This is a genomic window from Lysobacter cavernae, from assembly GCF_042648505.1.
GTDB classification, from domain to species: Bacteria; Pseudomonadota; Gammaproteobacteria; order Xanthomonadales; family Xanthomonadaceae; genus Lysobacter_L; species Lysobacter_L cavernae.
Window position 1 is genome coordinate 57,672 of the sequence record NZ_JBHRXK010000002.1, and the last position, 112,415, is coordinate 170,086.

Consider the following 112,415-nt stretch of genomic DNA (forward strand, 5'->3'; position numbering starts at 1 on the left):
GTCGCAGGCCGCCCTTGGCGCGGCGGTCGGCGTGCAGCGCAGCGCGGTCGGCCACTGGGAGGCCACCCAGGGCAAGCACCCGAGCGCCGCCCACCTGCGCGAAGTCGCGCTGGTCACCGGGGTGCAGTTCGAGTGGCTGGCCACCGGCCGCGGCAAGATGAGCCTGTCGTCGGACACGGCGCTGGATTCGGTCGCCGCGGCCGACGCGACCCTGGTCGACGACCCGCTGGAGCTGCGCCTGCTGGCCGCGTTCCGCGAGGCACCGACGCGGGCCAAGGCACCGCTGGTCGAGGTCGTCGAGCAGCTCGCCGAGCTGCGCACTGGCCGCACTCGTCCCCGTGTCGGCGCCGGCGGCAACGCCCACGGCGAGCGTTAGCCCCGACGCAGCCGCTTGCTGCTATCGCCGGCCGTATTCGGACGCGCATCACATAGCCACCGCGCCGCGTCCCGGACCGCCCGAACTGTCATCGGCCGCGCCGTATAGTCGGCACTGGATCGCAAGGAGCATGTCCGTGTCTCATCACTCGTCTGCCGTGGCAAGGGCGCTGGGTTGCGCCTGTCTGTTCGTGGGTGGCGTCGTCCACGCCGAAGTCTTCATCAACGAGCTGCATTACGACGACGCCACCGCCAGCGGCGACGTCGGCGAGCGCATCGAGGTGGTCGCCACCGCCGGCGAGTCCCTCAGCGGTTACCGCCTCTACCTGTACAACGGCGCCACGCCGTCGGCGGCCACCACCTACGACAACGACCCGCTGCCGGCCGGCAGCGCGGTCAGTTGCGGCGGCAGCGTGCGCATCGCCACGGTCAGCTACCCCAGCAACGGCCTGCAGAACGGCGCCAACGACGCGCTCGCCCTGGTCGATGCCAGTGGTGCGGTGGTGCAGTTCCTCAGTTATGAGGGCACGGTCACGGCGTCCAACGGCCCGGCCGCGGGGCGCAGCAGCGTCAACCTGCCGGTCAGCGAATCGGCATCGACCGCCGCCGGCACCTCGCTGCAGTTGGGCGGCAACGGCGGCCGCTACAGCGACTTCAGCTGGCGCGCCTCGGCCACGCAGACCTTTGGCGCCTGCAACCACGGCCAGAGCTTCGCCACGGCCAATCCGGCGCCGACGGTCACCGCCACCACGCCGGTCGACGGCGCCAGCGACTTCCCGGCCGCGGGCGAGCTGTCGGTCAGCTTCAGCGAAGCGGTGACGCTCACCGCCGGCGCCTTTGCGCTGCAGTGCACGCAGTCCGGCACGGTCGCGCTGAGCCATCCGGGCAGCGGCAGCAGCTTCATCATCTCGACCGGCACCGCGCTGCACGCCGGCGAAAGCTGCAGCCTGACCATCAGTGCCGCGCAGATCAGCGACAGCGGCGGCGCGCACCCGGCACAGGACCGTGTGATCGACTTCAACGTCGCCACGGGCGGTGGTGGCGGCGGCGATTACTACGCCCGCGTCAACACCGGCAGTGGCGCCAGCCAGCTGCGCTGCTCGCTGCACGCGACCATCCAGGGCCACACGGTCTACCCGTACAGCGGCGGCACCAGCAACACCTGGAGCATCCTGGAGATCGCCGACGAGGACCCTAACAACGCCGGCCGCGTCCTCGACGCCTACCGCAACCGCAGCTACCTCAAGGTCACCGAGCGCGCCGGCAGTGGCAGCGGGCTCAGATACAACCGCGAGCACACCTGGCCCAACTCGCTCGGCTTCGGCAGCACCACCGGTGACAAGGGCCTGCCGTACGCGCCCTACACCGACACCCACATGCTGTACCTGACCGACGCCACCTGGAATTCCGATCGCGGCAACAAGCCCTACGCCGATTGCACCGTGGCAGGCGGCTGCGGCGAGCGCATCACCGAAGCCAACGCCGGCCACGGCGGCGGCAGCGGTGTCTACCCGGGCAACTCCAACTGGGTGAAGGGTCCGGACGGCAACGGCGGCTCGTTCCAGGTCTGGGGCCACCGCCGCGGCGACATGGCACGCGCCGTGCTCTACATGGCGATCCGTTACGAGGGCGGCACGCACCCGGGCACCGGCCAGGGCGAGCCCGACCTGGAGCTCACCGACGACCGCAGCAAGATCGTCATCACGTCCGCGTCGCCGGCCTACATGGGCCTGCTGTCGACGCTGCTGGCCTGGCACCAGGCCGACCCGCCGGACGCGGCCGAGCGCGAACGCAACGAGGTGATCTACAGCTTCCAGGGCAACCGCAACCCGTTCATCGACCACCCGGAATGGGCGAGCGCGGTGTTGTTCACCTCGAGCCAGCCGGCGAGTTGCCAGCTGGCGAACTGAGGGCTTCGGCCGGGGCTCGGCCCGTGCCGCAAGCACGGGTCGACCTTGACGGGCAGCGGCTTTCACCAGCCCCTGCGGCCGATGGCCCCAAGGCGGTGCGGTTACCCGCTCAGCGGTTCAACAGCCGCTTCACCGCCGCGGGCGGCAGCGCCGCGCAACCGGGCGTGGGTTCGAATGCCGCGGCGACCGGCTCGCCGTCGTGCACCAGTTGCAATCGCCGCGGCGTGTGGCCCGCTTCCAGGACCAGGCTCCAGACCGCACGGATCGTGCCCTGCATCGGCGGCTCGTCGAGCACCTGGCCGGCGTCGTCGACGAAGACCGGACCGTTGACCGCCCACACCGTATCGACCGCCGGGTCGGCGTCGCGCGCCGTCATCGCCCCGGGGTCGGCCACGCAGTCCAGCGCCTGCTCGCAGGCGGTCTCGACCAGGACCAGCCGCGTCGTGCCGGCGACTTCGTAGCAGGCGCCGCGCACGCCCTGGGCGGCGGCCGGCAGGGTGGCGGCCACGCTCAGGAACAGGGCCAAGGGCAGGTTGCGGATCATGGTCGTCCCCCAGGAAGGTCGTCGGCGCCGGCAGACTACGCCATCGACGCCGGCCGCGGCGAGCCGGGCCATTCGCCCGCGCCGGGGGCGGAGGCTACACTGGCGCCCCTCATGCCCACGCCTCCCGCCTCGCCCGTACGGCTGGTTCTCAGCAGTTGCCCGGACCCGCAAACCGCCGCCACGATCGCCTCGGCGCTGGTCGAGGAGCGCCTGGCCGCCTGCGTGAGCACACTGCCCGGGATGCAGTCGACTTACCGCTGGCAGGGCACGCTCGAGCGCAGCGACGAGGTGCTGCTGTTGATCAAGACCACCGCGCAGCGCCAGGACGCGCTGATCGCACGGCTGCAGGCCCTGCACCCGTATGAACTGCCGGAGGCGATCGCGGTCGAAGCCCTCGGCGGCCTCGCCCCGTACCTGCATTGGGTGGCCGAACAGACCCGTGACGATGACTGAAGAAAACCTGCCTTTCCGCGGCCGCCGCCTGCGCGCCGGCCTGCTCCGCCTCGGCCTGGCCGGCCTCGCCGCCCTGTTCGGTCTCACCGGCCCCGCCGCGGCCGCGATCGACGAAGACGACCTGCTGCCGGTCGACCAGGCCTTCGTGCTCAGCGCCCAGGCCACGGCCGCCGATCGCATCGCGATCCACTGGCAGGTCGCCGACGGCTATTACCTTTATAAGCACCGGATCTCGGTGCAGGCCGATGCCGGCTTCGCCGCGCAGCCGCTGCAGCTGCCCAAGGGCAAGGCCTACGAGGACGAGTTCTTCGGCAAGGTCGAGACCTACCGCCAGGCCGTCACCGCGACCCTGCCGGGCCAGGCCCGCGCCGAGCACGTCACCCTGAAGATCAAGTACCAGGGCTGCGCCGACGCCGGGGTCTGCTACCCGCCGCAGACGCGCAATGTCAGCGTGGCCTTGCCGGTCGCCGCATCCGCTGCCCCGGCCGGGCCGGTGGTCGCCTTCGGCGCCCAGCGCGGCGGCAATGCGCCCTTGACCGGCGGCCTGCTCGGTGGCGCCGCCGGCAGCGAGGCGCTGCCGCTGCCGCCGGAACAGGCATTCGGCTTCGAAGCCATCGCCGGCGACGGCAACACGCTGCTGCTGCGCTTCACTCCGGCGCGCGGCTATTACCTGTACCGCGACAAGACCTCGCTGAAGCTGGATGCGGCCGCGGCGAAGGCGGGCATCGCGCTGGGCCCGCCGCGCTGGCCGAAGGGCGTCGCCCACCGCGACGAACATTTCGGCGATGTCGTCGTCTACTTCGACCAGATCGACGTGCCGGTGGTGCTGACACGCAGCCGCGCCGAGGCTGCGGACCTGCGACTGACCGCGGGCTTCCAGGGCTGCCAGACCGACGGCATCTGCTACCCGCCAATGACGCGCACGCTGACGCTGGCGCTGCCGGCGGGAGTGGTTTCATCGCCCACGGCTGTCGCCCCCAAAGGGAACCTCCTTCGCGGCGCAGGAGCGGCTTCAGCCGCGTCCGGCGAAGCCAGCGCAGCAAGCAGTGCGGATACCGGGGGCGCGGCCCGTGCGGCCACCGGTCTTCCGGACGGAGGCGCCACGACCGAAGCGGTGCCTGCACGCGCGACGGAAAGATCAGGGCAGGAGCTCGCGGCTGAAGCCGCTCCTGCGCCGCGAAGAAACTCCCCTTGGGGGGCCGCGGACAATGACGCGGGCCTCGCCGAGGACAGCCGCCTAGCCAAGGCCCTGTCCGGGCCGAACCGCTGGTGGGCGCTGGCGAGCTTCTTCGGCTTCGGCCTGCTGCTGTCGTTCACGCCGTGCGTGTTGCCGATGATCCCGATCCTCTCGGGCCTGATCGCCGGCCACGGCCCCGGCCTGGGCGCGCGCCGCGCGTTCGCGCTGTCGTTCGTCTACGTGCTGGCCAACGCGCTGGTGTTCACCGCTGCCGGCGTGGTCGCCGGCCTGGTCGGCGCCAACCTGCAGATCGCGTTCCAGAACCCGTGGGTGATTGCCGCCTTCGCCGCGCTGTTCCTTGCCCTGGCCCTGTCCAGCTTCGGCCTCTACGAGCTGCAACTGCCGGCGGCGCTGCGCAACAAGCTGGGCTCGATGAGCGACCGCCAGCGCGGCGGCTCCTGGCTCGGCGTGGCGGTGATGGGCGCGCTGTCGGCGCTGATCGTCGGCCCCTGCGTGGCGCCGCCGCTGGCAGCCGGGGTGCTCTACATCGGCCAGACCCAGGACCCGGTGTTCGGCGGCGCGGCGCTGTTCCTGCTGGCGATGGGCATGGGCGTGCCGCTGCTCGCGTTCGGCGTCGCCGCCGGCCGCGGCCTGCCGACCAGCGGGCCGTGGATGGTCGCGGTGCAGCGCGCGTTCGGCTTCGTCTTCCTCGGCTTGGCGGTATGGATGCTGTCGCGGGTGCTACCGGGACCGGCCGCGCTGGCGCTGTGGGGCGTGCTGCTGCTGGCCGCCGCCGCCGCAGTGGCGCTGGCGCTCAAGCCGCTGCGGCGCGACGGCGCGCGCGTGCTCGGCTGGACCGCGGCCTTGCTGCTGGGCCTGCTCGGCACCGCGCAGCTGGTCGGTGCCATGGCCGGCAGCCGCGACCCGCTGCAGCCACTCGCCGGCCTGCGCAGCGCCGGCACGCAGACCCGCGAGCTGCCGTTCCGCAAGATCAAATCGCTGGCCGACCTCGACCGCGAGGTCGCCGCCGCCCGGACTGCCGGCAAGCCGCTGCTGCTCGACTTCTATGCCGACTGGTGCGTGGCCTGCAAGGAGATGGAGAAGTACACCTTCCCCGAAGCTTCCGTGCAGCGGGCGCTGACCGGCTTCGTTCTGCTCAAGGCCGACGTCACCGCCAACGACGACACCGACCAGGCCCTGATGCAGCGCCTGGGCATCATCGGCCCACCGGCGACGCTTTATTACATCGACGGCAGTGAGCGCCGCGAATTGCGCCTGTTTGGCTTCGAGGCCGCGGACAAGTTCGTCGAACGCGGGCAGCGGGCGACCCGCTGATGGCGCTGGGCCCGACCACCAAGGTGCTGCTGGTCGCGGCCGCGGCCGCCGTGCTCGGCGCCGTCGCCGGCCTCTGGCTCAACGGCCCCGGCCCGCTGCTGCGCAGCGAGATCGGCCAGCGCGCGCTGCAGAGCGTGGTCAATGCCGGTGCGCCGCCGGCGCCGGCCGGCCTGGCCATCGCCGGTCGCGGCGAAGCCATGCCGCCGCTGTCCCTGCCGACCCTCGATGGCGCGACGGTGGCGTTGCCGGCGGCCTACGCCGGCCGGCCGCTGCTGATCAACTTCTGGGCCAGCTGGTGCGGGCCGTGCATCGAGGAAATGCCGGAACTCGACCGCTTTGCGGCCGCCCAGGCCGGCAACGGCACGCAAGTGGTCGGCATCGCGCTGGACGACGCCGACGCCGTGCGCGCCTTCCTGCAGCGCATCCCGGTGCGCTATCCGGTGCTGCTCGACCAGGCCGGCCCGCGCGACAGCAGCGTGCAGCTGGGCAATCCGAAAGGGGTTTTGCCCTACACCGTGTTGATTTCGGCCGACGGCCGCCTGCTCCGGCAGAAGATCGGCCCGTTCCAGGCCGGGGAAATCGACGGCTGGGCGCAGAATTAGAGCGGCCACTCAAACAACTGCTTAAATCGCGACAAGTTCGGCGATATGGCGTCGAACTTCTAGACACCCTGCCGGCCTTCGCGCACACTGCCGGCCTTTCGCCCGTTCCCGAGGGCGAACGCACGGTCCCGCGATGGCGAAGCTGCTGGTACTGCACGGCCCCAACCTCAACCTGCTCGGCACCCGCGAGCCGGAGGTCTACGGCCGCGCCACGCTCGCCGACATCGACGCCGACCTGCGCGCCCGCACCCTCGCCGCCGGCCACGACTTCGACAGCGTGCAGACCAATGCCGAGCATGTGCTGGTCGACCGCATCCAGGCCGCGCGCGGCGACGGCACGGCGCTCATCCTGATCAACCCGGCGGCCTTCACCCACACCAGCGTGGCGATCCGCGACGCCCTCGCGGCGGTCGCCATCCCGTTCATCGAAGTCCACCTGTCCAACCCGCACCGCCGCGAACCGTTCCGCCACACCAGCTACTTCAGCGACCTGGCCGTGGGCGTGATCTGCGGCTTCGGTGCCGACAGCTACCGCTACGCGCTCGACGCCGCCCTGGCGCGGCTGGCCGACGCCCCCTGAACCCCATCACGACCCCGCCCTCGGTTCGAGGGCACTGACCAGAGGCCCGCTTCATGGACCTGCGCAAAATCAAGAAACTCATCGACCTGCTCGAGGAATCCAACCTCGCCGAGATCGAGATCAAGGAGGGCGAAGAGTCGGTGCGCCTGGCACGCACGCCCAAGGGCATCGCCGTCGCCGCGCCGGTGCTGCACGCCGCGCCGGTCGCCGCCCCGGTGATGCCGATGCAGGGCCCGACCGAGGCCGCCACCGGCGGTCACGCCAAGCCGCAGGCCGACCTGCCCGAAGGCCACGTCGTGCGCGCACCGATGGTCGGCACCTTCTACGCCTCGCCGGCACCGGACAAGCCGGCCTTCGTCAGCATCGGCCAGACGGTCAAGGCCGGCGAGACGCTGGGGATTATCGAGGCGATGAAGATGTTCAACCCGATCGAGGCCGACGTCGCCGGCACCGTGCTCAAGATGATGGTCGAGAGCGGCCAGCCGATCGAGTTCGACCAGCCGCTGTTTGTGATTGGCTGAGAAGCCGGGATTCGTGATTCGTGATGGGTGATTCGGACAAGCGACCGCACCAGCGCCTGGATGTATGGCATGACGCCATGGACTTGGTCGCTGCGGTCTATGCGTATTCGGCGCAGTTTCCAGCGGACGAACGCTTCGGCCTCACCTCCCAGGTGAGACGCGCCGCGATCAGTGTGCCGTCCAACATCGCTGAAGGGGCAGCGCGCAAGTCCCGCAACGAGCTACATCGCTTCCTCTCGATCGCCCGCGGATCACTCTCGGAACTCGATACACAGCTTCTGATCGCCGCTCGCTTGGAATTCGGCACTACGCCAATCGAACTGGACCAGATATTGGACCGCACATTCGCCAGGCTGAATGCGCCGATGACGAGCATCGCCGCACGCATGGACGAATCACCCATCACCAATCACGAATCACGGCCCTCCCATGCTCGATAAAGTCGTAATCGCCAACCGCGGTGAAATCGCGCTGCGCATCCTGCGCGCGTGCCACGCGTTGGGCATCCGCACGGTCGCGGTGCACTCCACCGTCGACCGCAACCTCAAGCACGTCGCCATGGCCGACGAGTCGGTCTGCATCGGCCCGGCGCCGTCGACCGACAGCTACCTCAACATGGCGCAGATCATTGCCGCCGCGGAGGTCACCGACGCCCAGGCGATCCACCCGGGCTACGGTTTCCTCAGCGAGAACGCCGACTTCGCCGAGCGCGTGGAGCAGTCCGGCTTCATCTTCATCGGCCCCAAGGCCGACACCATCCGCCTGATGGGCGACAAGGTCGAGGCGATCCGCGCGATGAAGGCCGCCGGCGTGCCGTGCGTGCCCGGCAGCGGCGGCCCGCTCGGCGACGACGCGGTGACCAACACCAAGATCGCACGCGAGATCGGCTACCCGGTGATCGTCAAGGCTGCCGGCGGCGGCGGCGGTCGCGGCATGCGCGTGGTCCACACCGAGGCCGCGCTGGTCAACGCCATCGCCACGACCAAGGCCGAGGCCAAGGCCGCGTTCGGCAACGACATGGTCTACATGGAGAAGTTCCTGGAGAACCCGCGCCACGTGGAGATCCAGGTGCTGGCCGACGGCCAGGGCCACGCCATCCACCTGGGCGAGCGCGACTGCTCGATGCAGCGCCGCCACCAGAAAGTCGTCGAGGAAGCACCGGCGCCGGGCATCACGCCCGAGCAGCGCGCGCAGATCGGCAAGGTCTGCGTCGAGGCCTGCCTGCGCATCGGCTACCGCGGCGCCGGCACGTTCGAGTTCCTGTACGAGAACGGCCACTTCTATTTCATCGAGATGAACACCCGCATCCAGGTCGAGCACCCGGTCACCGAGATGGTCACCGGCATCGACCTGGTGCGCGAGCAGCTCAACATCGCCGCCGGCCACAAGCTGGCGATCAAGCAGAGCGACATCGTGCTCGAGGGCCACGCCATCGAGTGCCGCATCAACGCCGAGGACCCGGACACGTTCATGCCGTTCCCCGGCCTGATCCAGCACTTCCACGCCCCGGGCGGCCCCGGCGTGCGCGTCGACAGCCACATCTACGAAGGCTATCGCGTGCCGCCGAACTACGACTCGATGATCGGCAAACTCATCGTGCACGGCCCCGACCGCGAGACCGCGATCGCACGCATGCGCGTGGCGCTGAGCGAAATGGTCGTGGACGGCATCAAGACCAACATCCCGCTGCAGCAGCGCATCCTGTCCGACGTCGGCTTCCAGCAAGGCGGCATGAACATCCACTACCTCGAGAAGCGGCTCAAGGAGCAGAAGGAAAAGTCGATCTCGATCGTGTGATGGTTGCGGCCCTCTTCCGCTCGCGGGAGAGGGCACGCCTGCCGATCACGGGCGACGGCTCACGACGGTGGCCGATGGCGCGCACCCCAGGCGCGGATGCTTCCTGGCCGCTCGACGGCCGCCCGCTGCCGCGGCTACTGCCGCTGAACCTTGTCGGAGACGGACGACTGCGAGCCATCGTGGTCGGCCCGCGGCTGCGCCGGGTCCGACTTGGGCGCGCGCTGCTGGGTGCCGGCGATCGGCTGCACGCCGCTGCTCGCGGACGGGCTGACGACCATCACGTACTCGCTCGAGCCGTCCGGCCAGACCACCCGGAAGGTGCTGCCCGGGGACAGCGTCGCGAACGGTGCGCCGCTGCGCGCGCGGTACACCGCCGCGACCTGCGCCGCCCCGGTCATGCGTACCTCGTCGGACGACTGCACCGTGGTCACCGCGACCTGCGACAACTCGCGGTAGTCGTCACCGAGCACGTCGATCACCACCCCGGCCGCGGCGACCGAGTAGGTGGCGAACAGCAGCACCCAGAAATACCGTTTGACCTTGTCCACGAAGCGCACGTTCTTCATTTCATTACCCTCTCCTCGCCCAACAGCGAGGTGACCATGTCATTGACCACGTCGGCGCCTTGGCGCGGGACCGCGGCGTCGTAAACGAAGCTGGGGAAATCCTGGCCGGCATCGCGCGAACAGATGCCGCCATTGGCGCAGTAGTTCGTCATCAGGGCGCCCTCGGGGCCGCAATCCAGGCCCAGGCGGCATGCCGCGAGTTGCCAGGCGAGCTCGGCGAACTGCGTGCCCGCCACCTGCTCGGAGAACGCCGAGCGCCCGTTTGCGGCGATGCCCATGCCCGGCGACAGCGCGGCATACGCCTCCGGATCCTTCGACTGCTGCACGCGCTCGACCAGAGCGTGCTTGTACGGGTCGTCGCTCTTGAGCGGCTTGCCCATTGCCAGCAGCGCGGCCTCGGCTGCCAGGCTGCCGGCTTCGGCGGCTTCGACCCGCTGCAGCAGGATCGCCCGGTAGGACAGGTCGTCCTCCGGCACGAAGCGCGCGCAGCGGCGGCTGACGCGATTGCGCGCGGTCACCAGCGCCGCGGACGTGCGCAATCCCATGTCGCCAAACACCTGGGTGTCCTTGGCATAGGCGGCCGGGGCCACGGCGTAGCCGGCACAGTAATCGTAGACGCGGCTCAGCATCCAGATCGCGTCGGGCTCCTTGGCCTGCACCGCCGGGGCCAGCCGCTGCGCGAACGCATACAGGTCGGTGGCTGCTTCAAAGTCGCGGCGCAGGCTCGGCGGGCGCTGCGGCGTGATCGCGCCGTCGTCGCGCACGGCGACATCGCCGCGCGTCCCCAACGATGCCGGCGACAGCGCGGCGCCGGTCGCCACGACCGCGTTGGCCGCCGCCTCCTGATGGCGCGACACAGTCCAACCGCCGCGGTACAGCAGCAGGCCCGCGAGCAACGCCAGCGCCACCAGCACGCCCAGCTTGCGCGTGCGCGGCTGCGCCCACGCCGGGGGTCTTGCCCTGGACTGCGATGTCAGCACCTCGGACACCTACGTCGGCCCTCGCCATGAAGCCATGAAAATCCACACTGCCGCGACCGCCATCCCGCGCGGCCCCGCTGACCGGCAGCCTGGCGCAAGGCCCGTGCAGCCCCGTGATCGCCACGGCTCCCGGCCGTTGAAGAACGGCCATCTTAAAGCAATGCACCCCGGCGCCTGCCGCCATCAACCTGAATGCGGCATCGGCGCGCCTTCACGCCAGGCAGCCGCTCTTTACGCCACCGCACGCGCGCTCCACCATGCCCGCCTCGCAACACGCCTTGACCCCATGCCCTACCTCGAACTCACCCTGTCCTGCACCGAATCCCAGCAACCGCGCTACGAGCGCGCCCTGGAAAGCGTCGGCGCGCTCGCGGTCACGTTGGCCGACGCCCATGCCGACGCCCCCGACGAGCAGGCGATCTTCGAGCCGGGCGTCGGCGAGACGCCGTTGTGGCACGAGTTGACCCTGACCGCGCTGTTCGAGGCCGACACGCCGCGCGAACTGCTGCTGCATGCGCTCAGCGCCAGCGACGAAGGCCTGGACTGGTCGCAGGTCGCGTTTCGTGAGGTCGCCGACCAGGACTGGGAGCGCGCCTGGATGGACCAGTACGTGCCGCTGCAGTTCGGCACCCACACGTGGATCGTGCCGTGGAACCACGACCTGCCCGACGGCGCCGATGCCGACGACGCGGCCGTGGTGCGGCTGGACCCGGGCCTGGCCTTCGGTTCGGGCACGCACCCGACCACCGCACTGTGCCTGCAGTGGCTCGACACGCTCGCCGACGAAGGCGCGCTGCGCGACGCGCGCGTGCTCGACTTCGGCTGCGGCTCCGGGATCCTCGCACTGGCCGCGCTCAAGCTCGGCGCCGCCTCCGCGGTCGGTGTCGACAACGACCCGCAGGCGCTGCTCGCCACCGGCGACAACGCGCAGCGCAATGGCGTCGGCGATCGCCTGGCGGTGTACCTGCCCGAAGACGAACCCGCCATGACCTATCCCGTCGTGGTCGCCAACATCCTCGCCTCGGCGCTGGTCGCACTCGCCGACACACTCGCCGCGCGGGTCGCACCCGGCGGCCGCATCGCCCTGTCGGGCATCCTCGCCGGGCAGGAGCACGAAGTACTGGCGCGCTATGCCGAGACGTTCGACGACCTGCGCGCGCAGCGCCTCGAAGACTGGATGCGCGTCACAGGTGTGCGCCGCCGCTGACGGGGCCGGCATTCGGCATGATTGAATAAGCCCATGTTCGTGCCCTGCCCCCATTGCGGCTATCTGGTTGCGCTGATCGTCTCGCAGGGCGGTCCGGCGCAGCGCTGCCCACGCTGCGATCAACCGGTGCAGGCCGACAGCACCGCGGTGAATCCGCCGGTCGAGCCCCTCCTCTCCGAACCGGCTCCGGCACCGGTGCAGATCACTGCGGACAGCCCCCTCGCCCCGACTCTCGACGTCGCCCCGCCCGCGCTCGAGGAGGCCATCGTGGCGTCGACCGGCAGCACCGGCACGGCCCGTGCACGGGCACGCCCGTCGCGCCCGCGCAAACGCAACGCGCCGAGTTTTGCGCGGGCGCAGGCACCGGTCGTGCCACCGCGCACGCACTGGCGCTGGTACGCCGCGACCGCGATCGCGCTGCTGTTGCTGGCGCTGCAACTGGTGCTGGCGCAGCGCCAGGAGCTGGCCGCCGACGCGCGCTCCCGCCCGTTCGTCGGCGCGCTGTGCCGCGTGCTGCAATGCGCGCTGCCACCGTGGCGCGAGCCGTCCGCATTCACCATGGTCACGCGCAACGTGCAGCCCAAGCCCGGCGCCACCGGCGTGCTCACGGTCAGCGCCCACTTCCGCAACGACGCGCGCTGGCCGCAGCCGTGGCCGACGCTGTTGCTGAGTCTGTCCGATGCCGACGGCCGCCAGGTCGGCCTGCGCGCGTTCACTGCAGACGAGTACCGCGGCAAGAAGCACGCCGACGACCTGCTGTCGCCCGGCCAGGACACGGCCGTGCAATTCGACGTACTCGAACCGGCACCGCGCATCGTCGCGTTCACCTTCGACTTCCGATAATCGGACGTCGGTCGCGTTGCCGGCGGTGACAACGCCGCGCTAGACTCCCCCTCCCGTCCCCGCCCGCTCCGTGGCCTGGCGGTACGACCACAGGCCTGGGACGCATTTGAACGCCGCAACCGACCGCACCGAAGCCGCACGCACAGGACCCCGTGTACCGCTGCGCGACCACGTTGCGACTTCGATCCGGCGCTTCCTCGGCGACCTCAACGGTTGCGGCACCGAGAACCTCTACGAGATCGCCCTGCGCGAACTCGAGATCCCGTTGTTCGTCGAAGTCCTGGAGCACTGCGACGGCAACCAGAGCCGCGCCGCGGCGATGCTCGGCATCCACCGCGCGACCTTGCGCAAGAAGCTGCGCGAGTACGGACTGGAGTAAGTCCGTCCGTACAGGAGTCGTCGGCCGGCGCCTGCGCAACCTGCTCCGCCCCACCCAGGCCATAGCGGCAAAGCCCCGGCGGCAACCGCCGCTATAATTGCCGCGCCTTCCGCTGCCTCTCCCTGCGCATGACCCCCGACCGTTTGCCCGCCTCGCCGGTGAAGATCCGCCGCGCGCTGTTGTCCGTGTCCGACAAGACCGGCCTGATCGAACTCGCCCAGGCGCTGGCCGCCCACGGCGTCGAACTGCTCTCCACCGGCGGCACCGCCAAGGCCATCCGCGACGCCGGCCTGCCGGTCCGGGACGTCAGCGACGTCACCGGCTTCCCGGAAATGATGGACGGCCGGGTCAAGACCCTGCACCCGATCGTGCACGGCGGCCTGCTCGGCCGCGCCGGCACCGACGATGCGGTGATGGCGCAGCACGGCATCGCCCCGATCGACCTGCTGGTGCTCAACCTGTACCCGTTCGAGCAGGTTTCGGCCAATCCGGACAGCTCCTTCGAGGACATCGTCGAGAACATCGACATCGGCGGCCCGGCGATGCTGCGCTCGGCAGCCAAGAACTTCGCCCGCGTCGCCGTCGCTACCGATCCGGCGCAGTACGCCGCGCTCGTCGACGAATTGAACGGCAACGACGGCGCGCTGTCGGCGCGGACCCGTTTCGCGCTGTCGGTGGCCGCGTTCAACCGCGTCGCCCAGTACGACGCGGCGATCAGCAACCACCTGTCCGCGCTCGACGACGCGCATACGCAGCAGCTGTTCCCGGCGCAGAGCAACAGCAACTTCGTCAAGGTCATGGACCTGCGTTACGGCGAGAACCCGCACCAGCACGGCGCGTTCTACCGCGACCTGTGGCCGGTGCCGGGCACGCTGGCGACGTTCACCCAACTGCAGGGCAAGGAGCTGAGCTTCAACAACCTCGCCGACGCCGACGCGGCGTGGGAGTGCGTGCGCCAGTTCGAGACGCCGGCCTGCGTGATCGTCAAGCATGCCAACCCCTGCGGCGTGGCCCAGGGCGTGGCCTGTGGCGATGCCTACGAGCTGGCCTACGCCACCGACCCGACCTCGGCGTTCGGCGGCATCATCGCGTTCAACACCAAGCTGGATGCGGCGACGGCCAAGGCCATCCTCGACCGCCAGTTCGTCGAGGTGCTGATCGCCCCGGAGTACGAGGACGGCGCGCTCGACTACGCCAGGAAGAAAGCCAACGTGCGCGTGCTGCGCATCCCGCACGGCGAGGGCCGCAACAACTTCGACGTCAAGCGCGTCGGCTCGGGCCTGCTGATGCAGACCAGCGACATCCGCGAGGTGACGCGCGACGAACTCAAGGTCGTGACCCAGCTCGCGCCGACGCCGGAGCAGTTCAATGACCTGCTGTTCGCCTGGCGCGTGGCCAAGTTCGTCAAGTCCAACGCGATCGTCTACGCAAAGGACGGACGCACCATCGGCGTCGGCGCCGGCCAGATGAGCCGCGTGTACTCGGCACGCATCGCCGGCATCAAGGCTAACGACGCCGGCCTGGTCGTGCCGGGCTCGGTGATGGCGTCCGACGCATTCTTCCCGTTCCGCGACGGCATCGACGCCGCAGCCGAAGCCGGCATCAAGGCGGTGATCCAGCCGGGCGGTTCGATGCGCGACAGCGAAGTCATCGCCGCGGCCGACGAGCACGGCCTGGCGATGGTGTTCACCGGCGTGCGCCACTTCCGGCATTGATGCCGGGCTGCGCTGGCATCAATCCCAAAATTCGCTGTGCGAACTTCGGGCCCCGCCCACGCACCCCCATTCGCGCCTGACTCAGGAGGTTGGTGGAGCGGTCGTCGTGCTGACTACGGCATCACCGTCGGCACGGCACACTGCCGTCACGCACAGGAGGCGCCCCATGTGGATTCGCACCGAAACCGCCGATGACGCCAACGCGATCCGCGCCGTCATCGGCAGCGCGTTCGCCAGCCAGCCTGGCAGTGGTCACATCGAGCAGGACATCGTCGATGCGCTGCGCGCGGACGACGCACTGAGCCTGTCGCTGGTGGCCGACATCGACGGCCGCATTGCCGGCCACATCGCCTTCTCCGCGGTGCGCATCGAGGACGGCAACCCCCACTGGTACGGACTCGCGCCGTTGGCGGTCGCGCCCGACGACCAGCGTCACGGCGTCGGCAAGGCGCTCGTGCGTGCCGGCTTGATCGAACTCGAACGCCTGGGTGCGCGCGGCTGCGTGGTGCTGGGTGATCCGGGCTACTACGGCCGGTTCGGTTTCCGCGCCGACAGCGCGCTCGTCTTCGAAGGCGTGCCGCCGCAGTACTTCCAGGCCCTGGCGCTGGCCGGCGAGCGGGCTGCCGGTCGCGTGCGCTATCACGAGAGTTTCTATCCCGACGCTTGAGCGTGGCCGGCCTCAGTGCCGCCGCCTCGCTCGTAGCCCGGGTAAGCGAAGCGCACCCGGGGCGCGATACGTTTTCCGGTCGCGGCAGCCCGGCCGGCTCACGTAAAATCGCCGGACCCACGTCAGACAGGCTCAGGAGCAGGCATGAAAGTCCTCGTCATCGGATCCGGCGGCCGCGAGCACGCCCTGGCCTGGAAGCTGGCGCAGTCGCCGCGCATCGACGAGGTGCTGGTCGCACCCGGTAACGCCGGCACCGCCAACGAGGCCAAGTGCCGCAATGTCGCGGTCCCCGCCAGCGATATCGACGCTTTGCTCGCCCTGGTCGAACGCGAAGGCGTGGCGGTGACCGTGGTCGGTCCCGAAGGCCCACTGGTCGCCGGCGTCGTCGACCGCTTCCGGACCAAAGGCCACCGCATCTTCGGCCCGACCGCCGCCGCCGCGCAGCTGGAGGGCAGCAAGGCCTACGCCAAGGACTTTCTCGCGCGTCACCAAATCCCCACCGCGCACTACGCCGTGCACACCCACGTCGAGGAAGCGCTGGAGTACATCCGCGAGAAGGGCGCACCGATCGTCATCAAGGCTGACGGCCTGGCCGCCGGCAAGGGCGTGATCGTGGCGATGACGCTGGCCGAGGCCGAAGCCGCCATCACCGACATGCTGGCCGATTACGCCTTCGGCGCCGCCGGTGCGCGCGTGGTGATCGAAGAGTTCCTCGACGGCGAGGAAGCCAGCTTCATCTCGATGGTCGACGGCGCCACCGCGCTGCCGATGGCCACCAGCCAGGACCACAAGCGCGTCGGCGACGGCGACACCGGCCCCAACACCGGCGGCATGGGCGCGTACTCGCCGGCACCAGTGGTCACGCCCGAGGTGCACGCGCGGGTGATGCGCGAGGTCGTCAATCCGACCGTGCAAGGCATGATCAAGGACGGCGTGCCGTTCACCGGCTTCCTCTACGCCGGCCTGATGATCGACAAGAGCGGCGCACCCAAGGTCATCGAATTCAACGTCCGCTTCGGCGACCCGGAAACGCAGCCGGTGATGCTGCGCCTGCAGTCCGACCTGCTCGATCTGGTCGAGGCCGCGATCGACCAGCGCCTGCACGAGACGCAGGCGCAATGGGACCCGCGCCCGAGCCTGGGCGTGGTGATGGCCGCCGAGAACTACCCGGGCACGCCGCGCCTGGGCGACCCGATCAACGAATGGGACGTGCCCGATGTCGAAGACACCAAGGTCTTCCACGCCGGCACCAGGCTCGCCGACGGCCAGGTCGTCACCGCCGGCGGCCGAGTGCTGTGCGTGTGTGCGCTCGGCGACAGCGTCGCCGACGCCCAGCACACGGCCTACGAGGCGGTCGCCGGCATCTCCTGGCACGGCGAGTTCCACCGCCACGACATCGGCTGGCGCGCGATCGAGCGCGAGCGGGCGGAAGCGGCGGCCTGATCGGGCCAGTTCAACAGGATGCCTCCGGGCGTCGGTTGCGGCCGCCCGGCTGTCTCGGTATAACATTGGTTATAACGACCCGGAGCCGGCCATGAAGCTCAAGATCACCACCATCGGCAATTCCGCCGGCGTCATCCTGCCCAAGGAACTGCTGGCCCGCCTGCGCCTGGAAAAGGGCGACGAGCTGTACGCGCTGGAGACGCCGGACGGCATCCGCCTGACCGCCTTCGACCCCGAACTGGCCGCGCAGATGGAAGTGGCAGAAAAGATCATGCGCGAGCGCCGCACCCTGCTGCACAAGCTGGCGCAGTAAGGGCGCGCCGCCATGATCGTGTGGATCGGAAAGCGCCTCGGCCTGGCCATCCACGACCGCCAGTTGGCCGAACACGGCGGCAGCACCGGCGTGCGCGACGACACCCTGCTCGACTCCGCGCTCGCGCGTCCGAAGCAACTGCACGCCTATGGCGAGCCACCGCCGGACCTCGCCGACCTGGCGGCAAGCCTCGCCTTCGGCCTGGCGCGCAACCATCCCTTCATCGACGGCAACAAGCGCACCGCGGCGGTGGCCTGCGAAACCTTCATCGTGCTCAACGGCGCGTCGCTGCAGGCGGACGATCTGGAGCTGTACCCGATGTACGTGACCCTCGCCGAAGGCACTCTGTCCGAAGCCGACTTCGCCACCTGGCTGCGCTCGCGCATCCGTCGCGAAAGCGGCCACGACGTGCACGAACCGCATGCGAGTTACAGGCGCTGACCGCGCGCCCTGGTGCGAGTCCTTCCGTCACGCCCGGTCGCAACTACTCCGCATCCAACGCCTGCGGCACGTACACCCGCCTCAGCGGCAATAGCCCCTTGTGTTGCGCATCGAAGGCCTCGTAATGGCCCAGGATCAAGCCGACGAACTCGTCGCCGTCGATCAGCCGCAGGTTGGACTTGCCCTGCTCGAAATTGCGCGATGCCGGGCTGAACGCGCCCAGCGTGATGAACAAGCCGTACTCGCCCGCTGACAACTTCCCGTAGAGGGCCGACACGTCCTTGTCGGTGGCCGTACCGTCGCCGCTCTTGACCTGCACCTTGATGATCGGGGGCTCGATGCCGAGGTGGTCCTTGTGCGCGATCACGTCAACGCTGGGCTCGTTCTTGCGGGTCAGGCGGGCGTGGTAGCCCATGCACTGCAACAGGTGCACGACGAACGACTCCAGCGGCAGCCCCTTCAACTCCTGCGACAGGCGCTTGAGGATGAAGTCGCGCGTGTTCTCCTCGATCTCCTCGGCCACCGCCGCGACGGTGGCGTCGTCAACCACGGGCGCCGGTTCCGGCGTTGCACCCTCGACGACCGCGCGAAACTCGTCGGCATAGGTCTTGATCTGGAACATGCTCAGCGCCGAACCGATCTCGTACAGCGCGCCCTGCGAGAACTTCAGCCGCGGCACGTGCTTGAGCCATTCCACCTTGCGCCGTTGCGGATAACTCGACTCGCCGGTCGTCTGGTAATGGTACGGCCCGACGATGCGACCGATATGGATCTGCTTGTCCAGCTTGGACGGATAAGCCACCAGGTCGCCGGCCTTCATCTCGTGCAGGAACCGGTATGGAATGCCCGACACCGTCGCCAGCCCACCCGGCTTGGCATCGGGATAGGCCTGGCTGTAGCGTTGCCTGAACGCCTCGCGCGTGGGCGCAAGATCGGACAGGTTGCCCAACTTCGCCCAACCGATCGCGATGCAGTCCTGCTTGAGGAACAAGGCCTCCGCATCGCCGGTGCGGCCGGCATGGATGCCCCAGATCGTTGCCTCTGCCATGTGTTGCTTCCCCTGTTGCAGATGGATGAAGAAATCCCGGGACGACCGTTGCGTGGTTCAGCCCTTTTCCGAGGGTGCACTCGATGGCAGCGCCGCCGCCACATCGCGGAACGAGGCCAGCGCCGCTTCCAGATGCTCGATGATCTCCTGCGCCAGCACGTCCGGCGCCGGCAGGTTGTCCAGGTCGTCCAGGCTGTCGTCCTTGAGCCAGAAGATGTCCAGGCTGGCCTTGTCGCGCGCCACCAGGGTTTCGTAATCGTAGTAGCGGAAACGCTCCGATTCCGCACGCTCGTGGCGGTTGGCCGGGCGGTAGCAATCGATGAAGTCCTGCAGATCCTCGCGGCGCAGGGTCTTGGTCTTCAGGGTGAAGTGCTTGTTGGTGCGCAGGTCGTAGATCCACACGCCCTTGGTGTGGACCTTGCCGTCCTTGGGCCGGGCATCGAAGAACAGCACGTTCGCCTTGACGCCCTGTGCGTAGAAGATGCCGGTCGGCAGGCGCAGCAGGGTGTGCACATCGCAGGTCTCCAGCAGCTTGCGACGGATCTTCTCGCCGGCACCGCCCTCGAAAAGCACGTTGTCTGGCAGCACCACTGCGGCCTGGCCGGTGGTCTTGAGCATCGAAACGATGTGCTGCAGGAAGTTGAGCTGCTTGTTGGAGGTGGTCTGCCAGAAATCCTGGCGCTCGTAGGTCAGCGCGTCGCGGTCTTCCTCGCCCTCGGCATTGGTGATGGTCATGCTGCTCTTCTTGCCGAAGGGCGGGTTGGCCAGCACGTAGTCGACCTTGCGCGACGGCTCGGAGATCAGCGCGTCGGAGCGGTCCACCGTGGGTTCGCCATCCAGGTCGCCGATGTTGTGCAGGAACAGGTTCATCAGGCACAGGCGACGGGTGGCGGCGACGATCTCGTTGCCGAAGAAGGTGTTGTGGCGCAGGAACTCCTTCTGCTTCCTGTTGAGCTGCACGCCCTCGCGGGTCAACCACTCGTAGGCGCCCAGGAAGAAGCCGCCGGTGCCGCAGGCCGGGTCGGCGATGGTCTTGCCCGGCTCGGGCTGCACGCATTCGACCATCGCCTGGATCAGCACGCGCGGGGTGAAGTACTGGCCGGCGCCGCTCTTGGTGTCCTCGGCGTTCTTCTGCAGCAGACCCTCGTACAGGTCACCCTTGGTGTCGGCATCCAGGCTGATCCAGTTCTCCGCGTCGATCATCTGCAGCAACCGCGCCAGCTTGGCCGGGTCCTGGATCTTGTTCTGCGCCTTGAAGAAGATCGCCCCCAGCATGCCCGGCTCGTCGCCCAGCTTGTGCAGCACCTTCAGGTAATGCGCCTCCAGCGGCTCGCCGGTCTTGCCGCGCAGGCTGGCCCAGTCGCAACTCTTGGGCACGTGGGTGTCGCGGTTGTACGGCGGCTGCGAATACTCGTGCGCCAGCTTGAGGAACAGCAGGTAGGTCAGCTGCTCCAGGTAGTCGCCATAACCCACGCCGTCGTCGCGCAGGGTGTGGCAGAAGTTCCAGATCTTCTGGACGAGGGTGCTGCTGTTCATGGTGTTCCGTTTGATTCATGAACCTGTAAGTCGCGCTTACAAGTTGGTGGGTGGCTGTTCAGTTGCAATCCTACGGCCGGCTGTTCCCCGCCGACAGTCGGTTTGCACTCGGGCAAGGCCCGGCTTACCATGACCTTGCAGGCAAGCGTGAGATTTGTAGAGGTTGCCGGAAACGGCGACAGCCCGAACGGGCGGGATCCTCGAGCTCAGGGCCTGCACAACAAGACGCCCGCACCAAGCGGGCGTTCTTGTTTTTCCTATGCCGCATTGAGTGCCGCCAGCAGGCGCGCGACGACCGTCCTGTCGGTCACCCAGAATTTGAGTCCGTACCCTTCCGCCCTACGTTCATGGCAGTAGATGGTCGGTCCGACCAACCGGAAGTACCGGTCCTCGATATCACCATAGAGATTCGGCGTCACCGCGTAATAGACGCTCGTGGCGACCGCGTCCGCCAGCTGCAGACCAGCGAGCTGGTCGTGATTGACGGCCCTGACTTTGTCCGGGTTGATCAGCGGCCATTCGATGCGGACGTCCCGCCGCTCAGCCTCCTGCCGCAACTGAACCAGATAGCCGCGTAGGGCGTCATAGGACATAGCCGACCGATTGGAGAAGATCAGTTCAACTTCGCCTGCATCGCGGCGGTGATCGCGGCATAGCCAGGACACCCGCTCCAACAGAAGGCGGCTGGCGTAGCGGTAGAGCGAATATGCCTCTTGCTGGAAATGTTCCTGCTCTGGAATAGACGGCTTATGGATGAGAACGCTCACGGTGCGGGACGGCATCTGACCGATCAGACGAGCCAGCGCCACGCGCTGCTCGTGCTTGAGATCGCGGAAATGCAAAGGAAACCGAGGAGGCTTCCGCAACAACTCCCGTGCCTCCCGGGCGGTTTCCACCACCTTTGGGTCGTTGACTCTACGCATCACCAGCGCCGACAGCACCAGCCAGCGCGAGCTTCCGCTGCCATCATCCCGAAAGGTGAAACCCTCATCTCCGGATTCATCGATGTAGGCAACAAACTCGGTACTCATGCCAGCTTTCCGACGCCGGCAGTTGTCAAGTAAAACTTGACAACTGAATCCTCGGACAGCTCGCCGTCGGCAAGGATCTTGCGGATATGCAGGCTGATGTTCTGCTTGCTGGTTTCGAACAGTTCGGCCATTTCGGCCTGGCTCAGCCAGGCGGTGCCGTCGGCGGCGCGCAGGTGGATGTCGGTGCGGCCATCGTCGGTGCGGTAGAGGATCAGTTCGCCTTGGTCGTTCATGCGTTCTCCTTGGCCTTGCGGCCACGCTTTCTCGTGATGGAGCCATCCGCCGCGCGCGTGGCGCGGATGCGCGCAAGCAGTGCGCTGGCGGGTTCGTCGTTGGGGTCCTGTGGGACCAGTTGGCCGGCGAAGGCGGACTTGAGGATGTTTTTGCGTTGTGCGGCGGCTTGGGTGAGGGCGTGTTCGATGGCTGCTTGCTGCTCCTTAACGGCTGCGAGCGCAGCATTCAACGTAACAGCGATCTCGACTTGCTCGAATGGCGATGGAAGCGGAACTGCAAGCGCTTTGACAATTTGAAGATTGAGATTGGGCTGTACGCCACCGGACGCCTGTTTGCGCATCGCTTCGTAGGCGTCGAGCAGGAACGTTCTCACATGCGACCTGGCCTCTATAGCCGGCTGCTCGAAAACAATGGCTGCAATCGCCTGATTTATGGTTGACGAAAAGGTGAGCTCAGCGCACTTTCCTCTCGTCTTTCCTTCACCGTACATCGCTACAAGCAACGTGCCCGCTGGATACATCTGCAGCCGACATTCGTCCACTGCAGCCTGTGTGACGTATTCGGTTGCTGAAGTGACGAATTCGTCGTTAAGTGCGCCACTGGTCGTCCACGGAATTTCGCCGCCATCGAAGTAAGCGCGCTTCGAGCGCAATGGGGTGACACCGGTTCCGACATGTGCAACCTGATCAATCGTCGCCCACGTCCACCCGTCCGGCAGCGGCGGCAGGTCGCTGAGGTCGGGCTCAATGGGTTGCGGGTACTTGGCTTGCCAGTCCTTCGGCGGCGTCTTGCCTTGGTCGGCGAAGCGGGCGAGTTGCTTCTGCTCCCAGCGGGCGCGGCGTTCGCTGAGGATGCGTTGCAGCAGGTCGGCGCCGGTTTCGCCTTGGCCCCTTCCCCCGCTTGCGGGGGAAGGTTGGGATGGGGGCGCGTGGTGCGGTGAGGCTGCACGCGTCGTGTTGCCCCCACCCTCTCCCTCCCCCGCAAGCGGGGGAGGGAGAGGGACAGGGACTGTTCCGATGCGAGCCGCGCGCCAGTCGGCGGTCAGGGCGCCTTCCACCGCCGCCTTCAGCAGGGACTGCCGGTACTGCGCCAGCTTGCGCTGCGCAGCCTTGAGTTCGGCCACGCCGGCGTCGAGGTCGGACAGCAGTTCTTCCAGCTTTTCGACGATGCGGGTTTGCTCGGCGCGTGGAGCTACAGGAACAACATGCAACGCAAGCTCACTACTCTTGATGTTGTTGATGTTTGAACCAGCGGAGATTTCGGAGATTGCGCTTCGATACTCTGGTGATTCGAAGTAATAGCCAACGTACCTCGGATCTACTTCAACGGCTGGGCGAATGACAGTACAAAATGCGCCGAATGAAACCGGGGCAAACTCGGCAACCATTTGCCCTGCCTTTCCGACGACGTCCTTGCTCCCGCTTGAAGACGCGATGACGATGTCGCCGCGCCGGATAATTTGATCGGAAGATACATAGCGTTTCGGAACGTGGACAAGACCATCGAACGTCAACGAGCTACCGGTGATGTTCGTTGCGCGAATTAATGGCACGGAGTCACTTGCGGGAGATGACGAGGCATCTTCCTTCTTGTAGGACACACCCCGCATCAGGTCGGCGAGCCCAGAAAGCTCTGACTTGGACCAGCTTGGCGGTACCTCCGCAACAGAATCATCACTCACGCCACCAACTCCTCATTCATCTCCACCAGCAACCCATCCAGTTCCTCTCCAAACACCGCCCATGCCTTCTGCAAGCCGCCCTTGTCGGCCAGTTGGGCGTAGTCGAAATCCTCGCGCTCGATGCGGCAGCTGCTGGCGATATGATCCTTGACCAGGCGCAGCCAGGCCATCTGTTCCGGCGTGAACGCGGTGGCGCGGCGGGCATTGTGGCGGAATACCCAGTCGGCGAAACGCTTGTCCACCGATTCGGCAAACGGACGCAACTCCTCGTCCATGCCCAGCGCGAAGCGCACCAGCGACACCAGGTCGGTCAGCTGGCGGCGGATGCCATTGCCCTTGACCTTGCTCTCCTGCACGCGCGCATAGGCCGACCACAGGCGCTCGGTGGTCAGCATCAGCGGCGGGCGCTGCAGGGCGTCGTGCAGGTCCTCGATCATGTCGAAGGTCAACGCGCGGCGGCGGTAGGGCTGGGCGTAGAAGAAGCCCAGCGCGGCAATCTGGTCGCGGTGCTCGCGCAGGTAGTCGCTGAACTGGCGCACCACGGCTTCGGCATTGGCCTGCGCCTGTCCGGCGTACTCGCTGCGCGTCACGGTGTCGATATTGATCGTGTCGATCAGCTGCTCGCGCTCACGGCGCGCGGCTTCGATCAGCTCGCGCAGCGCCGGGTCGTCGAAGGGTTGGCAGGCGGTGGCGACGCGCTGGCGGCGGGCGGCGTCGAGTTCATCGTTGCTCAGGCTGTCGGCGCTGCGGGTGATGCCGGCGGCGTGGGCGGCATCGAGTGCATCGGCGGTGATGCGGTCCGGGTCCAGCGCCTGCACCAGCCCGCGCGCCAGGTCCTGCAGGCCGATGCCGCCGCTGGCCTGCTTGATCCGCGCCAGCGCCTTGTCGTCCAACTGCTTGCCCAGGCGCACCAGCCGGTTGCCGAGGCTGAGCACGGTGTCCTCGTCGCGGGCGCCGACGGCGATGCCCTTGAGCAGGTTGTCCAGCGAGACGGTGGGCTTTTTCTCCAGCGGGCGGCTTTCGGTCTTGAGCGACTTCTCCACGCCCACCGCGTCGATCAGCACGAAGTGGGTCTTGGCGCTATCCGCACTGTTGCTGACCTTCTTCAGTGACTCGGCATCCAGGCTGCGCACGCCGCGGCCTTTCATCTGTTCGTAGTAGCCGCGGCTGCGCACGTCGCGCATGAACAGCAACACTTCCAGTGGTTTCACGTCGGTGCCGGTGGCGATCATGTCGACGGTGACGGCGATGCGCGGGTGGTAGTCGTTGCGGAAGCTGGCCAGCACGCTGTCGGCGTCGTCGCCGGGCACGGGCTTGCCGGTGTCGGCATCGATGCCGGCGCGGTAGGTGACCTTCTTGCAGAAGGCGTTGCCCTGGCCGTAGACCTCGCGCACGGTGCGGATGATGTCGTCGGCGTGGCTGTCGGTCTTGGCGAAGATCAGGGTCTTGGGGGTTTCGGTGCGGTTGGGGAAGATCTTGCCTTCCACGGCGGCCTTCATCGCCTGGATCACCTGGCGGATCTGGCTGGGGTTGACCACCGACTTGTCCAGGTCGGTGGCGGTGTAGGCGGTGTCTTCCTCGGTCTGGGCCCAGCGCCTGGCGCGGGTCTGGCGGTCGCGGTGGTCGATCCACTCTTTGGCTTCCAGCATCGCCCCGGCGCGGCTGATGTCGGTCTCGATCTCGTAGACGTCGTAGCCGACGTTGACGCCATCGACCACCGACTGCTCGTAGCTGTACTCGGCGACCACGTTCTCGTTGAAGAAGCCGTAGGTGCGCTGGTCCGGCGTGGCGGTGAGGCCGATCAGGAAGGCATCGAAGTAATCCAGCACCTGCTTCCACAGGTTGTAGATGCTGCGGTGGCACTCGTCGATGACGATGAAATCGAACTCCTCGATCGGCACCTTCGGGTTGTATTGCACCAGCCGCGCCTGCGACGGCGCCTGCCCGAGTTCGTTGAGCGAGATGTCCTCGGCGGACTCGTCGATGGGTTCGCCCGACAGGATGGAGTACATGCGCTGGATGGTGCTGATGCAGACCTGGGCGTGCGGGTCGATGGCGCTGCTGGACAGGCGCTGGACGTTGTACAGCTCGGTGAACTTGCGGGCGTCGTCCGGCGGCGTGTAGGCCATGAACTCCTGGTGCGCCTGCTTGCCCAGGTTGCGGGTATCGACCAGGAACAGGATGCGCTTGGCGCCGCCGAACTTGAGCAGGCGGTAGACCGAGGTGATGGCGGTGAAGGTCTTGCCGGCGCCGGTGGCCATGTGCACCAGGGCGCGCGGTTTGTTGGCCGCCAGCGATTTTTCCAGCCCGGTGACGGCGCTGACCTGACAGTCGCGCAGGTTGCGCGCGGGCAGCGGCGGCATCTGCTCGGCGAGGCGGCGGCGCAGGGTGTCGGATTGCGCGGCCCAGTCGGCCAGCGTTTTTGGGCGGAAAAAGTGGAACAGCTCGCGGGCGCGTGGCGCGGGGTCGGCGCCGTCGGTGAAGAAAATGATCTGGCCGGTGCTTTCGTACAGGAAGCGCAGCGGCAATTCGCCCTTGCGCCACTTCAGGGTGGCGTTGGCGTAGCGCTCGGTCTGGGTCTCGTGGGCGCTGAGGTTGGCGCCGGCATCGTCGCGCTTGGCTTCGATCACGCCAACCGGCTGCCGGTCGACGAACAGCAGGTAGTCGGCCGGGCCGGTGTCGGTGGGGTATTCGCGCACCGCGACGCCCGGGCCGGCACCGAGGTTGAGTTGCTTCATGTCCTGGACGACCCAGCCGGCGGATTCGAGCTTCTGGTCGATGAGCTGGCGGGCTTTGGCTTCCGGCGTCATGGCGCCCCCAACGCTGATGGTGGCAGGCAGTTTATAGACTCGCCCCTCGAATAATCGTTGTAGGAGCGGCTTCAGCCGCGAGCTTTGGGTGGACGCCCCATGGACAGGCGAAAGGCTCGCGGCTGAAGCCGCTCCTGGATCAAACACCATTCGGGCCGGATCAAGGTGGCAGGCCCAGCCTGCGCAGGCCCTGGACTTCAACGTCGAACCTTTTTGCCTCACGCCTCGAAGCTACGGGCCTCAAAGTCGACGGTTTGAGCCTGACGCCCGAGGCACCCCGGCCTCGAGGTCGAAGTGAAATGCCGCACCCCGCAGGCCCATCGGCTTTCGCCCGAGGCCGCCGAGCCTCGCCCCTTGCGGCACAGGGCCTGGCCCCCGAAGCAAAAAGCCTGGCGGACGAGGCGTTGGCGCCTCACCCGCCAGGCTTGATCACTCACACACCGTCCGCGCCGGTTTCAGGCCACCGGGGCAGGCTCGGCGGCACGCGACGGCTTGGCAAACCGCGCCGACAGGTCCTTGCGCGCGGTCTTCAGCGCCTCGTTCTTGCCGGACACCTTGAGCAGGCCGTAGCCCTCCAGGGCGACGGTGATGATGTCGCTGCCCAGCGCCAGGGCGGTGTCGTCGGCGCGTTCGACCAGTTGCTCCAGCTGCTGCAGGCGCGGGCGCAACAGGTCCAGGGCCGCCAAGTCGGCCTGCGCTTCGGCCAGGTTGAGGCTGGGCGGGATGATCTGCGGGTTGGCGGCCAGCACCGACAAGGTCTGCCGGCAGAAGACCTCGGACTTGTCGCCCATCTTGTACAGGTCGCGGCGCTGCGAGGGTTGCAACGCGATCATCGGGGCAAAGACACGGCGCAACGTGGCGATGGCGGTGTCGGCATCGGCGAGGTCCTGCGCCGACAGGTTCAGCGAGACAAGGTTCTGCATTGGCTATTCCTTACGTCCATTAGCGAGTCCGGGCATGCCGAGAAAGGCTGGGCCGGACGGTCCATGCTCCGCCGCGTTCCATGCGGTCGGTGGGGGCTCGTGCCGAACGGATCGACGCAGGAGCTGGCGCAGTGTCGAGCACGGCATCGGCGACAACAAGCGCGGACGTAGCCCGGGTAAGCGCAGCGCACCCGGGGATGGCAGCCCCGGATGCGGCCTTCGGCCTTATCCGGGCTACGACTTGCTGATCTTCTGTAGGAGCGGCTTCAGCCGCGAGCTTTTGCGCTTGCAATAGCGATGCATGGCCCCGCGGGTTGCCCACTAAAAGCTCGCGGCTGAAGCCGCTCCTACAAGCGCAATCGGCTCTGTTAGGCTCGCGCAAACCCCGGAGGCCGCATGGCGCATAACCAGTTCGAGCTGCTCAAGCAGCGCCGCTTCCTGCCGTTCTTCATCACCCAGTGTCTGGGCGCGTTCAACGACAACGTCTACCGCCAGGCCATCATCGGCCTGCTGTTCTGGCTGGGCGTGTCGCCGGAGCAGCGCACGCTGTACACCAATCTGGCGCCGGCGCTGTTCATCGCGCCCTACTTCCTGTTCTCGGCCACCGCCGGGCAGATCGCCGAGAAGCTGGAGAAGTCGAAGCTGATCCGCATCACCACGACGATGGAGATCGTCATCATGTCGCTGGCGGCAGTCGGCTTCTTGACCCAGAGCATGACCGTTCTGCTGGTCGCGCTGTTCTCCACCGGATTGCAATCGACGCTGTTCGGACCGGTCAAGTATTCGATCCTGCCGTCGGTGCTCAAGCCCGAGGAACTGACCGGCGGCAACGGCCTGGTCGAGATGGGCACGTCGATCTCGATCCTGGTCGGCATGATCTTCGGCGGGCTGATCTTCGCGCTCGCCGGGGCGCACGGACCGGTCGTCGCCGCCACCGCGATCGTGGTGCTGGCGATCACCGGCAACCTGGTCAGCCGTGCGATCCCGCGCGCCGAGGCCGGCGCACCGGAGTTGCGGATCAACTGGAATCCGCTCCCTGAATCGATCGCGATCCTGCATCTGGCCAAGCGCCAGCCGGCGGTGCGCAACGCCATCCTCGGCGTGTCGTGGTTCTGGTTCATCGGCACGGTGCTGACCTCGCAGCTGCCGACCTACGCCGAGACCAACCTCGGCGGCAGCGGCACGCTCTACATCTTCGCGCTGGCGCTGTTCTCGGTCGGCACCGGCGTCGGCTCGATGCTGTGCGAGCGGCTGTCGGCGCGCACGGTGGAGATCGGCCTGGTGCCGCTGGGCGCGTTCGGCATCAGCGCGTTCATGATCGACCTGTACTTTGCCCGCAGCGGCGCGGCGCCGGCGCAGGTGTCGACCGTCGTGGCGTTCCTGCAGCAGCCCGGCAGCTGGCGCATCGTCATCGACCTGGTCGGCATCGGCCTGTTCGCCGGCTTCTTCGTGGTGCCGCTGTTCGCGCTGATCCAGAGCCGCACACCGCGCAATGAAGTCTCGCGCGTGATCGCCGGCATGAACATCCAGAACGCCGCCTTCATCGTGTTGGCCGCGGTGCTGGGCATCGTCGTGCAGCGCTTCCTCGGCTGGAGCATCCCGCAGGTGTTCCTGGCGGTGGCGATCGCCAATGTGATCGTTGCGATCTACATCTTCACGATCGTGCCCGAGTTTTTGATGCGCTTCCTCAGTTGGGTGCTGGTGCGCGGGCTGTACCGCTTGCGCCTGCACGGCATCGAGAAGCACGTCCCGGACGAAGGCCCGGCGCTGATCGTGTGCAACCACGTCAGCTACATGGACGCGTTGATCCTGGCGGCCAGCATCCCGCGGCCGGTGCGCTTCGTCATGTACTACAAGATCTTCAACATCCCGGTGATGAGCTGGATCTTCCGCACCGCCAAGGCCATCCCGATCGCCGGCGCCAAGGAAGACCCGGCGCTGATGCAGCGCGCGTTCGACGAGATCGACGCGGCCTTGGCGCAGGGCGAGATCGTCGGCCTCTTCCCCGAAGGAGCGTTGACGAAGGACGGAGCGATCGCGCCGTTCAAGTCCGGTGTCGAACGCATCCTCGAACGCACCCGCGACGCCGGCCGCCCGGTGCCGGTGATCCCGATGGCGCTGCGCAACATGTGGACCAGCATGTGGAGCCGACGCAGCACGTCATCCAAAGGCAGCCGCCTGGCGCGCATGCGCGTGCCGCGCCGGTTCCGAGCGCATGTCGAGGTGATGGCCGATGCGCCGCTCGACGGCGCCACGGTCGATGCGGCGCAGCTCGAAGCCCAAGTACGGTCGCTGCGCGGTGACGCCGCATAGCATCATGCTGTTTGTAGGAGCGGCTTCCGCGCGTCAGGGCCGCGCAAACGGCCTCAGCTCACCCAGCCGGCGATGACGAACAGTGCCAGCACTGCCAGCCAGACCAGCAGGCTGCGCCAGACCAGACTCATCGCGTCGCGCAGTTCGGGCAGCTCGCCCGTCGCGATGGTGAGCGGCGGTGGCGGTGGCAGCCCCGCTTCGCCGGCTTCGACGCTGCCGTTGTCATCGGCGTAGTCGGCGGCCTCCTCCGCCAGTTCGCTGCGCACGCTGGCGCGTGCGACCGCGCCGAGGAAACGCAGGTCGAGATTGAATGCGGCGCCGCCGGACTCGCGCCAGGCGCCGAGCACGGTGTCGAAATTGCCGACCAGCGCCAGCGACAGGGTCATCAGCTGCGTCACCGGCCAATCGAGGAGCGCCAGTACGGTCTGTGCGCCGCTGCGGGTCTCGTCCGGCAAGGCGCGTGCGGATTCGCCTTCTGCCGACAAGGCCGTCAACCGGTACAGCAACGCACCGAACGGGCCGAGCAGCAGGAACCAGAGCAACACGCCAAACCAGCGGCGCAGTGCGTTGCGGAACACCGCCTCGACCAGCGCGCCGCCGTCGAGCGAGGGCGTGCCGCCTTCCGGCCACAGCGCCGTGGCCGCGGCGCGGCGCGACGCAGAGTCGTTGGCGTCGACGATCGCATCGACGTCCAGATCCAGGTCGCGCGGCCCCCAGGCGTAGAACAGCGCGGCGATGCCGAACGCGAGGCCAGCCAGGCCGAACAACGGTTCCGCCAGTGCCAGCTGGAACAGCCCGACCGCAAGCAGCGGCGGCAGCAGGGCGATGGCGATGCCCCAGCGCCCACGCCAGATACCCTCCGCGGGAAAGCGGCCATCGAGCCAGCGCAGCCAGTCCTGGTACCAGCCGTAGTGACGCACCGACACCACCAGCGACTGGGCGAGGTGGCCAAGCACGAGCGCAACGACGACGGCGATCAGGGTGGCGGACATTGCGCAGAGCCTCCAGGCGTCGCGGCGATGGATGACGCGATTCTAGCCTGCCTCACCGCTGTTCAACGGGCGTGGCGATCCGCATCGGCCGCAAGCCAGTGTTCGATCAGCCAACGCGAGATCGAGATGCTCGGCGACAGCACCGGGCCCTCGCCGTCATCGTCGGCACCGTCCCATTCGCCGCGTGCGCAGGCCGCACGCACTTCCTCGCGGGTGAACCAGGCCGCCGCTTCGAGTTCATCGCTGACCTGCGGCACGTCGGGTTCGGCCTGCGCGGCGAAACCGAGCATCAACGCGCCCGGAAACGGCCACGGCTGCGAAGCCAGGTAGTGGCAACGGCGCACGCGCACGCCGGTTTCCTCGAGCACCTCGCGCGCGACGGTCTGCTCCAGCGTTTCGCCGGGCTCGACAAAGCCGGCGATGACCGAATAACGCCGCGCCGGCCAGGCGCTCTGCCGGCCGAGCAGCAGGCGTTCGCCATCGCTGACGGCGACGATCACCGCCGGATCGGTGCGCGGGTAATGCTCGGCGCCGCACCGCTGGCAACGGCCTTGCCAGCCACCGCGCGAGAGCGTGACCTCACCGCCGCAGACGCCGCAGAAACGGTGGCGACTGCGCCAATGCTGCAGCGCGCGCGCCTGCGCGAACACACTGGCCTCGAATGCCGGCCACAGCGCCGCGGCGCTGCGCAGGTCGACGCGCCGGGGCGCATCGAATGCGGTCAGTGCCGCCTCCAGCGCGAACCAGCCGCCACCGTGTGCATCGAGCCCGAGGAACACCGCCGCACCGACGCCGCCGGGGCCTTCGCTAATGTCCTGCCCATGCGGCGCGCGCAGGTTGCCGTCGGCATCGGCCAGGGCATGGCCCTTGTCGTCGAGCAGCAGGACACGCGCCTGCAGCCACAACGCGGTCAGTGCCGCGGGGTCGTCGCGCAGACGGTCGGCGCGATCGAGTGCGGCGCGGCAGGCAGCGTCAGCGCCCGCCTCGACGAACGCGAAGGGCGCTGCCCCGGTACTCACGCCGAGAACGATGACCCGCAGCCGCAGGTGGTCTTCGCGTTCGGGTTGCGGATCACGAACTGCGCGCCGTGCAGGCTCTCGGTGTAGTCGACCTGCGCCCCCATCAGGTACTGCAGGCTGAGCGGGTCGACCAGCAGGGTCACGCCGTCGGTCTGTACCGCCAGGTCGTCCTCGCCCTGCTGCTCGTCGAACTCGAACCCGTACTGGAAGCCCGAGCAGCCGCCACCCTGGATGTAGACGCGCAGCTTGAGCGCGTCGTTGCCTTCCTCGGCGATCAGCTCGCGGACCTTGCTCGCGGCTGCGGAGGTGAACTGCAACGGGCGGTCGAGCGACTGGTAGTCCGGCGTCGCGGCGGCGGGGGTGATCGATTCCATGGGCTCAGGATGGGGGCCGGGGCCGCTGCGTTCAAGCCGCGTACCCGGCACGGTGGGTTGCAGCGGCGGCGCTCAAGGCGCAGCGACGGCTGGGGCGACATCACGCGTGGCGTCGGCCCAGGTGAAGGACTCCTCGATCGCGGCGCCCGCGCGCGGCGCCAGCCGCACCGCGACCCGCACCGGCACGAACCCGGGCGGCAGGAACACGTCGCCTTCGACCTGCTGGAAGTACTTGAACGAGTACGCCAAGCCGGGCGCATCCGCTTGCTGACGCAGGTCGGGCCAGGCCAGCTTCTGCAACTTGCCGGCGCGGGTGCCCTCGATCGACAGCGTCAGCAGGCCGGTGCTGACGGCGCCACGGTTGAGGTTCTGGGTCAGGGTGGTGGTGAAGTGCCAGGCCGTGTCGTTCTGCGGCTGCATCTTGAGGGCATGCACGTTGAGGCCGCGGCGCTGCGCGGTCGCGCCGACCAGGCGCTCGTAGAAGGCGACATCGGCGCGCAGCGCGGCGATCTCCTCGTCGCGCTCGGCCAGCGTGCTCTGCAGGTCGCGGTTGGCCTCGCGGCTGATCTGGTCGGAGCGGGTCAGCGTGGTCACGCGCTGCTGCAACTGGTCGAGCTGCGCCTGCCCACTGCGGTTGAGACGCTCGCTGGTGTCCAGTTGCGCGCGCACGTCACCCGGTGCCAGCACCCGCCACAGGCCCCAGGCACCGAAGGCCAGGGCCAGCACGAATACGGCCACGGCGACGATGCGCCAGATCGGCGGTGATGTGGTCCCGGGAGTCTCGCCCGCAGGAGTGGTCATGCCGGTCGCCGGTGGAAACGGGCGCCCAGCCTACAACGGCGAGCTGTGACGGTCAGCCCATTACCGCGCCGACGTCCAGATGGCCTTCAGCTGCGGTAGCGGTGGCCGGGTCGACGTGGATCAGGCGACCGGTCAGCTTGGCGCCGGCCAGCATCTCCACCACCTGGTAATGCACATTGCCCTGCACCCGCGCCTTGGTCGCCAACTCGACGCGCTCGCTGGCGTGGACGTCGCCGGTGAGCTGGCCGTTGATCACCACCACCGGCACACGCACCTCGCCCTCGATGCTGCCCTGCTCGGCCAGGGTCAGTGTGGCACGCTGGCCGTCCTCGGCAATCACCTTGCCGATGATGCGGCCCTCGATATAGAGCCCGCCGCTGAACTGCAGATCGCCGCGGATCACCACCTGCGGCCCGATCAGGGTGTCGACCTGGCCGTCGTGCTGGCTCGGCTTGTTCTTGAACATCGTTTGTGTTTTCCGATAGTGGGGAAAGTCCGGGTTGTCCGGCCTTCTTCAGGTCGTGCCGCTGTTCCAGCCCAGTGTCTGTTCCACCGCGACATCGCCGCCATGCAGCGACACGCGCACGCGTTGCGGCGTAAAGCCTTCCGGCAGCATCACGCTGCCATCGAGCTGCTGGAAATAGCGGAACGAATAATCCTGCGCCGGCACGCTGGCGCGCTGGTGCAGCTCGTCCCAGCTGACCGTGGCCAGCTTGCCGTCACGCACGCCCTCGATGACGAAACGCAGCTGGCCGCTGCTGATCGCGCCGCGGTTGAGGCTCTGCGTCAGCACGATCTGGTAGCGCCAGGTGCCGCCGGTCTCGGCGGCAAACTGCGCCGAGTGCACGTTCAGCCCCTTGGCCTGTCCGGTCGCCCCGACCAGGCGCTCGTAGAAGGCGACATTGGCGCGCAGGTCGGAGATCTCTTCCTCGCGTTCGGCCAACGCGCTCTGGACTTCCTTGTTGGCGGCGCGGCTGATCTGGTCCGAGCGCGACAGGGTGGCCTCGCGCTGCTGCAGCGTCTCGGCCTGGCCTCGCCAGTGCTGCAGTTGCACGCGCGCGTTGTCGAGTTCGGCGCGGATCGCCGGCAGGCGCGGTGCCGCCAGGCGCTCGGAGCCGATCCACGCCGCCGCCAGCGTCAACAGCCAGGCCAACGTCAACGCCGTCCACACCAGCGGCCGTCGATCCGGACGCTGCTGGACGATCGTGAAACGCGCCGGCGGCGCCTTGCGTGGCGGCTTGTTCATGACCTGCGATCCGGCGACGACCCCACCGGTTTCCCCATGCCCCTATACTCGGCCCACAGTCTAGCGGGGCCGCCGCGATGTCAGATGCGCACCTGTTCGCAATTGGCGTAGTTCTCGCCTGGTTGGCCGGCATCCGCGTGTACCTGACCGTGTTCGGGGTCGGGCTGGCCGGGGCGTTTGGCTGGGTCGAGCTGCCGCAGGCGCTGCAACTGACGCAGTCGCCGTGGGTGATCGGCGTGTCCGGCGCACTGGCCGTGGCGGAGTTCTTCGCCGACAAGATCCCCGGTGTCGACTCGGTCTGGGACCTGCTGCAGACCTTGCTGCGGGTGCCCGCCGGCGCGTTTCTGGCCGCGGCGACGCTGTCGCCGAACGGCGAACTCGGCGCCGGGGCACTGGCTGCCGGGGCCGGGGTGGCGTTGACCAGTCACGTGCTCAAGGCCGGCTCGCGCGCCCTGCTCAATACCTCGCCGGAGCCGGTCAGCAACTGGACCGCCTCCATCACCGAGGACGTGGCCACGGTCGGCGGCCTGGCCCTGGTGTTTGCCCACCCCTGGATCGCGTTGTCGCTGGTGCTGACGATCACCCTGACACTGGCACTGCTGCTGTGGTGGGTGTGGCGCAAGCTGTTCCGACGCGCGCCACGGCCCGGCGCCGTTTGACGTAGTCACCCGACGAGACATCAACTAATGAAGACGCCGCCGAGGGTTTCGGCGGCGTTGGTGCGGCAGACGCGGGAGCCCCCGCGGGGATCGACTCGGCAGCCGTTATCCCTCGACCTTGGTCAGCAGGTAGTTCTGCTCGCCCAAGCGCTCAATCAGCGACAGCTGGGTCTCGATCCAGTCGATGTGCTCTTCCTCGGAATCGAGGATATCGGCGAACAGCTTGCGGCTGACGTAGTCGTGGACGCTCTCGCAGTACTTGATCGCCTCGCGCAGCAGCGGCAGCGCTTCCAGCTCCAGCGCCAGATCGCAGTTGAGCACCTCGCGCGGGTTCTCGCCGATGCGCAGCTTGCCCAGCGCCTGGAAGTTCGGCAGGCCATCGAGAAACAGGATGCGCTCGGACAGCTTGTCGGCGTGCTTCATCTCGTCGATCGACTCGTGGTACTCGTGCTCGGCGAGTTCCTTCAGGCCCCAGTTCTTCAGCATCTTGGCGTGCAGGAAGTACTGGTTGATCGCGGTCAGCTCGTTGTAGAGCGCCTTGTTGAGGTATTCGATGACCTTGGCGTCGCCTTTCATGGCCGTGCTCCGTGTGCCTGCAATGGCGGCACTCTAGCCGCTTCGCGGCAACCGTGACGGAACGCGAATCGGGTGCAGGCGCGGGCGAGAATCAGTAGCTTTTGACGCGGCTCAGGCGGCTTGCTGCAGCACCGGGAACGGCAGATCCCGCACGGCGTGGACCGCGTCCAGCATCGACGACGCCATGTCCAGGCAGCTACCGCAGTTGGCACCGGCACCGGTGCGCATGGTCAGTTCGGTCACGCTGCGGCAACCGGCATCCGCGGCCTGGCGGATGTCGTGGTCGGTAACCCCATTGCAGATGCAGACGTACACGGTGGCGATGGTCGGGCAGGCAGCCGGATCGACTGCAGGGCCATTTCGCCACGAATGCGAATGATTGTCAATTAACCGCCGGATCGCCGCTGTTGCCACCCCGCACCGGCGCCCCGGGCCCGCGCGAACGCAGCCGCTGGCGGCTGCGTGCCGCGGAACCGCGCGGATCCTGAATGCGGATGTCCGGCCCCGGCAGCGGCACCGCCTCGCCGGCCACCTGCCGGGCCACGGGCGCCAAGTGGCGCAGCGCGCTGGCATAGACGCCGCGCTTGAACATCACCACGTGCTCGACCGGGTACCAGAAGTCGACCCAGCGCCAGTGATCGAACTCGGGTTTGTCGGTCAGGTCCAGGCGCAGGTCGGCCTCGCAGCCGGTCAGGCGCAACAGGAACCAGACCTGCTTCTGGCCGATGCAGACCAGCCGGTCGTTGCGGCGGATCGCCCGCTGCGGCAGGCGGTAGCGCAGCCAGCCCGGGGTCGCGCCGAGGACCTCGACGTGCTCGGGCAGCAGCCCGGTCTCCTCGCGCAGCTCACGGTACATGGCCTCGAGCGGCGTCTCGTCGGTGTTCATCCCGCCCTGCGGGAACTGCCAGCCGTCACGGTGCACGCGGCGGGCCCAGAACAGGCGGCCGTCCGGGTGCATCAGCACGATGCCGACATTGGGCCGGTAACCGTCCGGATCGATCACGATGCGGACTCCTTAATTCACTGCATCCGACTCTGCCACGACCCTGGCGGGGACTACAAGCCGCTCCAGACGATTGACGGCACCGCCCTGCGCATGAATAATTCGCGGTTCTCCGCGCGGCTATGTAGCTCAGCCGGTTAGAGCACAGCACTCATAATGCTGGGGTCGGTGGTTCGAGTCCACCCATAGCCACCATCCGCACGGATCGAAAACCCGCCCAACGGCGGGTTTTTCGTTTCCAGCGCAGCCCGAGCCATCCATACGCGATGGCTCGCCCGGTAAATCCTCCGCGCGCGACTCCTTGCAGCGCTTGTCCACGACGCACTCGACTGTGCCGAATGTGGGCAACACCTGCCCTGCGTCACTTACACCGCGCGTCATCACGAAAACTTCACGCGCCTCCGCGACACCATTGGCTTCATGTGAACGCGGGGCTACGGTGGCGTTCGCGACCCGCATACGACGAACTTGACCTGCGCCAACCGGTTCGGGATGAACGGTCGTCTGCGCAGCTGTAGCTGTGGGCCGCCTCCCGGGCACTCGCGGCACCTGTAACAAGCGCGGCGATTCAACTTATGAGGACGCGAAGGGCCAGGAGTCTGAGCGATTCATCATCCAATACAGCGCTCCAGGGTCGTCATCACGCGTTGATCACCTGTCTGTCAACCTGACTCCCAGGCCGTCAGATGACACCGACCAAGGACACGTTGCGCTACTTCACCGCTGTTCAAGGAGGGGACCATGCTTCGGATACCACCGTTGACACTGGCATTAGGCATCACGCTGCTGGCGATACCCTTGGCCCACGCCCAGTCCGCACCCGCGGCGGCGCCGTCCGCCGCGTCGGCCGCCATCGAACCGCAGGCCGTGGCCGCGTTGGAGCGCATGAGCGCCTACCTGCGCAAGCTCAAAGGCTTCACCTTGACCGGCACCACGTCGATCGAATACGTGATGGACGACGGCCAGAAGTACCTGTTCCCCGGCACGGTCGAATACCGGACGCAGCTGCCCGACCGGTTGTACGGGGCCGTGCGCAGCGAACAGCGCGAGCGCGAGTTCTTTTACGACGGCAAGACCTTCACCTTGTCCGCGCCGAAGCTGGGCTATTACGCCAGCGTGCCGGCCGCGGGCAATGTCGACGCCTTGCTGCGCGATGTCCACTCGCGTTACGGCCTGGAGATGCCGCTGGCCGACCTGTTCTGGTGGGGCACCGACAGCGCACCGGTGTCGGCGATCCGCGCCGCCAGCGTGGTCGGGCCGGCCAAGATCGACGGCCGCGACTGCACGCAATACGCCTTCCGCCAGGCCGGCGCCGACTGGCAGGTCTGGATCCAGTCGGGCGACCAGCCGCTGCCGCGCAAGCTGGTCATCACCAGCACCGGCGATGCGGCCCGCCCGCAATACGTCGCCCAACTGGACTGGAACAGTGCCACGCCCAGCGCCACCAGCTTCCGCTTCACTGCCCCGAAGGGCGCGCACCCGATCGTGATCCAGGAGATCGAAGTCGCCGCCAGCCGCCAGGAGACCGCGCCATGAGCCGCCATGATCGTATCCGCCCGCTGCTGATCGGAGCGCTGATCGTCGGTCTGTCCGGGCAATGGTGGATGGCCTCCACGGCCGAGGCACGCCGCCCCATCGGCCTGGCCCGCACCGCGATCAACCACCCGCCGGCGCCGCATCCGCACCCGGGCCCGGCGCCGCATCCCGGCCCGGGGCCTGCGCCCCACCCGGAGCCTGGCCCCGCGCCGCATCCGCCCGGTCCGGGGCCACACCCACCGGGTCCGGGACCGCATCCCCCTGGACCCGGACCGCATCCGCCAGGCCCGCCTCCGCCTCCGCCGCATCCCTACCCTTACTGGTACGACCACCCGTGGGCGACGGCCGCCGCGATCACCACCACCGCCGCGGTCACCGCTGCCGTGATCGGTTCGATGGTGTACTCGCTGCCACCGAGCTGCACCGCCGTGGTCGTCGGCAACGTCACCTACGAGCAGTGCGGCAGCACCTGGTACCAGCCGCAATACAGCGGCAGCCAGGTGACCTACATCGTGGTGAATTCGCCCTATTGAGTCGCAACCGCCCGGCCCGCCGTGCCGGGCGGACCGAGCAGCAAGTACCGAAACCCAAGGAGAGTCCATGTCACGCATCGCGTTGTTCCTGGCCCTGAACGCAGCGCTGTTCGCGCCGGCGGCGTTGGCCCAAACCAAGACGGCCCCTCCGGCCGCCGCCTCAGCCGCACCAACGGTCGATCCACGTGCCACCGCCGCTCTCGAGAAGATGGGCGCACATCTGCGCAGCCTCAAGCACTTCGGCCTGCACGCCGACACCGCCATCGACCTGGTCATGGAAGACGGGCAGAAGCTCGAATTCCCCGGCACCGTCGACTACAAGGTGCGCGCGCCGAACGGGCTGCAGGTTGACGTCAAGAGCGACCGCAAGGAACGCCAGATGTTCTTCGACGGCAAGACGCTGACCGTCTATGCGCCGAAGATGAAGTACTACGCCAGCGTCGACGCCCCCGGCACGATCCACGACCTGCTGTCCACCGCGCAGGACGATTTCGGCATCGAACTGCCGCTGGCCGACCTGTTCCTGTGGGGCACGCCGCAGGCGTCCAAGTCGGCGATCCAGTCGGCCGTGTTCGTCGGCCCGGCCCGCGTCGACGGCAGCGTCACCGAGCACTACGCGTTCCGCCAGCAGGACGTCGACTGGCAGGTGTGGATCGAGGTCGGTGACAAGCCGCTGCCGCGACGCCTGGTGATCACCACCACCGACGACCCGGCACTGCCGCAGTACGCAGCCACGCTGGACTGGAACACCAACGCCACGTTCAAGGATTCCAGCTTCACCTTCGCTCCGTCCAAGGATGCACAGCGCATCCAGTTGGCCGAGGTGGATGTAGTCGTTGTCGAGGACAAGGAGGGCACGCCATGAGCATCCGCACCCACGCTTCGACCCTGGGCCTGGCCCTGGGCCTGTTGGCCGGCGGCACCGGCCTGCTTGCGGCCAGCTTCGCGGCCGATGCCGGCCCGCACGCGCGCGGCGGTGCACGCACCAGCGTCAACCGGCCCGCACCGAGCCACAACGCCGGCGCCAACCGCTCCGCCAACGTCAACCGCAATGCCAACGTCAATCGCAACGCCAATATCAACCGCAACCGCAACACCAACGTCAATCGCAACACCAACATCAACGTCCACAACGATGTGAATATCGACGTCGACGATCATTGGCATGACGGCTGGTACGACCACCCGGTCGCCGCGGCGGCCGCGGTAACGACCGCCGCGGTGGTGACCTCGGCGGTGATCGGCTCGATCGTGACCTCGGTGCCACCCAGTTGCGTGACCACCGTGATCAACGGCATTGCCTACCAGCAGTGTGGCAGCACCTGGTACCAGCCGCAGTACGCCGGCAGCAACGTCACCTACATCGTCGTGAACCAGCCGCGCTGAGTGGCTGCCGGCTACCGTGTGATGGACGGCGGGCCGCCTGGCCCGCCCGACCTTTCCAGAAATAGCGCCCGACCGAGGTAACCCATGCGCATCGTTCCCACCGCCAAGGCCCTGGCCCTAGTCGCTGCGCTGCTGTGCGCGCCGGCCTGTGCCAAGGAACCTGCGCCCCCCGCATCGACGGCAGCCCCTGCTCCCTCCGCCGCCCCGGCGGCCACAACCGCCGCCGTCAACATCGACGCGCGCCCGTTTCCGCGCCAGTTCACCGTGCAGGGCACGCAGTTCAACATCCACCAGCCGCAGTACGACAGTTGGCAGGGCAACGCGCTCAAGGGCCGTTTCGCGATGTCGGTGAAGAGCGGCATCCACACCGGCGCCGATGGCAAGAGCCAGGACACGCTCGACTACGGCGTGGTCACCTTCAACGCCCGCACGCAGATCGACAAGGACGCGCGCGCGGTGGTGCTCAGCGGCATCAAGTTCGACAGCGCCAGCTTCCCGACCGCGGCCGCCAAGCAGGACCAGTACCTGCAGCTGGTGCGCGGTGCACTCAAGGAAAAGGGCACGCTGACAGTGTCGCTGGACCAGTTGGAATCGGCGCTGGCTATCGCCGCGATCGACGCCAAGACCGCTTCGCTGCCGGTGCGCAACGATCCGCCCGACATCATTTTCAGCACCGGCGCGGCCGTGCTGGTGCTGGTCGACGGCCAGCCCGCACTCAAGCCCAGCGGCGTCAGTGGCGTGCAGCGCGTGATCAACAGCCGCTCGCTGCTGCTGCAGCACGGCGGCAAGTACTACACGTATCTCGCTGGGCATTGGGCCTCGGCACCGGCACTCAACGGGCCATGGACCGCAGCGGCCAGCGTCGATGCAGCGCTGACCAACGCGATGAAACAGGCCGTCGCCAGCAAGCAGGTCGACACGCTCGACAACCCGCCCGAGGCGCTCAAGCAGGCGTTCGCCGCCGGCAAGCTCCCGGAGCTGTACGTGCGCACGCATCCGGCCGAGCTGATCACGACGCAGGGCGATCCGCAGTTCGTCGCCATCCCCGGCACCCGGCTGAGCTACATCGACAACACCGGTGCCGACGTGTTCGTCAACGGCGCCGCCGACCATGCCTGGTACGTGCTGGTGTCCGGCCGCTGGTTCACCGCCGCCGGCAGCAAGGGACCGTGGAGCTACGTCGCACCGGACAAGCTGCCGGCCGACTTCGCCAAGATCCCGGCAGACAGCGCGAAAAGCGGCGTGCTCGCCTCGATCCCGAACACGCCGGAATCGCGCGAGGCGCTGATCGCCAACGCCATCCCGCAGACCGCGACGGTCAACCGCAGCCAGGCCAAGCTCACCGTGCAGTACGACGGCGCGCCGCAGTTCCAGGCGATCGGCGGCACCTCGCTGCAGTACGCGCGCAACACGCCGGTGCCGGTGATCCGCGTCGCCGCCGACAGCTTCTACGCCGTCGACAAGGGCATCTGGTTCACCGCCACCGCAGCCACCGGCCCGTGGACGGTGGCGGCCAGCGTGCCGGCCGCGATCTACACGATCCCGACCAGCTCGCCGCTGCATTACGTCACCTACGTCCGCGTCTACGGCACCAGCGGCGACGACGTCTACGTCGGCTACACGCCGGGCTACTACGGCACCGTGGTGACCAGCAACGTCGTCGTCTACGGCAGCGGCTACGCCTGCACGCCGTGGATCGGCGCGTACTGGTATGGCTGCCCAGCCACCTACGGCATGGGCGTGTACTTCGGCTGGAACGCCTGGGTCGGCTGGACCTTCGGCTGGGGCTGGGGCTGGTACGACGGCTGGTACGGCCCGTATTCGCCGTGGTGGGGGCCTTGGTACGGCCCGGTCTATCCGTACGGCTGGTGGGGCGGCGGTGCCGCGGCGTGGAACGTCTACGGCCACTGGGGCAACGCCGCGGTGCGCGGTACGGCCGCCGCCTGGGCCGATCCGTGGACCGGCAACGTCGGTCGCGGCGCCCGCGGCGGTTTCTACAACGAGCGCACCGGCGGCCAGGGCATCGGCCGTGCCGGCATCAACACCAACGTCTACACCGGCACCACCCGCGCCGGCGCGCAGGGCATCCGCTACAACCCGCAGACCGGGCGCGTCGTCGCCGGCGAGCACGGCGTCGCGGTGAATCCATACACCGGTCGCGCGGCCGCAGGTGGCGATCGCACCGTGGTCAACACCAACACCGGACGCGTGACGCATGAAGCCGGCGGCGCCGTGGCCGGGCAGCACGGCGCGGCCGGTGCCGGCGGGTTCGACAGCCAAGGCGCGGGCGGCGACGCCAAAGGTGCCGGCAGCTTCCACTACAATGCCGACACCAGCACCTTGCACCACAGCGGCGCGATCGACGTCAACGACCAGGTCTACGCCGGCCACGACGGCAACGTCTACCGCCATGACGAGAACGGCTGGAGCAAGGTCACCCGGCCTGACACCTCGAACAACATCAGCGGAGAAACCCGCCACACCGACCCGGGCAATCTCGACCGCGACCGCTTCGCCCGCGAGCGCGGCGACCAGCGCATCAACGGCAATTTCCCGCAGCGCAGCGAGCGCCCGCAGGGCGGCTTCCAGCGCCCGGCCGGTGGCTTCGAGCGTCCGGTCGGCGGTTTCCGCCCCGGCCTGGGCGCGCGCCCGATGGGCGGCGGTTTCCGTCGCCGCTGACCCAACTCAATGAGAACTGCACGATGACCCAGTACTCCTGCCGCACCGTTCCGATGCTCAAGCGCAGCCTGCTCACCCTGGCGCTGTGCGCGCTTCCGTTGGCCCAGGCCGCTGCCACCGAAGGCGGACTGGGTCGCCCGATCACCGGCATCCAGGGCACGTCCTACTCCGGTCTGATCCCACCGACGCCGGGCTGGAACCTGCAGATCGGCTACGTCCATTACGCCGGCGAGATCGGCGGCCAGCGCGAAATCCCGGTCGGTGGCGTCGCCTCGCTGGGCCTGGATGCGACGTTCGACATGATGTCGGCCACCGGCCTGTACATCTGGGACACCGGCGAGGGCCGCTGGAACTTCGCCTCGATGGCAACGGTGCCGTTCATCTACATCGACGCCACCGCCAACGTGCAGCTCGGCCCGGTCCAGCGCCAGGTCAACGACGTCGGCAACGGCCTGTTCGACGCGTTCTTCGCCCCGGTCATTGCCAGCTACCACATCGACAAGCTGCGTCACGTGTCGATGTCGCTGTACGTGTACGCGCCGACCGGCGACTACGAGGCTGGCGCACTGGCCAACCCCAGTCTCAACAACTGGACGTTCTCGCCGACCTTCGGCTACACCCAGCTGTTCCAGGAAGGCACTCTGGAATGGAGCAGTACCGCCGCGGTCGACATCTACACCAAGAACGACGACACCGACTACGAGAATGGCGCGGTGTTCCGCCTGGACTCGGTGCTGATCAAACGCTTCGGCAACGGCTGGGGCTTCGGCGGTGCCGGCGGCTGGATTGAGCAGCTGGAAGACGACAAGGGCGCGACCGCCGACCGCCTCAACGGCTTCAAGGGTCACTCGCTCGCGCTCGGACCGATCGTCACCTACGCCAAGAAGTGGGACGGTGGCCAGGTCGAGTTTTCAGCGCGCTACCTGACCGAGTTCGACGTGAAGAACCGCCTCGAAGGCGACCCGTTCATGCTCTCGGCGAGCTTCCAGTTCTGACGCCTGCTACCGCCTGCCGTATCCGCTTCTGGAGTTGGAAATAATGATGAAACCCCGCGCACTCACGTTGATCCTGCTGGCCTCGGCCGCCCTGCCCGCATTCGCCCAGCAGGCGAGCGAAGGCGGCGGATCGTCGGCCGACGACATCTCCCGCAAGCTGGCCGACCCCGGTGCGGCGCTGATCTCGGTGCCGTTCCAGTACAACTACCAGGGCAGTGCCGGTCCCGGCAGCAACTACGACAACCAGACGCTGAAGGTGCAGCCGGTGATCCCCTTCGTCGGCGACAAGGGCAAGTTCATCCTGCGTCCGATCCTGCCGTTCGTCTCCAACGAGTTCCCGCAGGACAAGAGCGGCCTGGGCGACGTGTTCGTGCAGGGCTATTACATCCCGTCGCACCCGGGTCAGGCGCGCAGCACCGAGTTCGGTTTCGGCCCGGCGCTGATGCTCGACACCGCCAGCCACGACAGCCTGGGCACGGGCAAGTACTCGATCGGCCCGGCCTTCATCGCGGTGCACAAGACCAAGAAGTGGACGATCGGCGCGCTGGCCAACCACCTGTGGTCGTTCGCCGGCGACGACGACCGCGACGACGTCAGCGTCACCAACGTGCAGCCGTTCATCACCCGCAGTCTGGCCAACGGCTGGTCGGCCGGTTTCACCTCCGAGACCTCCTACAACTGGGAGGCCGGCAGCGGCAACGAGTGGACGGTGCCGATCGGCGGCACGATCTCCAAGGTCACACACTTCGGCCACATGCCGGTCAGCATCGGCGTGGGCGGTTTCTACAACGTCGACCGGCCGGAGTACGCCAGCCGCTGGACCGCGCGCTTGATGATCACGCTGGTGTTCCCGGAGTGAGTGCGTCGCAGCGCGCGAACGCATGGCCCATCGTGCGATTGCAATGACGCCTTGCCGGCTGCGTCGAGACGCCTCAATGCAGCCGGCATATGCAATCGACGCGGCCCGCAGCATTCCGGCGACCGCCCCCCGCATCCTGTCGAGGATACCCATGCGAGCCTCAGCCCAAACCCTTGTGTTCCTAGCCCTGGCATGCGCCGGTGCGGCCCACGCCGACGACGATACCGCGGTGGCCACGCGCGCGACCGATGCGGCCCCGGCAGCGGTCCCAGCCCCCCCGACCGCGGACACAACAGCGGCCCCAGCCACGGACGCAACGCCGACCCCGGCCGCCCACACCAGCCTGTTCAAGGACCCGCTGGACGGCAAGTTCGACCTGTCGCGCTGGCTGCTCGAGCACAAGGGCTTCCTGCCGGTGCCGATCGTCATCACCGATCCCGCGCTCGGCTACGGCGGCGGCGTCATGCTGGCTTTCTTCCATCGTCCCAAGGGCAGCGCGCCGACGCGCACTGGCTCTGACGGCAAGCAGGAGATGATCACGCCCAACATCTACGGCGTCGGCGGCATGAAGACCGAAAACGGCAGCACGGCTTATGGCGCCGGAGCGGTCATGCACTTCGACGAAGACCGCTGGCGCTACATGGGCGGCATCGGTGTTGCCGACCTCAACGTTGATTTCTATACCAGCGGCCGTTTGTTCCCGGCGCAGGAGGTTGCGGTCAACCTGAACAGCAAGGCATCGTTCCAGCGGGTGGCGCGCCGGCTCGGCGAGCAGGACATGTTCCTGTCGCTCGCCTGGATCTACATGGACATCGATCCGCGCCTGCAAGTGGCGGAAGACCGCAAGCACTTCACCGACCTGGATTTCGAGCAGGTCAGTTCCGGACTCGGCCTCGGGCTGGAATACGACACCCGCGACAATCCGTTCACGCCGTCCAAGGGCTACTTCGGCAAGGTCGAAGGCAATTTCTACATGCCTGCGATCGGCAGCGACGTGAAGTTCCAGAGTTATCGCACCCACGGCTACGGCTACTGGCCGCTGGGCACGAAACTGGTGCTCGGCGGCCGCGCCGACATGCGCGCGGCCGAAGGCGACATACCCTTCTACCGCCTGCCCTACATCGACCTGCGCGGCGTACCCTCGGCCCGCTACCAGGACACCCGCGTCGGCATGCTGGAAACGGAACTGCGCTGGAACATGACCCCGCGCTGGGCCACGATCGGCTTCCTCGGCGCCGGCCGCGCCTGGGGCGACCGCTCCAGCTTCGGCGACGCCTCGACCGCGGTCAGCAAGGGCGTCGGCCTGCGTTACCTGATCGCCCGCCAGATGGGCTTGTATGTTGGCGCCGATTACGCTTGGGGGCCGGAAGACGAGACCGTCATCATCCAGGTCGGCAGCGCCTGGCACTGAGCGCCGGAGGGCTAGCACGCACGAATGCACGTTCACGGAAGGGGCCTTGTGGCCCCTTCCGTGCATCCAGGGCGATCGCGGCCCGCCCCGCGTTGTCCACGGGCGCTAAAATGCCGCCATGAAGATTTTCAAGGCATTCACGCTCGAAGCCGCGCACCGCCTGCCCCACGTGCCGGAAGGGCACAAGTGCGCGCGCCTGCACGGCCACAGTTTCCGCATCGAACTGCACGTCGAGGGCGAGCTCGACCCGCATCTGGGCTGGGTGATGGACTTCGCCGACCTCAAGGCGGCGTTCCAGCCGCTGTACGACCGGCTCGACCACCACTACCTCAACGACATCGACGGCCTCGACAACCCGACCAGTGAACGGCTGGCGGTGTGGATCTGGGAGCGCCTGAAGCCGGCGCTGCCGCTGCTGTCGGAGGTGGTGGTGCACGAGACCTGCACCTCCGGCTGCCATTACCGCGGCGTTTAAGCCGCGGTTTACGTCGCCCCACCCACTTCGACCGCGACGCGCGCTATTTGACGCGCGGACGCAGCAGTGAGCCGAAGGTCAGGTACCAGGACGACTCGCCGTCGTCGTTGCCACCGTAGGCCAGGAACATCGGCCCCAGCGGCGTACTGAAGCCCACGAACAGGCTGCCGGCGATGATCAGGTCGTCGGCATCGACGTTGTCCTGGCTGAACCAGGCGTTGCCGGTTTCCAGGCTGGCGCCGACGTACATCGGCAACGAGAACAGCCTGCTGGTGTTGCCGGTGCGTCGGTACGCGACGGCGCGCGCCAACGCAGTCTGGTTGCCGAACAGCGCGCGCTCCTCGAAACCGGACAGGTTGAGGAAGCCGCCGAGGAAGTCCTGGGCCTGGAAGAAGTTGTCGTCTTCCAGCGCGCTGGTCAGGCGCGCACCCAGCAGCAGGTGGTAGCGTCCCCAGGCGCGGGCCCAGTCCGCGGTCAGTCGCGCGACGTTGCCGTTGACGTCGGCGCCCATGACATCGTAGTAGGCCTCCATGTCGGCACTGACGCGCAAGCCGCGGGTGGGGAAGTTGATGTTGTCCAGCGTGTCCCAGGTGGCGTTGTAGAGCACCCCGGCGTACTCCTCCTTGTCGCCATCGATCACACCCGGGGTACCGATGAGCAGGTCGGCACGGTCACGGCCGCGCACCAGTTCCGCGCTGACCCTCCATTCGGGTTGCGGCGACCAGCCGGCCTCCAGGCCCAGCTGACGCCGGTTGACGCGGAATTCGGCCAGGTGATGGCCCTGCACCCACAACGGCAGGGACTCGTTGCGCAGGTCCAGCGACGGCTGCAGGTAGAACGCGCCCGTCTCGCCGAAGGGTTGGTAGAACTCCGAGCGCAGGCCGGTGATCCGCCCCAGCCGGAACACGTTGCGCCACTCCGCGCCCAGTGAATTGACGTCGTTGAAGGTCAGCTCGGCCGACACCAGGTAGCTGTTGCCACCGTTGAAGTTGTCGTCGAGCTGGAAACCGAGTTTGCCAAACGCCGACCACGCCTTGAGCGCCGGAATGATCTCAAGACCGGTCTCGCCGTTGCGCTCGACCACGCGGTAGTCGATCTGCTGGAAACGGCCATCGCCGTAGGCGCTGCCGAGGTCCTTCTCGACGCGGTCGGCGTCGAACGGCTCGCCCACGTTCTCGGCCATGGCGCGCTCGACCTGGCGCATGGCCGACGGCGAGCGGCCCTTCACCACATCGAGGAATGCCACCAGCCCCGGATCGAAATCACGACGCCGCTGGCGGGCCTCGAACGCAGCATAGGTGGCTTCGTCGACCGACAGCGCGCGCAGCCGCGGCAAGGCCGCCTCGGCCGCGCGCTCGCCGATCTCGATCGCCTCCTTGCCGCGGTTGAACTGGGCCGAGGTGATGTCGCCCAGTTCGGGCGTGATCAGCACGTCCTGCGGGCCGAGCGTGGCGAGCACGCGCCGGGTTTTTTCGATCATCAGCGCGCTGATCATCTGGTCCATGATCACGACCGGGTTGGTCAGCGACTCCTCCTTGTGCAGCGGCGAGCCGACGTCGACCACGATCAGCTGCTGCGCGCCCATGTCGCGCACGACGTCGACCGGGACGTTATCGACCATGCCGCCGTCGACCAGCAGGCGGCCGTCGACGCGCACCGGTGCGAACGCGCCCGGCACCGACATGCTCGAGCGGATCGCCAGCGCCAGGTCGCCGTCGTCGAACACGACCTTGTCGCCGGTGACGATGTCGGCGGCGACGGCACGGAACGGGATCGGCAGCGCGTCAAAGTCCTTGGCATTCCATGTCGACAACGTGAGCCGGCGCAGCAGCATCAGCAGCTTCTGCCCCTGCACGAACCCGACCGGCAAGACCACGTGGCCATCCGTGTAACCGATCTCCAGGTCGAGCAGGTAACGGAAGTCGGCGTCCTTGCGCCGCATCGGCAGGCCTTCGCGCGGCGGGTCATCGACGAACATGTCGGCCCAGTCGATGGTCTCGATCAGGGTTTCCATTTCCGCCGGGGTGTAGCCGGTCGCGTACAGGCCACCCACGATCGAGCCCATGCTGGTGCCGGCGACGCGGCAGACCGGGATGCGCTCGCGTTCAAGCACCTTGAGCACGCCGATGTGCGCCGAGCCGCGGGCGCCGCCGCCACCGAGGACCAGGCCGATGCAGGGCGCGGAGCCGGGGCCGTCCGCAGCCCGGGCCGGGACGGCGGCCATCAGCCCACCCAGTGCCAGCACGGCGGCCAACCCGAACCGCTGCAACCCCAGGGGCACCCCACCGGCAGGCCGGTTCACGTCGCGCATCATCGTCTCGTCATCCTCGAAAGTGACCGGCCGTCCATCGGCCTTCCGGCAGCCGCCGGTCCACTGATTCTGCCATTGGAACGTGGCCGCCAACGACAGCTGAATCCGCATTCGGCGGGCTTACAACCAATGTTGCATCGCAACAAATTCCGGATTATGCTGCACCGCACAATCCGACCTCCCCCGGCCGGTGATCGCAGGAGTCCTGCCATGTACCAGTTCAACGAACAGTTTGCCGCCGCGACGCGCCAGTTCGCGGACACGGCAGCCCAGGTCAACCGCCTCGCCCTCGACAACGCCGAGGCCGTGTTCGGCCTGCAGTTGACGGCGATCGAGGACCGCGTCAACGCCACGTTCGCCTTCCTCGGCGAGGCCGCCGAAGCGCGCGATTTCGACAGCCTCAAGACCCTGTGGCCGAAGGGCGTGCAGGTCGCGCGCGAGAACATCGAGCGCGCCGTCAGCACCGGTCAGGATGCCCTCGGCCGCACCCTCAAGGCGCAGGAAGCGATCGGCGAGTTGACCAAGTCGCAGCTCGAGACCAGCGCCAAGACCGCCCAAGCCAACGTCGACAAGGCCACCAAGGCTGCGTCCAGGTCGGCCAAGTAACCGTCTCTCTCCGCCGGCCCCCTCCCTCGGCGGAAACCCGGCAGCGCAAGCTGCCGGGTTTTTTATTGCCTGGGCGAGCGGGCAGTACGTTGCGCCGGCCCCCGCACGCACGCCGCGCAGAAACGACAAGCCCGCCGTGAAGGCGGGCCTGTCGCGCGGGGCAACCGATGCTCAGCGCGCCGGTTGCAGCTCCTCGTCATCGTCGCGGACGATCACCGGCTTCTCGTCGAGCTTGTCGCCGAGCACGCGCCGCACCACCACGTAGAACACCGGGATCAGCAGCAGGCCCAGGAACGTGGCGAAGATCATGCCGCCGATCACGCCGGTGCCGATCGCGTGGCGCGAGTTGGCGCCGGCGCCGGACGAGATCGCCAGCGGGATCACGCCCATGATGAACGCGAACGAGGTCATCAGGATCGGGCGGAAGCGCAGGTGCGCGGCCTCGACCGTCGCCTCGCGCAGGGTCTTGCCGGCTTGGCGCTGCTCGATGGCGAACTCGACGATCAGGATCGCGTTCTTTGCCGCCAGGCCCATCACCGTGATCAGGCCGATCTTGAAGTAGATGTCGTCGGGCAGGCCGCGCGCGAGCGAGAACAGCACCGCGCCGAGCACGCCCAGCGGCACCACCAGCAGCACTGCCACCGGCACCGACCAGCTCTCGTACAGCGCTGCTAGGCACAGGAACACCACCAGGATCGACAGCGCCATCAGCATCGGCGCCTGGTTGCCGGACAGGATTTCCTGGTAGGACTGGCCGGTCCAGTCGTAGCCGAAGCCTTCCGGCAGGTCGTTCTCGACGATCTGCTGCATCACCTCCATCGCCTCGCCGGAGCTGTGGCCCGGCGCCTGCGCACCGACGATCTCGACCGCGGAATAGCCGTTGTAACGGGTCAGCGACGGCGAGGCCATGGTCCACTGGCTCTTGACCACGTTCGACAGCGGGATCATCGCGCCGGTGGTCGGATCGGTGTCGTCGGTTGCACCCGCCAACGGGCTGGGCGTGTAGAACCGCGTCAGCGAATCCGGCCCGGTGCGGAACGGCGCATCGGCCTGCATGGTCACGCGCTTGATGCGGCCGCCGTCGACGAAGTCGTTGACGTAGATCGGCGCCAGCATCAGCTGGATCGAGCTGTAGATGTCGGCCACCGACAACCCCATCGCCTGCGCCTGCACGCGATCGACGTCGAGCTTGAGCTGCGGCGCGTCCTCCAGCGTGTTCGGCCGCACCGCGGTCAGGGCCGGGTTCTGGTTGGCCTTGCCGAGCAGGGTATTGCGCGCCTGCGTCAGTGCCGCGCGGCCCTGGCCGCCGCGATCCTGCAGGTACATGTCGAAGCCGCCGAACTGGCCCAGGCCGCTGACCGTCGGCAGGTTGATCACGAACATCTGCGCGTCGCGGATGCCGTACAGGGCCTTGTTGGCGCCCTGGATGAACTCCATCGCGGTGACCTTGCGCTCATCCCAGGGCTTGAGGCGGATGAAGGCCAGGCCCACGTTCTCGCCCTGGCCCATGAAGCTGAAGCCGGCGACCTGCATCATGCCGTCGTAGCCTTCCTGCTTCTCCAGCGTGCCGCGCATCTGCTCGAACACGCGCTGGGTGCGGTCCAGGGTCGCCCCCGACGGCAGCTGCACCAGGGCGATCGCGTAGCCCTGGTCCTCTTCCGGCAGGAAGCTGCCCGGCATGCGCGTGTAGAAGAACCCGCACAGCACCGCCAGCAGCGCGAACACCAACATCCAGCGCGGCGCATGCTTGACCGCATGGCCGATGTGGCCGACGTAGGTCTTGGCGACCTTGTCGTAGTACTTGTTGAAGGTGCGGAAGATGAAGTTTTCGCGGTGGTGGTCGGCGGTCGGCTTGAGCAGCGTCGCGCACAGCGCCGGGGTGAAGCCCAGCGCCAGGAACGCCGAGAAACCCATCGCCATGGCGATGGTGATGGCGAACTGCTTGTAGATCTCGCCGGCACTGCCGCCCTGGAACGCACTGGGGATGAACACCGCCGCCAGCACCACGGTAATGGCCACGACCGCGCCGCTGATCTGGTTCATCGACTTGCGCGTGGCCGACTTCGGCGACAGGCCTTCCTCGGTCATGATGCGCTCGACGTTCTCGATCACCACGATCGCGTCGTCGACCACGATGCCGATGGCCAGCACCATGCCGAACAGGCTGAGCTGGTTGATGGTGAAGCCGATCACGTACATGCCCAGGAACGTGCCCAGCAATGCAATCGGGATCACCAGGGTCGGGATCAGCGTGGCCCGCAGGTTCTGCAGGAAGATCAGCATCACCAGGAACACCAGCACGATGGCTTCGATCAGGGTCTTGACCACCTCCTCGATCGAGACCTGCACGAAGGTCGAGCTGTCGTACGGCGAGAACCAGCTCACGCCCTGCGGGAAGCTGGCGGCCAGCTGGTCCATGCGCGCGCGCACTTCCTCGGCCACGCCCAGCGCGTTGGCGCCTGGCGCCAGCTGGATGGCGAAGGCGCCGGTGGGCTTGCCGTTCCACTTGGTGTCGACACCGTAGCTCTGCGCGCCGAGCTGGATGCGGGCGACGTCGCGCAGGCGCACCGTGGTGCCGTCCTGGTTGGCGCGCAGGATGATGTTACCAAACTGCTCCGGCGTGCTGAAGCGGCCCTCGGCCGAGACCGTGGCGGTGTAGGCCTGCTCCTGTGGCGACGGCTCGGAGCCGATCGAACCGGCGGCGAACTGCACGTTCTGGCCGCGCACCGCCGCCAGCGCCTGGCTGGCCGACAGGCCGTAGCCACGCAGCTGGTCGGGGTTCAACCAGATGTTCATCGCGTATTCGCTGCCGAACTGCTGGGTGCTGCCGACACCGGGCACGCGCGCGATCTGGTCGAGCACGCGCGAACCGATCAGGTCGCTGAGCGCGTTGCGGTCGACGTTCGGATTCTCCGAGCGCACCGCCACCACCATCAGGAAGCCGGGGTTGGCCTTGGCCACGACCACGCCCTGCTGCACCACCTCGGTCGGCAGCCGTGGCGTCGCCAGCGACACCTTGTTCTGCACCTGCACCTGGGCGATGTCGGGATCGGTGCCCGGCTCGAAGGTCAGGGTGATCGAGCTGCGCCCGGACGAGCTGGACGAGGAGCTGAAGTAATCCAGGTTGTCGATGCCGGTGAGCTGCTGCTCGATCACCTGGGTGACCGCGCCTTCGGCGGTCTCGGCGCTGGCGCCGGGGTAGCTGGCCGACACCGTGACCTGCGGCGGCGCGATGTTGGGGTAGGACTCGACGCCAAGATTGAAGATCGCGAGCACGCCACCGAGCGAGATCAGGATCGCGATGACCCAGGCGAAGACCGGGTGGTTGATGAAGAATCTGGACATGGCGGTGGATCAGTCCTTCGCGGCCGGGGCCGCCGGCTTGTCGCTGGCGGCGGCGTTGGCGGGCGCGCCGTTGCCCGATCCTGGCATGGCCTTGGCCGGCTGCCCGGGCTGGGCGCGCTGGATGCCCGAGATGATCACCTGGTCGCCCGGCGCCAGCCCCTTGCTCACCACCCAGTTCGCGCCCTGGGCGCGATCGGCGGTGACGTCCTTGCGCGCGACCTTGCCGTCGCTGCCGACCACCAGCACGTAGGCGCCGCTGGCGTCGCGCAGCAGCCCGGTCTGCGGCACCAGATAGGCATTGGCCTGCTCGCCGAGCACCGCCTTGAGGGTGACGTAGGTGCCGGGCAGCAGGGTCTTGTCCGGGTTGGGCACGCGCGCGCGCAACGCGATCGCGCCGGTGGCCGGGTCGACCACGTCACCGGAGAAGTCCAGCGTACCCTTGCGCTCGTAGACGCTGCCGTCGGGGAGGATCACCTGCACCTCGGCCCGGTCCGCACCGGCGACCTGGGCACTGCGGATCTGCTCAAGCTCGGCCACACTCAGCGAGAAGTTCACGTACAGCTGGTCGATCTGGTCGACCGTGGTCAGCAGCGTCGCCGTGCCCTGCCCGACCAGTGCGCCCTCGGTGACCTGCTGCTTGCCGGCGCGGCCGTTGATCGGCGAGCGCACGGTGGCATAGCCCAGGTTGATGCGGGCATTGGCCAGCGCCGCTTCGGCCTGCTTCACCGACGCGCTGCCGCTGCGCTCGGCGGCGAGGGCGTTGTCGAGGTCGGACTTGGAAATGAAGTTGGCCGGTGCCAGCTGGCGGGCCCGACTGGCCGTGGCCTTGGCGTTGGCATAGGAGGCCTGGGCCGCCGCCACCGCCGCCTGGGCCTGGCCGACTTCGGCCTGCAGCTGCGCCGGATCGATCTGGAACAGCACCTGCCCCACCTTGACGTCGCTGCCCTCCTCGTAGACGCGGCGCTGCAGCACGCCCGGCACGCGGGCGCGCACGTCGGCGCTGCGGTAAGCGGCCAGGCGGCCGACCAGGTCCTTCTGCAGCGGCACATTGGCCGGCTGCACCTTGACCACGCCCACTTCCGGCGGCGGCATGCCCCCTTGGGCGGCGTCCTTGTCGCCGCCGCAGGCGGACAGTGCGAGGGCCAACGCGGCGGCCAGTGCCACCGAGCGCAGGTTCATGACCATGGGGGAAGACTCCGATTGCTTCATATAAGGGTGAGCGGTTCTGCTCTACGGCTTTCTAATTCCTATACCGGCCAGTCTAACATTCGACACTGACCGCCCACCCCCCATTAGTCATGACGGCGGTGGCACGCGCCAGATCAGGCAAACAGGCTCGGCGCAGGGGAGTGCACTACGGTAACGGTGGTGCCCGGGGCGGCGACGTGAAAACCGCAAGCAACCGCAGGGCGACGCAGGCCGGGCGAACCACGAGCCCGGTTCCAGCACACGCCACCGCCCCCTGACGATCGGCCCATGCCTTCCCGGCCAGCACTGCGTACGCTCCGCGCGCGCTACCGCAATGCGCGTGCGTCACAATAGCGATCGCCCGTTGACAGTCGGCCGGCGCCTGCGGGTTCGTGCAAACACGAACGATGGGAACCGCAACGCTCATGCCGCCGAGCGGATCGCGCGCACGAATCGGTGCGGCGGTACGACGGCATCGCTCCGGCGAACGCCGCACGGCCCGACACTGCCCCTCGCCTCGCCGGCGCTAAGGATTTTTCCAAGGATAAAGCTCCATGGCCAAGCACGACCCGTACTCCCTCCAGCGCGCTCCATCCACGCGCAAGCGCATGATCTGGATGCTGTTGATCACCGGGCTGGTGTTCGGCGGCGTGTTCGCCGTCAAGGCGTTCTTCGCCAGCCAGACCAACCAGTTCTTCGACAACATGCCGCAGCCGCCGGTGGCGGTCAGCGCCTACACCGCCCAGCAGGAAAGCTGGAGCGACGCCCAGGAAGCGGTTGGCACGCTGGTCGCGGTCAACGGCACCGAGGTCACCACCGAGTCCGGCGGCGTGGTCAAGGCGATCGCCTTCGACGCCGGCCAGCCGGTCAAGGCCGGTACGTTGCTGGTGCAGCTCAATTCGGCCAACGAGTTGGCCACGCTGAAATCGCTGGAAGCCTCGGCGAAGCTGGCCGCCGTGCAGGCCGACCGTTGGCGCAAGCTGGCGACCGACAAACTGGTGTCGGTGGACGAGGCGCAGCAGCGCGCCACCGCCGCGGCGACCGCACAGGCGCAGGTGGAGGCGCAACGCGCCTTGATCGCGCAGAAGACGGTGCGCGCACCGTTCGATGGCGTGCTCGGCATCCGCAAGGTCAACCTCGGCCAGTACCTCAATCCGGGCGATCCGATCGTGAGCCTGCAGTCGCTGGACCCGATCTATCTCAACTTCACCCTGCCCGAGCAGCGCATGTCGCAGACCCACGAGGGCACCGCGATCCGCGCCACGGTCGATGCCCTGCCGGGCCAGGCCTTCGAAGGCCGGATCACCGCGATCGACCCCAACGTCGATGCCAGCACGCGCAACTTCGCCGTGCAGGCCACGCTGCGCAATCCCAAGCGTGACCTGCGCCCGGGCACGTTCGCACGGGTGGATTTCGAATCGGGCCAGGCGCGGCGCGTGGTCGTGATCCCGCAGACCGCGGTCAGCTTCAATCCATACGGCAACGCGGTGTACGTGATCAGCGAGAAAGCCGCCGCGCCGGGCGCCCAGGGCGCCGATGGCAAGCCCGCCGGCCCCACGCTGTCGGTGCAGCAGCGCTTCATCAAGACCGGCACGACCCGCGGCGACCTGGTGGCGGTGACCGACGGCCTCAAGCCGGGCGAACGCGTGGTGACCAGCGGCCTGCTCAAGCTGCGCAACGACGCGCAGATCACCATCAACAACAAGGTGGAGCCGACGGCGCAGGCACGCCCGACCCCGGAGAACCGCTGACATGGCGGCCCCGCATTCGTCCTCGCCGGACGGCATGACGCCACCTCTTCCCCCCAACCTTCTTCGGCGCGAAGAAGGGGAGAAATAAGCGGATGAAATTCACCGACATCTTCGTCAACAAACCGGTGCTGGCGGTCGTCGTCAGCCTGTTCATCCTGTTGTTCGGCCTGCGCGCCTACAGCTCGCTCAACGTGCGCGAGTACCCGGAGCTGCAGAACGCGGTAATCAACGTCAGCACCGCCTACTACGGTGCCGACGCCGACCTGATCCAGGGCTTCATCACCACCCCGCTGGAGCGCGAGGTCGCCAGCGCCGAGGGCATCGACTACCTCACCTCGAGCAGTTCGGCCGGCATCAGCACGATCCAGGCCTACATCCGCCTCGACCACAACGCCAACGAGGCGCTCACCCAGATCTCGGCCAAGGTCAACAAGCTGCGCGGGCAGCTGCCGCCGGAGTCGGAAGACCCGGTGATCGAGCTGCAGCAGGGCCAGCAGATCGCGGCGATGTACGTGTCGTTCGCCAGCGAGGTACTCGACAACAACCAGATCACCGACTACCTCACCCGCGTCGTCGAACCCAAGCTGGCGACGATCCCGGGCGTGCAGCGTGCCGAGATCCTCGGCGCCGGTACCTTCGCCATGCGCGTATGGCTCAAGCCGGACCGGATGACCGCGCTCAAGGTCACCGCCAGCGACGTCGACGCCGCCTTGCGCAACAACAACGTGCTGTCCGCGCTGGGCTCGACCAAGGGCCAGATGGTGGCGATCGACCTCACCGCGCGCACCGACCTGCGCAACGCCGAGGAGTTCCGCCAGCTGGTGGTTCGCGAGCAGGACGGCGCGATCGTGCGCCTGGGCGACGTCGCCGACGTGGTGCTGGGCTCGGAACAGTACGGAACCTCGGTGCGCATCAACGGCGACGCGGCCACCTTCATGGGCATCTTCGTCTCGCCTGACGCAAATTCGCTGGACGTGATCCGCGACGTGCGCAAGGTCTGGGACAGCGAGATCATCCCGCAGTTGCCGCAGGGCATGAAGGGCACCATCCCCTACGACAGCACCGAGGCGATCCAGGACGCCATCGACGAGGTCATCCAGACCATCATCGAGGCGGTGATCATCGTGATCGTGGTGATCTACCTGTTCCTGGGCTCGCTGCGCAGCGTGATCATCCCGGCGGTGACGGTGCCGCTGTCGCTGGTCGGCACGTTGTTCCTGATGCTGCTGATGGGTTTCACCATCAACCTGCTGACGCTGCTGGCGATGGTGCTGGCGATCGGGATAGTGGTAGACGACGCGATCATCGTGCTGGAGAACGTGCACCGCCACATCGAGGAGGGCATGTCGCCCTATGACGCGGCGATCAAAGGCGCGCGCGAGCTGGCCTGGCCGGTGGTGGCGATGACCACCACGCTGGTGGCGGTGTACCTGCCGATCGGCTTCCAGGGCGGCCTCACCGGCGTGCTGTTCACCGAGTTCGCCTTCACCCTGGCCGGTTCGGTGCTGCTGTCGGGCGTGATCGCGCTGACCCTGTCACCGATGATGTGCGCCAAGCTGCTCAAGCCGCACACCCAGGGCGGCAAGGGCCGGCTGGAATCGTGGCTGGACGCGCGCTTCGACCGGCTGCGCCAGGGCTACCAGAACCGCCTGCACGGCGCGCTGGCGACCAAGGGCGTGATCGCGCTGTTCGGAGCGATCGTGTTCGTCTCCTGCGTGTTCCTGTACATGGGATCGCCGAAGGAGCCGGCACCGGCCGAGGACCAGGGCTTCATCTTCTCGATCGGCAGCGCCGACCCGGCGTCCACGCTCGACTACGTCGAGCGCTACACCGAGGAGATCACCCAGATCGCCAAGGGCGTGCCGGAAGTGGACAACTACTTCCTGTTCAACGGCGGCTTCGGCGGTGGCGGCGGCGCCAGCAACAGCGCCATGGCCGGCTTCGTGCTCAAGCCGTGGAGCGAACGCGAGCGATCGACCAAGCAGGTGCTGGAACAGGAGCTGCAACCGAAGATCGCCGAGGTCACCGGGCTCAACGTGTTCGCGCTGATCCCGCCGCCGCTGCCCAGCGCCGGCGGCGACGGCGGCGGCGAGTTCGTCATCGGCGGCATCGGCTCGCTGGAGCAGTTGCAGGAACTGGCCGACGCGATCCTCGCCAAGGCCTACGCGAGCAAGCGCTTCATCTTCCTCGACAAGGACCTGAAGATCGACAAGCCGCGCATCGAGGTGCAGATCGACCGCGACAAGGCGGCCACGCTCGGCATCGACATGCGCACGCTGGCCGCCGACATGACCGCGATGCTGTCGGGCGGCTATGCCAACCGCTTCGCCATGCAGAACCGCTCCTACCGGGTGATCCCGCAGGTGCAGCGCAGCGACCGCCTCAACGCCGAGCAGTTGGGCAACTACTACACCCGCACCCGCGACGGCGAGCTGATCCCGCTGTCGACCATCGTCACGCTCAAGGAAAGTGCGCAGCCGCAGACGCTCAAGCGCTTCCAGCAGCTCAACGCGGTCGGCATCAGCTTCGCGCCGCGCCCGGGCGTGAGCAAGGGCGAGGCGCTGACGATCCTGGAGAACGCGGCCAAGGAAGTGCTGCCGCAGGGCTACAGCGTCGACTACGCCGGCGAGTCGCGCCAGTTCAAGCAGGAAGGCGCGGCGATGCTGGTGACGATGGCGTTCGCGCTGATCATCATCTTCCTGGTGCTGTCGGCGCAGTTCGAGAGTTTCCGCGACGCGCTGATCATGCTGGTCACCGTGCCGATGGCGATCTGCGGCGCGCTGCTGGTGCTCAACGTGCTGGCCCTGCTGAGCAACATCCTGGGCTTCGCCGGGATCGAGGCCTTCCCCGGGATGAGCATCAACATCTACACCCAGGTCGGCCTGGTGACCCTGGTCGGCGTGATCTCCAAGCACGGCATCCTGATCGTGGAATTCGCCAACAAGCTGCAACTCGACCGTGGCCTGAGCAAGCGCGAGGCGATCGAGGAAGCCGCCGCGATCCGTCTGCGCCCGGTGCTGATGACCACCGCCGCGCTGGTGTTCGCGATGGTGCCGCTGCTGATCGCCACCGGCCCGGGTGCGGCCTCGCGCTTCTCGATGGGTGTGGTGATTGCCAGCGGCATGTTGATCGGCACGACGTTCACGCTGTTCGTGCTGCCGGCGTTCTACCTGTACATGGCGCGCGACCACAGTGCGCACCGGGCGCAGACCGGCGCGGCACTGCCACCGGCGACGCCGGCACCGCAGCATGGCTGAGGCCAGTCGATGCCGTGGCACAAAGGGCGCCCAAGGCGCCCTTTGTGTTTCTGCGGTCAGCGCCGCAGCGGCGTCAGGTCGAGCAATCCAGCCGGCGCGGCTGGCGTCGGTCCCGGCAGATACGGCAGGCGCCCCAGGCACGGCACCGGCAGGCGCGGCTGCAGCAACGCGAAGTACTCGTCGCGCTCGGCCAGGCCCGGGTCGACCTCGTTGCCGATCCAGCCGAGCAGGCGCACGCCGTCGGCCGCGATCGCGCGCGCGGTCAGGCGCGCATGGCTGATGCAGCCCAGTCGCAGCCCGACCACCAGCACCACCGGCAAGTCCAGCGCGCGCACCACATCGAGCTGGTCCAGTTGCGCCGACAGCGGTGCGGCCCAGCCGCCGACGCCCTCGACCACAACCGTGTCGGCCTGCGCCGCCAGCCGCCGGTAACCGGCTTCGATGCGGTCCAGTGCCAGCACCACGCCGGCGCGGTGCGCGGCGATCTCCGGCGCGGTCGCCTCCGGCAGCGCGTACGGGTTGACGTCGTCGTAGTCCGGCAGCGGATCGCTGGCGGCCTGCAGCGCGAGTGCGTCCTCGTTGCGCCAAGCACCGTCGACACGCCCGCAGCCGCTCGCCACCGGCTTCATCCCGACCGCACGCCCCCCGTGATCGCGCAGGGCGTGGACCAGGGCCACGCTGGCGATCGACTTGCCGACGCCGGTATCGGTTCCGGTGACGTAGACACCGGCTACAAGGGGGGCGTTCGCAGGCATCGGCGCATCGTAACAGCCGCCCGCAGCGCTGCTAGACTCGACCCGATGAGCTTCTCCGCCACCGCCCTCGCCGGCAGCAAGCCGGACCAGTACACGCAGTTGCTCGCGCAAGCGCGCGCGTTGCTGCACGGCGAACGCGACCGCGTCGCCAACGCCGCCAACCTGGCGGCGCTGGTCTATCACGCGTTGCCGGCACTGAACTGGGTCGGTTTCTATTTCTTCGACGGCCGCGAGCTGGTGGTCGGTCCGTTCCAGGGCCTGCCCGCGTGCGTGCGCATCGCGCTCGACAAGGGCGTGTGCGGCGCCGCGGCCTCGACCCGGCAGACCCAGCGCATCGCCGACGTGCACGCCTTCCCGGGGCATATCGCCTGCGACTCGGCTTCCAATTCCGAACTCGTCGTGCCGCTGGTCGCGGCCGACGGCGCATTGATCGGCGTGTTCGATCTCGACAGTCCGCAACTCGACCGCTTCGACGCCGACGATCAACACGGCCTCGAGGCGATCGCACTCGCCTTCGTGGAGTCGCTGGCATGAGCACTGACAAGCTGCGCAACATCGGCCCCAAATCCGCCGCCTGGCTGCGCCAGGTCGGCCTGCGCACGCACGAGGACCTGGCCGCGGTCGGCACGGTCGAGGCCTTCATGCGGGTCAAGCGCGCCGGCTTCAAGCCGACCTTGAACCTGCTCTACGCGATCGAAGGCGCGCTGCTCGACTGCCACTGGCAGGAGATCCCGGACGAGCGCCGCAGCGAGCTGATCCTCGCCGCCGACGCCGCCACCGCCCTGCTGCCGGCGCCGCGCAACCGCCCCGCCGCCGGACCGGTGCGGACCACCGTGCTGACCGAGGACACCGTGGCGATGCCGCCGCTGTTCGACGAGCCCGAGCGCGGCGACTGACACGCGCTTTTGGCCGCCGCCAGCGGATCGCGTAGACTGCGCGCGCTTCGAGGTGACCCGGCGGCGTCCTGCCGACGGGTTGAAACGGGAAGCCGGTGACGCCACGCCCAGCGTGGCCAGCCCGGCACTGCCCCCGCAACGGTAAGCGAGTCGAATCGCGGCACACGCCACTGTCTGGCAGCTCCTCCGGGAGCGGCCGGCCCTGAAACCAGGGCCGCACGGGAAGGCGCTGCGATCGGAGGTTGCCTCCACTCGCGAGTCCGGAGACCGGCCTCGGTGCACGACTGATTGCGATGCGGAGGGCGTCGCGGCGGCGACGTCGGCGTCCCGTGCGCCTGCAACGCAGCCCCGAGTTCTCCACGCGATTCCCCCTCGCCCGCGCGGCCCTGCCGTGCGCCGGAGAACCCCAGATGTCCCTGCGAATCCTGTCCCTCACCGCCGCCTGCGCGCTGGCCCTGCCCGCCGTCGCCCGGGCGCAGGACGCCACCGACCTCGACCAGGTCTTCGTCACCGCCAACCGCACCGCGATCAGCGCCAATGACGCGCTGACCCCGGTCGAGGTGATCGACCGCGAGCAGATCCAGCGCAGCCAGGCGCGTTCGCTGCCCGACCTGCTGCGCGGCCGCGCCGGCATCACCGCGTCCAACCAGGGCGGCCAGGGCAAGCTGACCACGCTGTTCCTGCGCGGCAGCGAGTCCGACCACGTGCTGGTGCTGGTCGACGGCATCCGCATCGGCTCGGCCACTTCCGGCCTGGCATCGTTCCAGGACCTGCCGGTGGAGATGATCGATCGCGTCGAGATCGTCCGTGGCCCGCGCTCGAGCCTGTACGGCGCCGACGCCATCGGCGGCGTGATCCAGGTGTTCACCCGCCGCGACCGGGGCGCGTTCGTGCCGCGCGTGCGCGTCGGCGGCGGCAGCAACGGCCTCACCGAATACGGCGTCGGCTTCGGCGGCAGCGGCGGCCGTGGCTGGTTCGGTGCCGACTACCAGTACCGCCACACCCAGGGCATCAACGCCTGCAACGGCTCCAGCACGCTGTTTGCCGGCTGCTTCACCGAGGAGCCCGACCGCGACGGCTACACCGCCAACGCGCTGTCGCTGCGTGGCGGTCTTGATTTCAACGAGCAGTGGAGCCTGCAGGGCCACACCCTGCGCAACGAAGGGGACAACGAGTTCGACGGCAGCTTCTACAACCGCTCCGAGACCGTGCAGCAGGTGATCGGCGGCACCCTGCGCTGGCGCCCGTCCGACCGCATCGACCTGCACCTGACCGCCGGCCGAAACGTCGACGCCTCGGACAACTTCGCCGACGAGTTGTACATCGACACCTTCAGCACCGACCGCGACAGCGCCACCTTGCAGGGCGACTTCGGCATCGGCCGCGATCAGCTGCTGAGCCTGGGTCTGGACTGGCTGCACGACCAGGTCGAAAGCACCACGCAGTACGACCGCACGCAGCGCGGCAACCAGGCCGCCTTCGTCCAGTACCAGGGCCGTTTTGAAGCAGGAACGCTTGGCGAGCAGTCGCTGGAAGCCAGCGTGCGCCGCGACGACAACGACCAGTTCGGCGGCCACACCACCGGCAGTGCCGCGTGGGGCCTCGGCTTCGCGCAGAACTGGCGCGTCACCGCCGGCTACGGCACGGCCTTCCGCGCGCCGACCTTCAACGAGTTGTACTTCCCGCCGTTCGGCGGCTTCGCCAGCAGCAACCCCCACCTGCGCCCGGAAGACTCGAAGACCTGGGAACTGGGCCTGGCCTACCAGGCCACCACGTTCACCGCGCACCTGGATGCCTTCGACACCGATGTCGACGACATGATCGCCTACGACGCCTCGATGGGCGTGCCCAACAACATCGACCATGCGCGCATGCGCGGCGCCGAACTGGGCATCGACACGCAAGTGCTGGGCTGGACCGCGCGTGGCGCCATCAGCTACCTCGATGCCGAGAACCGCTCGGGCGTCTATGCCGGCAATGAACTGGCGCGCCGTGCCCGCAACAGCGCGCGCGTGGACCTGGATCGCGCCTTCGGTACATTCCGCGTCGGCGTGACCGCCACCGGCGAAGGCGCACGCTTTGATGACGTCGCCAACACCCGCCGCATGGGCGGCTACGGCACGCTCGACCTGCGCGCCGAGTACGCCTTCACGCCGTCATTGAGCTTGCAGGCACGCGTAGCCAACGTCTTCGACCGCGACTACGAGACCGCCTCGTTCTACAACCAACCCGGGCGCGAGTGGTTCCTGACGCTGCGCTACGCGCCAGCGCAGTAAGCGATACGGCACCTGCCCGCCGTCGTGGATCACGGCGGCGGGTATGTTGCCGTCAGGTGCCCGTTCGCGCCCTGACACCGAGTCGCCGCGGCTCACTGGCGAAACACCACGGCCAGCAGGCCCATCACGCCGAGCAAACCGATCAGCGTCGCCAACACCGTCGCCGGCGACCACGGCATCGGGCCGTAATGGGCGCGCAACCGGCCCATGTTGCGGCGGTGGTCCCAGGTCGCAACGACCAGCGCGATGATGCCGCTGCCGATCATCACCATCGCGAAATGACGCGGCCCGAACAGGCCGGTATGCACGACCTTCTGGTCCTGCTGCAGGTACTGGAAGAACTTGTAGATGGTGAAACCAAACGAGATCAGCGACACCGCCGTGCGCACCCACGCCATCATCGTGCGCTCGTAGGCCATGCGCGTGCGGTCCAGCGCCAGCGCGGTCGAGTCCGGCAGAGCGGCCGGATTCATCTTGTCATTGCTCATGTCTCAATCCTTCCTTTTCGACGCAAGGCGCCCTGCCTGAAACGCCCCCATTGCAAGCGATCCTAGGTCGCAAGGGACGATTGCTCAAGCGCAAATTGCTTGAACAACATTCATGCAATATCCGTAGCAGCCGCACTCTCGCGCTGGCCATCCAGCACCGCCATCCGGGCATGCAACGCGCGTTCGACATTGCGCCATGCGTCGCTGCCCAGCAGCAGCCGCAATGGCGGCGAGGTCGAATCGGCACAGGCGATGATCGCCTGCGCCATCCGCTGCGGATCGCCGAGCCGTGGCAGGCGCCCCATCGCATGCAGGCGCAGCAGGTTGCCGACGCTGGTGCGCTGGTAATCGTCGATCTGCGTCTGCGCGGGCACGGAGCTTCGATCGAAAGCGGTCGCAATACGCCCCGGCTCGACGATGATCATCTGGATGCCGAGCGGTGCAACTTCTTGCGCCACGCTCTCGCAATATCCCTCGATGCCCCACTTCGCCGCCTGGTAGCAGCTCAGTGCGGGCAGGCTCATCTGTCCGTTCTCGCTCGACACCTGCACGATCCGGCCATGCCCCTGCCTGCGCAGGTGCGGCAGTGCGGCGCGGATCAGGTGGATGGGACCCAGCAGATTGACCGACAGGTGCGCGGCGATCTGTTCATCGCTCGCTTCTTCGGCGGCGCCGACCAGCGCATAGCCGGCGTTGCTTGCGACGACATCCAGCCCGCCCAGGGCAGCGACGGCCTCATCGACCGTTGCACGGATGGCGGCATGGTCGGCCATGTCCAGCTGTCGCACGATGAGCCGGTCCGGATGCTGCCGCGCCAGATCGTCCAGCGCATCGAGCTGGCGCACCGTGGCCGCCACGTGATCGCCACGCGCCAGCAACTGCTGCGTGATGGCCCGCCCCAGTCCGCGGCCGGCACCGGTGACCAGCCAGCGCTGGCTCATGCCACGACGCTCCCGGAGCGCGTCGCAAGCGCATCCACCGGCCGGCTAATCGGAATCACCCGCACGGGTTGCCCACCTTCGCGGAGCATCTGCGCTTTCCAGTGGTAACGCGGCTCATCCTGCGTGGTCAATTCGAATCGTGCGTGCAACAGGAACACCGTCAGGAAGGCCATCAGCTCCACCAGCGCGAAATGCTTGCCGCCGCAGATGCGCGGCCCAAAGCTGAAGGCGGTGTTGACTCCCGTGGCCGCCCCCTTGCGCGCAGTGCCATCGGCGTGCAGCGACCACGGATCGGGCCGGAGGCGGGCGTCGTGCTGGATGCCGACGAACGAGATCAGCACGTTCTGATCGGCGGCGATGTCATGCGGGCCGATGCGGTCCGGGCCGATTGCCAGGCGCGCGATGATCGGCGTCGGCGGAAACAGCCGCAACGTCTCGGACAGGAAATCTGCGAGATCGTCGAAGGTCGCCAGCTCGCTCCAGCCCCAATCCTCGTTGCTGCTGGCGATGCGCTCGGCCTGCTGCCGCAACCGTTCCTGCACCTGCGGACGCCTGGCAAGCAGGTACAGCGCCCAGCCCGCCGTCGCCGCAGAGGTTTCGGCGCCAGCGGCGAAGAACGTCAACAGCTCGTGTTCGAGCACGACGTCGCTGGCCGGATCGGCATCCGCGACCAGCATGTCATGCAGCATCGGACCGGCCGGCACGCTGCCGTCGCGGAAGATGCGCAGGTCCTCCAGTACCCGGCGACGCAACGCCGGCAGGTGGCGCAACCCGTCCAGGTACAGGCGGCCGGTCTCGCCCGACGGCACGAAGGAATAGGCGGAGCCGTACTCCATCAGCTCGGCGATGCGTTGCAGGTCGATACCGGTCTGGGCATAGGGAATACCGAAGAAGTTCTCGACCAGCACCGACACGGTCATCGTCCGCAGCACGCCGTCGTCGAGGGCCGTGGCGCCGCCTGCGCTGTCGCGCATCAGACGATCAACGGCCTGCGTTGCGTAGCGGCGCGCCAATGTGCAGGTTTGCTCGCGGTCGAAACGGGTGAAGTAGCCGTGCGTGAGTGCCTGGCGGATGCGCCAGGCCTCGCCGTCCTCGGAGAAGCGCGAAGCGCCTAGCGCCTGGCGGAACCAGGCCATGTTCTTGCGGTAGTTGTCGCTGCGCGCACGCAGCACGTGGTCGGCGTCCTCGTGCCGCTGCAGCAGCAGCACCGGCACGCCATTGAGTTCGATCTCGACGTTCTCGCCGTTGCGCTCGCGCGCCAGCCGATAGAGATGATTGCAGATATCCGCCGAGCGGATCACCGATATCGTTCCAACAACGTCGCCACGTCGCGCACGGTCTTGAGTTCCAGCAGTTCCATCACGTCGATCGTGCGGCCGGCGCGTTCTTCCAGTTCCATCACCACCGAGGCGAAGCTCAGGCTGTCCATTTCCTTGATCGACTGGATAGTGGCCTCGTCGTCGATCTTTTCGACCGGGATGAACAGGCAGCCGGAGAGCAGCTCCTTGGCTTCCAGCAATACGCTCATGCGGGTATCTCCGTGTTGTCCTTGCGTGCCGGCGGCGTGTCGATGCCCAGCACTCCGGCCAGATATTGGCCCCTGGCGCGCGCGCGCGCCAGCTTGCCCGAGGACGTGTAGGGCAGGCTGCGCGGCGGCACGAACACGATGCTGGCGGCCACGCCCAGTGCCTGGCTGATCGCCGCTGCCAGACGCTGCTGCAGATCAGATGCGGACTGACTGTCGGTGGCGCGCCGCTGCACCAGCACGACCAGCGTTTCTTCGCCGTCGCGTTCGATACCTATCGCCGCGCAATCGCCCGCGGACAGCGGCGCCACGCGTTCGACCAGTGATTCCACGTCCTGCGGCCACAGATTGCGCCCGCGCACCAGGATCAGGTCCTTGGCGCGGCCGGTGACGAACAGTTCGCCATCGACGAAGTAGCCCAGGTCGCCGGTATCGAGGAAACCGTCGTCGCGCAGCACGCGTTCACCGGCGTTGGCGCACTGATATCCGCGCATCAACGCCGGGCCGCGGACCCACACGCGGCCGATGCGACGTTGCGGCAGCGCCTGGCCGCGGTCGTTCTCCACGCGGACCTCCGTGCCCGGCAACGGTCGGCCACAGCCGACGAAATCGCGCATGCCGCTCGCGCCTTCATCCGGTTCATGCCGTGCGACCACCGTTCCATCCGCCTGCATCGCGCAGATCACCCGGTCGATGCGCGGGTCGCTGTCGGCGTCGCTCATGGTCACCGCCAGCGTCGCCTCGGCCAGACCGTAACTGGGCTGGAAAGCACTCAGGCGGAAGCCGCTGCTGGCCAGTGCCTGCGCGCATTCGACCAGCACCTGCGCCTGAACCATGTCGCCGCCAACACCGGCAATGCGCAGCGCCGACAGGTCAAGCGCGTCCTCGGCCCGATAGCGCTGCGCCGCCAACCGCCAGGCAAAACCCGGTGCATACACAATCGTCGTGGCTTGCGCCGACATCAGTCGCAGCCACACCAGCGGCCGCGCGGCGAACGTGGTCGGCGCCAGGTAGTCGACGCTGCGCTGGCCGCACAGCGCCACCACCGAGAATCCGACCAGCCCCATGTCGTGATACAGCGGCAGCCACGAGCACGCGCGGTCGTGCGCGTGCATGCGCAGGCCGTGACGGGCAATCGCGTCGGCATTGGCCATCAGCGCGCGCTGGCTGACCAGCACGCCCTTGGGTTGCGCGGTCGAGCCGGAGGAGAACTGCACGTAGGCCAGCGCCTCATCATCCGGCGACGCCGCCGCGTCGCGATCCTCATCCGCGATGGCGGCGACCGGCTCGGTCGATGTCTCTGTCGTGTCGACGATCGCATCAAAGGCCAGCACCGCCTGTGACGCTCCGGCAGCCTCGTCGACGACAGCCAGAACGCCCGACGGTGCCAATACCGCACGCGCATCCGTGGCGACCAGCAACAGCCGCAGTTGTGACTGGTAAGCCTCGTGCGCACCCGGAAAGGCCTTGTACGGCAACGGGCATGGCACCAGCCCTGCGTACTGGCAGCCGTAGAACAGCACCAGGAACTCCGGGCTGGTATCGGCGACAAGCGCGACGCGGTCGCCGGGACGAAGGCCCGCATTCCGCAGCCGGGTAGCGGCGGCGAGCGCCAGCGCGCGCAATCGCCGATACGTCATGGTCGCGACCAACGCGCCGCGTGCATCGAAGAAGTTCACGCCGGTGTCACCCTGCGCGGCGTAATCCAGCGCCTCGCGCAGACTGGCAAACCCGCCCAACCGCAACGGCAGGCGGCTGTTCGCGGTCGGCGTCGGGGTCATGGCGCGGTTCCGTCTTCTCGTTTGCCATCCTTGAACGAAGCGAACACCAGCACGTCCACGCGCTCGCCCGCCGGGGTCAGGCATTCCTTGCGGAGCCTTGCCTCGCAGACGAAGCGCGTATTGCCGACGAAGTTGAACAGCATGCCGTGGTTCTTAGCGAGGATGCGCGCGGTGATCTTGTCGATGTTGCGAAAGGTGAAGAAGTGATCGAGCAGTGCGTCGATGGTCCGCCAGAACACGCGTTGGCCGGCATATTCGGGCTCACCGATGCTGGCGGTGATGTTGCCCACCTTGTGCGCCAGACTGACGTCCAACGTATAGAAACCCAGCAGCAAACCGTTCGCGCGGTCGAAGATGCCGATGAAGTGGTGGTGCACTCCGTCGAAGCCGGCAATGAACTGCGCCAGCCGTTCCGCGGTGAATCCAAGCTCCGGCAGGTTGAGGCCCTCGCGCATGCGCGCGTCGTTGATCCATTCGACGAAACGCGGCGTCACGTCGGCGGGCACCAGCGTGCGCAGGAGAAAACCGTTGGTTTCGATCGTCACCAGCGCTGGCGGCGCGCGCGCGGGTTGCGCCGGCACGGCGGGCGCCGTCCTCGCCACTGGCGCCATTCCCCGGAACGTCCATCGCACCTCAGCCATCAGCTCTGCGCTCCGCCCATTCGTCTACCCACTACAGATCAAAGTGCATGGCCCGAACCGGCCATGCGGCCCTATGCCTCAGAAGCGCCACTCCAGATAGGCCTTGATACCGTGGTCTTCGTTGTCGTCGCCCATCTGCCCGGAGTACAGCACACCGGCGTTCATCGTTGGGCGCAGTTGCACGTCCAATCCTATGTCGAGGGCGAGTGCGTCGCGCTCGATCGGGACGCCGACAACCTGGAATGCCGTGCTCGACGCGAAACGCAGGTTCGCGGTCGGCGTGAGGTCACCGAAGGCATGCCGCCAGCCCACCATGGTGCGCAACTGCACCGCCCGCTCAGCGGAAAAGTCCAGCCGGCTGGCCATGCGCAGGCCCAGCGTGGTGAAGGTGATGTCGCTGCGGTCGCTGTCCGCGGTCAAGGCCGCCGCGCCGCCCGACTCGGCGAAGCCGTCGCTGTCCAGCTGCACATAGGCCACGTTGAGGAACGGCTGCAGGTCGAGCGCGCCGGCCATCGACAGGTGATAGCCGACCTCGCCGAACACCTGCGTCGTCGACGCATCGAAGTCCGCCTTGAGACGATCCGTGTAGCCGGCGAAGCCGACGCTGCGGTCCACCGACACGTCGTGCCAGGTGTAGGCCGCGCCGGCCTGCAGCGACACCCGGCCCCAGCTCGTGCCGGCGTAACCGCCGAGGTGGAAGTCGTCGCTGGTACCAGATGAATCCCAGCGGTCCACGTCGAAACTGGAATGGCTGTAGCCGCCGACCAGCCCCAGCCGCCAGCGCTCGCCGACATCGCCATCGATGCCGAGGAACACGCCACCGATGTCGCGGTCCAACCGCGCCGCGTCGGCGTCGCCACCGAAACGGCCCCAGGACCCGAAGGCATGCCCCCACAGGCCGCGGCCGTCGTCGCTGGCGTTGCTGCGGTCGACCGCGACGCCGTCGCTCGCGCCGCGCAGGCGATTGCCCACGGCCTCGCGCAGGAAGCGGCTGTCTTCGACGAACGCGGTGCGTGCGGAGGCGTAAACCTCGCCGGTGACCTGGCCCAGCGCGTTGCAGGCGCTGGCGTCGTCGGGACTGGCGAGGATGGCCCCCAGCAGTGGATCGCCGACCGCCAACGACTGCACCCCGGCCGCGGCGGCATTGGCATTGCGCGCGCAGTCCACGTCGGTGAGTGCACGCGTCTGCGCCACCTGCAGGTAGACGTTGTTGGCATCGTAGACATCGAGCAGCGAGACGAAGGCGGACAGCGCCGTGTCGCCCTGCAGGCGGTAGGTGCCGGTGACACCTCCGGTGGCGGTCAGCACCGTGTAGCGCGTGCCCAGCGCGTAGGCGGTTTCACTGGTGCGCTGTGCGTACAGGATCGCGTTGGCGGAAATCTCCGCCGCACCCATGATGCTCAGCAGGTCCGACTGCGCCGACGTCGGATCCAGCTCGGCCAGATAGACCGCGTTCGACCACTGCTCGTAGTTTCCGTTCACCGTCAGCGTGCCGATGGAGTCGCCCGGCGTCAGCAATGAACCGCCCAACATCCGGGTGCTGCCCACGGTTCCGGTGCCGCTCAGCCGACTGTCGTTGGTCGCGATCACGCGCGATGCCGCCAGCGAACCATCGACGTCGAGCCTGCCGGCCATCACCGCGGTGATCCCGGAGAACGCACTGTTGCCGGTCAGGTGCAATGCGCCCGCACCATTCTTGAGCAACACTCCGGTGCCATCGACCACACCGGACAGCGTCAGCTCAGTGCCCAAGTCGGTGGTGATGCGCCCCCAGTCGCGCACCGTGACCGCACGGCCGGTTTCGAAGACTTCGGTGGTGTGCAGCGTGCCGCCCGACAGGGTGATGCCCCCGGCCGATGCGCCGAGATTTACGTCACGCGAAACCTGCAGCGTGCCCTCGTTGACCTGGGTGCCGCCGGTATGGGTGTTGGCACCGTTGAGCACCAGCGTGCCCAGGTCATCCTTGACCAGCGTCGCGTCGCCGGTGATTTCGGAATCGACGGTGGCGATGTACTGGCGGCCGTCGACCGTGCCGTCGCCGACCCGGATCAGGCTGAGCGGTTCCACCAGGTGCAGGCGATCGCCCTGCAGTCGATAACCGCTGGTGGCGAACTGCATGCCTGCGGCGCGTACATCGCCCAGGCTGGCGTCTACTGTCACCGCGCCCGCCGCACCGGCAAAGATGGCGAACGCATCGTCGGAGTAGACTCCGTTCTGCGCACCGCCCTGCTCGGTCCAGTTGTCGTTGCCGGACGAGTTCTGCCACAGGCCGTTGCCGCCGTCGACGGCACGGTTGTTCTTGGGACCGGCGTCGCCATCCCAGAAGGTGTACTGCCCGTCCGGCACGCCGAAGATCAGATTGACCTGCCCGGCGACCGAGGTCTGCACCGACAGCCCTGGCACCGGCACCGTGCCCAGGTCCAGGTCCAGGCCGCGATCGTCGAGTGATCCGGTGTAATCGATCACGCGGTACAGGCCGATATTGAACAGACCTCCCGGACTCTGGGTGACGTTCAACACGCCGTCCAGGGTGAGGTCACCGTTGACTATCAACAGGTCGTTGAACGCGCCGCCGACCACGTTGGCCTGGCCGAATTGGTAGTCCAGCAATGCCCCGCTCGCCAGATCCAGGCTACCGCCGATGCTCAACGTACCGGGACGACTACCGGTCGCGCCCGGGCTGAGATGGCCTCCCGCCGCGACACCCACATCGCCGCCCAAGGCGCCATTGCCGCCCAGCAAAGCACCGCTGGCGACCTGCGCATGACTGCTGGCATTGCCAAGCGTGCCGTTGACCCACAGCGCGCCACCGTCGACGCGCGCGGCGCCCGTGTAATTGCTGCTGGCGCCGGTGAGTACCTGCAGGCCATCGGCGAGGATGAAACCGCCGCTGCCGGTGAACACGCCGGCGTAGGTGTCCGATGCCGCCGTCAGCGTCAGGTCCTGGCCGCCCAGCGCCACCACGCCGCGGCCGGTGAGCCGCTGGATCGAGGCACCTGCGGTGGTGTCGGCAATGTCGAAGGTGCCGTCGGCGACCACCCGGCTGGACGTGGCGATGCTCGCGCCACCGGTCAACGCCAGCGTGCCGGCGAGCACCTGCGTCTCACCGAGATAGCCGTTGACGGACGTCAAGGTGAGCGTGCCGTCGCCGAGCTTGGAGAGCCCGCCAGCGCCGGTGGCGATGCCATCGAGCGTCAGCGTCGTGTTGGCGTCGGTGCGGAAGCGCCCGGTTTCGGTGAAGGTAAGACCACGCGCGGAGGTCATCGTCGCCGTGCTCCACAACTCGCCGCCCGTGAACACCAGACCGCCCGCCGCCACGCCGAGATTGGCGTCACGCGACACCTGCAGCGCGCCTTCGTCCAGCGTCGTGCCGCCGCTGTAGTTGTTGTCGCCAGCGAGCACCAGCGTGCCCAGGTCGGCCTTGACCAGCGTCGCGGTTCCAGTGAGCTGCGAGGCGATGTTAGTCGTGTAGGCCGCGCCCGCGGTCGAGCCGTCACCGACGCGGATCACCGCCTGCGGCCCCAGCAGCGTGATCGGATCACCCTGGACGCTGTAACCGTCGACGGCGAACTGCATGCCCGACACGTTGATCGCACCAAGGCTGTCGTCGACCGTGATGCTGCCCGCGCTGCCGGTGAACACCGCGAACGCGGCATCCACGAAGGTGCCGTTGACGCTGCCGTTGCTGCCGGTCCAGCTTTCGTTGCCGGTGACCGCCTGCCAGACGCCGTCGCCGCCGTTGACCACGCTGTTGTCTTTCGGCCCGGCCGCGCCGTCCCAGAAATCGAAGCTCAGGCCGGCGTCGTAGAACAGGTTGACCTGGCCCGCCACCGAGGTCTGCACCTGCAGGCCATACGCCGGCTTGTCGCCGATCAACAGCCCCTGGTCGGTCAGCGTGCCGGTGTAGTTGATCACCCGGTACAGCCCGGGCAGGAAGCTGCCGCCGGGAGTGACTTCGATGTCGAGGGTGCCGTCCAGAACCAGGTTGCCGCCGACATTGATCAGGTCGTTGAGCGTGCCGCCAGCGACGGCCACCTCGCCGAACTGGTAATCGAGGAAGGCGCCGCCGGCCAAGGTCAGGTCGCCGCCGATGTTCAACGTGCCGGGGACACCCAATGCCGGTCCCGGTGCCAGCGTGCCGCCGTCGGCGACGGCCACGTCGCCACCGATCGTGCCACGGCCACCAAGGCGGGCGCCGTTGTCGACGCTGGAGGCGGCGCTGCTGGTGTTGCCAAGCGTGCCGTTGACCCACAACGTGCCGCCCTCCACACGCGCGCCACCGGTGTAGGAATTGCTGTTGCCGGTGAGGATCTGCGTACCGGCCTCAAGGACGAACATGCCGCTTCCCAGCAATTCACCGCCGAAGGTGTACTTGGCGGCAGTCAGGGTCAGATCGCGCGCGCCAAGATTGGCGATGCCGTCGCCATACAGGACCCGGATGGACGCACCGTTGCTGGTGCCTGAGATATCGAACGTGGCGTCGAGGCGCACGCCACTGGATTCGGCAATGCTCCCATTGCCGACCAGCGCCAGCGTGCCCTCGCTCACCCAGGTTTCGCCGGTGTAGGAGTTGGTAGCGGACAGTTGCATGATTCCGTCGCCAAACTTGTCCAGCCCGCCGACGCCACTGATGGCCCCGTTCCAGTTGAGCGTGGTGCCCGCATCGGTGAGGAACCGGCCGGCTTCGAGCAGTTCCGCCGTACGACTGGACGCGAACGATGCGGTCGTCCACAGCATCCCCCCGACGAACGTCAGACCACCAGCAGCATCGCCAAGGCTGGCATCGCTGGATACCTGCAACCGACCGTCGCGCAGTTCGGTACCACCGGTGTAAGTGTTTGCGGCGGTCAGCACCAGCGTGCCCATGTCGCCCTTGATTAGCTGCGTGGTGCCGGTGAGGACGGAGTCGATGGTGGAGGTCATGTTGGCCCCCTCCGCACTGCCATCGCCGACACGGATCAGCGCCTCCGTGCCGACCAGCGTGATCGCATCGCCCAGCACCCGATAACCGTCGGTGGTGAACTGCATGCCCGAGGCACTGACAGCACCCAGGCTGTCATCGACAGTGACCGTACCGGCGCTGCCAGCGAACACCGAGAACGAACCGTCCGCATGTGGTGCATTCAGCGCGCCGTCGGCTTCGGTCCAGTTGTCGTTGCCGGTCGAGTTCTGCCAGGTGCCATCACCACCGTCGATAACCAGGTTGTTGTTTTCGAGGGGGTCAGCGCCATCCCAGAACCTGAAGACTTCGCCGTTCATCGCCGCCACCAGGTTGACCTGGCCGCCGATGGAGGTCTGCACGTAATACGCACCGGCGGGAGGCATCGTGCCCAGGTCCAGGCCGTTGTTGGTCAGGGCACCGGCGTAGCTGATGACGCGGTATATCCCGCTGTCGAAACTGCCGCCCGGCGACACCGCGACATTCAAGGTGCCATCGAGCGCCAGGTCACCGGTCGTGACCAGCAGGTCGTTGAGCGGCCCGCCGACGACGCTGGCTGATCCGAAGTCGTAATTCAGCACCGCGCCGCTGGCCAGATTCACCGCGCCGTCGACCGTCAGCATGCCGGGTGTCGCAGCCATCGCGCCAGGTGTCAGCACGCCACCCGCGGCGACGTTCAGCCCGCCGACCACGGTGCCGTCGCCGCCGAGTTGCCCGCCTGCGGCCACCGTCGTCACCGGGCTGGCGGCACTGCCGACGATACCGTTGATCCACAGCGCGCCGCCGGTGACCGACACCGCACCGGTGTACGCGGTGCTGTCGCCGCTGAGCGTCTGGTTGCCGCCCTGCATGGTGAACGCACCGCTGCCGGTGAGCTGGCCGGCGAAGGTGTCGTTGCCGGTGGTGATGTTGAGGTTCTGCGCACCCAGCGCGGTCGTGCCACTGCCGGCCAGGCTGCGGATGGAAGCGCCAGCCGTGGTCGCGGTGATGTCGAACACGCCATCGGCCACGACCCGGCTCGACGCGGCCAGACCGGCCGTGCCGGTCAGGGCCAGCACGCCCGCGCTGACCCGGGTTTCGCCGAGCAAGGCGTTGGTCGCGGTAAGCGTCAGCGTGCCGGTGCCGGTCTTCCCGTAGACGCCCTGGCCCGAGATGCCGCCGGCCTGCGTGGCCGACTCGCCGGCATCCACCGTGGTCGACAGCACCGCAGCGGCGGCGATGTCGATGCTGTTGGCGATGCTGACCGTGTCGTCATAGATCAAACCGGCGCTGGCCAGCGCCTGCACCGCGCTGCTGCCGAGCGCGGCGTTGTAACCCAGCCCCAGCACGCCGCCGTGCAGTTCGGTCACGCCACTGAAACCGCTGTTGTCGATCGCCGCACCGGCGGGAGGCGTAGGCGCCGGCCGCAACCAGGTCGTGCCGGCGTAGCTGGCAAGCGTGCCCAGGCCGACCAGCGGCGTGGTGAACGTGTAATCCGTCGCGGTGTGGTTGAACACCACCGCCCCGTCGCCCGACCCGAACTGCACCTGCGCCGCACGCAACTCGCCAGTCGCCGCCGCGGTCTCGCCTGCGGCCGCACCGATGTTGAGCGTTCCTTCGCTGCCGGCCTGCTCGGCCAGGAACAGCGTACCCAGGCCATCGTCGAACTGGACCAAGTCGTAGTAGTAGGAGGAGTCGCTCCCGTCGTATTCGCTAATGTTGCCGACATACGCCGTGCCCAACGTCACCACGCCACCGTCGGCGATGGTCAGGCTGCCGCTGCCGGATACCCCCACATACAGGTGGCCGATCTGCGTGCCGTCAGTGATTGGCTGGAGATGGAGGCTGGAGTCGTCCGGGTCGATTCCATCGTTGTCGATGTACGAGGAATTACTGGTCGATGTCGCCGCGCCGACGTACCAGATCGAGCCGGCCCCGGAGACCAGCGACGAGCCCGTACCGCCGTCGATGCCCAGCTCGACCGGCGGCGGATCCTTGCGGATGTTTTGCTGGCTGCTCTCGTCCCATGTATCGAGCGCAGATGTGTTGACGTAGTTGAGCGCCTTGCCGCCCGCCAGCACGTTGACCGCACCCACGCTGCCCGCGCCGGTACCGATGTCCAGTCCTGTCGTGAAATTCGCATTGCTGGCGTAGTCCTGCGCATTGACACCCGAGACGGCGAGGGTGCCAGTCCCGCCATTGCCGCCAATGACATGGTTCGGCGGCAGGCTGCCGCTGCTGGTGCTGGTGCTGTCCGCCAGCTTTCCGCCCGATAGCACGTTGAGCGTACCCACCGAACCGGTGCCCACGCCGATGCCCAGCGCAGGCTCGGGCACGATGGACGGATCGGAAGCATAGAAATACTCGCCAGCCATCCAACCGGCATCCTGGACTGTGAACACGCCGACTCCCCCATCGGCGCCAATCCGGTGCCACTGGTAACCGCTCGACTGGATCGAGCCCGAGTTGTACTGGTTGGAAGAGGCTTGCGCATACACGGTCTTGCCGGCACCCAGCAGGTTCACCTCGCCGTGGCTGTCTGCGCCCGAGCCGATGAGGAAGCCAAGCGGTGCGCCCTGCGAATCGTTCCTGATCCGCAGGGACGTTCCGGGCATCGTGCCGCTGTTCATGTTGAAATCGACGATGCCGCCGCCACCGTCGATGCCCACGGTGAATGCCGGACCAGTACTCACCGTCAGCTGAGCCCAGGACTGGTCCGGGGCAGTATTGATGACCAGGTGCCCGGACGCACCGCTGCCGACTGTCAGCGAACTCGTGTTCCACTCGTTCGTCGAGGTCCAAAGGCTGCCCGTCGCAGGCGTGCCTCCGATCGTCCAGACCGGATCCCACGGGTTGCCACCATTGATGACCACGTCACCGAAGCTGGCATCACCCCACTGGTTGACCGGGATGCCATTGCTCCAGTTGCCCGGGTCGGTGACATCGCTGCTGACATCACCCTGCCAGTCATCCTGCTGTTGCGCCTGGGCCGGCGCGACCAGGAACGCAGGCGACAGCAGCACCGTGGCGATGCCGATCGCCAAGGCCAGGCGCGGTGGGAGCCGGGAAGCAGTGGCGGGCTTGCGGCAACGCGAACGGGCAACATCCATTGCACACCACTCCTGTCGGCAGAAGCTCCCGCGGAACATGCTCCGCGCTGCACCCCATTCGCGTCATCGCAGGAAGGTGCGTCGGAGAAACCCCGGCACGAGGATTCACGCGGGCGAAATCGTCCCGCAGGTTCGCATCCATATACGTGAATGGCACGTCAAGGACGGCCCAGCTCCGCGGCTCGGGCACGCCTGCGCATCTTTGCGGCGACGCCCACACAGTCACTGGCGACTGCCGAGCAGACGTCCGGTTAGCGGACTCGGGGCGCGCGCAGGGTCGAAGAGAACGCCAGTACACCAGCGCCCTTCTCACCCAGTATCCAACACTGATGAAACCCGCCATGCGGTCGGAATGCGGCGGGCAGCACTGCAACCAGGTACCCGCCTCTCATTCAGGGCCTACTGCGCTGAAGGGGCATACTGCAATGCCCTTTCAGGTTTCACTCCACCGTCACCGAGCGATTCGAACGGGGGTGATCCCCCGTTGGAAACTATTCCACCGTCACCGATTTAGCCAGATTACGCGGCTTGTCGACGTCGGTGCCGCGGGCGAGTGCGGCGTGGTAGGCCAGCAGCTGCACCGGGATCGCGTGCACCACCGGCGACAGCACGCCGACGTGTCGCGGCGCGCGGATCACGTGCACGCCTTCGGACGGGCCGAACTGGCTGTCCTCGTCGGTGAACACGAACAGCTCGCCACCGCGCGCGCGCACTTCCTGCATGTTCGACTTCACCTTCTCCAGCAGGCTGTCCTTCGGCGCGATCACCACCACCGGCATGGCGGCGTCGACCAGCGCCAGCGGGCCGTGCTTGAGCTCGCCGGCCGGGTAGGCCTCGGCGTGGATGTAGGAGATTTCCTTGAGCTTGAGCGCGCCTTCCAGGGCAATCGGGTAATGCACGCCGCGACCAAGGAACAACGCGTGCTGCTTGGGCGCGAAGCGCTCGGACCAGCCGACGATCTGCGGCTCCAGGTTCAAGGCGTGCTGCACGCTGCCCGGCAGCTGGCGCAGCGCGTCCAGGTAGGCGGCCTCCTGCCCGGCATCGAGCTTGCCGTGCAGCTTGGCCAAGGTCGCGGTCAGCGTGAACAACGCCACCAGCTGGGTGGTGAAGGCCTTGGTCGAGGCCACGCCGATCTCGGCGCCGGCGCGGGTGTAATAGACCAGACGGCTGGCGCGCGGGATCGCGCTCTCGGGCACGTTGCAGATCGACAGCGTCTTGTCGTGTCCGAGCGACTTGGCGTACTTGAGCGCCTCCATCGTGTCGAGCGTTTCGCCCGACTGCGAGATCGTCACGATCAGGTGCTTGGGGTTGGCCACTGCGGTGCGATAGCGGTACTCGCTGGCGATTTCGACCGAGCACGGCAGGCCGGTGATCGCTTCGATCCAGTAACGCGCGGTGAGACCGGCGTAGTAGCTGGTGCCGCAGGCGAGGATCTGCACGCCTTCAACTTCGCGCAGCACGGCCTCGGCATCGCGACCAAACAACGCCGGCACGAAGCCGTTGTTGTCGATCACCGCCTCGATGGTGTCGGCAATCGCACGTGGCTGCTCGTGGATCTCCTTCTGCATGAAGTGGCGGTACGGGCCTAGCTCGAGCGAGGCCAGTGACACGTCCGACACGTGCACCTCGCGTTGGACCTCGTCGCCCTGCTCGTTGAACACGCGCACACCGGTGCGGCCGACCTCGGCGGTGTCGCCTTCCTCCAGGAAGATCACCCGACGCGTGGCCTGGAGGATCGCCGAGACGTCACTGGCGACGAAATTCTCGCCGTCGCCCAGACCGACCAGCAACGGGCAGCCCATGCGCGCGGCAATCAACCGGCCAGGTTCATGCTTGCTGACCACCGCGATGGCGTAGGCGCCGTCCAGTTCGCGCGCGGCGTTCTGCACCGCGGTCAACAGGTCTGCGCCTTGGGCCTGGTGGAAGTGGATCAGATGCGCGATGACCTCGGTGTCGGTCTGCGACTCGAAGGTGTAGCCCAACTCGCGCAGACGATCACGCTGCTCATCGTGGTTCTCGATGATGCCGTTGTGAACCACCGCCAGCTCACCAAAGCTGATGTGCGGGTGGGCGTTGGCCTCAGTGACGCCGCCGTGCGTGGCCCAGCGGGTATGGCCGATGCCGAGCGAGGCGTGGAAGCCCTCGGCCTGCGCGGCTGACTCCATCTCGGCGACGCGCCCGGTGCGGCGCACGCGGCGCATGTCCTGGCCGTCGAACACGGCGATGCCGGCCGAATCGTAACCGCGGTATTCCAAGCGTTTCAGGCCTTCGATCAGGACCGGGACCACATCGCGATCCGCGATCGCACCGACAATTCCGCACATGTAGCCGTTGCTCCAACTGGTGTTGGCCTAGTTTAACGGGCGGCGCGGGCGGACACGTCCAGCGGACACCGTGTCCGTCCGGACGGACACTCGGACGCACCACAAAACCGTTCCAATTCAATTACTTGAAGTTGGCACGGGTTCTGCTTTGGTTAAGACGAACACTGCATAAGACGACCGCCGCATAAGACGCGCACTGCATAAGACGAGCAGCGCACGTCTCCACCATCACCGAGCCGAACCCGCATGAGCATCCGCGACACCGCCGCGCAAGACCGTCCGGTCACCACTCCCGCCACGCGCTTGCGCAAGCACCGCTCCTGGTGGCTCGCCGGGGCTGCGGGACTGGGCGTGCTGCTGCTCGCGGCCTGGCTGCTGTCGGGCTGGAGTGCCGGCAGCCGTTCGGTCGACGCCGCGCGGGTGCGCATCGCCGAGGTGAAACGCGGCGACCTGGTGCGCGACATCGCCGCCGACGGCCGCGTCATCGCCGCCAACAGTCCGACGCTGTACGCCATTGCCGGCGGCACGGTCACGCTCAAGGTCGTGGCTGGCGATGCAGTCAAGCAAGGCCAGGTGCTGGCGCAGATCGACAGCCCCGAGCTGCGCAGCAAGCTCGCCCAGGAAGCCTCCACGCTCGCCAGCCTCGAAGCCGAGGCCAGCCGCGCGGTGCTCGATGCACAGTTGGCGCGGTCGACCGCGCGCAAGTCGCTGAACCAGGCCCAGATAGACCGCACCGCCGCGTTGCGCGACCTCGAGCGTAACCAGCGCGGCTTCGACGGCGGCGCGGTAGCGCAGATCGACGTGGCCAAGGCCCAGGACGAGTTGAAGAAGGCCGAGATCGGCCTCGCCCACGCGCGCCAGGATGCCGGACTGCAAGGCCAGGGCGCGGGCCTGGACACGCGCAACAAGAAACTGCTCGCCGACCGCCAGCGCGCGGTCGTCACCGAAATGCAGCGCCAGGTCGATGCGCTGACCCTGCACGCCCCGTTCAACGGCCAGGTCGGCCAGGTGCAGATCGCCCAGCGCGCCAACGTCGCCGTCAACGCGCCGGTGCTGAGCGTGGTCGACCTGGCCGTGTTCGAGGTCGAGATCAAAGTACCGGAAAGCTTCGCCCGCGATCTCGCCATCGGCATGCCGGCGCAGATCACCAGCGGCAGCGGCGAACCCTACGCCGCACAAGTGGCGGCGGTGTCACCGGAGGTGGTCAACGGCGAGGTTATCAGCCGTCTGCGCTTCACCGCCAAGCAACCGCCCGGGCTGCGCCAGAACCAGCGTCTGAGCGCGCGCATCGTCCTCGACACGCGCCGCAACGCGCTGATGGTGGAACGCGGCCCGTTCGTCGAACAAGGCGGCGGCAACATCGCCTACGTGATGGATGGCAGCAGTGCGGTGAAGCGTGCGATCCGCACCGGTGCCAGCAGCCTCAATGCCGTCGAGATTCTCGACGGCCTGCAGCCCGGAGACCGCGTCGTGGTGTCCGGCAGTGACCAGTTCGGTGACGCCGAACGCATCCGCATCTCAGGAGAATAACCATGAAAGCCCACTCCGACTTTCCCTTCGACCTGCATTGGTCGGTACAGGAACTGACCGACGCCGTGCCGCTGCGGCTGCATCAACTGGTGCGCTTTGACGCCGAGTGCGTCGAAGCGGCGAACATCGCCGTCCAGGCAGCGCAGCGGCGTGGCTGGCAACAACCGGGGTATGCGAATTGCCGCGCCCTGCCTGCTTTCATCCGCGTTTGCTGATGGCACACGGATTCACCTGCAGCCGTCATTCCCGCGCGGGCGGGAATGACGAGCAATAGCAAAGACCTGCACTGACAACCCAGCGCCAGCACTGACATCGACATTCCAAAGGATCTCGCCATGCTGCACATGCAAGCCGTTTCCAAAGTCTTCCGCACCGAACTGGTCGAAACGCACGCATTGCGCTCGCTCGACCTGCATGTGCGCGAGGGCGAATTTGTCGCCGTCACCGGCCCTTCGGGCTCCGGCAAGACCACCTTCCTCAACATCGCCGGCTTGCTGGAAACCTTCAGCAGCGGCGTGTACCTGCTCGACGGCGAGGATGTCAGCGGCATGTCGGACGATGCGCGCAGCCGGCTGCGCAACCGCAAGATCGGCTTCATCTTCCAGAGCTTCAACCTGATACCCGACTTGAACCTGTTCGACAACGTCGACGTGCCGCTGCGCTACCGCGGCATGTCCGCCAGCGAACGAAAGCAGCGCATCGAGGACGCGCTGTCCAAGGTCGGCCTGGCCTCGCGCATGAAGCATTACCCGGCCGAACTGTCCGGCGGCCAACAACAGCGCGCCGCGATTGCGCGCGCCCTGGCAGGCAGCCCGCGCCTGCTGCTGGCCGACGAGCCCACCGGCAACCTCGACTCGCAGATGGCGCGCGGCGTGATGGAACTGCTCGAGGAGATCAATGCGCAAGGAACCACCATCGTGATGGTCACCCACGACCCGGAGCTGGCCGCGCGTGCGCAGCGCAACGTGCATATCGTCGACGGCATGGCGACCGACCTGTCGATCGAGCCCAGCCTGATTCGCGCCAGGGAAATCGCCGACGCCGCCGAATTCAACCCGCTCGCCTGAGGACACCGCCATGCTAGGTAATGGGATGTTCGGCTACTACTTCGACCTGGCGCTGCGCAGCTTCAAGCGCAACAAGGTGCTGACCGCGCTGATGGTGCTGGCCATCGCGCTCGGCATCGGCGCCAGCATGACCACGTTGACAGTGTTCTATGTGTTGTCCGGCGACCCCGTCCCCACCCGCAGCAAGCAGCTGTTCTATCCACAGCTGTCTCCCGAGACCATGAGTGGTTTTACCCCGGGCGAAGAACCGTCGCGACAGCTGACCCGTTTCGACGCCGAAGCCCTGCTTCGCGAGAAGCGCGGCGACCGCCAGGCGTTGATGACGGGCGGCGGTGTGGCCATCACCCCGCAACAGCAAAGCAGCACGCCTTTCTACGTCGATGCCCGCTATGCCAGCGCGGACATCTTCTCCATGTTCGACATGCCGTTCTTGTTCGGCACTGGCTGGAGCAGCACGGAGGATGAGAAACACGACCGCGTTGCAGTGATCGCCAAGGCCTTGAATGACAAGTTGTTCGGTGGCGGCAACAGCGTCGGCAAAACGGTCCGCCTGGACAAGGCCGATTTCAGGATCGTCGGCGTGCTCGACGACTGGCGCCCGACTCCGCGCTTTTACGACATGAACAGCGACAAGTTCGGTGAGCTGGAACAGGCCTTCCTGCCGTTCTCGACCTCGCGCGACCTGAACATGGAGCGTAACGGCAGCATCGATTGCTGGGACGATGGCAAGGACGACAGTGATCCGGCCGGCCACACCGGCGTCAACGCGCCTTGCGTCTGGATCCAGTACTGGGTGCAACTGGACTCACCGGCGAAAGCGGACGCGTATCGCCAGTACCTGGTCAACTATTCCGACCAGCAACGCGCCAGTGGCCGTTACGAGCGACCGACCAACGTGCGCCTGCGCAACGTCATGGAATGGCTGGACTTCAACCAGGTCGTTCCGGGCGACGTGCGCCTGCAGGTCTGGCTGGCGTTCGGCTTCCTGCTGGTCTGTCTGCTCAACACCGTGGGCCTGTTGCTGGCAAAGTTCCTGCGTCGCAGCAGCGAGGTCGGCGTGCGCAGGGCCTTGGGTGCATCGCGCCGGCAGATCTTCCTGCAATGCCTGGTGGAAGCGGGAACGATTGGCCTTGCCGGCGGCGCCGCAGGCCTGGTGCTGGCCTGGTTCGGACTGTGGGCGGTGCGGCAACAGCCGGCCAGCTATGCCGAGCTTGCGCACCTCGACCCGATGATGTTGCTCGCGACCGTGGTGCTCGCCCTGGTCGCCAGCCTGCTGGCGGGACTGATCCCAGCCTGGCAAGCGATGCAGGTCACTCCGGCCATGCAGCTCAAGTCGCAATGAAGCTTCCTCTCCCTATCCCGGCATCAAACTGCCCACGGAGACCGTCCATGGAACTGCGTCCCATCCTGTCCACCCTGCTCCGGCACAAGACCGCCGCCGCGCTGATCGTGCTGGAGGTCGCGCTGAGCTGCGCGATCATCTGCAATGCCCTGTTCCTGATCGGCAACCGCGTGGAGCGGCTCAACCTGATCAGCGGTGTCGCCGAGAACGAGGTCGTGCGGGTGCAGCTGACCGGCATCGGCACAGACGAGAATGCCGAGGCCCTGACCAGGAGCGACCTGGCCATGCTGCGCGGCCTGCCCGGGGTCAAGGCGGCGACCGTCACCAACCAGGTGCCCTTCGTGAGTTCCTCATGGAACACCTCGGTTTCCATGGTGAAAGACCAGAAGCAGCCGACCCTGAGCTCGACCGTGTACATGGGTGAGGATCAGTTCATCGACACGTTTGGGCTCAAGCTGGTGGCCGGTCGTGATTTCACCCCGGACGAGTTCATCGAGCGGTCGGCACTGGACGCTCCGGACAGCAAGGTCTCAATTCCGTCCGTCATCATCACCCGGAGCATGGCCGACAAGTTGTTCCCGGGGCAGGACCCGATTGGAAAGTCCTTCTACAGCTGGGGCGAAGATTCCAACCGCATCGTCGGTGTGGTCGAGCACCTGGTCCGCCCCAGCGAGCAGGGCGGTCCCACCGCCCATGAATATTCGATGATCCTTCCCATCCGGACGGCCTACACGGTGGGCGGAAACTACCTGCTGCGTACCGAACCCGATCGCCGCGCCGAAATCCTGAAGAGTGCCGTCGCTGCACTGGAGCGCAACGGGCCGAACCGCATCATCATGGCGGCCAACACCAAGTCCCTGGAAGACCTGCGCCAGGACTATTACCGCCAGGATCGCGCCATGGTCTGGATGCTGGTCGCGGTGATCGTCGCACTGCTGGTGGTGACCGCGTTGGGCATCGTCGGCCTGGCCAGCTTCTGGGTGCAGCAGCGCACCAAGCAAATCGGCGTTCGCCGCGCCCTGGGTGCTACCCGCGGCCAGATCCTGCGTTACTTCCAGACCGAGAACTTCCTGCTCGCCGGCATCGGCATCGTTCTGGGCATGCTGCTGGCCTATGCGATCAATCAGTTGTTGATGGGCAAGTACGAGTTGCCGCGGTTGCCGCTGTACTACCTGCCAATCGGTGCGGTGGCGCTGTGGGTACTGGGACAGGTCTCGGTGCTCGGACCGGCGCTACGTGCCGCAGCGGTACCGCCCGCGGTCGCCACGCGTTCGGTGTGATCAAACACACGCCTTCCCGGAAATCGGGCCTGCCGATACCAGGGACCCGTAGGATGGGGGGCGTCGCACGCGGACCGTATCATTGCGTCACCGATGTGGTTCGTAACGCCATCCTTTCTGTCCAGCCACGCTCGCGGACGACTCAACCTCACCAATGCCCACGGTCCTGATCATCGACGACAACCCCGCGGTCGCGACTGCGCTGGAGATGCTGCTATCGCTGCAGGACGTGGACACACGTGCGGTCACCACGCCGGAGGACGGACTCGCACTGTTGGCGCGCGAGCCCTTCGATCTCGTCGTGCAGGACATGAACTTCCGCGCCGACACCACGTCCGGCGAAGAAGGCCTGGCGTTGTTCGCCGCGATCCGCGCGCAGTGCCCCGACCTTCCGGTGATCCTGCTGACCGCATGGACGCACCTGGAGTCGGCGGTCGACCTGGTCAAGGCCGGCGCCGCCGATTACCTCGCCAAGCCCTGGGACGACCGCAAGCTGCTGGCTACGGTCAACAACTTGCTGGAGTTGTCCGCGGCGCGGCGCGAACTGGCGCATCGCCGCAACGGCGAGCGCCGTCGTCGCGACGCGCTGGGGCGCGAATACGACCTGCGCGGCCTGATCTATGCCGACCCTGCCAGCGAGACCGCACTCACGCTCGCCTGCCAGGTCGCGCGCTCGGAACTTCCGGTGCTGATCACCGGCCCCAACGGCGCCGGCAAGGAAAAATTTGCCGAGATCATCCACGCCAATTCGCTGGTGCGCAGCGGTCCGTTCGTTGCGCTCAACTGCGGCGCGCTGCCAAGCGAACTGATCGAAGCCGAATTGTTTGGCGCCGAGGCCGGTGCCTACACCGGCGCCAATCGCGCGCGCGAAGGCAAGTTCGAGGCCGCCGACGGCGGCACCTTGTTCCTCGACGAGATCGGCACCTTGCCGCCGGCCGGCCAGGTCAAGCTGCTGCGCGTGCTCGAGACCGGCCGCTTCGAGCGCCTGGGTGGCAATCGCGAGCGCACGGTCAAGGTGCGCATCGTCAGCGCGACCAACGCCAATCTTCCGGCGCAGATCGCCGCCGGCCATTTTCGCGAGGATCTGTATTACCGGCTCAACGCGATCGAGATCAAGGTGCCGCCGCTGGCCCAGCGCCCGGACGACATCCTGCCGCTGGCGCGCCATTTCCTGCCCCCCGGCAAGCGCCTGGGCGACGACGCCGAACGCGCGTTGCTGGCCCACGCCTGGCCGGGCAACGTGCGCGAATTGCGCAACACCATCCAGCGCGGCGCGTTGCTGGCACGCGGCGAAGCGATCGGTGCTGGTGATCTCGGACTGCTCGCGGCGTCGAATGGCACGGCGGCACCGTTGAACGGCGACGAGCCCGATCGCGCCAGCATCGAGGCCGCGCTGCAGCGCAGCGGCGGCGTGCTGGCCCAGGCCGCACACGAACTCGGCCTGTCGCGCCAGGCGCTGTACCGCCGGCTCGACCGGCTCGGCATCAAGCGGGATTGAGGGCGTGCCGATGATTCGCTGGCTGCGTCGCCTGCCGCTGAGCGTGGTCTTCAGTGCGATCGCATCGCTGTACGTGCTGGCCGGCGCGGCGCTGGCGACGTGGCTGGCCATCGCACTGGCACAGCGCTGGATGGCAGTCGCGCTGACCGTGGCGTTGTTGCTGCCGTTGTTGGTGTATCACGTGCAGCGTGCATTCGCGCCGATGAATTCGCTGTTCCGCGCGCTCGCCGGCAGTGTCGCCAGTTACCGCGATGGCGACTTCAGCTTTGGTCTGGCATGGCAGGGTCAGGGCGAACTCGGCGAACTGGTCGCCAGCCACAACCAGCTCAGCGATGCGCTGCGCGAACAGCGCCTGGCGCTGGTGCAACGCGAACTGCTGCTCGACACGATGGTGCAGAACACGCCGGTGGCGATGTTGCTGGTCGATCCGAACCGCCGCATCGTCCACAGCAACCTGGCTGCGCGCAAAATGCTCGGCGAGGGCCGGCGCCTGGAAGGCCAGGCCTTCGACACCTTGCTCGAACAGGCCCCGGACGCGGTGCGCGAGGCGTTCGAGCGCGGCGGTGACGGCATGTTCACGGTTGGCGACGAAAACGATATTGATAGTGGCCGCGAGGACATCTACCACCTCGCCCGCCGCGTGTTCCGGCTCAACGGCCGCCACCACGAACTGGTGCTGCTGCGCCAGCTCACCGCCGAACTGCGCCGCCAGGAAGTGCAGACCTGGAAGAAGGTGATCCGGGTGATCAGCCACGAGCTCAACAACTCGCTGGCGCCGATCGCCTCGCTCGCCCACTCCGGCGCCGAGCTGCTGCGGCGCGGCCAGCTCGAACGTTTACCGACGGCACTGGCGACCATCGAGGACCGCGCCCGCCATCTGGAAGGCTTCATCCGCGACTACGCACGCTTCGCCAAGCTGCCTTCGCCCCGATTGGAGGCGATCGAGTGGTCGCGCTTCATCGCCCAGCTGCGCACCCAGGTCGAGTTCACCTACGAGCACCGCATCGGCGACGCGATCGCCCGCGTCGACGTCGCCCAACTCGAACAAGGCCTGATCAATCTGCTCAAGAACGCGCACGAGTCCGGCTCGCAGCCGCAGGACGTGGCGCTGGCGCTGCGCCAGGTGCCGGGCGCGTGGCGCATCGACGTGCTCGACCGCGGCAGCGGCATGAACGAGGCCGTACTCGCCAACGCGCTGCTGCCGTTCTACTCGACCAAACGCAACGGCACCGGCCTGGGCCTGGCGCTGGCACGCGAGATCGCCGAGGCCCACGGCGGCCGCATTGCCCTGCTCAACCGCGACGGCGGCGGGCTGTGCGTGAGCCTGACCTTGCCGGCCTGATCCGGTTAGCTGGTGCAGGAGCGGCTTCAGCCGCGAGCCTTTCGGCGGAGTGCTTCGCAGGTGCGCACTTGCGCGAGCAAGGACTTGCGGCTGAAGCCGCTCCTACGAGAGCCGCGACGGATGCGGGGCTTCACCGGCCGCGTGCAAACCCTGCGGCCGATCCATACGACTTACGGGGTCCGCGCGAAAAGCCGGCGGGCCGACGCCCGTTGCGCTCAACGCGGCTTTTTCTTCGGCCGCTGCCAGCCTTCGATGGTGACCTGACGCGCGCGTGCCACGGTCAGTTGATGCTCAGGGGCCGGGCGGGTAATCACCGAGCCAGCGGCAATAGTCGCGCCACTGCCGACCGTGACCGGCGCGACCAGCGACGTATTGGAGCCAATGAAGGCGCCGTCCTCGATCGTCGTGGTCGACTTGTTCACGCCGTCGTAGTTGCAGGTGATGGTGCCGGCGCCGATGTTGACGCCGCTGCCGATCACCGCATCGCCCAGATAGGTCAGGTGATTGGCCTTGCTGGTCACGCCCAGCCGCGCGTTCTTGGTCTCGACGAAGTTGCCGACATGCACGCCATCGGCGAGCACGGTGCCCGGACGCAGCCGCGCGTACGGGCCGATATAGGCCGCGCCCTCGACGACCACGCCGTCGAGATCACAATGCGCGCGCACCTCGGTCCCGGGCCCAAGCTTCACGTCCTTGAGCCGGCAGAACGGACCGATGCGCACGCCGTCGGCCAGCTCGACCCGACCTTCCAGCACCACATCGACATCGATCTCGACATCCTGGCCTACGACCACCTCCCCACGCTGGTCGTAACGCGCCGGGTCGGCGATGCGCGCGCCCTGCACGCACAGACGGCGCGCAGCGCGGCGCTGGAAGGCGCGCTCCAGTTGCGCCAGCTGCCAGGGGTCGTTGGCGCCCTCGACCTCGATCGGGTCGTGCACGTGCACCATCTCCGCCGCGCTGAACTCGACCGCGGCGGAAGCGAACACATCGGTCAGGTAGTACTCGCCCTGGGCATTGTCGTTGCCAAGATGCGCCAGCCAGCGTCGCAGCGGCTCGCCATCGGCGACCAGGATGCCGGTGTTGATGGTGCGGATCGTGCGCTGCTCGTCGTCCGCATCCTTGTGTTCGACGATGCGGCCGACGCGGCCTTCGGCGTCGCGCACGATGCGGCCGTAGCCGGTCGGATCGTCGACATCGGCCACCAACACCGCGATCCGGCCCGGCGCTGCCAGCAGGCGTTGCAATGTCTCGGCGGTGATCAGGGGCACGTCGCCGTACAGGACCAGCACGCGCGCATCCTGCGGCACTTCGGGCATCGCCTGCTGCACGGCATGGCCGGTGCCCAGGCGCTCGACCTGTTCGATCCAGTGCAGGCCCGGCTGATCGGCAAAGGCCGCGCGCACCTGCTCGCCGCCGTGGCCGTAGACCACGTGGATGCCGGTCGGGCCGAGCTGACGCGCGGTGGCGATCACGTGCGCCAGCATCGGCTGCCCGGCGATCTTCTGCAGCACCTTGGCGGTGGCTGACTTCATGCGCTTGCCCTCGCCGGCGGCGAGGATGACGACGTGCAACTGACTCATCGACGAATGTCCTTGGATTGACGCGAGCAGCGGCGCCACGGCGAAATCTTAGCAAGTCGCCCACGGTAGGGGCCGGGCTGCATTAACGCCAATGCCCGGCATCGGCGCGTGCGCGTCTAGAATCCGCGCATGCGCAAACTCATTCCCGGCTCGCCGCTGCTGCGCCAGGGCAGCAGTTATCTGGCCATCGGCCTGCTGCAGCTGCTGGTCGATTGGGCGATGTTCGTGGTGTTCAGCGCACTGGGGCTGGCGGCAGCGCCGGCCAATGTGCTCGGCCGCATCAGTGGCGCCCTGCTCGGCTTCTGGCTCAACGGCCGCTTCACCTTTGCCAGCGACGACACCGCTGTCGGTCGACGCCAGTTCGCGCGCTTCGTCGTCATGTGGCTGGCGACCACGGCTGTCAGCACCGGGTCGATCAGTGCCATCGCCCACGCTGCAGGATTGAAGTGGGCCTGGTTGGCCAAACCCGGCGTCGAGCTGGCCCTGAGCAGTATCGGCTTCCTGCTGTCGCGCCACTGGGTGTATCGGCGCTAGTCACCGTGACCCAAGAAAAACGCCGGCACTGGGCCGGCGTTTCAGTTACATCAAAGCAGCAAGACCTCAGTGCTTCATGTTCTTGCGCAGGCGCTCGAGCGCCTGCAGCTGCACCAGCGCCTCGGCGAGCTTGGCCTGGGCCTCGGCGATTTCCATCGCTTCGCCGCGACCGGCAAGAATACGCTCGGCTTCGCCCTTGGCGGCGAGCACGGCGGCCTCGTCGATGTCCTGCGCGCGCACCGCGGTGTCGGCCAGCACGGTCACCACCTGCGGCTGCACCTCGAGGATGCCACCGGAGATCGCGAAGTCGAGCTGCTCGCCGCTCGGCAGGGTCACCACAACCTTGCCGGGCTTCAAGCGGGTGATCAGCGGCGCATGCTTGGGCGCGATGCCAAGCTCGCCGATCTCACCGGTGGCTACCACCAACGTGGCCTCGCCGTGGAAGATCTCGTGCTCGGCGCTGACGATGTCGCAACGAATCGTGGATGCCATAAAAAACGCCCTTGTACTTTGTCCCCCTCTCCCGCTTGCGGGAGAGGGCAGGGGTGAGGGCGAGGGCCGAAGAAGCGCCCTCACCCTAACCCTCTCCCGCAAGCGGGAGAGGGGACAGATCGGATCAGCCGGTGATCTTCTTGGCCTTCTCGACCGCTTCCTCGATGCTGCCGACCATGTAGAACGCCTGCTCCGGCAGGTGGTCGTACTCGCCTTCGACAATGCCCTTGAAGCCGCGGATCGTGTCCTTCAGCGAGACGTACTTGCCCGGCGAGCCGGTGAACACTTCGGCGACGTGGAACGGCTGCGAGAAGAAACGCTCGATCTTGCGCGCGCGCGACACGGCCTGCTTGTCTTCTTCCGACAGCTCGTCCATGCCCAGGATCGCGATGATGTCCTTGAGCTCCTTGTACTTCTGCAGCGTCGCCTGGACCTTGCGCGCGGTGTCGTAGTGCTCGTGGCCGATCACGTTCGGGTCGAGCTGGCGCGAGGTCGAATCGAGCGGATCGACCGCCGGGTAGATACCCAGCGAGGCGATGTTACGGCTCAGCACGACGGTCGCGTCCAAGTGGGCGAACGTGGTCGCCGGCGACGGGTCGGTCAGGTCGTCCGCGGGCACGTAGACGGCCTGGATCGAGGTGATCGAACCGCTCTTGGTCGAGGTGATGCGCTCCTGCAGCACGCCCATTTCCTCGGCCAGGGTCGGCTGGTAACCCACCGCCGACGGCATGCGGCCGAGCAGTGCCGACACTTCGGTACCGGCCAGCGTGTAGCGGTAGATGTTGTCGACGAACAGCAGCACGTCCTTGCCCTTGCCCGAGGCGTCCTTCTCGTCGCGGAAGTACTCGGCCATGGTCAGGCCGGTCAGCGCGACGCGCAGGCGGTTGCCCGGCGGCTCGTTCATCTGGCCGTACACCATCGCGACCTTGTCGAGGACGTTGGAGTCCTTCATCTCGTGGTAGAAGTCGTTGCCCTCGCGGGTACGCTCGCCCACGCCGGCGAACACGGACAGACCCGCGTGCGCCTTGGCGATGTTGTTGATCAGTTCCATCATGTTGACGGTCTTGCCGACGCCGGCGCCGCCGAACAGGCCGACCTTGCCGCCCTTGGCGAACGGGCACATCAGGTCGATGACCTTGATGCCGGTCTCGAGCAGCTCGTTGGTCGAGGACTGCTCCTCGTACGACGGCGCGGCGCGGTGGATTTCCCAATGATCCTTGGCTTCGACCGGACCGGCCTCGTCGATCGGCCGACCAAGCACGTCCATGATGCGGCCCAGCGTGCCGTCACCGACCGGCACCGAGATGCCCTTGCCGGTGTTGTTGGCCACCAGGTTGCGCTTGAGGCCGTCGGTCGAACCGAGCGCGATGGTGCGCACGACGCCGTCACCGAGCTGCTGCTGCACTTCCAGCGTGATCGCGGTGTTCTCGACCTTCAGTGCGTCGTACACCTTCGGCACGGACTCGCGCGGGAATTCGACGTCGACGACGGCACCGATGATCTGAACGATCTTGCCCTGGCTCATCACTATTTCCTCGTATCTCTAAAGCTGCTTGGCGATCGCAACGTGCGCCCGCCGGGGATTTTGTTTGAATCGCCGTGGTGGCTCAGACCGCCGCGGCGCCGCCGACGATCTCGGAGATTTCCTGGGTGATCGCCGCCTGACGGGCCTTGTTGTAGACCAGGTTGAGCGTGCCGATCAGCTTGGTGGCGTTGTCGGAGGCCGACTTCATCGCGACCATGCGCGCGGCATGCTCGGAGGCGACGTTCTCCAGCACGGCCTGGTACACCAGCGACTCGATGTAGCGCGTCAGCACGTGGTCGAGCACGGTCTGCGCATCGGGTTCGTAGATGTAGTCCCAGTCGTGCTTGGCGACCTGCGTCTCAGACGGCGGCAGCGGCAGCAGCTGGTCGAACGCCGCGCGCTGGGTCATCGTGTTGACGAAATCGTTGTAGCAGACGAACACGCGGTCGATGCTGCCGGCGCTGTAGCCGTCGAGCATGACCTTGATCACGCCGACCAACTGCTCCAGCTTCGGCTGGTCGCCCAGATGGGTGACCGAGCCGACCATGTTGACCTTGAGCCGGCGGAAGAACACCGAGGCCTTCTGGCCGATGGTGACGACGTCGATCTCGACGCCCTGCTCCTGCCACTTGCGGAACTCGCCGAGCAGCTTGCGGAACAGGTTGTTGTTGAGGCCGCCGGCCAGGCCGCGATCACTGGACACGATGATGTAGCCGACGCGCTTGGGATCCTTGCGCTCGACCAGGTACGGATGCTGGTAATCGGAATTGGCCTGGGCCAGGTGGCCGATCACCTGCTTCATCACGCGCGCGTACGGGCGCGAGACCTTCATCCGCTCCTGCGCCTTGCGGATCTTGGAGGCCGAGACCATTTCGAGCGCGCGCGTCACCTTGCGGGTGTTCTGCACGCTCTTGATCTTGGTTTTGATTTCGCGTCCGCCTGCCATCTTTTGCTCGCTTCGCTCGCGGTGATTGGTGATTGGTGATTGGTGATTCGTGGGATCGGCGATTCAGTCGTTGCGCTTTCGAATCACCAATCCCGAATCCCGAATCACGGCCTCTTACCAGGTGCCGGTCGACTTGAACTCGGCGATGCCCTTCTTGAAAGCGGCCTCGAGTTCGTCGTTCCAGTTGCCGGTGCTGTTGATCTTGCCCATCAGCTCGCCGGCGGTGTTGGCGAAGTGCGCGTGCAGGCCCTCTTCGAACGCACCGATCTTGTTGACCGGCACGTCGTCAAGGTAGCCCTCGTTGACCGCGTAGATCGACAGCGCCTGGTCGGCGATCGACATCGGCTGGTACTGCTTCTGCTTCATCAGCTCGGTGACGCGCTGACCGCGCTCGAGCTGCTTGCGGGTGGCTTCGTCCAGGTCCGAGGCGAACTGCGCGAACGCGGCCAGCTCACGGTACTGGGCCAGGGCGATGCGGATGCCGCCCGACAGTTTCTTGATGATCTTGGTCTGGGCCGCACCACCGACGCGCGACACCGAGATGCCGGCGTTCACGGCCGGGCGGATGCCGGCGTTGAACAGGTCGGTTTCGAGGAAGATCTGGCCGTCGGTGATCGAGATCACGTTGGTCGGCACGAACGCCGAGACGTCGCCGGCTTGGGTCTCGATGATCGGCAGCGCGGTCAGCGAACCGGTCTGGCCCTTCACCTTGCCTTCGGTGAACTTCTCGACGTACTCCTCGGACACGCGCGCGGCGCGCTCGAGCAGGCGGCTGTGCAGGTAGAACACGTCGCCCGGGTAGGCTTCGCGACCCGGCGGACGCTTGAGCAGCAGCGAGATCTGGCGGTAGGCCACGGCCTGCTTGGACAGGTCGTCGTACACGATCAGCGCGTCTTCGCCGCGGTCGAGGAAGTACTCGCCCATGGTGCAGCCGGAGTAGGCGCTGATGTACTGCATCGCGGCCGACTCGGAGGCAGTCGCGGCCACGACGATCGTGTGCGCCATCGCGCCGTTTTCTTCCAGTTTGCGCACGACGTTGGCGACCGAAGAGGCCTTCTGGCCGATCGCCACGTACACGCACTTAATGCCGGTGCCCTTCTGGTTGATGATCGCGTCGATCGCCAGCGCGGTCTTGCCGGTCTGGCGGTCACCGATGATCAGCTCGCGCTGGCCGCGGCCGATCGGGATCATCGCGTCGACGGTCTTGTAACCGGTCTGCACCGGCTGGTCGACCGACTTGCGCCAGATCACGCCCGGGGCCACGCGCTCGACCGGCGCGGTCAGGGTCGCGGTGATCGGGCCCTTGCCGTCGATCGGCTCGCCCAGCGCGTTGACGACGCGGCCGCACAGCTCCGGACCGACCGGCACTTCGAGGATGCGGCCGGTGGTCTTGGCCACGTCACCTTCGCGCAGGTTCTCGTAGTCACCCAGGACCACGGCGCCGACCGAGTCGCGCTCGAGGTTCAGCGCGAGCGCAAAGGTGTTGTTCGGCAGCTCGATCATTTCGCCCTGCATCACGTCGGCCAGACCGTAGATGCGCACGATGCCGTCGGATACCGAGGTGACGGTGCCTTCGTTGCGCGCTTCGGCGGTCAGCTTGACCTTCTCGATGCGGGTCTTGATCAGTTCGCTGATTTCGGACGGGTTGAGCTGGGTTTGCATGGGGATTTCCCTTGTGCCCGGCGTCGCCGCCGGAGGTAACTATTGATTCGTTGTGTGCCGGTCAGCCCGCGAGCGCGGTCTGCAGGCGCGCGAGCTTGCCCTTGAGCGAGCCGTCGATCACCACTTCACCGGCATCGACCACCGCGCCACCGATCAGCGAGGCGTCAACCGCCGTTTCGATCTCGACCTCGCGGCCGAAGCGCTTGACCAGCGCGGCCTTGATCGATTCGAGTTCGGCAGCCGGCAGCTCGCTGGCGGCGGTGACCTTGGCCTTGATCACGCGGTCGGCGTCGGCGCGCAGCTGTTCGAACAGCCCGGCGATTTCCGGCAGCAATGGCAGGCGGCGGTTGTCGGCGAGCAGGCCGAGGAAGCGCGTGAACGCCTCGTCGGCACCGTCAACCACCAGCAGGCCGGCGGCATCAGCCGTCGACAACTGCGGGTGGCCGAGCAGCGCTTGCGCCTGCGGATCGGCGGCGACGCGCGCGGCGAAGGCGAGTGCCTGCGACCACGCGGCGGAGCGGCCACCGTCACGCGACAACGCGAATGCGGCGCGGGCGTACGGACGGGCGAGGGTAAGGTTCTGGCTCATCGCTGGGGGCTGTCCGATCAGATCTCTGCGGCCAGCTCGTCGAGCAACGCCTTGTGGGCGTTGGCGTCGATCTCGCGCTTGAGCAGCTTCTCGGCACCGCTCACGGCCAGCGTCGACACCTGCTTGCGCAGGTCTTCGCGGGCACGGTTGGCCGATGCGGCGATCTCGGCATCGGCCAGCGCCTTCTGGCGCGTGGCCTCGACGATGGCGTCGCTCTTGGCCTGATCGACGATCTGGTTGGCACGCTGGTGCGCCTGCTCGATGATCTCGTTGGCCTTGGTGCGAGCTGCGCGCAGCTCGGCATCGACGCTCTGCTGGGCCTGGGCCAGGTTCTTCTGGCTCTGCTCAGCCGCGGCCAGGCCTTCGGCGATCTTGTGCTGACGCTCTTCGATCGCCTTGTTCAGGGGCGGCCAAATGAACTTCATGGTGAACCAGATGAGCAACGCGAACGTGATCATCTGGCCCAGGAAGGTCATGTTGATATTCATGACAGCTCCGTAGGGACGCTGCGGGCGCGAACGCCCGGGAGAGTCGTCCGGCAGGCCGGACGACTCAGCGGTTCAATCGACTGGATCAGGCGCCAGCAGCGGTCTGCAGCGCGCCCAGCAGCGGGTTGCCGAAGGCGAACAGCAGGCCGACGGCCAGCGCGATGATGAACGCGGCGTCGATCAGGCCGGCCAGCAGGAACATGCGGCCCTGCAGCATCGGCACCAGCTCCGGCTGACGCGCGGCCGACTCAAGGAACTTCGAGCCCATCAGCGCGATGCCGAGGCAAGCGCCGATCGCACCGAGACCGACCATCATGCCGATCGCGATCGCGGTCAGGCCCTGCACATTGGCGATGAATTCCATGGTTTTCTCCTACTGAAACGTTGGGTTTGGACTAAAGGAAAGATGAAACGGAAAAGGTGGAACGCGGATCAATGACTCTCGTACGCGCCGGCGATGTAGACGACGGTGAGGATCATGAAGATGAAGGCCTGCAGCAGCACGATCAGGATGTGGAAGATCGCCCAGGCGGTATTGAACAGCACGCCCGGCACGAACATCAGCAGGCTGCCGCCGAGCAGGCCGGCGATGAGCATGAACACCAGCTCGCCGCCGTACATGTTGCCGAACAGTCGCATCGCCAGCGAAACCGGCTTGACCAGGTATTCGATGACGTTGAGGCCGAGGTTGGCCGGGGCCAGCGCGATCTTGGCGCCGGTGCCGTGCGCGTGGAACGGTGCGGTCAGCAGTTCCTTGCCGAAGCCGAAACCGCCCTTGGCCTTGATCGAGTGGTACAGGATCAGGAAGAACACGACCGTCGACAGGGCGAGCGTGGTGTTGAGGTCGGCGGTCGGCACCCAGCGGAAATAGGTGTGGTGCGCGACTTCGGCACCGGCGGTGGTCTTGACCAGCCAGCCCGGCAGATCCAGCGGCAGCAAGTCCATGCAGTTCATCATCACGACCCACATGAAGATCGTGAGCGCGAGCGGGGTCAGCGAACGGCGGTCGCCGTGGAAGCTGTCCTTGACCTGGCCGTCGATGAACTCGAGGATCAGCTCGACGAAGGCTTGGCCCTTGCTCGGCACGCCGGCCGAGGCCTTGCGCGCGAAGTAGCCGAACCACGCGATGAACACGAGGCCGAGCACCAGCGACACCACCCAGGTATCGATGTGGAAAGCACCACCGCCCACCTCGATCGCGTTCTGCGTAAGGTGATGCTGGATGTATTCGTTCAGGCCGCCCGAACCGGTCTGTTCACTCACGAAAAGACACCTTATCGTTTCAAAAGATTGGCCAGGACGAAGGCCAGCGTTGCCGCCAGCACCCCTCCCAGCATTGGCAGTGGCGGCAGCTTGAACCCGGCCAGGCCGAGCGTTAAAACTGCAAACACCACCACCCACTTCAACATCACCCCGGCCAGAAGCCGTCCCATCGCCATCCCGGCCGGCTGTACACCGCCGCTCAGGGCCATCAGGGCCGCCACCAGTCCGCCTGCGACGATCGCGCCACCGCCGACCGCCGCCGCCAGCGCCGAAGGCACCCCGAGGGGGAGGAAGGCCAGCGCGACCAGCGCCGTCGCGCCGGCCTGCCAGGCAGTCGCGCGCGACGCCAGCCGGCGGCCTGCGGACAATGGATCGTGCACGCGGGACTCGTCGGTCTGGGGCAGGCGCAAAAGCGCCCGGTTGAGCCGCAAAAGTATAGAACGCGACTGGCAAGCCGGCAACCGCCGACCGTCACTGCCATCTGGAATGGTGGATATTTTCCCGACCGGCGCCATCGATCGCCTATGGCGCCAGCCTGGCGGCCCGCCATGGCCTTTCAATTACCCGGAAAAGCCGCGCGCCGAACAACGTCAGTTCGATAGCCACAATCTATCGATATAGCCGCAAACATCCGATTGGACCAGAGGCCACGCCTCGCTCACAATTGAGAACGAATCTCATTTGTGAGCCCGACCATGACCAAGACACTCAGCTTTGCCGCGGTCCATTTCATCGTCGCCTTCGCCGTTGGCTACCTGATGACCGGCAGTGTCTGGGTCGGCGGCGCGCTGGCGCTGGTGGAGCCAGCCTGCAACACCGTCGCCTTCCACTTCCACGAGAAGATCTGGAAGCGCATCGAGCAGCGGCGCAGCCGCGCGATCAACAGCCCCGGCGTGCCGGCCTGAACAGGCAGCGCGCATCGCGATGAGTGTCGTGCGGAACCTTTCGCGCAGCGGCCGGTCTTATTGCCCGACGCCCTCCGCCACTCTCTCCTCGTCAATGGCAAAAGCTGCGGTGGGCCCTCCGAAGCCCCGGACTCTCCGCCGGGGCTTCGCCTTTTCCGGCCTGCCGAATGACGCCCCGGCATGAATACCGCGCCCAAGAAAAAACCCCGGCATGACCGGGGCTTTTTGCTGATTGGCTATCGCGTGGTCAGGTCTTTTTCTTCGGGATGTAGAGGTCGGTGATGGTGCCCTCGTACACCTCCGCGGCCATGGCGACCGATTCGCTCAGGGTCGGGTGCGGGTGGATGGTGTGGCCGATATCGGCGGCCTCCGCGCCCATCTCGATCGCCAACGCGACCTCGCTGATGAGGTCGCCGGCGTGCACGCCGACGATCGCACCGCCGACGATGCGGTGCGTCGCTTCGTCGAAGATCAGCTTGGTGAAGCCCTCGCCGCGACCGATGCCCACGGCGCGCGCGGACGCGGCCCACGGGAACTTGCCGACGCCAACCTTCAGCCCCTTGGCCTTGGCTTCGGTCTCGGTGACGCCGACCCAGGCGATTTCCGGGTCGGTGTAGGCGACCGACGGGATCACCCGCGCCACCCACTCCTTCTTCTCGCCGGCAGCGACTTCGGCGGCGAGCCTGCCCTCGTGCGTGGCCTTGTGCGCCAGCATCGGCTGGCCGACCAGGTCACCGATGGCGAAGATGTGCGGCACGTTGGTACGCATCTGCCGGTCGACCGCGATGAAGCCACGCTCGCTGACCTGCACGCCGGCCTTGTCGGCGTCGAGCTTGCCGCCATTGGGCGCACGCCCCACGGACACGAGCACGCGGTCGAAGGTGCCCGACTCCAGCGCCGGTACCTGACCCGCGTCGGCGCCCTCGAAGAACACGGTGAGGCCCTTCTTCGACGCCTCGACCTTGGCCGCCTTGGTCTTGAGGTGCACGGCCACGCCCTGCTTCTTCAGGCGCTCGGCGAGCGGCCTGACCAGGTCCTTGTCGGAACCGGGCATCAGCTGGTCCATGAACTCGACCACAGTGACCTCGCTGCCGAGCGCACGGTACACCGTCGCCATCTCCAGGCCGATGATGCCGCCGCCGACCACCAGCAACTGCTTCGGCACCTCCGCCAGCTCCAGCGCGTCGGTGGAGTCCATCACCCGCGGGTCGTCCCACGGGAAGTTCGGCAGCTTCACCGCCTGCGAACCGGCGGCGATGATGCACTGTTCGAAACGCAGCAGTTGGGTCTTGCCATTGGCATCGGCAATTTCCAGCTCATGCGGCGAAACGAACCTGGCCACGCCCTGCACCGTGCGCACCTTGCGCTGCTTGGCCATGCCAGCCAGGCCCTTGGTGAACTGGCCGACCACCTTGTTCTGCTTGAAGTCGCGCAGCTTGTCCAGATTGATCTTCGGCTTGCCAAAATCGACGCCGATCTCGGCGGAATGCGCGGCCTCCTCGATCAGGGCCGCGGCATGCAGCAGCGCCTTGGAGGGGATACAGCCGACGTTGAGGCAGACGCCACCGAGCGTTTCGTAACGCTCGACCAGCACCGTGTCCAGCCCCAGGTCGGCGGCGCGGAACGCGGCGGTGTAGCCGCCGGGACCGGAGCCGATGACCACGATGTGGCATTCGATGTCGGCCGGCTTGCCGGTGCCCAGCGCGGGCTTGGCCGCGGCACTGGCAGGTGCGGCCGGCGACGGCGCGACCGGCGGCTTGACCGGTTCCGCGGCGGGCGCGGGCTTCGCCGGTGCCTCGGCGGTGGCGCCCGCACTATCAAGAATTGCGATCACCGCGCCCTCGGCGACCTTGTCGCCAACCTTGACCCTGAGCTCCTTGATCACGCCGGCGGCCGACGACGGCACTTCCATCGTCGCCTTGTCCGACTCGAGCGTGACCAGACCCTGGTCCTGCTTGACCGTGTCGCCGACCGCGACCAGCAATTCGATCACCGGCACGCCGTCGTAATCGCCGATGTCCGGCACCTTCACTTCAATGGGGGCCATGCGTTTCTCCTGCGCTTCAGCCGGCGGCGCCGGCGAGCGATTGTTCCAGTTGGTCCAGCGACTCGCCGAGCTTGAGCCAGCGCTCGGCGCGGTCTTCCTCGTCGTCGCCAGTGGCGTCGATCATCAGCTCGAGCTGCTGCATCAGCTCCTCGCCGGGGCCGCAGCCGGGTTGAAGGCCGCTTACGCGCAGGCCGTCGACCACGAACAACAGCACCTCGTCATCAAAGAATTCGGCGGCGCGGTCCTGGGGCGTCAGCGCGCCGAGGGTGCGCTGCCACTCGGTGACGACGCGCCGGCCCAGCGCGGCCGGCATCGGCACTTCGACCTGTTCGGGCGGCCGCGCGGTGCGCAGTTCGAGGCGGCCGCCGCTCCAGGCCGAGACGCGCTCGTCAGCGGTGCTGTAGCGCAGCCACCAGTCGGCATCGTCTTCGCCGGCGAACAGCTGCAGGCCGCTTTCAACGCCGCGCAACGGCAGACGGGTCAGCGTCAGCACCGGCTTCCTGGCCGTACCGGCGAACAATTGCTCGACCGTCGAACCGTAGTTCTCGGTCGCCGGCGGCCAGCCACGGCCCAGGTCGACCCGGCAGTCGTCGGCGGCGCTCGCTGGCGGCGCCAATAGAGCTTGCCCCGCCAGCAGGCCGGCGAGCAGGCACAGGGCGCGCCGGTTCACAGCAGCACGCGCCGCATGTCGGCCAGCAGCTGCGCCAGGGTGGCGGTGAAACGCGCGGCGGCGGCGCCGTCGATGACGCGGTGGTCGTAGCTCAGGGACAGCGGCAGGATCAGGCGCGGCTTGAACTTCTCGCCGTTCCACACCGGCTGCATCGCCGACTTGGACACGCCGAGGATCGCCACTTCCGGCGCGTTGACGATCGGCGTGAACGCGGTGCCGCCGATGCCGCCGAGCGAGCTGATCGAGAAGCAGCCGCCGCTCATCTCGGCCGGCGTCAGCTTGCCGTCGCGCGCCTTCCTGGCCAGCTCGCCGGTTTCCTGGGCGATCTGCAGCACGCCTTTCTTGTCGACGTCGCGCACCACCGGCACGACCAGGCCGTTGGGCGTGTCGGCGGCGAAGCCGATGTGGAAGTACTTCTTCAACGTGAGGTTCTCGCCCGAGGCATCGAGCGAGGCGTTGAAGGTCGGGTACTTGTGCAGCGCGGCGGCCGAGGCCTTGATCAGGAAGGCGAGCATGGTCAGCTTGATGCCGGGGCTGTTACCAGCACGCCCCTCGTTTTCCTTGTTGAGCGCGACGCGCAGCGCTTCCAGGTCGGTGATGTCGGCGTCGTCGTGCTGGGTGACGTGCGGGATCATCGCCCAGTTGCGCGCCAGGTTGGCGCCGGACAGCTTCTGGATGCGGGTCAGCGGCTTGGTTTCGATCTCGCCGAACTTGCTGAAATCGACCTTCGGCCACGGCAGCAGGCTCAGACCACCGCCAGTCGCCGCCGGCACCGCGGCGGCCACGCCGCCTTGGCCCGACAGCACGCTTTTGACGAACTTCTGCACGTCGTCCTTGCTGATGCGACCACCGCGCTCGCTGCCGGCGACCTGCGCCAGGTCGACGCCGAGCTCGCGCGCGAACAGGCGCACCGCCGGGCTCGCATACGGCACCTTGTCGGGCATCAGCTCGTCGGCGTTGAACGCCACCGGCGGCGACACCGGGTTTGAAAGCCGTGGCGGCATCGCCTCCGGGTCGGTGCCCGGCCGGGCCGCGTCGATCGACGCCTGGGCGATGCGGTCGGCCTGCTGCGGCACCACCACCGGCTCGACCCGGGTCGCGGTTTCAGCGGCCGTGACATGCTGTGCGGGCGCGGCCGGTTCGGCACGCGGCGGTGCGGCGGCAGGTGCTGCCGGTGCAGCGACGGCCTCGCTCGGCTCGATCAGCGCAACCACGCTGCCTTCGGCCAGTGCGTCGCCGATCTTGACCTTGAGCTCGCGCACGACACCGGCAAACGGCGCGGGCACCTCCATCGTCGCCTTGTCGGACTCCAGCGTGACCAGACCCTGGTCCTGTTTGACCGTGTCGCCGACCGCGACCAGCAGTTCGATCACCGGCACGCCGTCGTAATCCCCGATGTCGGGGACGCGTGCTTCCTTCAACTCAGTCATGTGGGGGGCTCCGCAGAAGATTGCGCGAAAACCCTATTGTGCTGGTTGCCGGCCACCGCGCCAACCGCGTCCGACATACGTCACGGTATCGCCTGCTCAGCCGTTGCCGGCATCCGGCGCAGGCGCCTCGCGTTGGCCGGCGTCGTCCTTGCCGGGCGCACTGACCTCGGCGCGGACTTCGAGCAAGTCCAGGGCCCGGCCGTCGGATAGGCGGAACTCGAGCGCGTTGTCGATCCGGTCGAGCTCGACCATGCGCTGGCACAGGCGCTCGGCACGTTGCTCCAGCGCCTTCGCGCGCGGCTCGACGCGCGCCTCGATCTGCCCGTCGAGGTCTTCCATGCGCTTGAGGTGGCTGGCGTCGCCACTGAAGGCGGCACTGATGGCGCCGCCGACGATGTCGCCGATCATGCTCGGGATCACTTCGGCGACCGCGTCTCCGATGCCGTCGCCGAGGTCGCGGCCGTTGAACCGGGTCGGTGTGACCGCGCGCGCCAGGCGTGCGTCGATCTGGCTGCGTGCCTTGTCGACCTTTGTCTGCACCGCATTGGGGTCGCTGCTGAAACCGGCGGCGACCTCGCCCAGCACGGTGAAGGCGATGTCGGCGGCGTCGCGGCCGATCGCCTGCGCCTCCGGCATCGCCGCGCGCGCGCCCAGCTCGAAATCGGCGATGCGCTGGCGGTCGTCCGCGCTCAGCGTCACCCAGCGGTCATCGACAAACAACCGTCCCTGGCGCATCACGATGGCCTTGGGCGCGCCGCTGTCGCGGGTCAGGATCACGCTGCGCTCGTCGATGCTGAGGTCGTAGTCGCTCTCCATGTGGCAGGACGCGGCGACGCCCACCTGCGCGGCGAGCGCGCTGCCGCAGGCCAGGGTCAAAGCGGTCAGCACGAACGGACGGCGCATGGTGACTCCGGACGGTGTGGACTGCCGCCTATCTTGCCGCGGCGCCGGGCCGCTGTCCTGTGCCCGTCGCGGCGTCCGCCAGCCGCGCGCTCCTTCCGTGACGACGCGGCCTCGCGGGCATCGGCGGTGGCGCGCAATCACCCGGTCAAGTGATGTTCATGCGGGTCGTGTCTACGCGCACGCCCGTTGGCACCCGCCGCAGGAAAAGTTCCGCCGCATGCGATCGCGTTGCAAGCGAGGTTCATGCAACGGCGGCTAGGGTGTGCGCGCCTCCCCCAAGGCATCAATCTATAACGAGGAGTCCTCTCCATGATGCGTTTTCGTCATTTGACCCTGGCCGTACTGGCCACCCTGGCCGCTGCCCCGGCCGCCTTCGCTCAGGATGCGAGCACCGACACCACGGCCAGCGACAGCTACGCCAGCACCGCGAGCGGCAAGCGTTTCGCCGTCGTCGGCGGCTACGCCCTGTCCGAGCCGACCAAGAACCCGAGCATCGCCGGCGAGCGCAGCAATGTCGACGGCGACGGTGCCGCCACGCTGAGCGCGAGCTGGTACATCACCGACAACATCGCCGTCGAGGCGTGGGGCGCGGCCGACAAGTTCGGTCATCGCGTCAAGACCGGCAACGGCAAGGTCGCCAGCGTCGACAGCCAGCCGTACGCGGTGAGCGGCCAGTACCACTTCCGCAACGCCGACGCCATCGTGCGTCCGTTCGTGGGCCTGGGCTACTTCGAGGCCAACGTCGACGGCGAACAGGCCGAGCCGACCGGCGCCCTCGCCGGCCAGCGCATCGGCGTGGAAACCGCCAAGGGCGCGATGGCCACCGCCGGCGTCGACCTCAACATCAACCCGACGTGGTTCGCGCGCGCCGACGTGCGTTACCTGCAGGACACCAGCGGTCAGCCCAACGTGATGATCGACGGCGTCAACGCCGGCAAGGCCGAGTTGAACCCGGTCATCCTGGGCGTCGGCCTGGGTGCGCGCTTCTAAGCCTGCACCGATCTAAGCCTGTACCGGCACCCACAGCACCCGACGGGCTCCGCAAGGGGCCCGTCTTCGTTTGGGTCGCGTGGGCGTGGCTGGCGCCGTTCACACGGTGCTCACCTGCGGCGGCTAGGGTCGCCACTGATCCACACGCGGAGCCCCCCATGACCACCAAGCTCGACAAACCGCTGCGTCGCGAGATCCTGATCGAGGACCGGCCCTTCACGCTGACCATCGACGCCGACGGCCTGAAGCTGGTCGAGAAGGGCCGCCGCAACGGCCACGAATTGCGCTGGCAGGACCTGGTCAGCGGCGACGCCGCCTTGAATGCCGCATTGAGCGCCAGCACCGGCGGTTGATCGCGGTAGCGTGCGCGCTGCGCGCTACGGGTGCTCAGCCTCGGCGTGCACGCGTTCGCGGCGCAACAGGTAGAAGCCGCTGGCCATGATGATGCCCGCGCCCAGCCAGGTGACGGCATCGGGTAGCACGTCCCACAGCGTGAGGTCGAGCAGTACGCCCCAGACCAGCGCGGTGTACTCCAGCGGCGCGATCAGCGAGGCTTCGCCGAGGCGGAAGGCCTCGGTGATCGCGTACTGGCCGAGCGCGCCGGCGATGCCGATGCCGAGGATCAGCCAGCCGTCGCTGGCGCGCAGCGGCACCCACTGCGGCCAGGCCAGTGCGCCGGCGCCGAGCGCGATCATCACCATCAGCCACACCATCATCGACTGGGTGCTGTCGGTGCGCGCCAGCACGCGTACCGTGATGGCGCTGACCGCGTACATCATCGCCGCCACCAGCACCGCCAGCGCGGCCAGACTGATCAGGCCTTCGCCGGTCGGCCGCAGCAGCACCAGCACGCCGATCAGGCCGATGCCAATGGCGGTCCAGCGCCGCGGCCCGACCTTCTCGCCGAGAAACGGCACCGACATCGCGGTGATCAGCAGCGGCGCGACGAAAAAGATCGAGTAGGTGGTCGACAGCGGCAACTGGCTCACCGCGTAGACGAACGACGCCATCATCGCCACCCCGAGCACGCCGCGCAGCAGGTGCAGCGACCAGCGCACGCGCAGCAGCGGGCCGACACCCACGGTTGCCAGCGCCCACGCCAGCACGAACGGCAGCGACGCCGCACCGCGCAGCGAAGCCACCTGGAACGGTGGGTAATGACCGGAGAGCTGTTTCAGGCCGGCGTCCATCAGCGCGAACATCGCCACCGCCACGAGCATGGTCAGCATCGCCCGGGTCTGCCGGGCGCGGGTCGGGTTCATGCCAGCGCCTTGGCCGATGGCGTGGTCGGGGTCCTGATGAAGGCGTCGCGTCGCGGCATCACGGCGCAGCCGCGGCCCAGCTGGCAATGTCGATGACGAAGCGGTAGCGCACGTCGGAGCGCAGCATGCGCTCGTAGGCCTCGTTGACGCGCTCGATCGGGATCAGCTCGATGTCGGCGGCGACGCCGTGCTGGGCGCAGAAGTCCAGCATCTCCTGGGTCTCGCGGATGCCGCCGATCATCGAGCCGGCCAGGCGCCGGCGCTTGCGGATCAGCGCGCCGGCGGCGACCGGTGCCGGTGCCTCGGGGATGCCGAGCAGCACCATGGTGCCGTCGAGCGTCAGCAGCTCCAGGTAGGCGTTGTAGTCGTGCTCGGCCGAAACCGTGTCGACGATGAAGTCGAAACGGCGTGCGTGGCTCTTGAACACGCTGCCGTCGCGGGTCGCGGCGAAGTCGCTGGCGCCAAGCGCGAGCGCGTCGGCTCGCTTGGACTCCGACGTGCTCAGCACGGTGACCTGCGCGCCCATCGCCGCGGCGATCTTGACCGCCATGTGGCCGAGCCCGCCAAGCCCGACCACCGCCACTTTGTCACCGGCCTTCACGCCGAAGTGCTTGAGCGGCGAGTACGTGGTGATGCCGGCGCACAGCAGCGGCGCGGCACGATCGAGTGGAATCGCCTCGGGCACGCGCACCACATAGGCCTCGTTGACGGTGATGCGGGTCGAATAACCGCCGTAGGTCGGCCGGGTCTTGTCGAAGCGGCCGTCGCTGCCGCGCTCGTAGCTGTTGTAGGTGCCGCTCATGCCGAAGTCGCAGTACTGCTCCTCGCCGGCCTGGCACGACGGGCAGCGCCGGCAGGAGTCGACGAAGCAGCCGACGCCGACCGCATCGCCATGCTTATAAGTCGTCACCTGTGCCCCCACCGCGGCGACGCGGCCGATGATCTCGTGGCCGGGCACCATCGGGAAAATCGAGCCGCCCCACTCGTCGCGGGCCTGGTGGATGTCGGAGTGGCACACACCGCAGTAGAGGATGTCGATCAGCACCTCGTGCGGTCCCGGCGCGCGGCGTTCGAGCGTGAACGGCGCCAGCGGCGAGATCGCGTCGGCAACGGCGTAGGCGGGCGTGGTCAGCATGGGGGCATCCAGCTCGGGCAAGACGGACAGTCTAGCGACGCCGGCCTGGGGCCACAGCCGGGTTGCGGGCAACGCAGCGTGCCGCGGCTGGGTCGACGGGCGCGCTTGCGCTACCCTTTGCGCCCGTTCCAGGATCCTGCGGAGCCCGCCATGCCTTCCTTCGACGTCATTTCCGAAGTCGACAGCCACGAACTGACCAACGCCGTCGACCAGGCCAACCGCGAGCTCGGCACGCGTTTCGACTTCAAGGGCGTCGACGCCAAGTTCGTGCTCGAGGACCAGGTCATCCAGCAGTCGGCGCCGAGCGACTTCCAGCTCAAGCAAATGACCGACATCCTGCGTGCGCGCCTGATCGCACGCGGCATCGACGTGCGCTGCCTGGAGTTTGGCGACATCGAGACCAACCTCGCCGGCGCGCGGCAGAAGGTCACCATCAAGCAGGGCATCGAGCGCGAGCTGGCCAAGAAGATCCAGGGTGCGATCAAGGACGCCAAGCTCAAGGTCGACAGTCAGATCAACGGCGACAAGCTGCGCGTGATCGGCAAGAAGCGCGACGATCTGCAGACCGCAATCGCGCTGCTCAAGGCCAGCGAGTTCGAGCAGCCGCTGCAGTTCGACAACTTTCGTGATTGACCCTTCGACCCCGCGGGCTACGCCCGACACGCCAGGACGACACGCTCAGGATGAACGCTCAGGACAAACGGTCATGACTGACAACGAAGACCCCATCGCCGCGACGCGTCGCTGGCTGGAGCGGGCGGTGATCGGCCTCAACCTGTGCCCGTTCGCCAAGGCCGTGTACGTCAAGCAGCAGGTGCGCATCGTACTGAGCGAGGCGACCACGCCCGAAGCCCTGCTCGAAGACCTCGCCGCCGAGCTGGTCATGCTGCAGCAGGCCGACCCCGAGCAGACCGACACCACGCTGCTGGTGCATCCGCGGGTGCTGGCGGATTTCCTCGATTACAACGATTTCCTCGACCTCGCCGACGAGGCGGTCGCGGCGCTCGATCTGGAAGGCGAGATCCAGGTCGCCAGTTTCCATCCGGACTACCAGTTCGCCGGCACCGATATCGACGACGTCGGCAACTGCAGCAACCGCTCGCCCTACCCGACCCTGCACCTGCTGCGCGAGGCCAGCGTCGAGCGTGCGGTCGAGGCCTACCCCGACCCGGACGTGATCGTCGAGCGCAACCTGGAAACGCTGGAGAAGCTCGGCCTCGACGGCTGGCGCAAGCTGCTGGCGCCGTAATGATCCGGCCCCCAAGTCGATCGTTGCAGGAGCGGCTTCAGCCGCGAGCTTTGGGTGATGCCCCGAAGACACGCGAACAGTTCGCCGCTGAAGCCGCTCCTACATGAAACAAACTCGGGCCGGATCAACAAGGCCCCGTCGTCAACGCCGGCTCGAGCAAGGCCCGCGCCTGCAGCAGCGAATCGACGATGCGGTGGCCGAGCGCGCGCACGGCGGCGTCGGGCATCACCAGGTCCGGCACCTGGATCGGGGTCATGCCGGCGGCGAGCGCAGCGCGCACGCCGGGCACGGAGTCCTCCAGCACCACGCATTGCGACGGCGCCACGCCCAGGCGCTGCGCCGCGAGCAGGTAGATGTCCGGTGCCGGCTTGGCATGGACGACATCGCTGCCGGTGACGACGGTGTCGAAGTGCGCCAGCAGGCCGCAGCGCTGCAACTTCTGCAGTGCGCGCTCGCGCCGGGTGGAGGTGACCACCGCGCGCGGCAAACCGCGCTGCGCCAGCAACGCCAGCAGCTCCAGCACGCCCGGCTTGAGCGGCAGACCGGCCTCGACCTGCACGTCATAGCGCGCGTGGCAGTGCTGCAGCAGCGCCTGCACCTGCGGCTCCGGCAGACGCGCACGCAACAGCTCGACACAGGTGCGGTCGGGCAGGCCGACGAACGACAGCCACAGCTCGTCGTCGAGGGCTAGTCCAAGTCGCTGCGAGGCCTGGCGCCAGCACTGCAACAGTGCGCGCTCGCTCTCGATCATCAGGCCGTCCATGTCGAACAGCACCGCGGCCGGGGCGAACGCCACCGGCATGTGCTCGCTCATGCGGCGCCCTCGAACAGGCGCTCGAGGTCGCGTGCGCCGAGCGCACGCCACTGCCCGGCGGGGAGGTCGTCCAATGCCAGCCCGCCGACGCGGCTGCGGTGCAGCGCCTCGACGTGGTTGCCGACCGCGGCGAACATGCGCCGCACCTGGTGGTAGCGGCCCTCGGTCAGCGTCAGCCGTGCGTGGCGTGGATCGACCGCCGCCATCGTCGCCGGCGCCAGCGGCGTGGTTTCCGATTCCAGCAGCAACGTGCCGCTGGCGAATACCGCCGCCTCGTCGCCGCGCAGGTCGTGCGCCAGCGTGGCCTCGTAGACCTTGGCCAACCGCGCCCTGGGCGAGACGATGCGGTGCAGCAGCGCGCCGTCGTCGGTCAGCAGCAGCAGGCCGCTGGTGTCGCGGTCGAGCCGGCCGACCGTCGACAGCAGCGGCGAACGCAGGCGGAAGCGCGGCGGCAGCAGGTCGTAGACCACGCGGCCGGGGTCCTTGGTCGAGCAGGTGTAGCCGACCGGCTTGTGCAGCATCAGCGCCAGGCCGGCGGGAGGATCGAGCGGTGCGCCGTCGATGTGGATGCTGTCGTGGCCGACCTTGTCGTCGGCGTACAGCACCTCGCCGTGCACATCGGTGATGCGGCCCTCGCGGAACATCGCCGCGACGTCCTTGCGGCTGCCGTAGCCAAGGTTGGCGATGAGTTTGATCAACTTCATGGCGTGATACTCATGGCGTGGTTTTCATGGCGTCATCGGTTTCCTGGCTTGACCCGTTTTTCATGCGACTCCCCGGCACTGCGGGCAGCGACAGCCTCGACCACCTTGAAGCCGTGCTGCTGCGCGACCGTGCGCACGTGAGCGAAGCGCGCGTCGAGCTCCGCCTCGTACGGCAAGTGGCGGTTGGCCACCAGCCACAGGCGTCCGCCCGGCCGCAACGCCGACGCCGCGGCCGCGATGAAGCGGCGGCCGATGTCGGGCCGGTCGGCGCGGCCCTGGGCGTGGAATGGCGGGTTGCTGACGATCACGTCGAAACGTTGCGGCAGGCCCGCGGTGACGTCGTGCCAATGGAAGCCGAGCGCGACGCGCGCGCCGGCGCCTGCAAGATTGTGGCGTGCCAGTTCCAGCGCCCGCGCCTCGGCCTCGTACAGGTCGAGCGCGGTGATGCCCGGGCAGCGCGCCAGCAGCTCCGCGGCCAGGAAGCCGTAGCCGGCACCGAGGTCGGCGGCGTGGCCGCTCAGGTCGGCCGGCAGGTGCTCGGCGAGCAGCTTCGACGCCGCGTCGATCCGGTCCCAGGCGAACACGCCCGGGCGGCTGACGAAGCGGCCGTCTAGGATCGGCCGCGGTGCATCGAGCGCACGCCATTGCGCGGCCAGCCCGGCATCGGCCGCGCCCTGCAGCGGCGCGGTCCAGAACACCCGGCACTTGTGCTTGGACAGGCTGGCGACCGGGCCGGCGATGCGTGCCAGGTCGGTCTCGCCCGACTTGGCGCCTTCGTTGTTGCTCATGCAGGCGACCACGCGGCCGCCGGGGGCGCAGCGCGCCAGCGCGCGCGCGAACAGGGCCCGAGCCTCGTCGCGCTGGCGCGGCGGCAGCACCAGCACCAGCGGGTAACGGCGTTCGTCATCGTCATCATCGGCGGCAAGCACAAGACCGGAGCGCTGCAGCGCATCGGCCTCGGGCTTGAAGCTCTGCTCGCAGACCAGGCCCGGCCAGGCGCGCTGGTGCAACGGCCAGCCATCGCGCGCGCGCAGGAACAGGACGCCGCCGGCCTGTGGCCAGGACAGCAGTCCACCTGCCGACGCGTCGTCGACCGGCAAGCCTTCCATAAACGGCAGCAGCAGCGTCTGCAGTGCGGCGTCGGTCGCCGTGTCAGCGTGCACGGGAGCGGTTGATGACATTCATTGCCGGTGATTTTACGCGGCCTGGCCGGCCGCCTGCGCGCGGCCGCATCGCACCGCCTTAACGCGGCGCGGGGTTAGGGTTGGGACACACCCGAATGGAATCGCCCGATGCGCTACCTGGTCGTGCTGGCCGCGCTGCTGATGCCGGTCATGGCGTGGTTCACGCAGCGGGGGGCGTTCGGTCCCGGCATTGGCGCGACTGCGGACCGTTATCCGACCCTGCTGGACGTGGCCGATTACGCTTTCGCGATCTGGGCACTGATCTTCCTGTGGGACCTGGTGTTCGCGTTTGCCCAGTTGCATCGTCACGACCACGCCGCACTGGCCCGGACCCGTCCGGCGGCGGCGGCCGGCTTCGCCTTCACCGCATTGTGGATGCCGTTGTTCTCGCAGCAACTGTTCTGGCCGGCGTTACTGGTGATCTGGCTCGCGCTGGCCTGCCTGGCCTATTGCGCGGTCACGCTGTCGCGCGACCACGTGGCGCTGCGGCAGCTGCGATGGCGGGCCTGGTTTCCGTTGTCACTGCATGCCGGCTGGCTGTCGTTGGCGGTGTTTCTCAACACCGCGCAGGTGATCGTCGCGCAACGGCTGCTGTCGCCGGAGCGGATGCTGCCGTGGAACCTGGCGCTGTACGCCGCGGCCGCGGCGCTGCTGCTGACGCTGAACGCGCGCATGCACGGCAACCTGGGCTACGTGCTGGCGGCGCTGTGGGGGCTGGCGGCCGCGTACGTACAGCAGTCGGCCGCCACGGCGCCCGGAGCTCGGGTGGCGGCCGGGGTCGCCGTCACGGTAGCCGTGGCGCTGCTGGCACAGAGCGCCTGGTTGCGCGCACGCGTGCATCGTCACATCTTCAGTGATTGATGCGCTCGCGCAGGCGTTCATGCTCGCGTCGACGACAACGGCTTCATGCCCAGTCAACACCGCAACCGTCACCATCGTCCCAACCTTTTTGAGGAGAACCGCGATGCGCGCCCTCTTCGTCGGCGGTGTCGTCGACAACAGCGAACTCGATCTCGACGGCGCCGAGCCGCCCCTGCACTACCCCGATAACACCGGCGCCGGCCGCCCGCGCTACCGCCTGCACCAGATCGGTGTGCGCGACGGCACCATCGCCTACGCGGTCTACGGGGCCCCCGACCTGGCCGATGCCGAGATCGCGCGCGTGGTGCAAGAGCGCGACTACCCGCGCCGCTTCGAGGCCAGCCCGCAGGCGGTGCTCCAATAGAGGCGGCGCCTGCTTCAGTTCTGCAGCTCGCGCAGGGTCACCGAGGGCGGCGCATCGAGCACGCGCCGGGTCGCGAACATCCCGGCCAGCAGCGCCGCCAGCACGCCGAGACCGGCACCGACCGCGGCCATGCGCCAGTCCGCCTGCCAGGGCAGGTCGAACACGCGCGTGGCGATCACCCCGGCCAGCACCGAGGCCGCGATCGCCGCGGTCAGGCCGGACAGCAGGCCGATCGCGGCGAACTCGGAGGCCTGCGCCAGCCGCAGCTGGCGACGGCTGCCGCCAAGCACGCGCATCACCCCGCCTTCGAGCAGACGCTCGTCCTGGCTCGCGCTCACCGCCGCCATCAGCACCAGCACGCCGGCGACCAGCGAGAAATAGAACACCACCTCGACCACCGTCGAGACCTGGTCGGCGGTGCCACGCACCTGCTTGAGCACCGCGTCGATGTCGATCACCGACAGGTTCGGGAAGCGCCCGACCAGGTCGGCGGTGAAGCGCGTGCGTTGCGGCGGCACACTGACCGCGGTGATGTGGCTGGCCGGGTAGCCGTCGAGCGCACCGGGTGAGGCGACCACGAAGAAATTGGGACGGAAGCTTTCCCAGTCGACGCTGCGCAGGCTGGTGATGGTGGCCTCGAACGGCTGCCCGGCGATGTCGAAGGCGACGCGGTCGCCGAGTTTCCAGCCCAGGCGCTGCGCAAAGTCTTCCTCGACCGAGACCTCGGGTTTTGCCGGCTTGCGCGGGCCCCAGAAGGTGCCGGCGGTGACGCGGTTGTCCTCGCGCAACGCACCGGCCACCGACAGGTTGAACTCGCGTTCGGCCAGGCGTTGCGCGCGCTCGCCCTGCCCGGCGTAGTCAGCGCCCGTCACCGGCTGGCCGTTGTGCGCGACCAGGCGGCCGCGGATCATCGGGTACAGGGTCGGCGCACCGATGCCCTGTCCGGCCATGAACGCGCGCACCGCATCGACCTGGTCGTCCTGCACGTTGATGATGAAGCGGTTGGGGGTGTCGCTGGCGAGCGCGAGCTGCCAACGGTCGAGCAGATCGGTGCGCACGAAGGTCAGCAGCAGCAGTGCCATCAGGCCCAGGCCCAGCGCCGACACCTGGGCGATGCTGGTGCCGGCGCGGCGGCTGACGTTGGCCAGGCCATAACGCAGGCTGCCACGCAGCCGCGACCGCAGGCGCCGCACCACCACGATCAGCCCCCACGCCAGCACCGCCAGCACCGCCAGCGTGGCGGCGATGCCGACCAGCATGGCGATGCCGAGCGTGGCCGAGCCGGCCTTCCACCACAGCAGCGCGCCCAGGCCGACCAACCCGGTGATCGCGACCAGCCAGGCGCTGGGCTCGGTCGGGTCGAGGTCGCGGCGCAGCACGCGCAACGCCGGCACGCGTCGCAACGCCAGCACCGGCGGCGCGCCGAACGCGAGCAACACCACCAACCCGACGCCGTAGCCCTGCAGCGCCGGCCACACACCGGCCGGTGGGATCGACAGCTTCAACGCCTGCGCCAGCCAGCCACCGACCAGCCACTGCAGGCCAAACGCGAGGGCCACGCCGACCGTGCTGGCCACCAGGCCGAGCAGCAGCAGCTCGCCGACGTGGATGCCGACCAGCGTGCGCTGGCTGGCGCCGAGGCAACGCATCACCGCGGTGCCGGACAGGTGCCGCTCGCTGTGCCGGCGCGCGGCCATCGCCACCGCCACCGCCGCCAGCACCACCGACACCAGCGCGGCCAGGCCGAGGAAGCGACCGGCGCGGTCGAGTGCGGAGCGGATTTCCGGACGCGCATCGCCGATGGTCTCCAGGCGCTGGCCGCGGCCGAGCGCGGGACGCACCGTGGCGCTGAAACGCTCCACCGCCGCCGCTTCGCCGGCCACGACCAGGCGGTAGCGGATGCGGCTGCCTTCCTGCACCAGGCCGGTGCCGGGCAGATCGGCGAGGTTGAGGAACACCTTGGGCGCGACGTTGAAGTAGTCGAGCGCCGCGTCGGGCTCCTGCACCACCAGCGCAGCGAGGGTGAAGCGCGCATCGCCGATCGCGATGGCGTCGCCCAGGCGCGCGCCGAGCGTGTCGGCGCCGGCGCGGCTGAGCCAGATCGTGCCGGGTGCGGGCACACCGGTCGCATCGTGTTCGGCGCCGTTGCGCTCGACGATGCGGAAGTGGCCGCGCAGCGGAAAGCCCTCACCGAGCGCGCGCAGCTCGCCCAGCTGCAAGCGCTCGCCGACGCGGATCATCGTCTGCAGTTCCATCGTCTCGGTGCGCTGCAACTGCGGCATATCGGCCGCAGCGCGGATCGCACCGGCGATCGGCTCGTCGGCACGCACCACCGCGTCGCCGCCGAGCAGGCGGTTGGCCTCGATCGCCAGCGCACGCTCGGCACGATCGGTGACGAAACCGACCGCAGTCACCGCCAGCACCGCCAGCACCAGCGCGGCCATCAGGATGCGGATGTCGCCGGCGGCCAGGTCGCGGCGCAGCTGGCGCCAGGCCAGCGCCACGAGCCTCATGACGACGCCACCAGCCGGCCACTGTCGAGCCGCAGCAGGCGCCCGCAGCGCGAGGCCAGGTGCTCGTCGTGGGTGACCAGCACCAGGGTGGTGCCGGTGTCGGCGTTGAGCTCGAACAGCAACTCGATGATCGCCTGGCCGGTGTGGGTGTCGAGGTTGCCG

At 67.7% G+C, this 112,415-nt stretch carries 99 protein-coding genes, 1 tRNA gene, 2 pseudogenes and 1 riboswitch (2 of these 103 cut by a window edge); of the genes and pseudogenes, 50 read left to right on the forward strand and 52 right to left on the reverse strand.

The genetic code is table 11. The features are described from left to right. Both ACFOLC_RS04695 and ACFOLC_RS04700 read left to right on the forward strand, forming a co-directional pair. A protein-coding gene (locus tag ACFOLC_RS04695; RefSeq protein ID WP_386758079.1) for a helix-turn-helix transcriptional regulator crosses the window boundary here: on the forward strand, positions 1–376 show its 3' portion. It extends 47 nt beyond the left edge of the window; the window shows 376 of its 423 coding nt (coding positions 48–423); its start codon lies off the left edge, out of view; it ends in the stop codon at positions 374–376. A gap of 130 nt (positions 377–506) precedes the next feature. Continuing rightward, on the forward strand, positions 507–2,285 hold the full coding sequence (locus ACFOLC_RS04700) for an endonuclease (protein WP_386758080.1): 1,779 nt from the start codon (positions 507–509) through the stop codon (positions 2,283–2,285). Positions 2,286–2,394: 109 nt separating this feature from the next. Here the strand turns inward: ACFOLC_RS04700 and ACFOLC_RS04705 are convergent, their stop codons facing one another. Next, on the reverse strand, positions 2,395–2,829 hold the full coding sequence (locus ACFOLC_RS04705; RefSeq protein WP_386758081.1) for a hypothetical protein: 435 nt from the start codon (positions 2,827–2,829) through the stop codon (positions 2,395–2,397). Between the two features lie 111 nt (positions 2,830–2,940). Between ACFOLC_RS04705 and cutA the strand changes: the two genes are divergently transcribed. The 7 genes from cutA (at position 2,941) to accC (ending at position 9,294) form a co-directional block, all read left to right on the forward strand. Next, positions 2,941–3,282, forward strand: a complete 342-nt coding sequence (gene cutA, locus ACFOLC_RS04710; RefSeq protein WP_386758082.1) for a divalent-cation tolerance protein CutA — start codon at positions 2,941–2,943, stop codon at positions 3,280–3,282. Continuing rightward, entirely contained in the window at positions 3,275–5,794 is a 2,520-nt protein-coding gene (dsbD, locus tag ACFOLC_RS04715) for a protein-disulfide reductase DsbD (protein WP_386758532.1), read from the forward strand. Before cutA ends, dsbD begins: the two co-directional genes overlap by 8 nt. Then, a complete protein-coding gene (locus ACFOLC_RS04720; RefSeq protein ID WP_386758083.1) occupies positions 5,794–6,396 on the forward strand; it encodes a TlpA disulfide reductase family protein in 603 nt (200 codons plus the stop codon). Before dsbD ends, ACFOLC_RS04720 begins: the two co-directional genes overlap by 1 nt. Positions 6,397–6,529: 133 nt before the next feature. Then, positions 6,530–6,976: a type II 3-dehydroquinate dehydratase gene (gene aroQ / locus ACFOLC_RS04725; RefSeq protein ID WP_386758084.1), complete on the forward strand. Its 447-nt coding sequence runs from the start codon at positions 6,530–6,532 to the stop codon at positions 6,974–6,976. Between the two features lie 53 nt (positions 6,977–7,029). Beyond that, on the forward strand, positions 7,030–7,497 hold the full coding sequence (gene accB, locus ACFOLC_RS04730) for an acetyl-CoA carboxylase biotin carboxyl carrier protein (protein ID WP_386758085.1): 468 nt from the start codon (positions 7,030–7,032) through the stop codon (positions 7,495–7,497). A gap of 23 nt (positions 7,498–7,520) precedes the next feature. Next, positions 7,521–7,937, forward strand: coding sequence for a four helix bundle protein (locus ACFOLC_RS04735; protein WP_386758086.1), 417 nt, complete (start codon positions 7,521–7,523; stop codon positions 7,935–7,937). After that, positions 7,927–9,294: an acetyl-CoA carboxylase biotin carboxylase subunit gene (gene accC / locus ACFOLC_RS04740; protein ID WP_386758087.1), complete on the forward strand. Its 1,368-nt coding sequence runs from the start codon at positions 7,927–7,929 to the stop codon at positions 9,292–9,294. The genes ACFOLC_RS04735 and accC overlap by 11 nt, the downstream gene beginning before the upstream one ends. A gap of 215 nt (positions 9,295–9,509) precedes the next feature. Here the strand turns inward: accC and ACFOLC_RS04745 are convergent. Then, positions 9,510–9,860, reverse strand: a pseudogene (locus ACFOLC_RS04745) (hypothetical protein); the annotation flags it as partial. After that, entirely contained in the window at positions 9,857–10,840 is a 984-nt protein-coding gene (locus ACFOLC_RS04750; RefSeq protein ID WP_386758088.1) for a hypothetical protein, read from the reverse strand. The pseudogene ACFOLC_RS04745 and the gene ACFOLC_RS04750, both read right to left, overlap by 4 nt. 286 nt (positions 10,841–11,126) lie before the next feature. On the opposite strand from ACFOLC_RS04750, the gene prmA reads away from it, so the two are divergent. From prmA to ACFOLC_RS04790, 8 genes are all read left to right on the forward strand, one after another. After that, a complete protein-coding gene (gene prmA / locus ACFOLC_RS04755) occupies positions 11,127–12,047 on the forward strand; it encodes a 50S ribosomal protein L11 methyltransferase (RefSeq protein ID WP_386758089.1) in 921 nt (306 codons plus the stop codon). A gap of 33 nt (positions 12,048–12,080) precedes the next feature. Beyond that, positions 12,081–12,890, forward strand: coding sequence for a DUF3426 domain-containing protein (locus ACFOLC_RS04760; protein WP_386758090.1), 810 nt, complete (start codon positions 12,081–12,083; stop codon positions 12,888–12,890). A gap of 106 nt (positions 12,891–12,996) precedes the next feature. After that, the gene (gene fis, locus ACFOLC_RS04765) at positions 12,997–13,269 is read left to right on the forward strand and encodes a DNA-binding transcriptional regulator Fis (RefSeq protein ID WP_386758091.1); all 273 of its coding nucleotides are present in this window, start codon (positions 12,997–12,999) and stop codon (positions 13,267–13,269) included. A 128-nt stretch (positions 13,270–13,397) separates the two neighbouring features. Then, positions 13,398–14,984, forward strand: coding sequence for a bifunctional phosphoribosylaminoimidazolecarboxamide formyltransferase/IMP cyclohydrolase (purH, locus tag ACFOLC_RS04770; protein WP_386758092.1), 1,587 nt, complete (start codon positions 13,398–13,400; stop codon positions 14,982–14,984). Between the two features lie 166 nt (positions 14,985–15,150). Next, positions 15,151–15,651, forward strand: coding sequence for a GNAT family N-acetyltransferase (locus tag ACFOLC_RS04775; RefSeq protein WP_386758093.1), 501 nt, complete (start codon positions 15,151–15,153; stop codon positions 15,649–15,651). 144 nt (positions 15,652–15,795) lie between these two features. Continuing rightward, the gene (gene purD / locus ACFOLC_RS04780) at positions 15,796–17,094 is read left to right on the forward strand and encodes a phosphoribosylamine--glycine ligase (RefSeq protein ID WP_386758094.1); all 1,299 of its coding nucleotides are present in this window, start codon (positions 15,796–15,798) and stop codon (positions 17,092–17,094) included. A gap of 91 nt (positions 17,095–17,185) precedes the next feature. Beyond that, positions 17,186–17,407 (forward strand): AbrB/MazE/SpoVT family DNA-binding domain-containing protein, encoded by a 222-nt coding sequence (locus ACFOLC_RS04785; RefSeq protein ID WP_386758095.1) that lies wholly within the window; start codon positions 17,186–17,188, stop codon positions 17,405–17,407. A gap of 12 nt (positions 17,408–17,419) precedes the next feature. Next, positions 17,420–17,848 carry a type II toxin-antitoxin system death-on-curing family toxin gene (locus ACFOLC_RS04790; RefSeq protein ID WP_386758096.1) on the forward strand — a complete coding sequence of 143 codons (429 nt, stop codon included), beginning with the start codon at positions 17,420–17,422 and terminating at the stop codon, positions 17,846–17,848. 43 nt (positions 17,849–17,891) lie between these two features. Here the strand turns inward: ACFOLC_RS04790 and ACFOLC_RS04795 are convergent, their stop codons facing one another. The 7 genes from ACFOLC_RS04795 to ACFOLC_RS04825 all read right to left on the reverse strand — a co-directional run bounded on the left by ACFOLC_RS04795 (position 17,892) and on the right by ACFOLC_RS04825 (position 27,111). Then, the gene (locus tag ACFOLC_RS04795) at positions 17,892–18,896 is read right to left on the reverse strand and encodes a restriction endonuclease (protein WP_386758097.1); all 1,005 of its coding nucleotides are present in this window, start codon (positions 18,894–18,896) and stop codon (positions 17,892–17,894) included. A gap of 57 nt (positions 18,897–18,953) precedes the next feature. Beyond that, positions 18,954–20,432: a class I SAM-dependent DNA methyltransferase gene (locus ACFOLC_RS04800; RefSeq protein ID WP_386758098.1), complete on the reverse strand. Its 1,479-nt coding sequence runs from the start codon at positions 20,430–20,432 to the stop codon at positions 18,954–18,956. Positions 20,433–20,689: 257 nt separating this feature from the next. Further along, on the reverse strand, positions 20,690–21,463 hold the full coding sequence (locus tag ACFOLC_RS04805; protein ID WP_386758099.1) for a DUF3800 domain-containing protein: 774 nt from the start codon (positions 21,461–21,463) through the stop codon (positions 20,690–20,692). After that, complete coding sequence (locus ACFOLC_RS04810) at positions 21,460–21,696, reverse strand: hypothetical protein (protein WP_386758100.1); 237 nt, start codon at positions 21,694–21,696, stop codon at positions 21,460–21,462. The genes ACFOLC_RS04805 and ACFOLC_RS04810 overlap by 4 nt, the downstream gene beginning before the upstream one ends. After that, positions 21,693–23,378 (reverse strand): restriction endonuclease subunit S, encoded by a 1,686-nt coding sequence (locus ACFOLC_RS04815; protein WP_386758101.1) that lies wholly within the window; start codon positions 23,376–23,378, stop codon positions 21,693–21,695. Before ACFOLC_RS04815 ends, ACFOLC_RS04810 begins: the two co-directional genes overlap by 4 nt. Beyond that, positions 23,375–26,188, reverse strand: a complete 2,814-nt coding sequence (locus ACFOLC_RS04820; protein WP_386758102.1) for a type I restriction endonuclease subunit R — start codon at positions 26,186–26,188, stop codon at positions 23,375–23,377. Before ACFOLC_RS04820 ends, ACFOLC_RS04815 begins: the two co-directional genes overlap by 4 nt. Positions 26,189–26,643: 455 nt before the next feature. Further along, on the reverse strand, positions 26,644–27,111 hold the full coding sequence (locus ACFOLC_RS04825) for a hypothetical protein (protein WP_386758103.1): 468 nt from the start codon (positions 27,109–27,111) through the stop codon (positions 26,644–26,646). 396 nt (positions 27,112–27,507) lie between these two features. On the opposite strand from ACFOLC_RS04825, the gene ACFOLC_RS04830 reads away from it, so the two are divergent. Continuing rightward, a complete protein-coding gene (locus ACFOLC_RS04830; protein ID WP_386758104.1) occupies positions 27,508–29,424 on the forward strand; it encodes an MFS transporter in 1,917 nt (638 codons plus the stop codon). Between the two features lie 53 nt (positions 29,425–29,477). Here the strand turns inward: ACFOLC_RS04830 and ACFOLC_RS04835 are convergent, their stop codons facing one another. The 6 genes and pseudogenes from ACFOLC_RS04835 to ACFOLC_RS04860 all read right to left on the reverse strand — a co-directional run bounded on the left by ACFOLC_RS04835 (position 29,478) and on the right by ACFOLC_RS04860 (position 33,856). Then, entirely contained in the window at positions 29,478–30,416 is a 939-nt protein-coding gene (locus ACFOLC_RS04835; protein WP_386758105.1) for a hypothetical protein, read from the reverse strand. A gap of 62 nt (positions 30,417–30,478) precedes the next feature. Continuing rightward, a complete protein-coding gene (gene nudC / locus ACFOLC_RS04840; protein WP_386758106.1) occupies positions 30,479–31,435 on the reverse strand; it encodes an NAD(+) diphosphatase in 957 nt (318 codons plus the stop codon). Further along, entirely contained in the window at positions 31,432–31,809 is a 378-nt protein-coding gene (gene erpA / locus ACFOLC_RS04845; protein ID WP_386758107.1) for an iron-sulfur cluster insertion protein ErpA, read from the reverse strand. Before erpA ends, nudC begins: the two co-directional genes overlap by 4 nt. Positions 31,810–31,881: 72 nt before the next feature. Continuing rightward, the gene (locus ACFOLC_RS04850; RefSeq protein ID WP_386758108.1) at positions 31,882–32,610 is read right to left on the reverse strand and encodes a DUF6776 family protein; all 729 of its coding nucleotides are present in this window, start codon (positions 32,608–32,610) and stop codon (positions 31,882–31,884) included. Between the two features lie 88 nt (positions 32,611–32,698). Next, positions 32,699–33,076 (reverse strand): annotated as a pseudogene (locus ACFOLC_RS04855) (bactofilin family protein); the annotation flags it as partial. A 48-nt stretch (positions 33,077–33,124) separates the two neighbouring features. Continuing rightward, positions 33,125–33,856: a DUF6776 family protein gene (locus ACFOLC_RS04860; protein WP_386758109.1), complete on the reverse strand. Its 732-nt coding sequence runs from the start codon at positions 33,854–33,856 to the stop codon at positions 33,125–33,127. A gap of 77 nt (positions 33,857–33,933) precedes the next feature. Between ACFOLC_RS04860 and ACFOLC_RS04865 the strand changes: the two genes are divergently transcribed. After that, a complete protein-coding gene (locus ACFOLC_RS04865; RefSeq protein ID WP_386758110.1) occupies positions 33,934–34,515 on the forward strand; it encodes a DUF4126 domain-containing protein in 582 nt (193 codons plus the stop codon). A gap of 105 nt (positions 34,516–34,620) precedes the next feature. On the opposite strand, the gene bfr is transcribed toward ACFOLC_RS04865, so the two are convergent. The 3 genes from bfr to ACFOLC_RS04880 form a co-directional block, all read right to left on the reverse strand. Then, positions 34,621–35,091 (reverse strand): bacterioferritin, encoded by a 471-nt coding sequence (bfr, locus tag ACFOLC_RS04870; RefSeq protein ID WP_386758111.1) that lies wholly within the window; start codon positions 35,089–35,091, stop codon positions 34,621–34,623. A 111-nt stretch (positions 35,092–35,202) separates the two neighbouring features. Continuing rightward, entirely contained in the window at positions 35,203–35,406 is a 204-nt protein-coding gene (locus tag ACFOLC_RS04875) for a (2Fe-2S)-binding protein (RefSeq protein ID WP_386758112.1), read from the reverse strand. A 67-nt stretch (positions 35,407–35,473) separates the two neighbouring features. Continuing rightward, positions 35,474–36,094 (reverse strand): RNA pyrophosphohydrolase, encoded by a 621-nt coding sequence (locus ACFOLC_RS04880; protein WP_386758113.1) that lies wholly within the window; start codon positions 36,092–36,094, stop codon positions 35,474–35,476. A gap of 118 nt (positions 36,095–36,212) precedes the next feature. Between ACFOLC_RS04880 and ACFOLC_RS04885 the strand changes: the two genes are divergently transcribed. The 10 genes from ACFOLC_RS04885 (at position 36,213) to queD (ending at position 45,968) form a co-directional block, all read left to right on the forward strand. After that, positions 36,213–36,289 (forward strand) — tRNA-Met (locus ACFOLC_RS04885). Between the two features lie 546 nt (positions 36,290–36,835). Further along, positions 36,836–37,630, forward strand: coding sequence for a DUF2092 domain-containing protein (locus tag ACFOLC_RS04890; RefSeq protein WP_386758114.1), 795 nt, complete (start codon positions 36,836–36,838; stop codon positions 37,628–37,630). Further along, the gene (locus ACFOLC_RS04895; protein ID WP_386758115.1) at positions 37,627–38,163 is read left to right on the forward strand and encodes a hypothetical protein; all 537 of its coding nucleotides are present in this window, start codon (positions 37,627–37,629) and stop codon (positions 38,161–38,163) included. Before ACFOLC_RS04890 ends, ACFOLC_RS04895 begins: the two co-directional genes overlap by 4 nt. A gap of 67 nt (positions 38,164–38,230) precedes the next feature. Further along, the gene (locus tag ACFOLC_RS04900; RefSeq protein WP_386758116.1) at positions 38,231–39,028 is read left to right on the forward strand and encodes a DUF2092 domain-containing protein; all 798 of its coding nucleotides are present in this window, start codon (positions 38,231–38,233) and stop codon (positions 39,026–39,028) included. Then, positions 39,025–39,549 carry a hypothetical protein gene (locus ACFOLC_RS04905; RefSeq protein WP_386758117.1) on the forward strand — a complete coding sequence of 175 codons (525 nt, stop codon included), beginning with the start codon at positions 39,025–39,027 and terminating at the stop codon, positions 39,547–39,549. The genes ACFOLC_RS04900 and ACFOLC_RS04905 overlap by 4 nt, the downstream gene beginning before the upstream one ends. 84 nt (positions 39,550–39,633) lie before the next feature. After that, complete coding sequence (locus ACFOLC_RS04910) at positions 39,634–42,228, forward strand: hypothetical protein (protein WP_386758118.1); 2,595 nt, start codon at positions 39,634–39,636, stop codon at positions 42,226–42,228. Positions 42,229–42,251: 23 nt separating this feature from the next. Continuing rightward, positions 42,252–43,223 (forward strand): SphA family protein, encoded by a 972-nt coding sequence (locus tag ACFOLC_RS04915; protein ID WP_386758119.1) that lies wholly within the window; start codon positions 42,252–42,254, stop codon positions 43,221–43,223. 46 nt (positions 43,224–43,269) lie between these two features. Then, the gene (locus ACFOLC_RS04920) at positions 43,270–44,082 is read left to right on the forward strand and encodes a hypothetical protein (protein ID WP_386758120.1); all 813 of its coding nucleotides are present in this window, start codon (positions 43,270–43,272) and stop codon (positions 44,080–44,082) included. Positions 44,083–44,233: 151 nt separating this feature from the next. Then, on the forward strand, positions 44,234–45,493 hold the full coding sequence (locus tag ACFOLC_RS04925) for a BamA/TamA family outer membrane protein (RefSeq protein WP_386758121.1): 1,260 nt from the start codon (positions 44,234–44,236) through the stop codon (positions 45,491–45,493). A 118-nt stretch (positions 45,494–45,611) separates the two neighbouring features. Then, a complete protein-coding gene (queD, locus tag ACFOLC_RS04930) occupies positions 45,612–45,968 on the forward strand; it encodes a 6-carboxytetrahydropterin synthase QueD (RefSeq protein WP_386758122.1) in 357 nt (118 codons plus the stop codon). Between the two features lie 43 nt (positions 45,969–46,011). Here queD and ACFOLC_RS04935 read toward each other — a convergent pair whose 3' ends face one another. Beyond that, positions 46,012–48,279, reverse strand: a complete 2,268-nt coding sequence (locus ACFOLC_RS04935; RefSeq protein WP_386758123.1) for a patatin-like phospholipase family protein — start codon at positions 48,277–48,279, stop codon at positions 46,012–46,014. Positions 48,280–48,489: 210 nt separating this feature from the next. On the opposite strand from ACFOLC_RS04935, the gene ACFOLC_RS04940 reads away from it, so the two are divergent. Beyond that, complete coding sequence (locus ACFOLC_RS04940) at positions 48,490–48,885, forward strand: phasin family protein (RefSeq protein WP_386758124.1); 396 nt, start codon at positions 48,490–48,492, stop codon at positions 48,883–48,885. A gap of 171 nt (positions 48,886–49,056) precedes the next feature. Here the strand turns inward: ACFOLC_RS04940 and ACFOLC_RS04945 are convergent, their stop codons facing one another. Both ACFOLC_RS04945 and ACFOLC_RS04950 read right to left on the reverse strand, forming a co-directional pair. After that, positions 49,057–52,230, reverse strand: coding sequence for a multidrug efflux RND transporter permease subunit (locus tag ACFOLC_RS04945; protein WP_386758125.1), 3,174 nt, complete (start codon positions 52,228–52,230; stop codon positions 49,057–49,059). A 9-nt stretch (positions 52,231–52,239) separates the two neighbouring features. Next, the gene (locus tag ACFOLC_RS04950; protein ID WP_386758126.1) at positions 52,240–53,415 is read right to left on the reverse strand and encodes an efflux RND transporter periplasmic adaptor subunit; all 1,176 of its coding nucleotides are present in this window, start codon (positions 53,413–53,415) and stop codon (positions 52,240–52,242) included. A 557-nt stretch (positions 53,416–53,972) separates the two neighbouring features. Between ACFOLC_RS04950 and ACFOLC_RS04955 the strand changes: the two genes are divergently transcribed. Both ACFOLC_RS04955 and ACFOLC_RS04960 read left to right on the forward strand, forming a co-directional pair. Next, positions 53,973–55,169 (forward strand): efflux RND transporter periplasmic adaptor subunit, encoded by a 1,197-nt coding sequence (locus ACFOLC_RS04955; RefSeq protein ID WP_386758127.1) that lies wholly within the window; start codon positions 53,973–53,975, stop codon positions 55,167–55,169. A gap of 92 nt (positions 55,170–55,261) precedes the next feature. Beyond that, positions 55,262–58,426 carry an efflux RND transporter permease subunit gene (locus ACFOLC_RS04960; protein WP_386758128.1) on the forward strand — a complete coding sequence of 1,055 codons (3,165 nt, stop codon included), beginning with the start codon at positions 55,262–55,264 and terminating at the stop codon, positions 58,424–58,426. A gap of 56 nt (positions 58,427–58,482) precedes the next feature. Here the strand turns inward: ACFOLC_RS04960 and bioD are convergent, their stop codons facing one another. Beyond that, positions 58,483–59,181, reverse strand: a complete 699-nt coding sequence (gene bioD, locus ACFOLC_RS04965; RefSeq protein ID WP_386758129.1) for a dethiobiotin synthase — start codon at positions 59,179–59,181, stop codon at positions 58,483–58,485. A gap of 45 nt (positions 59,182–59,226) precedes the next feature. Here bioD and ACFOLC_RS04970 point away from each other — a divergent pair, with 45 nt between their 5' ends. The 3 genes from ACFOLC_RS04970 (at position 59,227) to btuB (ending at position 62,353) form a co-directional block, all read left to right on the forward strand. After that, positions 59,227–59,715, forward strand: coding sequence for a GAF domain-containing protein (locus tag ACFOLC_RS04970; protein ID WP_386758130.1), 489 nt, complete (start codon positions 59,227–59,229; stop codon positions 59,713–59,715). Next, entirely contained in the window at positions 59,712–60,077 is a 366-nt protein-coding gene (locus ACFOLC_RS04975) for a TfoX/Sxy family protein (RefSeq protein WP_386758131.1), read from the forward strand. The genes ACFOLC_RS04970 and ACFOLC_RS04975 overlap by 4 nt, the downstream gene beginning before the upstream one ends. 33 nt (positions 60,078–60,110) lie before the next feature. Next, positions 60,111–60,367: riboswitch (cobalamin riboswitch) on the forward strand. A 120-nt stretch (positions 60,368–60,487) separates the two neighbouring features. Beyond that, the gene (gene btuB / locus ACFOLC_RS04980) at positions 60,488–62,353 is read left to right on the forward strand and encodes a TonB-dependent vitamin B12 receptor (RefSeq protein WP_386758132.1); all 1,866 of its coding nucleotides are present in this window, start codon (positions 60,488–60,490) and stop codon (positions 62,351–62,353) included. 92 nt (positions 62,354–62,445) lie between these two features. Here btuB and ACFOLC_RS04985 read toward each other — a convergent pair whose 3' ends face one another. From ACFOLC_RS04985 to glmS, 8 genes are all read right to left on the reverse strand, one after another. After that, positions 62,446–62,841: a YidH family protein gene (locus ACFOLC_RS04985; protein ID WP_386758133.1), complete on the reverse strand. Its 396-nt coding sequence runs from the start codon at positions 62,839–62,841 to the stop codon at positions 62,446–62,448. A 110-nt stretch (positions 62,842–62,951) separates the two neighbouring features. After that, positions 62,952–63,782: an SDR family oxidoreductase gene (locus tag ACFOLC_RS04990; RefSeq protein ID WP_386758134.1), complete on the reverse strand. Its 831-nt coding sequence runs from the start codon at positions 63,780–63,782 to the stop codon at positions 62,952–62,954. Next, positions 63,779–65,083 carry a cytochrome P450 gene (locus tag ACFOLC_RS04995; protein ID WP_386758135.1) on the reverse strand — a complete coding sequence of 435 codons (1,305 nt, stop codon included), beginning with the start codon at positions 65,081–65,083 and terminating at the stop codon, positions 63,779–63,781. Before ACFOLC_RS04995 ends, ACFOLC_RS04990 begins: the two co-directional genes overlap by 4 nt. After that, the gene (locus tag ACFOLC_RS05000; RefSeq protein WP_386758136.1) at positions 65,080–65,310 is read right to left on the reverse strand and encodes an acyl carrier protein; all 231 of its coding nucleotides are present in this window, start codon (positions 65,308–65,310) and stop codon (positions 65,080–65,082) included. Before ACFOLC_RS05000 ends, ACFOLC_RS04995 begins: the two co-directional genes overlap by 4 nt. Continuing rightward, positions 65,307–67,088: a fatty acyl-AMP ligase gene (locus ACFOLC_RS05005; protein WP_386758137.1), complete on the reverse strand. Its 1,782-nt coding sequence runs from the start codon at positions 67,086–67,088 to the stop codon at positions 65,307–65,309. Before ACFOLC_RS05005 ends, ACFOLC_RS05000 begins: the two co-directional genes overlap by 4 nt. Then, complete coding sequence (locus tag ACFOLC_RS05010; protein WP_386758138.1) at positions 67,085–67,669, reverse strand: GNAT family N-acetyltransferase; 585 nt, start codon at positions 67,667–67,669, stop codon at positions 67,085–67,087. Before ACFOLC_RS05010 ends, ACFOLC_RS05005 begins: the two co-directional genes overlap by 4 nt. A gap of 138 nt (positions 67,670–67,807) precedes the next feature. Continuing rightward, positions 67,808–75,757 (reverse strand): autotransporter domain-containing protein, encoded by a 7,950-nt coding sequence (locus ACFOLC_RS05015; protein ID WP_386758139.1) that lies wholly within the window; start codon positions 75,755–75,757, stop codon positions 67,808–67,810. Positions 75,758–76,248: 491 nt separating this feature from the next. Then, entirely contained in the window at positions 76,249–78,081 is a 1,833-nt protein-coding gene (glmS, locus tag ACFOLC_RS05020; RefSeq protein WP_386758140.1) for a glutamine--fructose-6-phosphate transaminase (isomerizing), read from the reverse strand. A 246-nt stretch (positions 78,082–78,327) separates the two neighbouring features. Here glmS and ACFOLC_RS05025 point away from each other — a divergent pair, with 246 nt between their 5' ends. The 7 genes from ACFOLC_RS05025 (at position 78,328) to ACFOLC_RS05055 (ending at position 86,140) form a co-directional block, all read left to right on the forward strand. Then, on the forward strand, positions 78,328–79,611 hold the full coding sequence (locus ACFOLC_RS05025) for an efflux RND transporter periplasmic adaptor subunit (RefSeq protein ID WP_386758141.1): 1,284 nt from the start codon (positions 78,328–78,330) through the stop codon (positions 79,609–79,611). Positions 79,612–79,613: 2 nt separating this feature from the next. Next, positions 79,614–79,826 carry a hypothetical protein gene (locus ACFOLC_RS05030; RefSeq protein ID WP_386758142.1) on the forward strand — a complete coding sequence of 71 codons (213 nt, stop codon included), beginning with the start codon at positions 79,614–79,616 and terminating at the stop codon, positions 79,824–79,826. A gap of 120 nt (positions 79,827–79,946) precedes the next feature. Continuing rightward, positions 79,947–80,678, forward strand: coding sequence for an ABC transporter ATP-binding protein (locus tag ACFOLC_RS05035; RefSeq protein ID WP_386758143.1), 732 nt, complete (start codon positions 79,947–79,949; stop codon positions 80,676–80,678). Positions 80,679–80,703: 25 nt separating this feature from the next. Next, positions 80,704–82,020 carry an ABC transporter permease gene (locus ACFOLC_RS05040; RefSeq protein WP_386758533.1) on the forward strand — a complete coding sequence of 439 codons (1,317 nt, stop codon included), beginning with the start codon at positions 80,704–80,706 and terminating at the stop codon, positions 82,018–82,020. Between the two features lie 47 nt (positions 82,021–82,067). Beyond that, positions 82,068–83,300 carry an ABC transporter permease gene (locus ACFOLC_RS05045; RefSeq protein ID WP_386758144.1) on the forward strand — a complete coding sequence of 411 codons (1,233 nt, stop codon included), beginning with the start codon at positions 82,068–82,070 and terminating at the stop codon, positions 83,298–83,300. Between the two features lie 154 nt (positions 83,301–83,454). Further along, positions 83,455–84,798, forward strand: coding sequence for a sigma-54-dependent transcriptional regulator (locus tag ACFOLC_RS05050; RefSeq protein WP_386758145.1), 1,344 nt, complete (start codon positions 83,455–83,457; stop codon positions 84,796–84,798). Between the two features lie 10 nt (positions 84,799–84,808). After that, entirely contained in the window at positions 84,809–86,140 is a 1,332-nt protein-coding gene (locus ACFOLC_RS05055; protein ID WP_386758534.1) for a sensor histidine kinase, read from the forward strand. A gap of 215 nt (positions 86,141–86,355) precedes the next feature. Here the strand turns inward: ACFOLC_RS05055 and glmU are convergent, their stop codons facing one another. After that, complete coding sequence (gene glmU, locus ACFOLC_RS05060) at positions 86,356–87,723, reverse strand: bifunctional UDP-N-acetylglucosamine diphosphorylase/glucosamine-1-phosphate N-acetyltransferase GlmU (RefSeq protein WP_386758146.1); 1,368 nt, start codon at positions 87,721–87,723, stop codon at positions 86,356–86,358. Positions 87,724–87,852: 129 nt separating this feature from the next. Here glmU and ACFOLC_RS05065 point away from each other — a divergent pair, with 129 nt between their 5' ends. Then, positions 87,853–88,257: a GtrA family protein gene (locus tag ACFOLC_RS05065; RefSeq protein WP_386758147.1), complete on the forward strand. Its 405-nt coding sequence runs from the start codon at positions 87,853–87,855 to the stop codon at positions 88,255–88,257. A 66-nt stretch (positions 88,258–88,323) separates the two neighbouring features. Here ACFOLC_RS05065 and ACFOLC_RS05070 read toward each other — a convergent pair whose 3' ends face one another. The 9 genes from ACFOLC_RS05070 to ACFOLC_RS05110 form a co-directional block, all read right to left on the reverse strand. Continuing rightward, positions 88,324–88,749, reverse strand: a complete 426-nt coding sequence (locus ACFOLC_RS05070) for a F0F1 ATP synthase subunit epsilon (RefSeq protein ID WP_386758148.1) — start codon at positions 88,747–88,749, stop codon at positions 88,324–88,326. 124 nt (positions 88,750–88,873) lie between these two features. Further along, the gene (gene atpD, locus ACFOLC_RS05075; RefSeq protein WP_386758149.1) at positions 88,874–90,274 is read right to left on the reverse strand and encodes a F0F1 ATP synthase subunit beta; all 1,401 of its coding nucleotides are present in this window, start codon (positions 90,272–90,274) and stop codon (positions 88,874–88,876) included. Positions 90,275–90,356: 82 nt separating this feature from the next. Further along, complete coding sequence (gene atpG, locus ACFOLC_RS05080) at positions 90,357–91,220, reverse strand: F0F1 ATP synthase subunit gamma (RefSeq protein WP_386758150.1); 864 nt, start codon at positions 91,218–91,220, stop codon at positions 90,357–90,359. A gap of 114 nt (positions 91,221–91,334) precedes the next feature. Next, positions 91,335–92,882 (reverse strand): F0F1 ATP synthase subunit alpha, encoded by a 1,548-nt coding sequence (gene atpA / locus ACFOLC_RS05085; protein WP_386758151.1) that lies wholly within the window; start codon positions 92,880–92,882, stop codon positions 91,335–91,337. A 61-nt stretch (positions 92,883–92,943) separates the two neighbouring features. Further along, the gene (locus tag ACFOLC_RS05090; RefSeq protein ID WP_386758152.1) at positions 92,944–93,471 is read right to left on the reverse strand and encodes a F0F1 ATP synthase subunit delta; all 528 of its coding nucleotides are present in this window, start codon (positions 93,469–93,471) and stop codon (positions 92,944–92,946) included. 17 nt (positions 93,472–93,488) lie between these two features. Next, positions 93,489–93,959: a F0F1 ATP synthase subunit B gene (locus tag ACFOLC_RS05095; protein WP_386758153.1), complete on the reverse strand. Its 471-nt coding sequence runs from the start codon at positions 93,957–93,959 to the stop codon at positions 93,489–93,491. A gap of 85 nt (positions 93,960–94,044) precedes the next feature. Next, positions 94,045–94,323 (reverse strand): F0F1 ATP synthase subunit C, encoded by a 279-nt coding sequence (gene atpE, locus ACFOLC_RS05100; protein WP_386758154.1) that lies wholly within the window; start codon positions 94,321–94,323, stop codon positions 94,045–94,047. A 68-nt stretch (positions 94,324–94,391) separates the two neighbouring features. Then, the gene (gene atpB / locus ACFOLC_RS05105; RefSeq protein ID WP_386758155.1) at positions 94,392–95,222 is read right to left on the reverse strand and encodes a F0F1 ATP synthase subunit A; all 831 of its coding nucleotides are present in this window, start codon (positions 95,220–95,222) and stop codon (positions 94,392–94,394) included. An 11-nt stretch (positions 95,223–95,233) separates the two neighbouring features. Beyond that, positions 95,234–95,737: a hypothetical protein gene (locus tag ACFOLC_RS05110; protein ID WP_386758156.1), complete on the reverse strand. Its 504-nt coding sequence runs from the start codon at positions 95,735–95,737 to the stop codon at positions 95,234–95,236. A gap of 180 nt (positions 95,738–95,917) precedes the next feature. Here ACFOLC_RS05110 and ACFOLC_RS05115 point away from each other — a divergent pair, with 180 nt between their 5' ends. Then, entirely contained in the window at positions 95,918–96,127 is a 210-nt protein-coding gene (locus ACFOLC_RS05115; protein ID WP_386758157.1) for a DUF2061 domain-containing protein, read from the forward strand. A 247-nt stretch (positions 96,128–96,374) separates the two neighbouring features. Here the strand turns inward: ACFOLC_RS05115 and lpdA are convergent, their stop codons facing one another. The 4 genes from lpdA to ACFOLC_RS05135 form a co-directional block, all read right to left on the reverse strand. Continuing rightward, positions 96,375–98,174: a dihydrolipoyl dehydrogenase gene (gene lpdA / locus ACFOLC_RS05120; protein ID WP_386758158.1), complete on the reverse strand. Its 1,800-nt coding sequence runs from the start codon at positions 98,172–98,174 to the stop codon at positions 96,375–96,377. A gap of 16 nt (positions 98,175–98,190) precedes the next feature. Beyond that, a complete protein-coding gene (locus ACFOLC_RS05125) occupies positions 98,191–98,844 on the reverse strand; it encodes a hypothetical protein (protein ID WP_386758159.1) in 654 nt (217 codons plus the stop codon). Next, on the reverse strand, positions 98,841–100,274 hold the full coding sequence (locus ACFOLC_RS05130) for a dihydrolipoyllysine-residue acetyltransferase (protein ID WP_386758160.1): 1,434 nt from the start codon (positions 100,272–100,274) through the stop codon (positions 98,841–98,843). The genes ACFOLC_RS05125 and ACFOLC_RS05130 overlap by 4 nt, the downstream gene beginning before the upstream one ends. 96 nt (positions 100,275–100,370) lie before the next feature. After that, entirely contained in the window at positions 100,371–101,177 is an 807-nt protein-coding gene (locus ACFOLC_RS05135) for a DUF2884 family protein (protein ID WP_386758161.1), read from the reverse strand. 309 nt (positions 101,178–101,486) lie between these two features. Here ACFOLC_RS05135 and ACFOLC_RS05140 point away from each other — a divergent pair, with 309 nt between their 5' ends. After that, a complete protein-coding gene (locus ACFOLC_RS05140; protein WP_386758162.1) occupies positions 101,487–102,167 on the forward strand; it encodes an OmpW/AlkL family protein in 681 nt (226 codons plus the stop codon). Positions 102,168–102,325: 158 nt separating this feature from the next. Then, entirely contained in the window at positions 102,326–102,520 is a 195-nt protein-coding gene (locus ACFOLC_RS05145; protein WP_386758163.1) for a hypothetical protein, read from the forward strand. 24 nt (positions 102,521–102,544) lie between these two features. Here the strand turns inward: ACFOLC_RS05145 and ACFOLC_RS05150 are convergent, their stop codons facing one another. Beyond that, on the reverse strand, positions 102,545–103,429 hold the full coding sequence (locus tag ACFOLC_RS05150; protein ID WP_386758164.1) for a DMT family transporter: 885 nt from the start codon (positions 103,427–103,429) through the stop codon (positions 102,545–102,547). Between the two features lie 58 nt (positions 103,430–103,487). Next, positions 103,488–104,564 (reverse strand): NAD(P)-dependent alcohol dehydrogenase, encoded by a 1,077-nt coding sequence (locus ACFOLC_RS05155; protein WP_386758165.1) that lies wholly within the window; start codon positions 104,562–104,564, stop codon positions 103,488–103,490. Between the two features lie 150 nt (positions 104,565–104,714). On the opposite strand from ACFOLC_RS05155, the gene ACFOLC_RS05160 reads away from it, so the two are divergent. Continuing rightward, on the forward strand, positions 104,715–105,197 hold the full coding sequence (locus tag ACFOLC_RS05160) for a YajQ family cyclic di-GMP-binding protein (protein ID WP_386758166.1): 483 nt from the start codon (positions 104,715–104,717) through the stop codon (positions 105,195–105,197). Between the two features lie 73 nt (positions 105,198–105,270). Then, positions 105,271–105,813 carry a DUF1415 domain-containing protein gene (locus tag ACFOLC_RS05165; RefSeq protein ID WP_386758167.1) on the forward strand — a complete coding sequence of 181 codons (543 nt, stop codon included), beginning with the start codon at positions 105,271–105,273 and terminating at the stop codon, positions 105,811–105,813. Between the two features lie 124 nt (positions 105,814–105,937). Here the strand turns inward: ACFOLC_RS05165 and ACFOLC_RS05170 are convergent, their stop codons facing one another. The 3 genes from ACFOLC_RS05170 to ACFOLC_RS05180 are packed head-to-tail and all read right to left on the reverse strand — an operon-like array spanning position 105,938 to position 108,440. Beyond that, positions 105,938–106,627: an HAD family hydrolase gene (locus ACFOLC_RS05170; RefSeq protein ID WP_386758168.1), complete on the reverse strand. Its 690-nt coding sequence runs from the start codon at positions 106,625–106,627 to the stop codon at positions 105,938–105,940. Further along, positions 106,624–107,331, reverse strand: coding sequence for a pseudouridine synthase (locus ACFOLC_RS05175; RefSeq protein WP_386758169.1), 708 nt, complete (start codon positions 107,329–107,331; stop codon positions 106,624–106,626). The genes ACFOLC_RS05170 and ACFOLC_RS05175 overlap by 4 nt, the downstream gene beginning before the upstream one ends. A gap of 32 nt (positions 107,332–107,363) precedes the next feature. Next, positions 107,364–108,440, reverse strand: coding sequence for a class I SAM-dependent methyltransferase (locus ACFOLC_RS05180; RefSeq protein ID WP_386758535.1), 1,077 nt, complete (start codon positions 108,438–108,440; stop codon positions 107,364–107,366). A gap of 183 nt (positions 108,441–108,623) precedes the next feature. Between ACFOLC_RS05180 and ACFOLC_RS05185 the strand changes: the two genes are divergently transcribed. Next, a complete protein-coding gene (locus tag ACFOLC_RS05185; protein WP_386758170.1) occupies positions 108,624–109,376 on the forward strand; it encodes a hypothetical protein in 753 nt (250 codons plus the stop codon). A gap of 103 nt (positions 109,377–109,479) precedes the next feature. Continuing rightward, positions 109,480–109,740, forward strand: coding sequence for a hypothetical protein (locus tag ACFOLC_RS05190; RefSeq protein ID WP_386758171.1), 261 nt, complete (start codon positions 109,480–109,482; stop codon positions 109,738–109,740). A 14-nt stretch (positions 109,741–109,754) separates the two neighbouring features. Here ACFOLC_RS05190 and ACFOLC_RS05195 read toward each other — a convergent pair whose 3' ends face one another. Further along, a complete protein-coding gene (locus ACFOLC_RS05195) occupies positions 109,755–112,253 on the reverse strand; it encodes an ABC transporter permease (RefSeq protein WP_386758172.1) in 2,499 nt (832 codons plus the stop codon). After that, positions 112,250–112,415 carry the 3' portion of an ABC transporter ATP-binding protein gene (locus ACFOLC_RS05200; RefSeq protein ID WP_449284290.1) on the reverse strand. It continues 560 nt past the right edge of the window, so 166 of the gene's 726 nt are visible here — the last part of the coding sequence; the start codon falls outside the window, past its right edge; its stop codon occupies positions 112,250–112,252. Before ACFOLC_RS05200 ends, ACFOLC_RS05195 begins: the two co-directional genes overlap by 4 nt.

What these genes read in the sequence shown, in the direction of transcription:
- accC (WP_386758087.1), top strand. Translation starts at nt 7,927, where the DNA reads ATGCTCGATAAAGTCGTAATCGCCAACCGCGGTGAAATCGCGCTGCGC.
- ACFOLC_RS05140 (WP_386758162.1), top strand. Translation starts at nt 101,487, where the DNA reads ATGATGCGTTTTCGTCATTTGACCCTGGCCGTACTGGCCACCCTGGCC.
- ACFOLC_RS04925 (WP_386758121.1), top strand. Translation starts at nt 44,234, where the DNA reads ATGCGAGCCTCAGCCCAAACCCTTGTGTTCCTAGCCCTGGCATGCGCC.
- ACFOLC_RS05055 (WP_386758534.1), top strand. Translation starts at nt 84,809, where the DNA reads ATGATTCGCTGGCTGCGTCGCCTGCCGCTGAGCGTGGTCTTCAGTGCG.
- ACFOLC_RS05045 (WP_386758144.1), top strand. Translation starts at nt 82,068, where the DNA reads ATGGAACTGCGTCCCATCCTGTCCACCCTGCTCCGGCACAAGACCGCC.
- ACFOLC_RS04920 (WP_386758120.1), top strand. Translation starts at nt 43,270, where the DNA reads ATGAAACCCCGCGCACTCACGTTGATCCTGCTGGCCTCGGCCGCCCTG.
- ACFOLC_RS04970 (WP_386758130.1), top strand. Translation starts at nt 59,227, where the DNA reads ATGAGCTTCTCCGCCACCGCCCTCGCCGGCAGCAAGCCGGACCAGTAC.
- erpA (WP_386758107.1), bottom strand. Translation starts at nt 31,809, where the DNA reads ATGGAATCGATCACCCCCGCCGCCGCGACGCCGGACTACCAGTCGCTC.
- ACFOLC_RS05090 (WP_386758152.1), bottom strand. Translation starts at nt 93,471, where the DNA reads ATGAGCCAGAACCTTACCCTCGCCCGTCCGTACGCCCGCGCCGCATTC.
- ACFOLC_RS05160 (WP_386758166.1), top strand. Translation starts at nt 104,715, where the DNA reads ATGCCTTCCTTCGACGTCATTTCCGAAGTCGACAGCCACGAACTGACC.
- ACFOLC_RS04705 (WP_386758081.1), bottom strand. Translation starts at nt 2,829, where the DNA reads ATGATCCGCAACCTGCCCTTGGCCCTGTTCCTGAGCGTGGCCGCCACC.
- accB (WP_386758085.1), top strand. Translation starts at nt 7,030, where the DNA reads ATGGACCTGCGCAAAATCAAGAAACTCATCGACCTGCTCGAGGAATCC.
- ACFOLC_RS05195 (WP_386758172.1), bottom strand. Translation starts at nt 112,253, where the DNA reads ATGAGGCTCGTGGCGCTGGCCTGGCGCCAGCTGCGCCGCGACCTGGCC.
- ACFOLC_RS04990 (WP_386758134.1), bottom strand. Translation starts at nt 63,782, where the DNA reads ATGAGCCAGCGCTGGCTGGTCACCGGTGCCGGCCGCGGACTGGGGCGG.
- ACFOLC_RS04945 (WP_386758125.1), bottom strand. Translation starts at nt 52,230, where the DNA reads ATGTCCAGATTCTTCATCAACCACCCGGTCTTCGCCTGGGTCATCGCG.
- ACFOLC_RS04940 (WP_386758124.1), top strand. Translation starts at nt 48,490, where the DNA reads ATGTACCAGTTCAACGAACAGTTTGCCGCCGCGACGCGCCAGTTCGCG.
- ACFOLC_RS05180 (WP_386758535.1), bottom strand. Translation starts at nt 108,440, where the DNA reads ATGGAAGGCTTGCCGGTCGACGACGCGTCGGCAGGTGGACTGCTGTCC.
- ACFOLC_RS05155 (WP_386758165.1), bottom strand. Translation starts at nt 104,564, where the DNA reads ATGCTGACCACGCCCGCCTACGCCGTTGCCGACGCGATCTCGCCGCTG.
- ACFOLC_RS05070 (WP_386758148.1), bottom strand. Translation starts at nt 88,749, where the DNA reads ATGGCATCCACGATTCGTTGCGACATCGTCAGCGCCGAGCACGAGATC.
- ACFOLC_RS05025 (WP_386758141.1), top strand. Translation starts at nt 78,328, where the DNA reads ATGAGCATCCGCGACACCGCCGCGCAAGACCGTCCGGTCACCACTCCC.
- ACFOLC_RS05130 (WP_386758160.1), bottom strand. Translation starts at nt 100,274, where the DNA reads ATGACTGAGTTGAAGGAAGCACGCGTCCCCGACATCGGGGATTACGAC.
- ACFOLC_RS04985 (WP_386758133.1), bottom strand. Translation starts at nt 62,841, where the DNA reads ATGAGCAATGACAAGATGAATCCGGCCGCTCTGCCGGACTCGACCGCG.
- ACFOLC_RS04955 (WP_386758127.1), top strand. Translation starts at nt 53,973, where the DNA reads ATGGCCAAGCACGACCCGTACTCCCTCCAGCGCGCTCCATCCACGCGC.
- ACFOLC_RS04835 (WP_386758105.1), bottom strand. Translation starts at nt 30,416, where the DNA reads ATGTCCGCCACCCTGATCGCCGTCGTCGTTGCGCTCGTGCTTGGCCAC.
- btuB (WP_386758132.1), top strand. Translation starts at nt 60,488, where the DNA reads ATGTCCCTGCGAATCCTGTCCCTCACCGCCGCCTGCGCGCTGGCCCTG.
- ACFOLC_RS04805 (WP_386758099.1), bottom strand. Translation starts at nt 21,463, where the DNA reads ATGAGTACCGAGTTTGTTGCCTACATCGATGAATCCGGAGATGAGGGT.
- ACFOLC_RS04900 (WP_386758116.1), top strand. Translation starts at nt 38,231, where the DNA reads ATGTCACGCATCGCGTTGTTCCTGGCCCTGAACGCAGCGCTGTTCGCG.
- ACFOLC_RS05150 (WP_386758164.1), bottom strand. Translation starts at nt 103,429, where the DNA reads ATGAACCCGACCCGCGCCCGGCAGACCCGGGCGATGCTGACCATGCTC.
- aroQ (WP_386758084.1), top strand. Translation starts at nt 6,530, where the DNA reads ATGGCGAAGCTGCTGGTACTGCACGGCCCCAACCTCAACCTGCTCGGC.
- ACFOLC_RS04820 (WP_386758102.1), bottom strand. Translation starts at nt 26,188, where the DNA reads ATGACGCCGGAAGCCAAAGCCCGCCAGCTCATCGACCAGAAGCTCGAA.
- atpG (WP_386758150.1), bottom strand. Translation starts at nt 91,220, where the DNA reads ATGGCAGGCGGACGCGAAATCAAAACCAAGATCAAGAGCGTGCAGAAC.
- ACFOLC_RS04760 (WP_386758090.1), top strand. Translation starts at nt 12,081, where the DNA reads ATGTTCGTGCCCTGCCCCCATTGCGGCTATCTGGTTGCGCTGATCGTC.
- bfr (WP_386758111.1), bottom strand. Translation starts at nt 35,091, where the DNA reads ATGAAAGGCGACGCCAAGGTCATCGAATACCTCAACAAGGCGCTCTAC.
- purH (WP_386758092.1), top strand. Translation starts at nt 13,398, where the DNA reads ATGACCCCCGACCGTTTGCCCGCCTCGCCGGTGAAGATCCGCCGCGCG.
- ACFOLC_RS04975 (WP_386758131.1), top strand. Translation starts at nt 59,712, where the DNA reads ATGAGCACTGACAAGCTGCGCAACATCGGCCCCAAATCCGCCGCCTGG.
- ACFOLC_RS05165 (WP_386758167.1), top strand. Translation starts at nt 105,271, where the DNA reads ATGACTGACAACGAAGACCCCATCGCCGCGACGCGTCGCTGGCTGGAG.
- ACFOLC_RS05000 (WP_386758136.1), bottom strand. Translation starts at nt 65,310, where the DNA reads ATGAGCGTATTGCTGGAAGCCAAGGAGCTGCTCTCCGGCTGCCTGTTC.
- ACFOLC_RS05040 (WP_386758533.1), top strand. Translation starts at nt 80,704, where the DNA reads ATGTTCGGCTACTACTTCGACCTGGCGCTGCGCAGCTTCAAGCGCAAC.
- ACFOLC_RS05030 (WP_386758142.1), top strand. Translation starts at nt 79,614, where the DNA reads ATGAAAGCCCACTCCGACTTTCCCTTCGACCTGCATTGGTCGGTACAG.
- ACFOLC_RS05095 (WP_386758153.1), bottom strand. Translation starts at nt 93,959, where the DNA reads ATGAATATCAACATGACCTTCCTGGGCCAGATGATCACGTTCGCGTTG.
- atpA (WP_386758151.1), bottom strand. Translation starts at nt 92,882, where the DNA reads ATGCAAACCCAGCTCAACCCGTCCGAAATCAGCGAACTGATCAAGACC.
- purD (WP_386758094.1), top strand. Translation starts at nt 15,796, where the DNA reads ATGAAAGTCCTCGTCATCGGATCCGGCGGCCGCGAGCACGCCCTGGCC.
- atpE (WP_386758154.1), bottom strand. Translation starts at nt 94,323, where the DNA reads ATGGAATTCATCGCCAATGTGCAGGGCCTGACCGCGATCGCGATCGGC.
- ACFOLC_RS04960 (WP_386758128.1), top strand. Translation starts at nt 55,262, where the DNA reads ATGAAATTCACCGACATCTTCGTCAACAAACCGGTGCTGGCGGTCGTC.
- ACFOLC_RS05190 (WP_386758171.1), top strand. Translation starts at nt 109,480, where the DNA reads ATGCGCGCCCTCTTCGTCGGCGGTGTCGTCGACAACAGCGAACTCGAT.
- ACFOLC_RS04800 (WP_386758098.1), bottom strand. Translation starts at nt 20,432, where the DNA reads ATGAACAGCAGCACCCTCGTCCAGAAGATCTGGAACTTCTGCCACACC.
- ACFOLC_RS05175 (WP_386758169.1), bottom strand. Translation starts at nt 107,331, where the DNA reads ATGAAGTTGATCAAACTCATCGCCAACCTTGGCTACGGCAGCCGCAAG.
- prmA (WP_386758089.1), top strand. Translation starts at nt 11,127, where the DNA reads ATGCCCTACCTCGAACTCACCCTGTCCTGCACCGAATCCCAGCAACCG.
- glmS (WP_386758140.1), bottom strand. Translation starts at nt 78,081, where the DNA reads ATGTGCGGAATTGTCGGTGCGATCGCGGATCGCGATGTGGTCCCGGTC.
- ACFOLC_RS05170 (WP_386758168.1), bottom strand. Translation starts at nt 106,627, where the DNA reads ATGAGCGAGCACATGCCGGTGGCGTTCGCCCCGGCCGCGGTGCTGTTC.
- glmU (WP_386758146.1), bottom strand. Translation starts at nt 87,723, where the DNA reads ATGAGTCAGTTGCACGTCGTCATCCTCGCCGCCGGCGAGGGCAAGCGC.
- ACFOLC_RS04790 (WP_386758096.1), top strand. Translation starts at nt 17,420, where the DNA reads ATGATCGTGTGGATCGGAAAGCGCCTCGGCCTGGCCATCCACGACCGC.
- ACFOLC_RS04910 (WP_386758118.1), top strand. Translation starts at nt 39,634, where the DNA reads ATGCGCATCGTTCCCACCGCCAAGGCCCTGGCCCTAGTCGCTGCGCTG.
- ACFOLC_RS04950 (WP_386758126.1), bottom strand. Translation starts at nt 53,415, where the DNA reads ATGGTCATGAACCTGCGCTCGGTGGCACTGGCCGCCGCGTTGGCCCTC.
- ACFOLC_RS04915 (WP_386758119.1), top strand. Translation starts at nt 42,252, where the DNA reads ATGACCCAGTACTCCTGCCGCACCGTTCCGATGCTCAAGCGCAGCCTG.
- ACFOLC_RS05145 (WP_386758163.1), top strand. Translation starts at nt 102,326, where the DNA reads ATGACCACCAAGCTCGACAAACCGCTGCGTCGCGAGATCCTGATCGAG.
- ACFOLC_RS04775 (WP_386758093.1), top strand. Translation starts at nt 15,151, where the DNA reads ATGTGGATTCGCACCGAAACCGCCGATGACGCCAACGCGATCCGCGCC.
- ACFOLC_RS05035 (WP_386758143.1), top strand. Translation starts at nt 79,947, where the DNA reads ATGCTGCACATGCAAGCCGTTTCCAAAGTCTTCCGCACCGAACTGGTC.
- ACFOLC_RS04850 (WP_386758108.1), bottom strand. Translation starts at nt 32,610, where the DNA reads ATGACCACTCCTGCGGGCGAGACTCCCGGGACCACATCACCGCCGATC.
- ACFOLC_RS04830 (WP_386758104.1), top strand. Translation starts at nt 27,508, where the DNA reads ATGGCGCATAACCAGTTCGAGCTGCTCAAGCAGCGCCGCTTCCTGCCG.
- ACFOLC_RS04795 (WP_386758097.1), bottom strand. Translation starts at nt 18,896, where the DNA reads ATGGCAGAGGCAACGATCTGGGGCATCCATGCCGGCCGCACCGGCGAT.
- ACFOLC_RS05135 (WP_386758161.1), bottom strand. Translation starts at nt 101,177, where the DNA reads ATGCGCCGTCCGTTCGTGCTGACCGCTTTGACCCTGGCCTGCGGCAGC.
- lpdA (WP_386758158.1), bottom strand. Translation starts at nt 98,174, where the DNA reads ATGGCCCCCATTGAAGTGAAGGTGCCGGACATCGGCGATTACGACGGC.
- ACFOLC_RS05005 (WP_386758137.1), bottom strand. Translation starts at nt 67,088, where the DNA reads ATGACCCCGACGCCGACCGCGAACAGCCGCCTGCCGTTGCGGTTGGGC.
- ACFOLC_RS04825 (WP_386758103.1), bottom strand. Translation starts at nt 27,111, where the DNA reads ATGCAGAACCTTGTCTCGCTGAACCTGTCGGCGCAGGACCTCGCCGAT.
- atpD (WP_386758149.1), bottom strand. Translation starts at nt 90,274, where the DNA reads ATGAGCCAGGGCAAGATCGTTCAGATCATCGGTGCCGTCGTCGACGTC.
- ACFOLC_RS04895 (WP_386758115.1), top strand. Translation starts at nt 37,627, where the DNA reads ATGAGCCGCCATGATCGTATCCGCCCGCTGCTGATCGGAGCGCTGATC.
- ACFOLC_RS04810 (WP_386758100.1), bottom strand. Translation starts at nt 21,696, where the DNA reads ATGAACGACCAAGGCGAACTGATCCTCTACCGCACCGACGATGGCCGC.
- dsbD (WP_386758532.1), top strand. Translation starts at nt 3,275, where the DNA reads ATGACTGAAGAAAACCTGCCTTTCCGCGGCCGCCGCCTGCGCGCCGGC.
- ACFOLC_RS04735 (WP_386758086.1), top strand. Translation starts at nt 7,521, where the DNA reads ATGGGTGATTCGGACAAGCGACCGCACCAGCGCCTGGATGTATGGCAT.
- ACFOLC_RS05115 (WP_386758157.1), top strand. Translation starts at nt 95,918, where the DNA reads ATGACCAAGACACTCAGCTTTGCCGCGGTCCATTTCATCGTCGCCTTC.
- ACFOLC_RS05015 (WP_386758139.1), bottom strand. Translation starts at nt 75,757, where the DNA reads ATGGATGTTGCCCGTTCGCGTTGCCGCAAGCCCGCCACTGCTTCCCGG.
- ACFOLC_RS04890 (WP_386758114.1), top strand. Translation starts at nt 36,836, where the DNA reads ATGCTTCGGATACCACCGTTGACACTGGCATTAGGCATCACGCTGCTG.
- ACFOLC_RS04935 (WP_386758123.1), bottom strand. Translation starts at nt 48,279, where the DNA reads ATGCGCGACGTGAACCGGCCTGCCGGTGGGGTGCCCCTGGGGTTGCAG.
- ACFOLC_RS05050 (WP_386758145.1), top strand. Translation starts at nt 83,455, where the DNA reads ATGCCCACGGTCCTGATCATCGACGACAACCCCGCGGTCGCGACTGCG.
- queD (WP_386758122.1), top strand. Translation starts at nt 45,612, where the DNA reads ATGAAGATTTTCAAGGCATTCACGCTCGAAGCCGCGCACCGCCTGCCC.
- cutA (WP_386758082.1), top strand. Translation starts at nt 2,941, where the DNA reads ATGCCCACGCCTCCCGCCTCGCCCGTACGGCTGGTTCTCAGCAGTTGC.
- bioD (WP_386758129.1), bottom strand. Translation starts at nt 59,181, where the DNA reads ATGCCTGCGAACGCCCCCCTTGTAGCCGGTGTCTACGTCACCGGAACC.
- ACFOLC_RS05185 (WP_386758170.1), top strand. Translation starts at nt 108,624, where the DNA reads ATGCGCTACCTGGTCGTGCTGGCCGCGCTGCTGATGCCGGTCATGGCG.
- ACFOLC_RS04720 (WP_386758083.1), top strand. Translation starts at nt 5,794, where the DNA reads ATGGCGCTGGGCCCGACCACCAAGGTGCTGCTGGTCGCGGCCGCGGCC.
- ACFOLC_RS05110 (WP_386758156.1), bottom strand. Translation starts at nt 95,737, where the DNA reads ATGGCGCCGGTCGGGAAAATATCCACCATTCCAGATGGCAGTGACGGT.
- ACFOLC_RS05065 (WP_386758147.1), top strand. Translation starts at nt 87,853, where the DNA reads ATGCGCAAACTCATTCCCGGCTCGCCGCTGCTGCGCCAGGGCAGCAGT.
- ACFOLC_RS04905 (WP_386758117.1), top strand. Translation starts at nt 39,025, where the DNA reads ATGAGCATCCGCACCCACGCTTCGACCCTGGGCCTGGCCCTGGGCCTG.
- ACFOLC_RS04700 (WP_386758080.1), top strand. Translation starts at nt 507, where the DNA reads ATGTCCGTGTCTCATCACTCGTCTGCCGTGGCAAGGGCGCTGGGTTGC.
- ACFOLC_RS04860 (WP_386758109.1), bottom strand. Translation starts at nt 33,856, where the DNA reads ATGAACAAGCCGCCACGCAAGGCGCCGCCGGCGCGTTTCACGATCGTC.
- ACFOLC_RS04785 (WP_386758095.1), top strand. Translation starts at nt 17,186, where the DNA reads ATGAAGCTCAAGATCACCACCATCGGCAATTCCGCCGGCGTCATCCTG.
- ACFOLC_RS04865 (WP_386758110.1), top strand. Translation starts at nt 33,934, where the DNA reads ATGTCAGATGCGCACCTGTTCGCAATTGGCGTAGTTCTCGCCTGGTTG.